At 67.1% G+C, this 112,867-nt stretch carries 103 protein-coding genes, 1 tRNA gene and 2 riboswitches (1 of these 106 cut by a window edge); of the genes, 72 read left to right on the top strand and 32 right to left on the bottom strand.

The genetic code is table 11. The features are described from left to right. Positions 1–363: L-serine ammonia-lyase, iron-sulfur-dependent, subunit alpha (locus AC1DNG_RS12080; RefSeq protein ID WP_476887431.1), on the top strand; the 363-nt coding region annotated here is incomplete at its 5' end. Positions 364–455: 92 nt separating this feature from the next. Here AC1DNG_RS12080 and AC1DNG_RS12085 read toward each other — a convergent pair. Beyond that, positions 456–1,025 carry a TspO/MBR family protein gene (locus AC1DNG_RS12085; RefSeq protein ID WP_476887432.1) on the bottom strand — a complete coding sequence of 190 codons (570 nt, stop codon included), beginning with the start codon at positions 1,023–1,025 and terminating at the stop codon, positions 456–458. A gap of 114 nt (positions 1,026–1,139) precedes the next feature. Here AC1DNG_RS12085 and AC1DNG_RS12090 point away from each other — a divergent pair, with 114 nt between their 5' ends. Together AC1DNG_RS12090 and AC1DNG_RS12095 are read left to right on the top strand one after the other, a co-directional pair. Continuing rightward, positions 1,140–2,213: a lipid II:glycine glycyltransferase FemX gene (locus AC1DNG_RS12090; protein ID WP_476887433.1), complete on the top strand. Its 1,074-nt coding sequence runs from the start codon at positions 1,140–1,142 to the stop codon at positions 2,211–2,213. Between the two features lie 30 nt (positions 2,214–2,243). Then, on the top strand, positions 2,244–3,740 hold the full coding sequence (locus AC1DNG_RS12095) for a threonine/serine exporter family protein (RefSeq protein WP_476858013.1): 1,497 nt from the start codon (positions 2,244–2,246) through the stop codon (positions 3,738–3,740). Positions 3,741–3,907: 167 nt separating this feature from the next. Here AC1DNG_RS12095 and AC1DNG_RS12100 read toward each other — a convergent pair whose 3' ends face one another. Further along, complete coding sequence (locus tag AC1DNG_RS12100) at positions 3,908–4,747, bottom strand: siderophore-interacting protein (protein WP_028276959.1); 840 nt, start codon at positions 4,745–4,747, stop codon at positions 3,908–3,910. A 51-nt stretch (positions 4,748–4,798) separates the two neighbouring features. Further along, complete coding sequence (locus AC1DNG_RS12105) at positions 4,799–5,605, bottom strand: uracil-DNA glycosylase (protein ID WP_476887434.1); 807 nt, start codon at positions 5,603–5,605, stop codon at positions 4,799–4,801. Positions 5,606–5,808: 203 nt separating this feature from the next. On the opposite strand from AC1DNG_RS12105, the gene AC1DNG_RS12110 reads away from it, so the two are divergent. The 6 genes from AC1DNG_RS12110 to AC1DNG_RS12135 all read left to right on the top strand — a co-directional run bounded on the left by AC1DNG_RS12110 (position 5,809) and on the right by AC1DNG_RS12135 (position 11,612). After that, entirely contained in the window at positions 5,809–6,072 is a 264-nt protein-coding gene (locus AC1DNG_RS12110) for a DUF3263 domain-containing protein (protein WP_223915291.1), read from the top strand. Between the two features lie 93 nt (positions 6,073–6,165). Beyond that, on the top strand, positions 6,166–6,804 hold the full coding sequence (locus AC1DNG_RS12115; RefSeq protein WP_476873477.1) for a LytR C-terminal domain-containing protein: 639 nt from the start codon (positions 6,166–6,168) through the stop codon (positions 6,802–6,804). 158 nt (positions 6,805–6,962) lie between these two features. Next, complete coding sequence (locus AC1DNG_RS12120; RefSeq protein WP_230008017.1) at positions 6,963–7,166, top strand: cold-shock protein; 204 nt, start codon at positions 6,963–6,965, stop codon at positions 7,164–7,166. A 59-nt stretch (positions 7,167–7,225) separates the two neighbouring features. Next, complete coding sequence (locus tag AC1DNG_RS12125; RefSeq protein WP_476887435.1) at positions 7,226–8,494, top strand: ABC transporter substrate-binding protein; 1,269 nt, start codon at positions 7,226–7,228, stop codon at positions 8,492–8,494. 295 nt (positions 8,495–8,789) lie between these two features. Then, a complete protein-coding gene (gene groL, locus AC1DNG_RS12130) occupies positions 8,790–10,427 on the top strand; it encodes a chaperonin GroEL (RefSeq protein ID WP_079555368.1) in 1,638 nt (545 codons plus the stop codon). A 135-nt stretch (positions 10,428–10,562) separates the two neighbouring features. After that, on the top strand, positions 10,563–11,612 hold the full coding sequence (locus AC1DNG_RS12135) for an RNase H family protein (RefSeq protein WP_476887436.1): 1,050 nt from the start codon (positions 10,563–10,565) through the stop codon (positions 11,610–11,612). A gap of 13 nt (positions 11,613–11,625) precedes the next feature. On the opposite strand, the gene AC1DNG_RS12140 is transcribed toward AC1DNG_RS12135, so the two are convergent. The 6 genes from AC1DNG_RS12140 to AC1DNG_RS12165 all read right to left on the bottom strand — a co-directional run bounded on the left by AC1DNG_RS12140 (position 11,626) and on the right by AC1DNG_RS12165 (position 18,741). Then, positions 11,626–11,913 (bottom strand): WXG100 family type VII secretion target, encoded by a 288-nt coding sequence (locus AC1DNG_RS12140; RefSeq protein WP_026538909.1) that lies wholly within the window; start codon positions 11,911–11,913, stop codon positions 11,626–11,628. 190 nt (positions 11,914–12,103) lie between these two features. Beyond that, a complete protein-coding gene (locus AC1DNG_RS12145; protein ID WP_476887437.1) occupies positions 12,104–13,570 on the bottom strand; it encodes a sensor histidine kinase in 1,467 nt (488 codons plus the stop codon). Positions 13,571–13,572: 2 nt separating this feature from the next. Then, positions 13,573–14,283: a response regulator transcription factor gene (locus AC1DNG_RS12150; protein WP_018775770.1), complete on the bottom strand. Its 711-nt coding sequence runs from the start codon at positions 14,281–14,283 to the stop codon at positions 13,573–13,575. Positions 14,284–14,361: 78 nt separating this feature from the next. Next, positions 14,362–16,008: a DNA repair helicase XPB gene (locus tag AC1DNG_RS12155; RefSeq protein ID WP_476858019.1), complete on the bottom strand. Its 1,647-nt coding sequence runs from the start codon at positions 16,006–16,008 to the stop codon at positions 14,362–14,364. Next, positions 16,005–18,497: a helicase-associated domain-containing protein gene (locus AC1DNG_RS12160; RefSeq protein WP_476887438.1), complete on the bottom strand. Its 2,493-nt coding sequence runs from the start codon at positions 18,495–18,497 to the stop codon at positions 16,005–16,007. Before AC1DNG_RS12160 ends, AC1DNG_RS12155 begins: the two co-directional genes overlap by 4 nt. Before the next feature lie 10 nt (positions 18,498–18,507). Then, on the bottom strand, positions 18,508–18,741 hold the full coding sequence (locus AC1DNG_RS12165; RefSeq protein ID WP_079555362.1) for a hypothetical protein: 234 nt from the start codon (positions 18,739–18,741) through the stop codon (positions 18,508–18,510). A gap of 177 nt (positions 18,742–18,918) precedes the next feature. Here AC1DNG_RS12165 and AC1DNG_RS12170 point away from each other — a divergent pair, with 177 nt between their 5' ends. From AC1DNG_RS12170 to AC1DNG_RS12180, 3 genes are read left to right on the top strand one after another with little or no spacing between them, the layout of a single operon-like run. Beyond that, a complete protein-coding gene (locus AC1DNG_RS12170; RefSeq protein WP_018776003.1) occupies positions 18,919–19,302 on the top strand; it encodes a cold-shock protein in 384 nt (127 codons plus the stop codon). Positions 19,303–19,310: 8 nt separating this feature from the next. After that, complete coding sequence (locus AC1DNG_RS12175; protein WP_476887439.1) at positions 19,311–19,934, top strand: DUF3027 domain-containing protein; 624 nt, start codon at positions 19,311–19,313, stop codon at positions 19,932–19,934. A gap of 44 nt (positions 19,935–19,978) precedes the next feature. Beyond that, a complete protein-coding gene (locus AC1DNG_RS12180; RefSeq protein WP_476887440.1) occupies positions 19,979–21,298 on the top strand; it encodes an MFS transporter in 1,320 nt (439 codons plus the stop codon). Between the two features lie 60 nt (positions 21,299–21,358). Here the strand turns inward: AC1DNG_RS12180 and serC are convergent, their stop codons facing one another. Beyond that, a complete protein-coding gene (gene serC / locus AC1DNG_RS12185; RefSeq protein ID WP_476872048.1) occupies positions 21,359–22,489 on the bottom strand; it encodes a phosphoserine transaminase in 1,131 nt (376 codons plus the stop codon). A gap of 359 nt (positions 22,490–22,848) precedes the next feature. Here serC and AC1DNG_RS12190 point away from each other — a divergent pair, with 359 nt between their 5' ends. The 9 genes from AC1DNG_RS12190 (at position 22,849) to AC1DNG_RS12230 (ending at position 33,533) form a co-directional block, all read left to right on the top strand. Continuing rightward, on the top strand, positions 22,849–23,544 hold the full coding sequence (locus AC1DNG_RS12190) for an iron-dependent transcriptional repressor DtxR (protein WP_079555358.1): 696 nt from the start codon (positions 22,849–22,851) through the stop codon (positions 23,542–23,544). A gap of 150 nt (positions 23,545–23,694) precedes the next feature. Further along, positions 23,695–23,909: riboswitch (cyclic di-AMP (ydaO/yuaA leader) on the top strand. Positions 23,910–23,913: 4 nt separating this feature from the next. Further along, positions 23,914–24,735, top strand: a complete 822-nt coding sequence (locus AC1DNG_RS12195) for a M23 family metallopeptidase (protein WP_476851273.1) — start codon at positions 23,914–23,916, stop codon at positions 24,733–24,735. 136 nt (positions 24,736–24,871) lie between these two features. Continuing rightward, positions 24,872–25,041, top strand: a riboswitch (cyclic di-AMP (ydaO/yuaA leader). 295 nt (positions 25,042–25,336) lie between these two features. Further along, entirely contained in the window at positions 25,337–26,095 is a 759-nt protein-coding gene (locus AC1DNG_RS12200) for an NlpC/P60 family protein (protein ID WP_230009730.1), read from the top strand. A 219-nt stretch (positions 26,096–26,314) separates the two neighbouring features. Further along, entirely contained in the window at positions 26,315–26,815 is a 501-nt protein-coding gene (locus tag AC1DNG_RS12205) for an HNH endonuclease (protein WP_026266867.1), read from the top strand. 94 nt (positions 26,816–26,909) lie between these two features. Beyond that, positions 26,910–27,581 carry a molybdenum cofactor guanylyltransferase gene (gene mobA / locus AC1DNG_RS12210; RefSeq protein WP_476887441.1) on the top strand — a complete coding sequence of 224 codons (672 nt, stop codon included), beginning with the start codon at positions 26,910–26,912 and terminating at the stop codon, positions 27,579–27,581. Positions 27,582–27,602: 21 nt separating this feature from the next. Further along, positions 27,603–27,890: a DUF6457 domain-containing protein gene (locus AC1DNG_RS12215; protein ID WP_079555354.1), complete on the top strand. Its 288-nt coding sequence runs from the start codon at positions 27,603–27,605 to the stop codon at positions 27,888–27,890. Beyond that, positions 27,887–29,401 (top strand): molybdopterin molybdotransferase MoeA, encoded by a 1,515-nt coding sequence (locus tag AC1DNG_RS12220; RefSeq protein WP_476887442.1) that lies wholly within the window; start codon positions 27,887–27,889, stop codon positions 29,399–29,401. The genes AC1DNG_RS12215 and AC1DNG_RS12220 overlap by 4 nt, the downstream gene beginning before the upstream one ends. Before the next feature lie 133 nt (positions 29,402–29,534). Then, positions 29,535–30,407 carry a formate dehydrogenase accessory sulfurtransferase FdhD gene (gene fdhD / locus AC1DNG_RS12225; RefSeq protein WP_243181614.1) on the top strand — a complete coding sequence of 291 codons (873 nt, stop codon included), beginning with the start codon at positions 29,535–29,537 and terminating at the stop codon, positions 30,405–30,407. Between the two features lie 90 nt (positions 30,408–30,497). Continuing rightward, positions 30,498–33,533: an alpha-mannosidase gene (locus AC1DNG_RS12230; protein ID WP_476887443.1), complete on the top strand. Its 3,036-nt coding sequence runs from the start codon at positions 30,498–30,500 to the stop codon at positions 33,531–33,533. Between the two features lie 258 nt (positions 33,534–33,791). On the opposite strand, the gene AC1DNG_RS12235 is transcribed toward AC1DNG_RS12230, so the two are convergent. Genes AC1DNG_RS12235 through AC1DNG_RS12245 form a run of 3 tightly spaced genes read right to left on the bottom strand, consistent with a single transcriptional unit; the run spans position 33,792 to position 36,053 of the window. After that, positions 33,792–34,535: a hypothetical protein gene (locus AC1DNG_RS12235; protein WP_476887444.1), complete on the bottom strand. Its 744-nt coding sequence runs from the start codon at positions 34,533–34,535 to the stop codon at positions 33,792–33,794. A gap of 43 nt (positions 34,536–34,578) precedes the next feature. Further along, positions 34,579–35,310, bottom strand: a complete 732-nt coding sequence (locus AC1DNG_RS12240) for a hypothetical protein (protein ID WP_476858029.1) — start codon at positions 35,308–35,310, stop codon at positions 34,579–34,581. Then, a complete protein-coding gene (locus AC1DNG_RS12245) occupies positions 35,307–36,053 on the bottom strand; it encodes a hypothetical protein (protein WP_230012263.1) in 747 nt (248 codons plus the stop codon). The genes AC1DNG_RS12240 and AC1DNG_RS12245 overlap by 4 nt, the downstream gene beginning before the upstream one ends. 278 nt (positions 36,054–36,331) lie before the next feature. On the opposite strand from AC1DNG_RS12245, the gene AC1DNG_RS12250 reads away from it, so the two are divergent. Both AC1DNG_RS12250 and AC1DNG_RS12255 read left to right on the top strand, forming a co-directional pair. Continuing rightward, a complete protein-coding gene (locus tag AC1DNG_RS12250) occupies positions 36,332–37,999 on the top strand; it encodes an ABC-F family ATP-binding cassette domain-containing protein (protein ID WP_223914280.1) in 1,668 nt (555 codons plus the stop codon). Then, positions 37,996–39,909: an ABC transporter ATP-binding protein gene (locus AC1DNG_RS12255; RefSeq protein WP_476887445.1), complete on the top strand. Its 1,914-nt coding sequence runs from the start codon at positions 37,996–37,998 to the stop codon at positions 39,907–39,909. Before AC1DNG_RS12250 ends, AC1DNG_RS12255 begins: the two co-directional genes overlap by 4 nt. A gap of 46 nt (positions 39,910–39,955) precedes the next feature. Here AC1DNG_RS12255 and AC1DNG_RS12260 read toward each other — a convergent pair whose 3' ends face one another. From AC1DNG_RS12260 to AC1DNG_RS12270, 3 genes are all read right to left on the bottom strand, one after another. Then, positions 39,956–40,363, bottom strand: a complete 408-nt coding sequence (locus AC1DNG_RS12260; RefSeq protein ID WP_223914278.1) for an NUDIX hydrolase — start codon at positions 40,361–40,363, stop codon at positions 39,956–39,958. Further along, positions 40,360–40,977: a DUF6314 family protein gene (locus tag AC1DNG_RS12265; RefSeq protein ID WP_476860154.1), complete on the bottom strand. Its 618-nt coding sequence runs from the start codon at positions 40,975–40,977 to the stop codon at positions 40,360–40,362. The genes AC1DNG_RS12260 and AC1DNG_RS12265 overlap by 4 nt, the downstream gene beginning before the upstream one ends. Before the next feature lies 1 nt (position 40,978). Further along, a tRNA-Arg gene (locus AC1DNG_RS12270) sits at positions 40,979–41,051 on the bottom strand. 82 nt (positions 41,052–41,133) lie between these two features. Between AC1DNG_RS12270 and AC1DNG_RS12275 the strand changes: the two genes are divergently transcribed. Then, positions 41,134–41,931, top strand: coding sequence for a DUF998 domain-containing protein (locus tag AC1DNG_RS12275; RefSeq protein WP_476887446.1), 798 nt, complete (start codon positions 41,134–41,136; stop codon positions 41,929–41,931). A 75-nt stretch (positions 41,932–42,006) separates the two neighbouring features. On the opposite strand, the gene AC1DNG_RS12280 is transcribed toward AC1DNG_RS12275, so the two are convergent. Next, the gene (locus AC1DNG_RS12280; RefSeq protein WP_476887447.1) at positions 42,007–43,608 is read right to left on the bottom strand and encodes a chitinase; all 1,602 of its coding nucleotides are present in this window, start codon (positions 43,606–43,608) and stop codon (positions 42,007–42,009) included. A 519-nt stretch (positions 43,609–44,127) separates the two neighbouring features. Here AC1DNG_RS12280 and AC1DNG_RS12285 point away from each other — a divergent pair. From AC1DNG_RS12285 to AC1DNG_RS12295, 3 genes are read left to right on the top strand one after another with little or no spacing between them, the layout of a single operon-like run. Further along, positions 44,128–46,161: a glycosyltransferase family 2 protein gene (locus tag AC1DNG_RS12285; protein ID WP_476860156.1), complete on the top strand. Its 2,034-nt coding sequence runs from the start codon at positions 44,128–44,130 to the stop codon at positions 46,159–46,161. Further along, on the top strand, positions 46,158–46,667 hold the full coding sequence (locus AC1DNG_RS12290) for a DUF7793 family protein (protein ID WP_476851283.1): 510 nt from the start codon (positions 46,158–46,160) through the stop codon (positions 46,665–46,667). Before AC1DNG_RS12285 ends, AC1DNG_RS12290 begins: the two co-directional genes overlap by 4 nt. Further along, the gene (locus tag AC1DNG_RS12295) at positions 46,657–48,189 is read left to right on the top strand and encodes a putative bifunctional diguanylate cyclase/phosphodiesterase (RefSeq protein ID WP_476860158.1); all 1,533 of its coding nucleotides are present in this window, start codon (positions 46,657–46,659) and stop codon (positions 48,187–48,189) included. Before AC1DNG_RS12290 ends, AC1DNG_RS12295 begins: the two co-directional genes overlap by 11 nt. Positions 48,190–48,292: 103 nt before the next feature. Here the strand turns inward: AC1DNG_RS12295 and AC1DNG_RS12300 are convergent, their stop codons facing one another. Then, entirely contained in the window at positions 48,293–48,442 is a 150-nt protein-coding gene (locus AC1DNG_RS12300) for a hypothetical protein (RefSeq protein WP_476887448.1), read from the bottom strand. A gap of 217 nt (positions 48,443–48,659) precedes the next feature. Here AC1DNG_RS12300 and AC1DNG_RS12305 point away from each other — a divergent pair, with 217 nt between their 5' ends. Further along, positions 48,660–49,682: a tetratricopeptide repeat protein gene (locus AC1DNG_RS12305; RefSeq protein WP_476887449.1), complete on the top strand. Its 1,023-nt coding sequence runs from the start codon at positions 48,660–48,662 to the stop codon at positions 49,680–49,682. A gap of 197 nt (positions 49,683–49,879) precedes the next feature. Here the strand turns inward: AC1DNG_RS12305 and AC1DNG_RS12310 are convergent, their stop codons facing one another. Beyond that, positions 49,880–50,530, bottom strand: coding sequence for a hypothetical protein (locus tag AC1DNG_RS12310; RefSeq protein WP_476857095.1), 651 nt, complete (start codon positions 50,528–50,530; stop codon positions 49,880–49,882). Positions 50,531–50,631: 101 nt separating this feature from the next. Here AC1DNG_RS12310 and AC1DNG_RS12315 point away from each other — a divergent pair, with 101 nt between their 5' ends. The 4 genes from AC1DNG_RS12315 (at position 50,632) to sucD (ending at position 56,888) form a co-directional block, all read left to right on the top strand. After that, complete coding sequence (locus tag AC1DNG_RS12315) at positions 50,632–51,489, top strand: inositol monophosphatase family protein (protein ID WP_476857096.1); 858 nt, start codon at positions 50,632–50,634, stop codon at positions 51,487–51,489. A gap of 361 nt (positions 51,490–51,850) precedes the next feature. Further along, complete coding sequence (gene pcrA / locus AC1DNG_RS12320; protein WP_476887450.1) at positions 51,851–54,409, top strand: DNA helicase PcrA; 2,559 nt, start codon at positions 51,851–51,853, stop codon at positions 54,407–54,409. Between the two features lie 394 nt (positions 54,410–54,803). After that, on the top strand, positions 54,804–55,973 hold the full coding sequence (gene sucC, locus AC1DNG_RS12325; protein ID WP_018776032.1) for an ADP-forming succinate--CoA ligase subunit beta: 1,170 nt from the start codon (positions 54,804–54,806) through the stop codon (positions 55,971–55,973). 12 nt (positions 55,974–55,985) lie between these two features. After that, positions 55,986–56,888 (top strand): succinate--CoA ligase subunit alpha, encoded by a 903-nt coding sequence (sucD, locus tag AC1DNG_RS12330; RefSeq protein WP_028275595.1) that lies wholly within the window; start codon positions 55,986–55,988, stop codon positions 56,886–56,888. A 183-nt stretch (positions 56,889–57,071) separates the two neighbouring features. Here sucD and AC1DNG_RS12335 read toward each other — a convergent pair whose 3' ends face one another. Together AC1DNG_RS12335 and AC1DNG_RS12340 are read right to left on the bottom strand one after the other, a co-directional pair. Then, positions 57,072–57,554, bottom strand: a complete 483-nt coding sequence (locus AC1DNG_RS12335; protein ID WP_476873499.1) for an SRPBCC family protein — start codon at positions 57,552–57,554, stop codon at positions 57,072–57,074. After that, positions 57,551–57,913, bottom strand: coding sequence for an ArsR/SmtB family transcription factor (locus tag AC1DNG_RS12340; protein WP_223914265.1), 363 nt, complete (start codon positions 57,911–57,913; stop codon positions 57,551–57,553). The genes AC1DNG_RS12335 and AC1DNG_RS12340 overlap by 4 nt, the downstream gene beginning before the upstream one ends. A gap of 246 nt (positions 57,914–58,159) precedes the next feature. Here AC1DNG_RS12340 and AC1DNG_RS12345 point away from each other — a divergent pair, with 246 nt between their 5' ends. The 9 genes from AC1DNG_RS12345 to AC1DNG_RS12385 all read left to right on the top strand — a co-directional run bounded on the left by AC1DNG_RS12345 (position 58,160) and on the right by AC1DNG_RS12385 (position 68,685). Then, the gene (locus AC1DNG_RS12345) at positions 58,160–58,564 is read left to right on the top strand and encodes a tautomerase family protein (RefSeq protein ID WP_223914264.1); all 405 of its coding nucleotides are present in this window, start codon (positions 58,160–58,162) and stop codon (positions 58,562–58,564) included. A gap of 244 nt (positions 58,565–58,808) precedes the next feature. Further along, the gene (gene iolC / locus AC1DNG_RS12350; protein WP_223914263.1) at positions 58,809–59,810 is read left to right on the top strand and encodes a 5-dehydro-2-deoxygluconokinase; all 1,002 of its coding nucleotides are present in this window, start codon (positions 58,809–58,811) and stop codon (positions 59,808–59,810) included. Further along, positions 59,807–60,757 (top strand): Cgl0159 family (beta/alpha)8-fold protein, encoded by a 951-nt coding sequence (locus AC1DNG_RS12355; RefSeq protein ID WP_476860162.1) that lies wholly within the window; start codon positions 59,807–59,809, stop codon positions 60,755–60,757. Before iolC ends, AC1DNG_RS12355 begins: the two co-directional genes overlap by 4 nt. A gap of 39 nt (positions 60,758–60,796) precedes the next feature. Next, positions 60,797–62,725, top strand: a complete 1,929-nt coding sequence (iolD, locus tag AC1DNG_RS12360) for a 3D-(3,5/4)-trihydroxycyclohexane-1,2-dione acylhydrolase (decyclizing) (protein ID WP_476887451.1) — start codon at positions 60,797–60,799, stop codon at positions 62,723–62,725. Between the two features lie 48 nt (positions 62,726–62,773). Next, complete coding sequence (locus tag AC1DNG_RS12365) at positions 62,774–64,282, top strand: CoA-acylating methylmalonate-semialdehyde dehydrogenase (RefSeq protein WP_476851294.1); 1,509 nt, start codon at positions 62,774–62,776, stop codon at positions 64,280–64,282. A 91-nt stretch (positions 64,283–64,373) separates the two neighbouring features. Further along, positions 64,374–65,285, top strand: a complete 912-nt coding sequence (locus tag AC1DNG_RS12370; protein WP_476860164.1) for a sugar phosphate isomerase/epimerase family protein — start codon at positions 64,374–64,376, stop codon at positions 65,283–65,285. A 16-nt stretch (positions 65,286–65,301) separates the two neighbouring features. Continuing rightward, the gene (locus AC1DNG_RS12375) at positions 65,302–66,315 is read left to right on the top strand and encodes a Gfo/Idh/MocA family protein (protein ID WP_476857103.1); all 1,014 of its coding nucleotides are present in this window, start codon (positions 65,302–65,304) and stop codon (positions 66,313–66,315) included. 82 nt (positions 66,316–66,397) lie between these two features. Next, entirely contained in the window at positions 66,398–67,273 is an 876-nt protein-coding gene (locus AC1DNG_RS12380; RefSeq protein ID WP_476851295.1) for a sugar phosphate isomerase/epimerase family protein, read from the top strand. After that, positions 67,270–68,685, top strand: coding sequence for a sugar porter family MFS transporter (locus tag AC1DNG_RS12385; protein WP_476887452.1), 1,416 nt, complete (start codon positions 67,270–67,272; stop codon positions 68,683–68,685). The genes AC1DNG_RS12380 and AC1DNG_RS12385 overlap by 4 nt, the downstream gene beginning before the upstream one ends. 102 nt (positions 68,686–68,787) lie before the next feature. Here the strand turns inward: AC1DNG_RS12385 and AC1DNG_RS12390 are convergent, their stop codons facing one another. Next, on the bottom strand, positions 68,788–69,237 hold the full coding sequence (locus AC1DNG_RS12390; protein WP_223915289.1) for a MarR family winged helix-turn-helix transcriptional regulator: 450 nt from the start codon (positions 69,235–69,237) through the stop codon (positions 68,788–68,790). A gap of 164 nt (positions 69,238–69,401) precedes the next feature. Here AC1DNG_RS12390 and AC1DNG_RS12395 point away from each other — a divergent pair, with 164 nt between their 5' ends. Both AC1DNG_RS12395 and AC1DNG_RS12400 read left to right on the top strand, forming a co-directional pair. Continuing rightward, the gene (locus tag AC1DNG_RS12395; RefSeq protein ID WP_476887453.1) at positions 69,402–70,679 is read left to right on the top strand and encodes an MFS transporter; all 1,278 of its coding nucleotides are present in this window, start codon (positions 69,402–69,404) and stop codon (positions 70,677–70,679) included. Between the two features lie 46 nt (positions 70,680–70,725). Beyond that, the gene (locus AC1DNG_RS12400; RefSeq protein WP_476887454.1) at positions 70,726–71,553 is read left to right on the top strand and encodes an aldo/keto reductase; all 828 of its coding nucleotides are present in this window, start codon (positions 70,726–70,728) and stop codon (positions 71,551–71,553) included. 27 nt (positions 71,554–71,580) lie between these two features. On the opposite strand, the gene iolB is transcribed toward AC1DNG_RS12400, so the two are convergent. Together iolB and AC1DNG_RS12410 are read right to left on the bottom strand one after the other, a co-directional pair. Continuing rightward, the gene (gene iolB, locus AC1DNG_RS12405; RefSeq protein ID WP_476873506.1) at positions 71,581–72,477 is read right to left on the bottom strand and encodes a 5-deoxy-glucuronate isomerase; all 897 of its coding nucleotides are present in this window, start codon (positions 72,475–72,477) and stop codon (positions 71,581–71,583) included. A gap of 94 nt (positions 72,478–72,571) precedes the next feature. Next, on the bottom strand, positions 72,572–73,312 hold the full coding sequence (locus AC1DNG_RS12410; RefSeq protein ID WP_476887455.1) for a GntR family transcriptional regulator: 741 nt from the start codon (positions 73,310–73,312) through the stop codon (positions 72,572–72,574). A gap of 348 nt (positions 73,313–73,660) precedes the next feature. Here AC1DNG_RS12410 and AC1DNG_RS12415 point away from each other — a divergent pair, with 348 nt between their 5' ends. From AC1DNG_RS12415 to AC1DNG_RS12440, 6 genes are read left to right on the top strand one after another with little or no spacing between them, the layout of a single operon-like run. Continuing rightward, on the top strand, positions 73,661–74,656 hold the full coding sequence (locus AC1DNG_RS12415; RefSeq protein WP_028275612.1) for a substrate-binding domain-containing protein: 996 nt from the start codon (positions 73,661–73,663) through the stop codon (positions 74,654–74,656). Between the two features lie 52 nt (positions 74,657–74,708). Next, on the top strand, positions 74,709–75,758 hold the full coding sequence (locus AC1DNG_RS12420) for an ABC transporter permease (protein ID WP_028275613.1): 1,050 nt from the start codon (positions 74,709–74,711) through the stop codon (positions 75,756–75,758). Positions 75,759–75,773: 15 nt separating this feature from the next. Beyond that, positions 75,774–76,691 (top strand): ATP-binding cassette domain-containing protein, encoded by a 918-nt coding sequence (locus AC1DNG_RS12425; RefSeq protein ID WP_223914251.1) that lies wholly within the window; start codon positions 75,774–75,776, stop codon positions 76,689–76,691. Positions 76,692–76,722: 31 nt separating this feature from the next. Beyond that, positions 76,723–77,826: a Gfo/Idh/MocA family oxidoreductase gene (locus AC1DNG_RS12430; RefSeq protein ID WP_476887456.1), complete on the top strand. Its 1,104-nt coding sequence runs from the start codon at positions 76,723–76,725 to the stop codon at positions 77,824–77,826. Then, the gene (locus tag AC1DNG_RS12435) at positions 77,826–78,620 is read left to right on the top strand and encodes a TIM barrel protein (RefSeq protein WP_476887457.1); all 795 of its coding nucleotides are present in this window, start codon (positions 77,826–77,828) and stop codon (positions 78,618–78,620) included. The genes AC1DNG_RS12430 and AC1DNG_RS12435 overlap by 1 nt, the downstream gene beginning before the upstream one ends. After that, entirely contained in the window at positions 78,617–79,651 is a 1,035-nt protein-coding gene (locus AC1DNG_RS12440; protein WP_476887458.1) for a Gfo/Idh/MocA family oxidoreductase, read from the top strand. The genes AC1DNG_RS12435 and AC1DNG_RS12440 overlap by 4 nt, the downstream gene beginning before the upstream one ends. Before the next feature lie 21 nt (positions 79,652–79,672). Here the strand turns inward: AC1DNG_RS12440 and AC1DNG_RS12445 are convergent, their stop codons facing one another. Next, entirely contained in the window at positions 79,673–80,446 is a 774-nt protein-coding gene (locus AC1DNG_RS12445) for a gamma-glutamyl-gamma-aminobutyrate hydrolase family protein (RefSeq protein ID WP_476887459.1), read from the bottom strand. Positions 80,447–80,485: 39 nt separating this feature from the next. Between AC1DNG_RS12445 and AC1DNG_RS12450 the strand changes: the two genes are divergently transcribed. From AC1DNG_RS12450 to AC1DNG_RS12470, 5 genes are all read left to right on the top strand, one after another. Next, positions 80,486–80,980, top strand: a complete 495-nt coding sequence (locus tag AC1DNG_RS12450; RefSeq protein WP_223914246.1) for an SRPBCC family protein — start codon at positions 80,486–80,488, stop codon at positions 80,978–80,980. Between the two features lie 14 nt (positions 80,981–80,994). Then, a complete protein-coding gene (locus AC1DNG_RS12455; RefSeq protein ID WP_079550394.1) occupies positions 80,995–81,702 on the top strand; it encodes a FadR/GntR family transcriptional regulator in 708 nt (235 codons plus the stop codon). A 193-nt stretch (positions 81,703–81,895) separates the two neighbouring features. Continuing rightward, positions 81,896–83,269: an MFS transporter gene (locus tag AC1DNG_RS12460; protein ID WP_476851305.1), complete on the top strand. Its 1,374-nt coding sequence runs from the start codon at positions 81,896–81,898 to the stop codon at positions 83,267–83,269. Positions 83,270–83,296: 27 nt separating this feature from the next. Continuing rightward, entirely contained in the window at positions 83,297–84,073 is a 777-nt protein-coding gene (locus AC1DNG_RS12465; RefSeq protein WP_476873511.1) for an SDR family NAD(P)-dependent oxidoreductase, read from the top strand. A 108-nt stretch (positions 84,074–84,181) separates the two neighbouring features. Next, the gene (locus tag AC1DNG_RS12470; protein WP_476887460.1) at positions 84,182–85,315 is read left to right on the top strand and encodes an LOG family protein; all 1,134 of its coding nucleotides are present in this window, start codon (positions 84,182–84,184) and stop codon (positions 85,313–85,315) included. Positions 85,316–85,319: 4 nt separating this feature from the next. On the opposite strand, the gene AC1DNG_RS12475 is transcribed toward AC1DNG_RS12470, so the two are convergent. Continuing rightward, complete coding sequence (locus AC1DNG_RS12475; RefSeq protein WP_223914243.1) at positions 85,320–86,279, bottom strand: matrixin family metalloprotease; 960 nt, start codon at positions 86,277–86,279, stop codon at positions 85,320–85,322. Next, positions 86,279–87,571, bottom strand: a complete 1,293-nt coding sequence (locus AC1DNG_RS12480) for a VIT1/CCC1 transporter family protein (protein WP_476872075.1) — start codon at positions 87,569–87,571, stop codon at positions 86,279–86,281. Before AC1DNG_RS12480 ends, AC1DNG_RS12475 begins: the two co-directional genes overlap by 1 nt. Positions 87,572–87,805: 234 nt before the next feature. Between AC1DNG_RS12480 and AC1DNG_RS12485 the strand changes: the two genes are divergently transcribed. After that, positions 87,806–88,042: a hypothetical protein gene (locus tag AC1DNG_RS12485; RefSeq protein ID WP_079550403.1), complete on the top strand. Its 237-nt coding sequence runs from the start codon at positions 87,806–87,808 to the stop codon at positions 88,040–88,042. Positions 88,043–88,150: 108 nt separating this feature from the next. Here the strand turns inward: AC1DNG_RS12485 and AC1DNG_RS12490 are convergent, their stop codons facing one another. After that, the gene (locus tag AC1DNG_RS12490; protein ID WP_476873513.1) at positions 88,151–89,674 is read right to left on the bottom strand and encodes a sodium:solute symporter family protein; all 1,524 of its coding nucleotides are present in this window, start codon (positions 89,672–89,674) and stop codon (positions 88,151–88,153) included. A 282-nt stretch (positions 89,675–89,956) separates the two neighbouring features. Between AC1DNG_RS12490 and AC1DNG_RS12495 the strand changes: the two genes are divergently transcribed. The 14 genes from AC1DNG_RS12495 to AC1DNG_RS12560 all read left to right on the top strand — a co-directional run bounded on the left by AC1DNG_RS12495 (position 89,957) and on the right by AC1DNG_RS12560 (position 107,745). Further along, positions 89,957–90,532, top strand: coding sequence for a helix-turn-helix domain-containing protein (locus AC1DNG_RS12495; RefSeq protein ID WP_018775913.1), 576 nt, complete (start codon positions 89,957–89,959; stop codon positions 90,530–90,532). A 102-nt stretch (positions 90,533–90,634) separates the two neighbouring features. Then, positions 90,635–91,417 carry a hypothetical protein gene (locus AC1DNG_RS12500; protein WP_476887461.1) on the top strand — a complete coding sequence of 261 codons (783 nt, stop codon included), beginning with the start codon at positions 90,635–90,637 and terminating at the stop codon, positions 91,415–91,417. Positions 91,418–91,657: 240 nt separating this feature from the next. Beyond that, entirely contained in the window at positions 91,658–93,103 is a 1,446-nt protein-coding gene (locus AC1DNG_RS12505; RefSeq protein ID WP_476859695.1) for an ammonium transporter, read from the top strand. Then, positions 93,100–93,441 (top strand): P-II family nitrogen regulator, encoded by a 342-nt coding sequence (locus AC1DNG_RS12510; protein ID WP_476887462.1) that lies wholly within the window; start codon positions 93,100–93,102, stop codon positions 93,439–93,441. The genes AC1DNG_RS12505 and AC1DNG_RS12510 overlap by 4 nt, the downstream gene beginning before the upstream one ends. Before the next feature lie 89 nt (positions 93,442–93,530). Then, on the top strand, positions 93,531–94,610 hold the full coding sequence (gene speB, locus AC1DNG_RS12515; protein WP_476887463.1) for an agmatinase: 1,080 nt from the start codon (positions 93,531–93,533) through the stop codon (positions 94,608–94,610). Then, positions 94,607–96,283, top strand: a complete 1,677-nt coding sequence (locus AC1DNG_RS12520; protein WP_476851379.1) for a thiamine pyrophosphate-binding protein — start codon at positions 94,607–94,609, stop codon at positions 96,281–96,283. The genes speB and AC1DNG_RS12520 overlap by 4 nt, the downstream gene beginning before the upstream one ends. 131 nt (positions 96,284–96,414) lie before the next feature. Then, positions 96,415–96,900: a MarR family winged helix-turn-helix transcriptional regulator gene (locus AC1DNG_RS12525; RefSeq protein ID WP_476859696.1), complete on the top strand. Its 486-nt coding sequence runs from the start codon at positions 96,415–96,417 to the stop codon at positions 96,898–96,900. A gap of 103 nt (positions 96,901–97,003) precedes the next feature. Continuing rightward, positions 97,004–99,001, top strand: coding sequence for an MDR family MFS transporter (locus AC1DNG_RS12530; protein WP_476887547.1), 1,998 nt, complete (start codon positions 97,004–97,006; stop codon positions 98,999–99,001). 308 nt (positions 99,002–99,309) lie between these two features. Further along, complete coding sequence (locus AC1DNG_RS12535; protein ID WP_476887464.1) at positions 99,310–101,043, top strand: ABC transporter ATP-binding protein; 1,734 nt, start codon at positions 99,310–99,312, stop codon at positions 101,041–101,043. Beyond that, positions 101,040–103,115, top strand: a complete 2,076-nt coding sequence (locus tag AC1DNG_RS12540; RefSeq protein ID WP_476887465.1) for an ABC transporter ATP-binding protein — start codon at positions 101,040–101,042, stop codon at positions 103,113–103,115. Before AC1DNG_RS12535 ends, AC1DNG_RS12540 begins: the two co-directional genes overlap by 4 nt. Positions 103,116–103,264: 149 nt before the next feature. Next, the gene (locus AC1DNG_RS12545) at positions 103,265–103,696 is read left to right on the top strand and encodes an acyl-CoA thioesterase (RefSeq protein ID WP_476857118.1); all 432 of its coding nucleotides are present in this window, start codon (positions 103,265–103,267) and stop codon (positions 103,694–103,696) included. Between the two features lie 59 nt (positions 103,697–103,755). Next, on the top strand, positions 103,756–104,100 hold the full coding sequence (locus tag AC1DNG_RS12550) for a hypothetical protein (RefSeq protein ID WP_308288878.1): 345 nt from the start codon (positions 103,756–103,758) through the stop codon (positions 104,098–104,100). Positions 104,101–104,168: 68 nt separating this feature from the next. Next, entirely contained in the window at positions 104,169–106,400 is a 2,232-nt protein-coding gene (locus AC1DNG_RS12555) for an McrB family protein (RefSeq protein ID WP_476887466.1), read from the top strand. Then, positions 106,393–107,745, top strand: a complete 1,353-nt coding sequence (locus tag AC1DNG_RS12560) for a 5-methylcytosine restriction system specificity protein McrC (protein ID WP_476887467.1) — start codon at positions 106,393–106,395, stop codon at positions 107,743–107,745. The genes AC1DNG_RS12555 and AC1DNG_RS12560 overlap by 8 nt, the downstream gene beginning before the upstream one ends. Here the strand turns inward: AC1DNG_RS12560 and AC1DNG_RS12565 are convergent. From AC1DNG_RS12565 to AC1DNG_RS12575, 3 genes are all read right to left on the bottom strand, one after another. Then, positions 107,742–108,098, bottom strand: coding sequence for a hypothetical protein (locus AC1DNG_RS12565; RefSeq protein ID WP_476887468.1), 357 nt, complete (start codon positions 108,096–108,098; stop codon positions 107,742–107,744). The genes AC1DNG_RS12560 and AC1DNG_RS12565 overlap by 4 nt on opposite strands. Positions 108,099–108,231: 133 nt before the next feature. Continuing rightward, the gene (locus AC1DNG_RS12570; RefSeq protein WP_476872089.1) at positions 108,232–108,723 is read right to left on the bottom strand and encodes a very short patch repair endonuclease; all 492 of its coding nucleotides are present in this window, start codon (positions 108,721–108,723) and stop codon (positions 108,232–108,234) included. Between the two features lie 118 nt (positions 108,724–108,841). Continuing rightward, a complete protein-coding gene (locus AC1DNG_RS12575) occupies positions 108,842–109,276 on the bottom strand; it encodes a pyridoxamine 5'-phosphate oxidase family protein (protein ID WP_223915503.1) in 435 nt (144 codons plus the stop codon). A gap of 268 nt (positions 109,277–109,544) precedes the next feature. Here AC1DNG_RS12575 and AC1DNG_RS12580 point away from each other — a divergent pair, with 268 nt between their 5' ends. Together AC1DNG_RS12580 and AC1DNG_RS12585 are read left to right on the top strand one after the other, a co-directional pair. Next, positions 109,545–110,132: a DUF6318 family protein gene (locus AC1DNG_RS12580; RefSeq protein WP_476887548.1), complete on the top strand. Its 588-nt coding sequence runs from the start codon at positions 109,545–109,547 to the stop codon at positions 110,130–110,132. Positions 110,133–110,150: 18 nt separating this feature from the next. Then, positions 110,151–111,074: a hypothetical protein gene (locus AC1DNG_RS12585; RefSeq protein ID WP_476887469.1), complete on the top strand. Its 924-nt coding sequence runs from the start codon at positions 110,151–110,153 to the stop codon at positions 111,072–111,074. A 7-nt stretch (positions 111,075–111,081) separates the two neighbouring features. On the opposite strand, the gene AC1DNG_RS12590 is transcribed toward AC1DNG_RS12585, so the two are convergent. After that, a complete protein-coding gene (locus tag AC1DNG_RS12590) occupies positions 111,082–112,419 on the bottom strand; it encodes a helix-turn-helix domain-containing protein (RefSeq protein WP_476887549.1) in 1,338 nt (445 codons plus the stop codon). A 205-nt stretch (positions 112,420–112,624) separates the two neighbouring features. On the opposite strand from AC1DNG_RS12590, the gene AC1DNG_RS12595 reads away from it, so the two are divergent. Then, positions 112,625–112,867: the 5' end (the start) of an NAD(P)-binding domain-containing protein gene (locus AC1DNG_RS12595; RefSeq protein ID WP_476887470.1), read on the top strand. It continues 1,548 nt past the right edge of the window; 243 of the gene's 1,791 nt are visible here — the first part of the coding sequence; the start codon lies at positions 112,625–112,627; its stop codon lies beyond the right edge, outside the window.

Below are 112,867 nucleotides of genomic sequence, written 5' to 3' on the forward strand. Positions count from 1 at the left end.
GTCGGCGTCGGCTGCCAGGGCGAGGTGGGCTCGGCGTCGTCGATGGCGGCCGCCGGCCTGGCCGAAGTCATGGGCGGCACGCCCCAGCAGGTGGAGAACGCCGCGGAAATCGCGATGGAACACAACCTGGGCCTGACCTGCGATCCGATCGGCGGCCTCGTGCAGGTCCCGTGCATCGAACGCAACGCGATCGCCGCCGCCAAAGCCATCAACGCCGCCAAAATGGCGCTCTGGGGCGACGGCACGCACCGGGTCTCCCTCGACGAGGTCATCGTGACCATGCGCGAAACCGGCAAGGACATGAGCTCCAAATACAAGGAAACCGCAATGGGCGGCCTCGCCGTCAACGTCGTGGAGTGCTAGGAAGCTGACCGACGCCGGCCGGGGCTGACGTGGCGCTGGCCGCTGCTCCGGCCATGCGGCCTACAGCTGTGCGGCCTGCAGCTGTGCAGGCGCTAGTTGTGCAGTGCCGCCCACAGGTTCAGCGAGGATGCGTACACGATCCACGACAGGTAGGGCAGCATCAGCAGTCCTGCCGCCCGGCTGATCGGTCCGAAGAGCGCCACCGTTGCGGCCACGGCCACGGCCAAAGCCACGATGATCCCGAACGCGATCCACAGCGCCGGCGTCCCGAGCGCCGGGTACAAGGCGAAGAAGACCGGCGTCCAGAGCAGGTTCAGCCCCAACTGCACGCCGTAGGCTGTCAGGGCCGCTTTGGACCCCGGGGCGCGGCTGCGCCAGACCAGCCACGCCGCGACGGCCATGGCGGCGTACAGGACCGTCCAGACGGGCCCGAAAACCCAGTTCGGCGGGGACCACGGGGCCTTGTCCGCGGTGGCGTACCAGCCGTTGACGTGGTTGGCCGTGGCCAGGCCGCCCAAGGCCGCAACGAGCGCCGACGCGCCGAGGAACAGCAGCAGCGCGACCACCTGGGAGAAGCCGCTGCCCGCGCCGCTTCCAACGCCCTTAGAGTGGCCGCCGGGCGCCCCGGGACGGCCTTCCATCGGTTGTTGCTGAGCCTGCATGAGACCAGCCTAACCGCCTGACCCGGACCGGCGGCAGGGTGCGGACCGATAGACTTGGGGCTGCATGTCCGCATGTCGCCGAAGCTCGTACCGCAATGATTGGATACCGCACCCTTGCGAGAATTCACTGCCCGTTTTGCCTCTGCCGAAGAGATTGCCAACTGGGATGCCCACGTCACGGCTAACCCCAACGGCGGCAATCTCCTGCAATCGGAAGCCTTCGCCGAGGTCAAACAGCACTTTGGCTGGAAGCCCTTGCACCTGGTGTACGAGTCGGCCGATTACACGAGCTACAACCTGGTCCTGGAGAAGTCCTTTCCGGTCCTCGGCAAGCTCTGGTACCTGATCAAGGGACCCGACGTGGCGTCGGTCGAGGACATCCCCGGGATCGTCGCGGCGAACGCGGACTTCGTCAAAAGGGCCAAGCTGGGCGTCTTCGCGATCAAGATCGAACCGGATGTTGTCTTGTCCGACGACGCCGCGCGGATCCTTGAGGGCGCCGGCCTGGTCAAGACCCACAACCTGCAGCCGAACGACTCCACGGCGCTGCTCGATATTGCGCCCGAGGAAAACCAGCTGCTGCGCAACCTGCACTCCCGGGGCCGCAACGCCGTGCGCCGCGCCATCCGCGAGGGCGTGGAAGTCCACAACGTCGAGCCCACGGAAGAGAACTTCCGGGCCATGTATGCCCTGATGACCACCACGGTGGAAGCCAAGTCCCAGGTCCGGGTGCGCGAGTACGAGTACTACCGCCAGTTCTGGACCAACTTTCTGAAGCGGGATCAGGGCAGGCTGCTCTTCGTGTACGAAAACGGGGTGCCCTCGGTGGGCGCATTCGTGATCAACTACGGCCGCAAGGGAACGTACAAGGACGGCGGCTCCCTGCAGAAGCGTGGCCAGTACGGTGACTCGCACCTGGTGCAGTGGACCGCAATCAACCAGGTCAAGGACCTTGGCTGCACCGAATACGACTTCTGCGGCACGCCGCCGAGCGACAAGCTCAAGGACACCTCAAACCCGTTCCATGGCCTGGGCCTGTTCAAGACCAGCTTCAGCAAAACCGTGACCGACTTTGTCGGCTGCTATGACCAGGTCCTGAGCCCGCTGAAATACAAGGCCTGGATGATGGCGGGGGAGCGCGTGGCCCGCCAGGTCTACACCCGGCGCACGGGCCAGCAGTTTTACTAAACAGCCGACGAGGACAGTGAGGAGGCCGGAATGAATAACGGATACAGCGGCCACCGCAGGCCGCCCACGGACGGCCTGCCCCGAACGCAGCCGATGTCGCCGGTGGAGGTGCGCCAGAACGCCGCCGCGAAGCGCATGTTGCGCAGGTTGGTACAGGGCGAGAACCCGCCGACGGCGCCCATGAGCATCGTTGACCGGCTCGCCGGCAGCCCCTATGCGAACCCGATGATCCAGGTTGGCGGGGTGGACGCCTCGGCCCGCAAGACGATCGACTTTGCCTTGCATCTGGCGGAATCGATGTTCCGTTACGGCGCCGGAGCCCTGGAAGTTGAGACCAGCATCATCGCCATCACGGCCGCCCTGGGACTGAAGAACATCGAAGTGGACATCACCAACCAGTCGGTGGCCATCAACTATGCCCCCAAGGACCAGACGCCCATCACGTTGCTTCGTGTCGTGCGGTCCTGGACCAACAACTACGCGGGCTTGGCCAAGGTGCACCAGCTCGTCACGGACATCGTCTCCGGCGGCGTGGGACGTGAGGAGGCTGTGCGACGGCTTGAGGACATCACCCACAGTTCCAAGCCATTCCCGCGCTGGATGGTCACCGTGGCATTCGGCGTGTTCTCGGCCGTCTTCGTCGGTGTTCTCGGCGGCGACCTCGGAGCCTCTGCGGTCGCTTTCGTCTCCAACCTGCTGGTGAGCCTGCTGGCCAGGCAGCTAGGGCGGTGGCGCACACCTGACTTCTTCGTCACCGCCTCGTGTTCCTTCCTGGTCACCTTCATCGCCCTGCTGTTATGGCGTTTCGGCGGCATGGTAGGAATCCAGATACCGCCGGCCATCGTGGTGGTCGGCGGAATCCTGCTGCTACTGCCGACCGGCCGGCTCGTCTCCTCGGTGCAGGACGCGATCAACGGCTTCCCCGTCACGGCGGCCGGCCGTTTCCTCTCCACCATGCTGACCTTCGGCGCGCTCGTTGCCGGCATTGCCGTCGGCTTCGTAGTCGGGGATATGACCGGCATGGAGGCGATCAATGTCACCGAAACATTCCCTCCGGCGTATCCGTGGTGGGCCGTGGTCATCCTGATCGCCATCGCGGTGCTGATGATCGGCATCACGGAACAGACCAGCTGGAAGCTGCTGCTGCCGACGGCGGCCGTGGGGGTGGTGGGCTACCTGGTCCTCATCGGCGGCGACGCCCTGGGCATCGGATCCCGCTTCGCCCCGGCCCTCGCTGCCGTGGTGATCGGCCTGCTGGCCCGCGTCGTGGCCCTCCGGATGGGCGCCCCACAGTTGGTTGTGGCCGTTCCCGCCGCGCTGATTCTGCTCCCGGGGCTCACTATATTCCGGTCGATGTATGTATTGACCATCGAGGAATCGGAGATTCTCATGGGCGCCGGCGGCATGCTCAACGCCGGGGCCATCGTGCTCGGTGTCGCTGCCGGCGTCGTGCTCGGCGACACCCTGGCGCGGCCCCTGACGCGGAGCCTGGCGAGCAACGAACGGCGCAGGGCCCGCCGCCGCTAGATCTTGCGAGGAATGCCCGTCCGGCTCCCCTAAGGCGCCGGGTATCCCCACTTTGCCGGGACGCGACGGCGTGTCAGCCCGCCGCGCCGGCGTGTCCCGGCGTCGTGGTGGCAAAGGTGGGGAAACTCCGCAGCGCCACCCGCCGGACAGCCAGGGGAGGCGATCCGCTAGATCTTGCCGATGGGCAGCTTCTTCTCCGCCTGGAAGTCGTCCTCCACCCGGCCCTTGGCCCAGTAGCCCGAGAGGGACACCTGGGCCCGCTCCAGCCCGCGCTGCACGTAGAACACGTCCCGGAGGCCCTTCATATAGCCCCGCTCGCCGTGGGCGAAGACCTGCACCCGGCCCTCGGGCCACTCGGCGTCGCGCACCGCCGTGACCAGCAGTTCGCTCTCACCGGCGGGTGCGCCGCCGCGCAGCAGCCAGCGCAATTCGACGCCGGCCGGCCCGGCGATGGCCTGGACGTCGGCGTCGCTGTCCACTTCGAGCAGGGCGAGGCCGCGGGCATCCTCCGGCAGGGATTCGATCGCCGCGCCGATGGCCGGCAACGCTGATTCATCGCCGGCAAACAGGTACCAGTCCGCGGCCGGATCCGGGTTGTACCCGCCGCCGGGGCCGGTGAAAGTCAGGCGATCGCCGGGCTGGGCCGAGGCCGCCCAAGGGCCGGCGAGCCCCTCGTCGCCGTGGATCACAAAGTCAATGGCCAGTTCCTGCGCCGCCGGGTCCACCCAGCGGACCGTGTAGGTCCGGGTGTGCGGCCACTGACTGCGCGGCATGGTTTCCCGGATGGCCCACAAATCCAGCGGATCCGGGTATTCGACGCCGGGTTGCGGAAAGACGATCTTGACGTACCGGTCCACATAGTCGTTGTTGACGAACCCGGCGAAGCCAGGGCCCCCGGCGATGATCCGGACCATATGCGGGGAGAGCTGCTCCCTGCGCAGGACCGTCAGATCGGTCTGGGGGCGCGAATTCCGGGTGGCGGTGGTGGCTGCGGGGACGGATGTCATGCAGCTAAGCCTATCCAAGAACCCCCGGCGGGAGCTTTGCGCGGGGGCCTGTTACGGCAACGGCGGAAGCTCCCAGTCGACCGTCCCGTTGCCTTGTTGCAGCAGCAGGGCGTTGGCCCGGCTGAACGGCCGGGACCCGAAGAAGCCGCGCGAGGCCGAGAGCGGGCTGGGGTGGGCGCTGGCGATCACGGCTGCGGATCCCAGCAGCGGCCGCACGGACTCGGCATCCTTCCCCCACAGGATCGCCACCAGGGGGGCATGGCCCGCGCCGGATACGGACGAGCGGCCGGCGACTGCCCGGATGGCCGCCGCCGTCACAGCCTCCCAGCCCTTGTTCCGGTGCGAGCCCGCCGCGCCGGCACGGACGCTGAGCACCCTGTTGAGCAGCAGTACGCCTTGGTCCGCCCAGTGGCTGAGGTCCCCGTGGACGCGCGGGGGGAAGCCGAGATCGGCCTGAAGTTCCTTGTAGATGTTTGCCAGGCTGCGGGGGATCGGCCGGGTGGCGCCGTCCACGGCGAAGGACAACCCCACGGCGTGCCCCGGCGTCGGATACGGGTCCTGGCCCACCACCAGCACGCGGACGCCGGCCAGGGGCTGCCGGAAAGCCCGCAGCAGGTTTGCCGGCGAGGGCAGTACGCCGTGCCCGGCGGCCACTTCGCCCGCGACAAAGGCGAGGGCTTCGCGCAACTCCGCCTCCACCGGCGCCAGCGGCTCCGCCCAGTCAGGAGCAACCAGCGCGTCCAGCGGCCGGCGCGCCAGGTCCTCGAAACTGAGGGTGTCCGCGGCTGCGGGCTCCAGCTCGAACAGCGCGTCGGGTTCACTGGCGGGGTCAAACTCGGCATCAAACACAGCACCCATTCTTCCCCAGCTGCGGCCCGTTTCTGCGCCCGCCCGAATGACAACCCTGTCATTCGGCCGTACCATTGGGACTGACTTTTTAACGGATACCAGCCAGGTTTTTCGGAATCAACCAGGAGTGTGTCGTGGCCGAAACAGCGCAAGAGCACGTGCTCGCGGGGGATTCTGCCGGATTCCCAACCGCCGGCGCGGGCCCGGACGGGGTGTCCGCGGAGTCTGCGCTGAGCGCCCGCGACCAGCAGATGCTGGCCTTGGAGCGGCAATGGTGGAAGTACGCCGGGGCCAAGGAACAGGCCATCCGCGAGCTGTTCGATCTGTCCGCCACGCACTACTACCAGATCCTCAATGCCCTCATCGATACCGAGGATGCGCTGGCCCACGATCCCATGCTGGTCAAGAGATTGCGTAGACTACGTACATCACGCCAACGTGCCCGCACTGCCCGTCGTCTGGGAACAGATTCGTAAAGTCGCGTCACGAGCAGCCGGATGCGCACGTCCTGTTGCGTCCGTTCCGGCCTCGGGCACCCCGTATGAAATCAGCAAGGACGTCGTTTTACCATGACCAAATACGCTCGGGATGAATTTGATCGGGTCCCGGAGACCTCTACCCGGCAGGGAGTCCACCGGGCCGTCGCGGCATCGCGGCGGCGGAGCCTGGCGCCGATCCTGGCGGCCGGCTGCGTAGCCCTGGCCATCGGCCTGGTGGCCTTCCTGATCCTGCCGAAGCTCGGCTTCTCCGCAGGCCAGGCCGCGGCCGTGACGGCCGGTGGCAGCGCGTCCGCATCTGCCAGCAGCAGCCCGTCCGCCACGAGCACCATGAGCCCCAGTCCCACGCCGACGAGCCCGGAGCCGGCCGGCACGGACGCCGCCGCCGCGCCGGCGGCTTCGCCGTCAGCTACGCCGAGCGCCACAGCCGCCGCCGTCGACAAGACGCAGCCGGTGACGATCTACAACGCGACCACCACCGCCGGCCTCGCCACCCGCGTCGGCGGCACCGTCACCTCCGACGGCTGGGTCCTGGGCGAGACAGGCAACTGGGGCGGTGTCCCGCAACAGACGTCGGTGATCTTCTACAGCGGCGTCGAGCAGAAGGACAATGCGGAGGCACTCGGAGCCCTCCTCGGCGTCGACACCCTCGTGGACTCTGCCGAGTTCAACATGCCCCTTGTCGTCGTTCTCGGCCCCGGCTACCAGTAGCCAATCCGGTTACGCCTCAATAACTATTAGGCGGCGGCCCTGCCCGCCGCCGGCGTTCCTGGGGGACGCTGTGGGTACAGTATCTGCGGATTTCTCTTCGCAGTCCGCGGCGCACATCGAGGTGGGCCGCACGCAAGCTAGCTGAAAGTGTGGACACCATGGCACTGGGAACCGTCAAATGGTTCAACGCCGAAAAGGGCTACGGCTTCATCGCCGTGGACGGTTCCGAGAACGACGTCTTCGTGCACTGGTCCGCGATCGTCGGGGAAGGCTACCGCGCCCTGGACGAGGGCCAGCGGGTGGAACTGGAAGTCGGCGAGGGCGAAAAGGGCCCGCAGGCCGAAAGCGTCCGGCCCGCCTAGTGGTACTGGCTGCCGTCACGAACGCCCCAAGGAACGCGGCCGGGCGCCGCGGAGGACATTTGCCGCTGGGCCGCGCCCTGGCGGCGGGCACCGTAGCGGCCCTGGCCCTGACGGGGTGCCTGGGCCCCGCGGGCAGTGCCCGCGTGGCCAGCGCCGACGCCAGCGGTGACGGCACCCTGCGCATCGGCCTGATCCTGGACAACACGGGCAAGCAGAACTTCCTCAACGCCTCCGAGCTCGCGGCGGCCAAACTTGCCGTCAAGGAGATCAACGCTGCCGGCGGGCACAAAGGCAAACCGGTGGAGCTGCTGCCGGAAACCATCAGCACGGACGCCGCCGCCCAGGCGAAAGCGCTGGTTGCCGCCAAGGCCGACGTCGTGATCGGCCCGACCGATTCCAGCCGTGCCCCGGCCGCCATCGACGTGCTGGCCAACGCCAAGGTAGCCGTGATCTCCCCGGCCAACACCGCCGCCGCGCTCAGCAACTACAAGAGCGGCGGCTACTATTTCCGCACCTCGGCCGCCGACATCGCCCAGGCATCCGTCCTCGCCAAACTGGTCAAAGACGGCGGCGCCAGGACCCTGGCGGTGCTGCATGAGGAAGGCGACTACGGCAAAGACGTCGCCGCCGCAGTCGTTGGTGCGGCGAAACAGTCCGGACTGGAAGTCGTGGCGGACTCGGAGTTCACCCCCGGCCAGGCGCAGCAGGCTGCCGCCGCCGCTAAGGCCGCCAACCCCGACGCCGTCATCCTGGTCTCGCGCGACGGCGCACAGGGCGCCATCGCCGAGCTGAACAACGCCGGCCTCGCCGGCAAGAAGCTGGTCCTCAGTGACGGAGCAGTCAGCAAGTACGGCTCTGGCCTGGGCGCCCGGGCGCTCGAGGGTGCACGCGGGATCCTGCCCGGCGTGTTTCCCTCCGCAGCCTTCCAGGCGGACCTCGTGGCCGTTGATCCCGGGCTGAAGGACATGGTGTTCGCCGCCGAGACGTACGACGCCGTCGTCCTGGCCGCCGTCGCCGCCGCCGCCGCAGAGGACGACGCCGGCACCTCCATCGCGGCGTCCCTCGTCGCGGTCTCCGGCGGAACCCCGGCAGCAGGCGGAACCGGGGCCGGCGGCAGCCAGCCGCCCAGCGAGTCATGCACGAGCTACAAGGACTGCGTCGGCGTCCTCCGGGCAGGCCAGCGGCCGGACTACGACGGCCAGTCCGGACGGATCAACTTTGATGCCCACGGCGACATCACCGAAGCGAACTACATGGTTTCGACTTACGGCGAGGACAACCTGCCCACGGTGGACGGCACAGAAGCCGCGAGCAGCAGCGGCGGCTGATCGCTCGTAGCGTATTGTGCCCGCGTGGCGGCCGGTTCCGGCCGGCCACTGCTTGCACTCTCCCCGGGGGAGTGCTAATTATTGATTTAGCACTCCAGCGCACTGACTGCTAACACGACGCCCGGTCCGCCCGGCCGCGAAGTGGGGCAGCCGGTCCAGGAGCTAAAGAAACACCTTGCTGGGGTGAGATCCCGGACCCGGCGGCATACAGAGGCCGCGGGGTTGGGATCGTCCGTCGCGGGCACCACAGCGAAGGTTCATTCTTAACGACTGTCCCGAAAGGACTACTGCCGTTATGGCCAAGATCATTGCATTTGATGAAGAGGCACGCCGCGGTCTTGAGCGGGGCCTGAACATCCTCGCCGACGCCGTCAAGGTCACCCTCGGCCCGCGGGGACGCAACGTCGTCCTCGAAAAGAAGTGGGGCGCCCCCACGATCACCAACGATGGTGTTTCCATCGCCAAGGAGATCGAGCTGGACGATCCCTACGAAAAGATCGGCGCCGAGCTGGTCAAGGAAGTTGCCAAGAAGACGGATGACGTCGCAGGCGACGGCACCACCACGGCAACCGTGCTGGCACAAGCCCTGGTCAAGGAAGGCCTGCGCAACGTCGCGGCCGGCGCTGACCCGCTGTCCCTCAAGCGCGGCATCGAGAAGGCTGTTGACGCGGTCACCGTCGAGCTCCTGGCCTCCGCCAAGGAAATCGAGACCAAGGAAGAGATCGCCGCCACCGCGTCCATCTCCGCCGGCGACAACGAGATCGGCGCCCTGATCGCCGAAGCCCTCGACAAGGTCGGCAAGGAAGGCGTCATCACCGTCGAGGAGTCGAACACGTTCGGCCTCGAGCTGGAGCTGACCGAAGGCATGCGCTTCGACAAGGGCTACATCTCCGCCTACTTCGTCACCGACGCTGAGCGCCAGGAAACGGTCCTTGAGGATCCGTACATCCTGATCGTCAACTCCAAGATCTCCAACGTCAAGGAACTGGTTGCTGTCCTGGAAAAGGTCATGCAGTCCAACAAACCGCTGCTGATCATTGCCGAAGACATCGAGGGCGAGGCCCTGGCCACCCTGATCGTCAACAAGATCCGCGGCACCTTCAAGTCCGTCGCCGTCAAGGCTCCGGGCTTCGGCGACCGCCGCAAGGCGCAGCTGGCCGACATCGCCATCCTCACCGGTGGCCAGGTCATCTCCGAGGAAGTCGGCCTCAAGCTTGAGACCGCCGGACTCGAACTCCTTGGCAAGGCCCGCAAGGTTGTTGTCACCAAGGACGAGACCACGATCGTCGAGGGTGCAGGCGACGCCGACCAGATCGCCGGCCGCGTGTCCCAGATCCGCGCCGAGATCGAGAACTCCGATTCCGACTACGACCGCGAGAAGCTGCAGGAGCGCCTGGCCAAGCTGGCCGGTGGCGTTGCAGTCATCAAGGCCGGCGCCGCAACCGAGGTCGAGCTCAAGGAACGCAAGCACCGCATTGAGGACGCCGTCCGCAACGCCAAGGCTGCTGTCGAAGAGGGCATCGTCGCAGGCGGTGGCGTTGCCCTGATCCAGGCCGGCGCCAAGGCATTCGCGAACCTGCAGCTCTCCGGTGACGAAGCAACCGGCGCGAACATCGTCCGCGTTGCCATCGACGCCCCGCTGAAGCAGATCGCCTTCAACGCCGGCCTCGAGCCCGGCGTCGTCGTGGACAAGGTCCGCGGCCTGCCCGCAGGCCACGGCCTCAACGCCGCCACCGGCGAGTACGTCGACCTGCTGGCCGCCGGCATCAACGACCCGGTCAAGGTAACCCGCTCTGCCCTGCAGAACGCGGCTTCCATCGCCGGCCTCTTCCTCACCACCGAGGCCGTTGTAGCCGACAAGCCCGAGAAGGGTGGCGCCCCGATGGGCGGCGGCGACGACATGGGCGGCATGGGCGGCATGGGCGGTTTCTAACCACCCGCGCCAGCCATCACCGGCTGTTCGACGACGGCGGTCCCACCTTCGGGTGGGGCCGCCGTCGCCGGTTAAGCGCGGCCCCTGTCCAAGGGAGCGTCGGTGGGCGTCGGCGGGTTCTGGCAGGATAGGTCAGTGACGATTACAGCAGCGGCCGACGGTTCGGCCTTAGGAAATCCTGGCCCGGCCGGCTGGGCCTGGTACGTGAATGACGACTGCTGGCGGGCCGGGGGGTGGCCCCACGGCACGAACAACCAGGGCGAACTCATGGCGGTGCTGGACCTGTTCCGGGCAACGGCGCACATGCCCGGGGAAGACCTGCTGATCCTCTGCGACAGCCAGTACGTCATCAACGCCGTGACCAAGTGGATGCCCGGCTGGAAACGCAAGGGCTGGCGCAAAGCCGACGGCAAGCCGGTGCTGAACGTGGACCTCCTCAAGGACATCGACCAGGCGCTCGTGGGCCGCAAGTACACCTTCGAGTGGGTGCGGGGCCACGCGGGGCACGAGCTCAACGAGGCGGCCGACGTCCGCGCCCGGGCAGCGGCCACGGCGTACCAGCAGGGCGTGGCCGTCCGGCAGGGTCCCGGGTTCGGCACCCCGGAGGGCGAACCGCCAGCGGGCGAACCGCCAGCGGGCAAAACACAGCAGGGCATGACACAGCAGGACAAGATGCAGCCCGCCGCCCAGTCCGCCGCCCCACCCGCCGCCCCCCCCGCGACCCGGCCGCAGGCAGCCCCGGCGCCAGCCGGCCAGCAGGAACTCTTTGGCGCGCCGGGGACCTACGACGAACCGGACCTCTTCAGCGAACTCGAAGAAGAACCTGCCGTAGACCGGGCGGAGGCCAGCGCCGAAGCCGTCGTCGAGTCCCTCGAACGCGAACTGCTCCGCCCCGAAACCCGGGCAGACCTGGGCCGCACGGGCGTGCTGCTCCACCCGGACTTCACCGAAATCGGCAGCTCCGGCCGGATCTGGACCCGCGACGCCATGATGATGTCACTCGAGGACAACCCGGGCGGAGCCGTGGAGCTGGAACTGTTGGGCGCGGACCGGCTGGGTGAGAAGACCATCCTGCTGACCTACCGCAGCCACACCCGTGAGGGATCAGCCCTGCGCAGCTCCCTGTGGGTCCTTGAAGGCGCCCAATGGCGCCTGCGCTTCCACCAGGGCACACCCGAGGCCTGAGGGCGCGTGCGGCTCACGTGAAGCGCTGCGCATTGCCCAGTTCCGCCTGCGCATAGGTGGCGGCCGCGGAGTTCAGCGCGAGGTTGATGGACGCCAGGGACGCCTCGACCCTGCCCTGGGTCAGCGTCCACTCGGCCACGAGGGTTTGGAAATTAGTCGCCGCGGAGCCCCGCCAGCTGCCCTGGAGCTCGTCCAGCCCCCGTTTCATGGCGTGGACGTCCGCGCTGATCCTCTCCACCGTGGCCTGCACGTTGGCGGACTTCAGCTGGAGGAGTTCGGTATCGACGGAGATGATGCTCATGGAAATGCCTCTCGAATGCTCGGGAGGCGGCCGCGGCCCGGCGAAGCACGGTGAACGTCAGCGGGTCTGCGGTGAGGTATTGCGGTGACATTTTCGGTGAGAGCTGGCGGGGAGCGGCTGCCTCATCCGGATCTTCCGGACACCTCGAGCGTAGGCGGGCGGCGCGCCGGCCGGACACCGCCGTCGGCCCCTATGTGGATAAGTCCGCTGTGGACCGTTCCGTGGCCTCTTCGTCCAGGAGCGGGATGCTGACCACCAGCGTGGCACCGCCGCCGTCGGTCTTCCCGACCCGCACGGACCCGGAATGCGAGCCGACGATGGCGGCCACGATCGCCAGGCCAAGTCCGCTGCCGCCGGTCTCCCTGGTCCGGGAGGTGTCGGCCCGGTAGAAGCGCTCGAAAATACGGGCCGCCTCCTCATCCGGAACCCCCGGTCCGTGGTCCCGGACCTCGATCACGGACTGCCGTGTTCCGTCCGGTGCGGTCCGGACCCCGACGCCAATTTCGACCGGGGTGCCCTCCGGCGTGTAGCGCAGGGCATTGCCGACCAGGTTGCTGACCACTTGGCGCAGTTTGGCTTCGTCGCCCAGCACCGGGGCGGCGGCCGGGGCCGCGCCGTCAATCCCGGTGAGGGTGATGGTGCGTTTGCGGTCGCTCGCCTGGGTGTCCACCACGGCGTCGTTGGCCAGCAGCAGCAGGTCCGCGGGCTTCTGCTGCAACGGCCGCTGTTCGTCGATCCTGGCCAGCAGCAGCAGGTCTTCGACCATGGCTCCCATGCGTTTGGCTTCGCTTTCGATCCGCCCCATCGCCGTGGCCACGTCTTCCGGGGTGGACAACGCCCCGTGCCGGTACAGCTCGGAGAACCCGCGGATGGTCACCAGCGGGGTTCTCAGTTCGTGCGAGGCGTCGGCGGCGAAGCGCCGCATCCGCGCCTCGGACGCCATCCTGGCGGCGAAGGCCGTCTCAATGTGCGCGAGCATGGCATTGAGCGAGCTCCCAAGCCGGCCCACCTCCGTGCCCGGGTTCTCCACCTCCACACGCTGGGACAAGTCTCCCGCGGCGATCGCGGCGGCCGTCTTCTCCACCCGGGCCAGCGGCCGGAAGGACCGCGAAACAGTCCAGGTGGCAATGAAGAACGCCAGCACGAGCGTCAGCAGGCCCACACCCACCACCACCAGGGCAGCGTGTTCCATCACCGAATCCACGGGGTCCAGCGGCAGCCCGATCACGACGACGGCGCCACGGTTGTTGTTGTCCACCACGCTGACGGCCACGACCCGCCAGCTGCCGCCCTCGGATCCGCGGACCTGGAACGGCATCTGCTGGCGTTCCCGGGCCTCGACCGAGGAAAAGGTGCTGAGCGCGGGGTGGGATTCCTTGTCGCCGCCGAAGGTGTAGGGCGGAAGACCGGGGCTGAAGAGCATCAGCGAGTAGTCGGTGGGAACGGTGGAGTTGGTCTCCTGCAACTGGCTGAAGGACTGCTGCTGCCGCGCGGATTCGACGGCGGCCCGGAGCTTGTCATCCACCTGGCCCTGCAGGAAGCTGTGCAGCAGCGTCAGCGTGCCCGCCCCGGTAGCCGTGAGGGCCACCAGCATGAGCGCCATCATGATGGCCACGAGCTGCGAGCGCAGCGACGCCGATTTCCAGCGGTACAGCAAGGTCAGCGCTTCTCGGCAGTCCGCAGGACGTAGCCGACGCCGCGCTTGGTCTGGATCAGTGCCGGGGCATCGGGATCGATATCCACTTTGCGGCGCAGGTAGGAGATGTACGACTCCACGATCGAGGCGTCGCCGTTGAAGTCGTACTCCCATACATGGTCGAGGATCTGGGCCTTGGACAGGACCCGGTTCGGATTGAGCATGAGGTAGCGCAGGAGCTTGAATTCCGTGGGTGAGAGCTCGATCACGGTCCCGCCGCGGCGGACCTCGTGGGCGTCGTCGTCGAGCTGGAGGTCATCGACCCGGATCACGGCGTCGTCGTCGACCTGGGGTTGCGTGCGCCGGAGTACGGCGCGGATGCGGGCCACCACCTCGTCGAGGCTGAACGGTTTGGTGACGTAATCGTCCCCGCCCACGGTCAAACCGGTGACTTTGTCCTCGGTGTCGTCCTTGGCCGTGAGGAACAGGACCGGGAAGTGCTTGCCGGCGGCGCGCAGTCGGCGGGTAACGGTGAAGCCGTCCATGTCCGGCAGCATGACGTCCAGCACCGCCAGATCGGGGGAGTGCAACTCAGCAGCAGCCAGCGCCTCGCGTCCGCTGCCGGCCGAGACGACTTCAAAACCAGCGAAGCGCAGGGACGTGGAGAGCAGCTCGCGGATGTTCGGTTCGTCATCGACGACAAGGAGCTTGGCTTCGGGACCGTTCTTCTTCATGTTCCCATGATGCTCCCAGACTCTGGGAGTTTTCTGAATGGAGGTTGTGTGTTGCATGGCCGCATCCCCGGCACCCGCCTAGCCCGCGGTGCCGACGTCCTTGGCGTCCATGATCCGGTAGGCGTACCCCTGCTCGGCGAGGAACCGCTGCCGCTTCGCGGCGAAATCCTGGTCCAGGGTGTCCCTGGCCACGAGCGAGTAGAACCGGGCGGAGCGGCCGTCCTTCTTCGGGCGCAGCAGCCGGCCCAGGCGCTGGGCCTCCTCCTGGCGGGACCCGAATGAACCGGAGACCTGGATCGCGACCGACGCCTCGGGCAGGTCGATGGAGAAATTGGCGACCTTGGACACCACCAGGGTCTGCACCTCGCCGGCGCGGAACGCGTCGAACAGCCGCTGGCGCTCCTTCACCGACGTGTCGCCCTTGATCACCGGCGCGCCCAGGCGCTCGCCGATCTCGTCGAGCTGGTCGATGTACTGCCCGATCACCAGGAGCTGTTCCCCGGCGTGTTCGGCGACGAGTTCTTCGACCACCCGGGTCTTCGTCTCGGAGGTGGCACACAGCCGGTATTTGTCGGCGTCCTCGGCCATGGCATAGGCCACCCGTTCGTCGCGGGGCAGGTCCACCCGGACTTCCACGCAATCGGCCGGGGCGATGTAGCCCTGGGCCTCGATGTCCTTCCACGGCGCGTCGTAGCGTTTCGGCCCGATCAGGCTAAAGACCTCGCCCTCCCGGCCGTCCTCCCGCACCAACGTGGCGGTCAGCCCGAGCCGCCGGCGGGCCTGCAGGTCCGCCGTCATCCGGAAGATCGGCGCGGGCAGCAGGTGGACCTCGTCGTAGATGATCAGGCCCCAGTCGTTGCCGTCCACGAGCTCCAGGTGCGGGTACAGCCCGCCGCGCTTCGTGGTCAGGACCTGGTAGGTGGCGATCGTGACCGGCCGGACTTCCTTGACGGAGCCGGAGTACTCGCCGATCTCCTCCTCGGTCAGCGACGTGCGTTTGAGGAGCTCGTCCTTCCACTGCCGCGCGGCGACGGTGTTGGTCACCAGGATCAGTGTGGTGGTGGAGCTGGTGGCCATGGCGGCCGCGCCGACCAGCGTCTTGCCGGCGCCGCAGGGAAGGACGACGACGCCGCTGCCGCCGGCCCAGAAGTTCTCCGCGGCCAGTTGCTGGTAGGGCCGCAGCTTCCAGCCCGATTCGTTGAGCATGATGGGGTGCGGGGTGCCGTCCACGTAGCCGGCCAGGTCCTCGGCCGGCCAGCCAAGCTTGAGCAGCAGCTGCTTGAGCTGGCCGCGCTGGGAGGAATGCACCACCACCGTCTCGCCGTCGATCCGTGGCCCGAGCAGCGGGGCGATCTTCTTGGCGCGGCTGATTTCCTCGAGCACCGGGTAGTCGGAGGTGCGCATGACCAGGCCGTGCTGCGGGTCCTTCTCCAGCCGGAGCCGGCCGTACCGGGACATGGTCTCTTCGACGTCGATCAGCAGGGAATGGGGCACGGGGAAACGGGAGTACGTGAGCAGGGTGTCCAGCACTTTTTCGGCGTCCAGCCCGGCCGCCCGGGCGTTCCAGAGCCCCAACGGCGTCAGCCGGTAGCTGTGCACATGCTCCGGGGCCCGTTCCAGCTCGGCGAACGCCGCGATGGCGTGCCGGGCCTCCGTTGCGAGTTCGTGGTCGACCTCCAGCAGGATGGTCTTGTCACTCTGGACGATCAGGGGCCCGTCATTCACTGGAACAATTCCTCTGTAGCTTCTACGTCGATAATGCGGTGGATGGACAGGACCCGCTCGATTTCCTTGTCCGGATCGAACACCCGCACCCGCCCGCCATTCACAGCTACCGGAACAACCGTCTCGCGGGTGGCATTTCCCATGCTGTCCACGACGTTCATGATGACCCGCTGCCTGAGGCGGATCGCCTTCAGCAGGGTCTCGAGGCCCAGCTGGGTCGCTTCCTCGCTGCCCGGGGCCGCCGGCGGGTGGGCGCCGGAGCCCGGCGCCCGGGACCCGTTGGCGCGCAGCACGGCCAGCTGGGCCTCGATGTCGGCCTCCGGCGGAGCGGTCCGCGGGGCGGTGTACACCGGCCGGCCGCTGCCGGGCGCAGGGGTGCTGCGGCGCAGCCGGACGATGGCGGAGGCAGCTTCCTCCAGGACCGGGGCGAGCCCCAAACCCCGGAGGGCCTGGGCGGTTTCCCGGGGCGCGGCGTGGGAGACGACCACGGTGGGCGCGATGCGCACCAGCCCGAGGCCAGCCACGGCCGGGGCGTTGAGCAGTTCCAGCAGGGCAGCCTCGTCCTCGCTTTGGATAAAACTGGCCGCGGCCCCCACCCGGAGCCGGGAATGGCGCGCGGCGGTGTCTTCGATGAGGTACTGGAGGGGCTGCGGGATGGCGGTGGCCGAATGCTGGCGCAGGAAGTCCAGCATCGCCGCGGCGTCCAGGCCGGTGTCGAGGGCCCGGCGCACGGAGGTGACGGAGAACCGGTAGATGGTGGCCGGTCCCTGCCCTTCGGCCGTGGCCATGGTCAGGAGCCGTTCGCTCAGTTCGGGGTCGAGGTAGCCCGGCGCCACCGCCGTCAGGTCTGCCTGCAGCAACACGTGCTGCAGGGCCGCCGGCAGGTGTTCGCCCAGGATCCCCAGTGCGTCGTCCGGCTGCTCGGCGGCGATCGCGGCGCCCAGCTGGCTCAGCGCCCCGGAGCCGATCAGGCCAAGCATCTCGGCCTCCGCGAGGATGCCGCGGATCAGCGAGCTGAAGCGCCTGGCCATCCGGGGCTGCGTCCACTCGGCACGCTCCAGCACGGCGGCGGCATCGAGGACGGGGGCCTGCCCGTCGGGCGCCACGGCCTCAAGGGTGAGTTCGTGCAGGATTTCCAGGACCCTTTTGCGGACCACCGGGGCGTCCGGCCGCTGCGCCTCGGCGGAGAGCGCATTGATGGTGGTCCCGGCCGGGCCCCGGTGCCCGGCCGGGCCCGGGGCGGCAGCATTCACCGGCTGGCCCACGAGGGACGGTGCGCGCTCGCTGGCCAGCCAGGCGTTGACCAGCCACAGCCACTGCTCCTGCCGCGGCAGCGACAGCCACTCCAGCTGCGGCGGCTGCACCCACGCAGAACTGTCGACGTCCAGCCGGAGCAGACCGGCCATTCCGCAGAGCTCCGCGAGGACGCCGGCCTCGTGCACGTCCATCCGCAGGGAATCCGCCAGCCGCTTCATCTCCCGGACCCCGACGCCCCCGCTTCGCAGCGTCGCCAGCGGCTGTTCGCGCACGGTGTAGAGCACTTCGCCGACGAGCCGCAGCGTCTCGGCGATGGCGCCCAACGCGGCGTTTCGGCGCAGCCCCGCGCTCGTGTTGCCCAGCCGGGGGACAGGCGGCGTGAGCGAAAAGTTCTCGATGACAAACCCGCCGCGCAGCGACACTCCGACGCTGTGCGGCAGTTCGACGTGCGCGGCGTCCAGCGGTACCAGCAGCCCGCGCGCCAGCAGCCAGTCCACGGGGCCGACGTCGGCGCCTTCGTGGAGCACGGACGCCCGGCGCTGCGCCTGCGGGACGGCGCCCATGGCCCAGTTCCCGAACCGGGCCAGAAGGGCGGCGGTCCGGTCCGGTGCGGTGGCCAGGATTTGCTGGAGCGATTCCGGTGTTGCCGTCCAGTGCTGCAGGGACAGGGCGGCTTCCATCGGCGTCGTGGCGGGAGAGATGGACGCCCCGGCGCGGTGAAGTTCCCCCACCAGCTGCACCACGCGCTGCGTGAAAGCAGGCTGGAGCCGCACCAGTTCGGTGTAGCTGCGCCCCAGCCCCGCAGGGTAGATGCCAATCACGTCCTTGAGGCTGCCGACCGGAAGGTAGTGGCGCTGCTTGGCGGCGGCGGGGGTCGCGCCGTGCGGCGGATCTGCGCGGTGGACGAGGGCCAGTTCCTGCAGGGAATGGAGGAGCCGGTCGACGGCGGCAACCGAGGAGCCGTTGATCAGTTTCTTCAGCATCGCCGCCGACGCGCTGTGCCCGGTATCGGCGTTGGTGCACAGGTGCAGGGTTTCCAGGACCTGCATCTGCGGGCGGTTGAGCCGTTCGAGTGCCCGCTGGACGCTGACGCGTCCGCTGGCGCGGGCGGCGAGGGCGGCGAAGTCCGGGACGCCGGGAGAAATCAGGTCCGGCCGCGCGGAGAACAAGGCCCGCAACGATTCGTCGCTTCGTGCCTGAAGTTCCTTGCTGAGCGCGCGGATGAGGGACATCGCTCCAACGTTACCTTTCGCCGGGCCCGCGCGGGCGGCGCCGGGCTGCCACCGCGTCGACAACGAGGGCCAGCATGAGCAGGAATGCCACCGGGAGGCCGTAGAGGGCCGTCGAGGTAATCCAGGCGGGCGCCACGGCATTGTTGAAGGCCATCGCCATGACAGCGCCGACGGCAACGAGGGACAGCACAGCAAGGGTGGCCGCTACGATCATCAAAGGCCGCCGGTAACGCGTCAGTGTCATGGGGGCAACGCTAACAGTCCGGCATCGCCCGCGCCTCAAGCCGTTAAAGTGAACCAGGCAGGATAACCTTGGAGATACAGACCAACACGGTCCGGGCAGTCATACCCTGAACCCGCGTATCCATGCGGATGCGGTGACCGCCGGCCGTGTCCCCGCAGAACGAAGAAGGTTGATTACGTGCCTACCGGCAAGGTCAAGTGGTATGACAAGGAAAAAGGCTTCGGATTCCTCGCGGGCGAGGACGGCCAGGAAGTCTTCCTGCCCAAGTCCGCGTTGCCCGAAGGCATCACGGAGCTCAAGGCCGGCACGCGTGTTGAATTTGGTGTAGCCGACGGACGCAAGGGTGCCCAGGCCCTGGGCCTGCGCGTGCTGGACAAGACGCCGTCCATCGCCAAGGCAAAGCGGCCCAGCGCCAGGGACCTTGCCCCGCTGGTCCAGGACCTCGTCAGCGTGCTGGATAACCTGTCCGGGACCCTGTCCGCGGGCAAGTACCCGGAAGGCAACAAGGGCAAGGCGATCGCAGCGGCCCTCCGTAAGGTTGCCGACGAGCTGGACGTATAAGGCTTTTGATGACTCAGGAACCTGATCAGTTGCCGGCGCCGGATGCCGGAACCGCAGCGCCCACCGGGGCCAAAGCAACCGGCTCCAAGCAGGGAATCCGCCCGCGCGCCGGCGTGCCCGTCTGGCGCACCGGCAAGCCTGACGCCTTCCTGGCCGCCGCCGTCGACGTCGCCCGCACCGCGGTGGAGGGCATTGCCCCCGCCGAGCAGATCGGCGAGCACATCGGTGCCCGGAGCGAGGGCGACCGCCTGGTGACCCACCTGTTCGAATCCAGGCTCCCCGGCTACCTGGGCTGGCAGTGGTACGCCGTGCTGACACGCAACTCGCGCTCCAAGGTGGTCACGGTGGACGAACTTGGGCTCCTGCCCTCCGAGGACTCCATCCTGGCACCGGCCTGGGTTCCGTGGGCCGAACGGGTCCGCCCGGAAGACGCGCAGGCTGACGAGGCTGCCGAGGCGCCGTCCGGTTCCGAAGCGCCGTCACAGGCGTCCGACGCCGACCAGCAGGATGACGCCGACGACGACGCCGCTGACGCCGACGCCGACGACGCCGCTGACGACGACACTGACGGCGACGCCGACACTGACGCCGACGACGCTGAGCGGGAACGCTCAACGGGCGAGGCCGACTAGCGGTTGGAAGCGTCCGGGAGCGTGTCTGGGGAGGGCTGGGGCTGATGTCCACGTTCAAATCCCTGCACATCCTGAACTACCGGATCTGGTTCGTCGGCGCCCTCATTTCCAACGTTGGCACCTGGATGCAGCGCACCGCCCAGGACTGGCTGGTGTTCGCCCACCTGACGGCGCACGATGCCGGGGCGGTGGGAATCACGATGGCCCTGCAGCTGGGCCCGCAACTCTTCCTGGCACCCGTGGCCGGACTGGTCGCCGACCGGTTCAACCGCAAGCGGCTCCTGGTGCTGACGCAGTCCGCCATGGCGCTGCTGAGCGCGGGGCTGGGCATCCTGGTGGTTACGGGCGCGGCGCAGCTCTGGCACGTCTACGCCTTTGCCCTGATGCTCGGGGTGGTCTCCGCCCTGGACGCCCCCGTCCGGCAGACCTTCGTCTCGGAACTCGTCCAGGACGACTACCTGCCCAACGCAGTGGCCCTGAACAGCGCGTCTTTCAATGTTGCCCGGATGATCGGTCCGGCCGTCGCCGGCGTGCTCACGGCCATCGTCGGGCCCGGCTGGGTCTTCCTCATTAATACGCTCACCTTTGTGCCCCTGTTGCTGAGCCTGGCGAAAATCCCGTCGTCGTCGCTGCGCCGGCTGCCGCGGGCACCGGCGGGCAAGGGCAGGATCCGGGAGGGGCTGCGCTATGTGAGGTACCGTCCGGATTTGGTCGTGGTGCTGGTGGCGATCTTCATCGTGGGAACCCTGGGGCTGAATTTCGCCCTGTTCATCGCGGCCATGGTGGGGACCGAATTCGGCCTGGACGCGGGGGCCTTCGGCCTGATGAATTCGATCATGGCCATCGGATCCGTAGCCGGGGCCCTGCTGTCCGCCGGGCGCGGCAAGCCACGGCTGAGGGTCATCTTCGGGGCGGCCGCCGCCTTCGGCGTGACCTCGGGCATCGCAGCGATGGCCCCGAACTACTTCTGGTACGGCGTCGCACTTGTGCCCGTGGGGCTGTTCGCGATCACCATGATGACGAGCGCCAACGGGTACGTCCAGACCACCACAGAGCCCGTAATGCGGGGCCGGGTGATGGCCCTCTACATGGCGATCTTCATGGGCGGAACCCCCCTTGGTGCGCCGTTCGTCGGCTGGGTGGCAAACACCGCCGGCCCCCGCTGGTCCATGGCGGTCGCGGCGGGCGCCGGCCTGCTGGCGGCCCTGATCGGGCTGGTGTGGATCATCCGCGCGAAGCACCTGCGGCTCCACTTCAACCGCCGCGCCCACGGGCTGCGGTACTTCCGCGTCGAAAGCCGGACCGGGGCGGCCGGTGCCGGCAGGGACGCGCTGCCGGAGGCACAGCAGGGCGGACGGACCTGAAACGACGAGGGCGCCGTCACGGCTTAGGTTCTCAGGGCCGTGACGACGCCGGACGCAGGGCTACTTCTTCAGTTCCGCCACGACGAAATCGATGCACTCGAGCAGTGCCGAGACATCGTCGGGCTCGATCGCCACGAAGGTGGCGATGCGCAGCTGGTTGCGGCCCAGCTTGCGGTACGGCTCGGTGTCGACGACGCCGTTGGCGCGGAGCACCTTGGCGATGGCCGCGGCGTCGATCGAGTCATCGAAGTCGATCGTGGCGATCACGTTCGAGCGGTCCTCGGCCTTGGCCACGAACGGCGTGGCGTATTCGGACGCTTCGGCCCAGCGGTAGATGCGGCCTGCAGAATCCGCGGTCCGGCCGGCGGCGAAGTCCAGGCCGCCGTTGGCGTTGAGCCACTGCACCTGGGCGTCCAGGGTCACCAGGGTGGCCAGTGCGGGGGTGTTGTAGGTCTGGTTCAGCCGGGAATTGTCGATCGCCGTCTGGAGGTCAAGGAAGTCGGGAATCCAGCGGTTGCCGGCCTTGATCCGTGCCGCCCGTTCCAGCGCGGCCGGGGAGAACAGGCCCAGCCACAGGCCGCCGTCGGACGCGAAGTTCTTCTGCGGCGCGAAGTAGTACACGTCCGACTCCGCCACGTCCACGTCCAGCCCGCCCGCGGCCGAGGTCGCGTCCACGAGCACCAGCGACCCCTCGTCGGCGCCGGCCACCCGCTGGACGGGGGCGGCTACGCCGGTTGAGGTCTCGTTCTGCGGCCACGCATAGACGTCGACGCCGGCCTCCGCCCGGGCGGTGGGGCGGGTGCCGGGTTCGGCCTTGATGATGGAGGACTCGGCAAGGAACGGCGCCTTGTTGGTGGCGGAGGCGAACTTCGAGCCGAACTCGCCGAAGGACAGGTGCTGCGCTTTGTTCTCCACGAGCCCGAAGCTGGCAATGTCCCAGAACGCGGTAGATCCGCCGACGCCCAGCACCACTTCATAGCCTTCCGGTGCCCGGAAGAATTCGCTGAGGCCGCTGCGCACCGAGCCGACCAGGTTCTTCACGGGCGCCTGGCGGTGCGAGGTCCCCAGCAGCTTCGACGATGCCGCGGCGAGGGCGTCCATCTGTTCCGGCCGGACTTTGGACGGGCCGGCGCCGAACCGTCCGTCCTTGGGCAGGAGGTTGGCGGGGATCGTGATGCTGGTGTCGCTCACAGTGGCTCCAATTTTCGGCTGGTTCGTAGCGTGGCTGGGAGGTGGCGGGCAGGGATGGCCACCACGGACACCACTTTTCATTCTGCCTGTTTTATTCTGCCTGTTTTATTTTGCCTGACAGCCCCCGGCGATACGGAAAAAGGCCTGTCATAGTCCGGTCATTGAGACGCCGGGGACGGCCGGCCGGCTGGGGCTGGGACAATAGCTCCAGGTCGATCGAAAGATTATCCGGAGTAATTCAAAATAGGCTAGGCTGGCATGCGAACGTACGGCGGTTTCCGCCTGGGCGCATCCTGCATGCAGCCCGCACGCGGTACGGTGGGAATGACGCTAGGACTGCGCTCGAGGAGCTGAGCTGAATGACGGATCTGATCGATACCACGGAGATGTATCTTCGGACCATTCTGGAACTTGAAGAAGAAAACATCGTTGCCCTCCGCGCCCGCATCGCCGAACGGCTCCGCCACTCCGGCCCCACTGTGTCCCAGACGATCGGCCGGATGGAGCGCGACGGGCTGGTGGTTGTTTCCGGCGACCGGCACCTTGAACTGACGGAAACCGGACGGAAACGTGCAATCGGTGTCATGCGCAAGCACCGTCTGGCCGAACGCCTCCTCGCGGACGTGATCGGGCTCGACTGGGCCTACGTCCACGAGGAAGCGTGCCGCTGGGAACATGTCATGAGCGAACGCGTCGAGCGAAGAATCTTCGAGATGCTCAACCACCCGACGGTCTCGCCCTACGGAAACCCCATTCCGGGGCTTGCGGATCTTGGCGGCGTGCCCAATGGCGCCCCCGTGGACAGGCCTGTGAACCTGCTGGAGGCCATGGCCGGCTACGGGGTAACTTCCAGGGTTACGGTCAACCGGCTCGCGGAGCCGATCCAGGTGGAGCCGGAGCTTCTGGCCCAGCTCGACGAGGGCGGAATCAGGCCTGGCGCGCTTGTCTCGCTGGAGCGGGTGGGGGAGTACATCTCGGTCCGCGTCCCCGATATCGAAGGTGCCCTGGAACTGCCGCCCGAGGTTGCCGCGCACGTCTTTGTAACAGTCGCCTGACCAGCCACTACGCGCCGGTCATGGGACGACCCACGAGTTGTCCACAATTGCGGTTACGGATTTATTACCGGGCGGCTTAATCGCCTATAGTTAGTGCCCAGTACCGATACCAAAGCGTTACCTGATCCGAAGCCGAGCCCTGCCAGCGGATCAGTCGCAGAACTACCTCCTGGCAGGGGCGGGGGAACCACTTTCGGCTGCTACTTCGGCAGCCTTGGGGTGAAGTCCGTCAGCGGCAAGCAGCTTCCACCGAAGGATCCCCTGGGGATGCATCTGTGCGTGGCTGCTTGCAACGGCGGACCGGGTCTTTGATCTCTCTGACCCGAATCCGACAGCTAACTTCGCAGGCCATCCAGAGAGGAACCGTTCTTGACCACCCAGACCTCCAGGGGCCGTCGCCGCGCGACCGGTCCCGCTCCGGAGCCGCGTCCCGTCGTCGCACACACGGCCGAACGCCCGCGGGACGTGCACCGGGATGAACGCCGTCGCCGTCGCAGTCCGTTCCGCCAGGTCACGGACTTTGCCGCGGCCAGCGGGGTCGGGCAGAAGGCCGGGATCGCCCTGGCCGCAACTGGTCTGGTTCTGACCGTGACGGTCCCCGTCACGAGCCCGGTGATGGCTTCGAATCCGGGCGGGTCCGGCGCGCTCTCCGCTGCCGTGCAGCCGGATGTCACCGCTGCCGCCGCCGCCAAAGTCGACTTCAACCGTACGGCCGTCACCACGAAGGGCGATCCGGACGGGAAACTCAAGCAGCTGCTGAGCGCCCAGTCTGTGGGCACCATCACCCGCGCGGCATCGGCCGGCACCCTGGGTGCGCCGCTCGACCAGCTGGTCACGGCCTCGCCCTTCGGCTACCGCGTCAGCCCCATTACCGGGGGCGCGGGGGAGTTCCACCGCGGCCAGGATTTCGCCGCCCAGTGCGGCACGGCGGTCCACGCGGCCGCCAGCGGCACCGTGACCTTCAACGGCTGGCATCCCTTCGGCGGGGGGAACCGCGTGGTCATCGATCACGGCAACGGCCTGGAGACCACGTACAACCACCTGTCCTCGGCCTCGGTCAAGGTCGGCCAGAAGGTTTCCCGCGGTGACGTCGTCGCCATGAGCGGAACCACCGGCGCCTCCACGGGCTGCCACCTCCACTTTGAAGTGATGGTCAACGGCGATGTCGTTGATCCGCTCGGCTGGCTCTAAAAAGACGATGGGCTGCTCTCAACTTCCTGTGACACGCCGTGATCTGAATGTGACATTGGATCCGGACTGCTGTAGGGTTTGAAGCACGCCAACTTTTCCGAAGTTGGCGCTCTTGAGTGGATTGCCTAGCTCTGCCACCGCTCAAGGTCCGTTCGCATTACATCGTCTGGCAGGGGCGGGGGAACCAATTTTGGCCTTCGAAAGAAGGCCTTGGGGTTAAGTCGTAAAGCTTCCCAGGAAGCAGCGCGGCCGGGTGACTCCCATCCGAATCCGACAGCTCACCTCGTAGGCATTGGGAGAGGCTACTTTCGTGTCTTCACGCCACAATTCTGCGCGCATGCGCACCGGCGAGGCTCTGTCGAGCCCGCTGGAATCCACATCACGTGCCGCCCTTGCCGGCGCCCGGATTGGATCACGTTCCGCAGGCTCAATCTCTAGCGAGCCCGGACAGCATGCAGTTTCCGCTTTTGGCGCGTCTTCGCAGTACACCCTTCGCTAAGTAACCCATTTCGGGGCGATCCGGCGTACCCCCAAGATGCCGGAGCGTCCTCAGTCCGTGCCCGAAAGCGCGCGGTCCAAGGATCACGAAAGAGAGAACTTAATGACTACTCGTGCAAACGTTGCACGGCACCGCGCCGAGGTCACCAAGACCAACTCGCTGGCTGTTATTGCTAAGGCTGTCGGCGACAACGCCGGCGGCGTGGGCCGTCAGGCCGCGGTCATCGCCGCAGCTTCCGGTCTGGTCCTGACCAGCGGAATCGCAGCCAACGCTGCTGAAACCAATGTTCAGCGCGAATCGACCTCCGCTTCGGCCCTGGAAGTCCAGTCCGCAGCTCCGGCCACCATCTCGGCCGCTTCCACCATCGCGATCTCCTACGAGAAGCCCGCCGTGACCACCACGCCGGCTCCCGTCGTCGAGGCTCCCAAGCCCGTCGTCAAGGTCCAGGACGCCACGGCCACCCGCGCCGGCGGCACCGAGCTTGGCGTCAGCGGCGGCGTCGCTGCCCAGGCCCCCGCCGGCATCGGAAGCGGCGCAGGCGCGACCATCGCCGCCGCTGCCTACGCACAGATCGGCGTGGCGCAGGACTGCACCGCCCTCGCCACCAACGCCCTGGCCGCGGCAGGCATCCACTACCACGGCTGGCCGGCAGGTTACCTGTCCCTGGGACGCACCGTGAGCGCCGCCGAGGCACGCCCGGGCGACCTCGCTTACTACCAGAACGGCGGCGTGGGCATGGCTCACATCGCGGTCTACGTCGGCAACGGCATGGCAGTGCACGGCGGCTGGAACGGCGGCACCACCGCGCTGTACAGCGTCAACGTCGGCTCCGGCCCGGTCTTCATCCGCGTCGGCGCCTAAGCACGAACCCCAGCATTCCAAAAGACCCCCGCCTGCAGGCGGGGGTCTTTTGCGTTGCCGCGCAGTGAACTTTCCGCGCCGGGGACCGCGCCGGTGAAAAAATATTCGGTGATCCGGCACTTGAGTGTTTACTCTTGTGTTGTCGATCCATAGCCCGACCATGCAGAGGGCAGCCGGCCCTCGTGCCGCTGGCGGGTGCGGCCGTGAAGAGGTATGCGGATGCGCACTCTCGTTCTGAATGCTGGATATGAACCGCTGGCGGTCATCACCTTCCGCCGGGCGCTCGTCCTTGTCCTGACCGGAAAGGCCAGCGTGGTGGCCGAAGGGGACGACCCCGTGGTCGGCCCCCAGGACATTTTGGGCCGCCCGTCCGTGATCCTGCTGAACCGCTACATCCGGCCCAGGTACAACACGATGACTGCGGTGAGCCGCCGCGGCGTGCTGCGCCGGGATGCCCACCGCTGCGCGTACTGCGGCAAGGCTGCCCACACCATCGACCACATCCAGCCCAAATCGCGGGGCGGGGCCGACTCCTGGGAGAATCTGGTGGCGGCGTGCCTGCGGTGCAACAACGCCAAGAGCGACCATACGCCGGCGGAGATGGGCTGGAAGATCGGTTTTGTTCCGGGCCCGCCAAAGGGTGCCATCTGGCAGATCAAGGAACTCGAGAAGCCGACGCCGGCCTGGGATCCGTTCCTGCTGCCTGAATCGGCTGCCTGATCTGCCCCCTTGCTGATTGATCAGCCGGTGAAGACGCTGCCGGCGCACGTGACGGCTTGTTCGGTGGCCGCTGGCGCCGCGCTAGGCTGAAACGATGGAGTTCGATGCCATCATTCTCGCCGGGGGGCGGTCCTCACGCCTCGGCGGCGTGCCCAAATCCGGGCTGATCTACGACGGCGCCACCCTCCTGGAGCGGTCACTGCGGGCCGCCGGCGCGGCGGGGCGCACCGTCGTCGTCGGCCCCGATCCCGGGGGCCTGCCCGGCGGCGTCCTGACCTGCCGGGAAGAGCCGCCCTTCGCGGGTCCGGCCGCAGCCATCGCGGCGGGGCTGGCCGCCCTGGCCGCCGATCACGCGAACCGGCACGCAGCAGCCGCGCCCTATACCCTCGTCCTGGCGTGTGACATGCCCCGGTCGGCCGGCGCGGTCCGTGCCCTGGCCGAGGCGCTGGCCGCGTCCGGTGCAGGCACGCCGGAAAGGGACGCGGCCGACGGCGTCATGGCCGTCTCGGCCGACGGCCGGAAACAGCCGCTCGCGGGCTTTTATGGCACGGCCGTGCTACAACGTTCTGTCGCGGACGCCGCGTCCCGGGACCGGCTGGAAAACGCATCGGTGTTCGCCCTTCTTGCTAGGCTGGACGTGCGGGAAGTTCGCGTTCCCCCGGGTTCCACGGATGACGTCGACACCTGGGATGACGCGTTCGCACTGGGGGTATCCGGCAGGATTCCCGACGGCGGTCCGGGCTCCGGCCCGGCTCTGCACAGCTGAACTCGACCATGGAGGCAAACGGTGAAAAGCCAGGACGAAACACTGGAAGACTGGTGCCGTGCCCTGCTCCAGGCCCTGGAGCTGGACGACGTTGAGATTGACGTGAATGAGGTCCTCGCCCTGGCCGGCGTGGCCGCCCATTCCGTGGTGCGCCCGGCGGCACCGCTGACCACATTCATTGCCGGCTTTGCGGCCGGCCTGGCCTCAGGCTCCGGGCAGGCCACGGACTCCGTGTCCATGGAGTCCGCGATGGCCGTGGCCCGCCGGCTCGCCAAGGACTACGCAGCCGCCGAAACTTCCGGGGCATGACGGCTGCGGCCCCGGACGGCAACGGCCCCACCACCGCCGCAGGTGGAGATGGCGTCAGAGATGGCGGTGAAGATGGCGTCAACGATACCGACGGAAATGGCGCCGGAACTGGCGGTGGAGGGGCTCCCGTAGACGGCCCTGGAGGCCCTCACATCGCGGCGCGCGAGGATGCAGCGGACGAGGACACTGCCGCGGAGCCGCATAAGCACCTGGCCCACACGTGGCAGGAGGCCCGGCAACTCGCGTTCGAGTGCGCCGTTCCCATCCCGGCCGCCCCTGTTCCGCTGCGGCAGACGCTTGGCCGGACGCTCGCGGCGGACGTCGTTGCCCGGCAGGACATGCCCCATTACGCTTCCTCTGCCATGGACGGCTGGGCCGTCAACGGCAGCGGCCCCTGGATCCTGGCCGAACCCGGCCAGCGTCTGGCACCACATCAGGCCAGCCCGATTGCCACCGGCGGCCTCATCCCGCCCGGGGCAAAGGCCGTGTTGCGCAGCGAAAGCGGCATCATCGACGCCGACGAGGACGGCCTGCCCGTCCTGAAGCTGGGCGGCACCGCGAAGCCGGGAGACCCGCGCAACGGCGACCATATCAGGAAGGCCGGGGAGGAAGCCGCCGCCGGAGACGTACTGATCAAGCGCGGCACGGTCCTGAACCCGGCCCATCTGGCCCTCGCCGCGCTGGCCGGAAGTGACACCCTTCCCGTGCTCGGCAAGGCCGTGGTCCGCCTCGTTTTCACTGGCTCCGAGGTCGTGACGAGCGGGATACCGGCACCCGGGCAGGTCCGCGACACCTTCGGACCCCAACTGGCCGCCGTGGTGGGGATGCTCGGCGGGATCTGTACCGAAGAAGTGAAAGTCGGCGACACCTACGCCGAGTGGCTCGCCGCCCTCGAGGACACCGATCCTGCCGGTGAAAACCTGCCTGCCGACGTCGTGGTCACCACCGGCGGCACGGGGCGCTCCGGGACAGACCACCTCAGGCGCTCGGTCGCCGAGCTCGGCGGCCGCCTGCTGATCGACGGAATCGCCATGCGCCCGGGCCACCCCGCCGTGCTGGCCGAGCTGCCGGACGGCCGTTACATCCTCGGCCTGCCAGGGAACCCGCTCGCGGCCATGATGGCGCTGTCCACGATCGGTGCCCCACTCCTGGCGGCACTCGGGCACGGCGCGATCCCCCCGCTCAGCGAGGTGCCCTGCGGCTCGACAATTGACGCCGACCCGGGCCGGACCCGGCTCATGCCCTTCCGGCTGCTCTATGGCATGGCATCGCCGGCGCAGCACACCGGCCCGGGAATGATGCGGGGGCTGGCCGCCGCCGACGGTGTGCTGGTGGTCCCGCCCCATGGCGTGCAGCTGGGGGAACTGGTCCCCGCCTTCGCCCTCCCGTGGGGTGCGCCGTTGCCTGACGCGTCGGCAGCGGCCGCCGAACAGAAGCCGGCGGCGAAGCGGACCGCCAGGAAAACCTCGGCCAGTGACGGGCCGGTGGACTGGAGTGCCCTTTTGGGCTGAGTCCTGGCCCGCTGCGCCGGCGCAGAGACAAGGCACGCCGCCAGGATCAGGCACTTACAATGATGGAACCAGCCAAAGATTCAAACAGCCGCTAGCTTCAACAGCGGCACACTATGTTGCTTAGGAGCACCGGATGGGCCGTGTGACACAGCGCCGCAAGGTGCACAAGATCGTCCTGGACGGGTCCCCGCAGGCCCTCGAATTCCCGGTCCGGCACCGGGAGGACGTCCTTGCCGTCGAGGAACCGCTGGAAATCCGGCTCGGCAACATGTCATTCTCCGTTACCATGCGAACGCCGGGCAATGACTTCGACCTCGTCGCAGGCTTCCTCGTCTCGGAGGGGATCATCTGGGCTCCCGAACAGCTGGTCTCGCTCAGGTTCTGCGCCGGCGAGGACGCCGACGGCATGCAGACGTTCAACGTGGTGGAGGCGCAGCTCAGGCCCGACGTCGTACGACCCGAGACCGGACGCAACGTCTTCACCTCCAGTTCCTGCGGCATCTGCGGCACTGACTCGATCGATGCCGTACGGAAGTCCTCGCACTACAGCCCGGCACACGATCCGCTGACCGTCCCCGTCGAAACGCTCGCGGCCCTCCCGGACGCCCTCCGGTCCGCCCAGGAGGTCTTCGAAGTCACCGGCGGCGTGCACGCCGCCGGGCTCTTCAGGATCTCCGACGACGGCTCGGCCGAGTTGCTGTGCCTGCGCGAAGACGTGGGCCGGCACAACGCGGTGGACAAGGTGGTGGGCTGGGCGCTCCGCGAAGGCCTGCTCCCGCTCCGGGGCACCGTGTTGCAGGTGTCCGGCCGTGCATCGTTCGAGCTCGTCCAAAAGGCTGCCCTCGCCGGCATCCCGGTCCTCGCCGCTGTCAGTGCCCCCTCCAGCCTGGCCGTCGAGCTCGCCGAGGCCAGCGGGATGACACTGGCCGGGTTCAGCCGCGGGACCAGCCTGAACGTGTACGCGGGCCAGCAACGCGTAGCCGTTCCGGCGCCCGCGGCCGGCTAGGGGCAACAGTTGGCCAACGGGTTCTCCGCGGCGTAAGTTTTATCCATCGATTGGAGTCGATCGGACCCCCCAGCGCTGAAGAGGATCACATTGCACGACGACCGCCGTCTTACGGAAGTCCGGCTGGACCGCTTTCTGCGTGACCGGATCGGCCCGGCAGTCTACCCGCGCAGCGTGCCGCTGACGCTAAGCAACTGGGACGCGCCGGACGAACCCGTGCCGGTGCTCGAGGCCCTGCGGCAGGAGTTCACGCCCCAGGAACACGGCGTGGCCTGGGGCCGGCCCTGGAGCACCAAGTGGCTCCGGCTCCGGGGTGAGGTGCCGGACGCCTGGGGAACCGCGGCCGGAACCTCCGTGGAAGTCCTCGTGGACCTCGGCTTCAGCGGCGACCTCCCGGGATTCCAGTGCGAAGGCATTGCCTGGCGGTCCGACGGGACCATCATCAAGGCGATCTCGCCGCGGAACCAGTACATCCCGCTCAAGCTCCTGGGCAGTGGCATGGCCGTTGACTTCTACGTCGAAGCCGCGGCCAATCCCGACTTGTCCCAGAACTGGACTTTCGCCGCCACCCCCTACGGCGACAAGGCGACGTCGGGCAGCGAGCCGAAGTACCGCCTCGGCAGGATCGCCATCGCCGAGCGCAACCAGACCGTCTGGGAACTGCAGCAGGACATCCTCACGCTCAGCGGGCTGATGCACGAACTGCCCATGGACCTGCCCCGCCGCCACGACATCCTGCGGTCGCTCGAACGCATGCTGGACATCATGGACCCCGACGACGTTGCCGGGACCGCGGAGGCCGGACGGGCCGCCTTGGCCGGAGCCCTGTCCCGGCCGGCCTATGCCTCGGCGCACCAGCTCGTGGCCACGGGCCACGCCCACATCGATTCGGCCTGGTTGTGGCCGGTCCGGGAAACCATCCGCAAGTGCGCCCGGACGTTCTCCAACGTCGTCGCCCTGATGGACGAGAATCCCGATTTCATCTTTTCGTGCTCCTCCGCCCAGCAGCTCGCGTGGATGAAGGAGTACTATCCGGAGCTCTTCGGGCGCATCCGGGACAAGGTCCGCGCCGGCCAGTTCGTTCCCGTCGGTGGGATGTGGGTCGAATCCGACTCCAACATGCCCGGCGGCGAGGCCATGGCACGGCAGTTCCTCGAGGGTAAAAGCTTCTTCCTGGCCGAATTCGGGGTCGATTGCCAGGAGGCGTGGCTGCCGGACACCTTCGGGTATTCCGCCGCCCTGCCGCAGATCATCAAGGCCGCAGGCAGCCGCTGGTTCCTGACCCAGAAGATCTCCTGGAACCAGGTCAACAGGATGCCTCACCACACCTTCAACTGGGAAGGAATCGACGGCACCCGCATCTTCACCCATTTCCCACCGGTGGACAGCTACAACTCCGACCTCAGTGCCCGGGACCTGGCGCACGCAGAACGGAACTACCGGGACCACGGACGCGGAGGCACGTCGCTGGTTCCGTTCGGGTACGGCGACGGCGGCGGGGGCCCAACCCGCGAGATGCTGGCCGCAGCGCAGCGAACGGCGGATCTGGAAGGATCCCCGAAGGTGCGGGTCGGCTCGGCGGCCAGCTTCTTCAGCCAGGCCCAGGCCGAGTATGAGCCCCTTCCGGTCTGGGTGGGGGAGATGTACCTGGAACTGCACCGCGGCACCTACACCAGCCAGGCCAAGACCAAGCTGGGGAACAGGCGCAGCGAGCACCTCCTCCGGGAAGCCGAGCTCTGGAGTGCCACCGCGGCTGTGCGGACCGGGCACCGCTACCCGGCTGCGGAGCTCAAGCGCCTCTGGCGGCTGGTCCTGCTGCAGCAGTTTCACGACATCCTGCCGGGAAGTTCCATCGCCTGGGTCCACCAGGACGCCGAACGGAACTACGCCGCCGTCGAACGGGGACTGGAAGCGATCATCACGAACGCCGCGGCGGCGGCCCTCGGCACCGGCAGCCGGAAATTCCTGCTCAACGCCGCCCCGCACGAGCGCCTGGGCGTGCCGGCCCTGGCGGCTGCTGAACCGGTCCGGCCCGGGCAGCCGGTAGAGGTCACTGAGGACGGCGGCGGCTACATCCTGGACAATGGCATCATCCGTGCCGTGGTGGATGCCCGCGGACTGCTGGTCTCCCTCACGGACCGGGCCACCGGACGCGAGGCGATTGCTCCCGGCGAGGTGGGAAACCTCCTGGAGCTGCACCGGGACACGCCCAATGAATGGGACGCGTGGGACATCGACGCCTTCTACCGCAGGAACGTCGTCCGTCTGGAACAGGCGCTTTCGGTGGCACTGGAGCGCGACCCCCGGGGCGAAAACCCGGACGCCGTCGTGGTGGTGGAGCGGATGGCCGGGTCCTCCGCGGTGACCCAACGGATTAGACTAGCGCCGGGTGCAGACTCGCTCGCGATCACTACGGCCGTGGACTGGCAGGAGAGCGAAAAGCTGCTCAAGCTGGGCTTTGCATTGGATGTCAGGGCCGACCGGTCGGCGGCGGAGACGCAGTTCGGGCACGTGTTCCGCCCGACCCATGTCAACACGTCCTGGGAGGCCGCGAAATTCGAAATCTGCGCCCACCGCTGGATCCACGTCGCCGAGCCGGGCTATGGGGTGGCGATCTCCAACGCTTCCAGCTACGGCCACGACGTCACCCGCAATGTCCGGGAGGACGACGGCGGCACCACCACCACAGTGCGGCTCTCGCTCCTGCGGGCACCGAAGTTTCCGGATCCCGGCGCGGACCAGGGCAGGCACGAGCTGCACGTCACGGTCCGTCCGGGCGCCACGATCGCCGACGCCGTCGAAGAGGGCTACCGCACCAACCTGGCGCCGCGGGTGGTGCACGGGGCGCACGGGGTGGAGCCGCTGGTCACGGTGGTCAACCGGGCCCTCGTCATTGAAGCGGTCAAACTCGCTGAAGACGGTTCCGGGGATGTGATTGTCCGGCTTTACGAAGCACTGGGGGAGCGGTCCACCGGCGCGGTGAAGGCCAATTTCCCGGTCCGCGGGCTGCGCGCCGTGGATCTGTTGGAACGGCCCGTCGATGCCCCGGGAGTGACGGCGGGCCGCGATTCCGCTGAGCTTACTTTGCGGCCGTTCCAGCTGGTCACGCTGAGGTTTATGCGCTGACAGGCAGGGCCGCCTGACGCCGCCTTTCCCGCAGGGGAATCCGGCCGGCAGTGTCGGGGAATCCGAATACTGTCGGGAACAACCGGAAAACCCCTTAAACAGGCTGAGTGGGAGCGGTCCTACCGGACCGCTACCACTCATCCCCCCAATGGCGCTTGGACGGCTGCCTCTGCTTCGCACGGCTGACTTCCGTACACGAAGCGATTGCCGCATTCACACATTCATGATTCTCTCACGGTCTAATGATTTTGTGAATGCCTACTTTTGCTTCTTGCGAAATGTTGCGCGAGCGTTATGAGATTCTTTGGCGGCGAGCCCGGAAGCCCAGAACAGTCCCAGGCCCAGGACATAGCCCAGGACGGCCAAATAGTTGACCGTCTGCTGCGCGAGGGTCCACGCTTTCGGGGCGAAGGAGGCGGGTACGCTGCAGGCGGTGGCGAGGGCGCCGAGGCATGTCAGGAGGGCCGCGGCACGCACCAGCCGCGGCAGCTGGCTCCTGGTGGTGGCCACCAATGCCGGCAGCAGGGCGAGGGAGACAAAAGCAGGATAGGTGCGGCCGGCCGCGGCGTAGAACGGCGCCAGGGCGGCATTGCGTCCACCGTTGTCCGCGATGTCCAGCATGCCGGCCGAGGACCCGCGGGTGTCCATGAAGAAGAAGGTCACCGCCACGACGACGGCGCTGAGGGCCAGGGCCCAGCGCCCGGCCGGCCCCGCGATGAGGCGGTAGCCGGGCTCGTCTGCCAGGCCCCGCGCCACGCGCAGACCGACCAGCAGGACCGCGGCGAATACGAGGAAGCGCAAGATCAGGTGGGCGAGGTTCCATCCCCCCAGCGCCCCATCTATCGCCTCATAGGGGCCGGGCACCGAGAGCAGGCTGCACAGGGTCGCGAGCACCAGGATCCAGAAGACGGTCCTGTTCCGCCCCTGGATCGCATCCGGAACGCGGAGGAGGAGCACCACGGTGCAGATGATCAGCGTGCCCCACTGGAGGGTTGCAATCATTCCCGGTTCTCCCACATCGCTTGCCTGCTCAGCCCCAAAGTGGTCAGATCATGCCAGCATGCTTCTTCGGCGCACGCTTCGCAAGCGTCTTAGCCAGCCAGATCATGCACAGTCCCAGGACCAGGCACAGGACCGCTGAGTAGTTGATGACGAACCGCATGAACCCGAGGGGCGGAGGGATGACCGGGGAGAGCAGGCTGAGGCAGATGGCCACGGTGCCCACGGCCAGCAACCCGGCGCTGGACCGGACAAGGGCCGGAAGTCCGCTGCGCAGGGTCCGCAGCATCGCCGGAAACAGGGCCGCGGTGATGAACGCGGGGTACAGGCGCCCGGCGGCCCCGTAATACTCCACCAGGGCGGCATTGCGGCCGTCCTTGGCGAACACGGCGACCAAACCCGCCGAGGAGCCGGCGGTATCCATCATGAGGAAGACCACTACCACCACAGCCGAGGCGGCAGCGGCTACTGCGATGCCGATGGGGCCGGTGATGAGCCGCAGGGCGTCGCACGCGCTGAAGCCCCGGGCCATCCGGAGACCAAGGAAGAAGATGACGGCGAAAATGACGAAGCGCAGCAGCAGGTTGGCGACGTTCATGCCTCCCAGGGCTTGGTCCACGGCCAGATACGGGGCATCGATGCTGAGCAGGATTGCCAGGGTCATCAGCGCAAGGATCCAGAACAGGGACCGGTTTTCACCCCGCAGGACACTGGGCACGCGGACGAGCGTGGCGACGCAGCACATCGCCAGTGTGGTCCACTGCAGGATCGCGATCATCCGAGGTTCTCCCAAATCTTTTGTGTTTGTGCCTGCTCCTGCTCATGGCGCCGCAGCGATTTTCCGAGCGCCTGAAGACGTTCCCCGGCCAGGGCGCTAAGGTCGCCGTCGGAAAGAGCGTCCAACGCGGCTTGCTTCGCGCCGGCCGTCCAGCCGGCCTCAGCCTCAGTTATCAGGCCCGTGGCGACGAGCCCGCCCGTGAAGCCTACGCCCGCCGCGCGGGCCGTCGCGACCGCAAGCTCGGGGGACAGCCGGTTTGCCGTGAGCTGCGCGGAGTAATTTTGCGGTGCCACCCCGGTGGCGGCCGAAACCCGGTGGCGCAATTCACCATCGTCAATCGCATCCACCCAGTTGCGGACCGACGTGGCGTGCGGTGCGGGGCTCAGAGCCGGGGTCATTGAGCTGCCCTGGTCACCGTAGCCGCCGTAGGCCGGGGAAGAACGCGAAATGACGGCGCGCAACAGGTCCATAGTGGCGACCTGGCTGACGAGTTCGGCGGGGGTCGGCGGCTGCGGCGGGGCGGCCAGCTCCGCATAGTGCTCGAAGGAAGCGAGTTCCGCCAGCGGACTCAAATCCAGGGCCCGGCTGATGCTGACCAGGGTGGTTTCGGCCACCTTCCCGCGGACCAACTGCTGGGCGAAGGTGGTGCGCTTGATCCCGGAGATCCGGCAGAGATCGGCTGTGCTCGCGGACGGGGCAACCCGATGAAGCCAGAGTTGGAACGCCTTTGCGGGTAGTGGCATCTAGGGCTTCCTGCGGAGTCGACGGGCAGTATGGCTACTGGCATGCGGTGGGGCAGCGACGATTGAGGCGGGGGGTGGCGGCGGTGTGGCGGTGCGGGCTGGGATTTTGCGTGAGGTCCTAATTCAACTATGCTAAATGGTCGAACCCGCTGGTCCGTACACCCCCCAAGTCCGGACCGGCGGGTTCTTCTATGCCCGGCCGGTTTTCTGTCCCGTCCGGACCCGCAGTTTCTCCCAGACGGGAGGCCCGTTTTGGGCCGCAGTGAGAGGATGAAGTAATGACTGCAACCCTTGTTGCCAAGGATCTTTCCGGTGGACACGATCACCGCACACTCTTCTCGAAGCTGTCCCTGACCGTAGCCCCCGGCGACGTCGTCGGCGTCGTCGGCGCCAATGGTGCCGGCAAATCAACCCTGCTCCGGCTGCTGGCCGGCGTCGACGGTCCGCAGGAAGGCACCGTGAGCCTGGCACCCGCCGACGCCTTTGTCGGCTGGCTGCCGCAGGAACACGAACGGATTGCCGGCGAAACGGTCGCGGGCTACATCGCCCGGCGCACCGGCTGTGCCCAGGCGACCCTGGAGATGGAATCCACCGCGGAGGCGCTGGGCTCCGGCGCTCCGGGCTCCGACGACGCCTACTCCCTGGCCTTCGACCGCTGGATGGCCTCCGGCGCCGCTGACCTGGAGGACCGCATCCCGTCCGTCTTGGCGGACCTTGGCCTCGATGTGGGCCCCGACGCCGGAATGACTGGCCTGTCCGGTGGCCAGGCGGCCCGCGTGGCGCTCGCCGCCCTGCTGCTGAGCCGGTTCGACATCGTGCTCCTGGACGAACCCACCAACGACCTGGACCTCAACGGCCTGGCCAAGCTCGAGGCCTTCGTGCAGGGCCTGCGCGGCGGCGCCGTCCTGGTCTCGCATGACCGCGAGTTCCTGGCGCGCTGCGTCACCACGATCGTGGAACTGGATCTGGCCCAGAACTCGGTGGCGGTATACGACGGCGGCTACGAGGCCTACCTGGAGGAACGCGCCGTTGCCCGCCGGCACGCCCGGGAACGCTTCGAGGAGTACGCGAACACCAAGGCGGACCTCGTCTCCCGGGCCCGCACCCAGCGCGAGTGGAGCTCCCAGGGCGTCCGCAACGCGATGAAGAAGAACCCGGACAACGACAAGATCCGCCGGGCGGCCAGCACCGAGTCCTCCGAGAAGCAGGGCCAGAAGGTCCGGCAGATGGAGTCCCGCATCGCCCGGCTCGAAGAAGTGGAAGAGCCGCGCAAGGAATGGCAGCTGCAGTTCAGCATCGGGGCGGCACCCCGCTCCAGCGCCGTCGTGGCCACCTTGCGCGACGCCGTCGCGGTGCAGGGCGACTTCACTCTCGGCCCGGTGAATCTGCAGCTGAATGCGGGGGAGCGGATCGGGATCACGGGTCCGAACGGCGCCGGCAAATCCACCCTGCTCCGGCTCCTGCTCGGCGTCCAGCAGCCCGACTCCGGTGACGCGTCCATGGGCGCGTCCGTGGCCGTCGGCGAGATCGACCAGGCGCGCGGGCTCTTGGCCGGCGGACTGTTGCTCGCAGACGCCGTTGAGGCCGTCCTGACGGAGCAGACCCCGGCCGAGGTGCGCACCCTGTTGGCCAAATTCGGCCTCAAAGCCGATCACACCAACCGGGCCGTGGACTCCCTCTCCCCGGGGGAACGGACCCGGGCAGCCCTGGCGCTGCTGCAGGCCCGCGGCGTGAACCTGCTCGTTCTGGACGAACCCACCAACCACCTTGACCTGCCCGCCATCGAACAGCTCGAGGAAGCCCTCGACAGCTATGACGGCGCGCTACTGCTGGTCACCCACGACCGCCGGCTGCTGGAAAACGTCCGCCTGGACGTGCGCTGGAACGTCGAGAACGGCGTCGTCACCGAACTGCACGCCGATGCCCCGAAAGGCAACACCAAATGAGCATGGACCGGGTCGCCTGGAGCTCCCTCTACAACATCACCCGCGCCTCCAGCGGGTCCAAGCCGTTCTCGAAGGAGACCCTGAAGCGCGTCTTCAGTTTTGCCCGCCCCCACCGCGGCAAACTGATCGCCTTCGTGCTGCTGTCCATCGTGATGGCCTTCCTGGCCGTCGCCACCCCGGTCCTCGCCGGGCAGGTGGTCGACGCGATCATCGCCCACGCGGATGCCGGAACCGTGATCTGGCTCGCCGTCCTGATCGCCGTCGTCGCGATCGCCGAGGCCGGAATCGGCTTGGTGACGCGCTGGATGTCCTCCACTATCGGCGAAGGCGTGATCGTGGACCTGCGCACGAAGGTCTTCGACCACGTCCAAAAGATGCCGATCGCGTTCTTCACCCGGACCCGGACCGGGGCCCTCGTCAGCCGGCTGAACAACGATGTCATTGGCGCGCAGTCAGCCTTCGCCGGCACGCTCTCCGGCGTGGTCAGCAACGTCGTGGCCCTGGCGCTGACCCTCGCGGTGATGCTGAACAAATCGTGGCTTGTGACCGTGCTCGCCATGATCCTGCTGCCGATCTTCCTGATCCCGGCCCGCCGGATGGGCTCCAAGCTGGCCGATCTGCGGCGCGAAGCCGCCGAACACAACGCCACCATGGGCACCCAGATGACCGAGCGCTTCTCCGCGCCTGGCGCCACGCTGGTCAAGCTCTTCGGCCGCCCCGACGAGGAATCCCGCGAGTTCGCCCTCCGGGCCGGCCGCGTCCGGGACATCGGCGTCCGCACCGCCATGCTGCAGTTCACCTTCGTCACGGCGCTGACACTGGTCTCGGCCTTGGCACTGGCACTGGTCTACGGCCTGGGCGGCTGGCTCGCGCTCGCCGGGCAGTTGAACGCGGGCGACGTCGTCGTGCTGGCACTGCTGCTCACCCGCCTGTACGCGCCGCTCACGGCACTTTCAAACGCGCGGGTCGAGATCATGAGCGCCCTGGTCAGCTTCGAACGCGTCTTCGAGATCCTGGACCTCAAGCCGCTCATCCAGCAGAAGCCGGACGCGGTGGCCTCCCCGCCAGGTCCGCTCTCGGTGGAGTTCGACAACGTCCGCTTCGCCTACCCCTCGGCGGACAAAGTCTCGCTGGCCTCCCTGGAGGACGTGCTGACCCTGGACACCCGCGGCGGCGAGGAAGTGCTGCACGGCATCAGCTTCCGGGTGGAGCCGGGCCAGACGGTGGCCCTCGTCGGCTCCTCCGGGGCGGGCAAGTCCACCATTGCGCAGCTCCTGTCACGCCTGTACGACGTCGACTCCGGCGCCATCCGCTTCGGCGGCACGACGCCCGGCGCGGGCGTGGACGTCCGTGACCTCACGTTCGACTCGATGCGCGCGACCCTCGGCATGGTGACGCAGGACGGTCACCTGTTCCACGAGAGCATCGCCTCCAACCTGCGCCTGGCCCGGCCGGAGGCCACCGAAGAGCAGATGTGGGATGCGCTGCGCCGCGCCCGGCTCGAAGACATGATCCGGTCCCTGCCCGATGGGCTGGACACTGTGGTGGGGGAGCGCGGCTACCGGCTCTCCGGCGGCGAGCGGCAACGCCTGACGATCGCCCGCCTGCTGATCGCCCAGCCGCGGGTGGTCATCCTCGACGAAGCCACCGCCGCGCTGGATTCGACCAACGAGGCCGCCGTCCAGGAGGCGCTGGGCGCCGCGCTGGAAGGCCGTACCGCCGTCGTGATCGCGCACCGTCTCTCGACGATCCGTGCGGCGGACGCGATCCTGGTGGTGGAGGACGGCTCGATCGTGGAGCGCGGCACCCACCGGGAGCTTCTCGCCGCCGAGGGCCGCTATGCGGAGCTGTACCGGACGCAGTTCTCCGAGGCCAGCGCGGTGGCACAGGAATCCGTGCCCGGCTACTGAGCCGCCGTTTGGAAGCCGGCGTTGGAGGTCCTGGCCGGTGGAGGTCCTAGCAGGACGGCTTGGCGGACAGGGCCGGCAGCACATGGTCCGTCAGCAGCGGGGCGAGGTCGCCGGGCAGCTCGGCGGACAGGTCCAGCCAACGGATCTCGGCGATTTCCGCCGACGGCCGGGCGCTCCACACCCCGGGCGCCGTGAAGACCGTGGCCTCGATCTGGGTGGCCGCCTCGTTGGCGGCATCCGCCAGCCAGCAACCCAGCAGGTCCAGGCGGTCCGGGGCCAGCACGATCCCCACTTCCTCCTGGAGCTCGCGCGCCGCAGCCTGGGCCGCTGTTTCGCCGGCCTCGGGTTTGCCGCCGGGGTGCATGAACTTGTCCGTGCCGCGTTTGCGGACGGTCAGGAGGCGTCCGGAGCGATCGAAAACGCAGACGGCGGAGACGACGATGCGCGGGTTCACCCGGCGCGCCCTGAATCCGGCGCGGCATCCGGCGTCGCATCGGGGGTCACATCCGGCATCACGCGTGGCTTTGTCTCCGGATCCGGATCCGGGCCTGTTCCTGGTCGTGCCTCTGGTCTTGCGTCTGGTTTTGCTTTCAGCCGTCGCAGGACGGACTCCAGCAGCTGGTCCTTGGCCGGCCCGGTGACGTCCCAGCGGTAGCCGCATTGGTCCGGACCGCGGAAGGTGTACGTCACGCGGTACGTGTCAGGGTCGCACCAGTGCTCGTCCTGATTGGTTTGCCCGGCGAAGCCCATGCGGTGGAAGGGACGGCCGTCCGGGAAGTACACGTCCAGGACATCGGGGGTGTCCGCCGGCTGCAACAGATATTCCCGGCTCGCCGGGCCGGAGAACGGCGCACCGCCCGGGGGTGCCCAGCGCACGGTGCCTTCTTCACGCCACCACAGGCCGCCGTCGTCGTCGGCAGTGAAGCGTACGACGCCGGTGAAGGTTCCGCTGGTGCCGGTGCTGCGGTCCAGCAGGGTGCGGTCGACGGACCAGGAGCCGCGCAGGTAGGCGCGGAGGTCAAAGCCCGGACCCGTGTCCGGGGTTTCGTCCGGGGCAGGAATGTTCAAGTGCCCTCGATTGGAATCGAACCAACGACACCGGCTTTAGGAGAGCCGTGCTCTATCCACTGAGCTACGAGGGCGGGTATCCGCGGGCGGCCGGGGCCGGTCCGGTCGGACACGGATATAAGCATACAAGGTGAGCGCGCGTACTACGCTCTTGGCATGACTGCAGGAACCACCGAGCTTTCCGCCGGAGCCCTCTACTACCCCGATGTGGCCGCGACCAGGTTTTACGTCGGGGCCCTGGCGAAGCTGAGCGTGCTGCAGTATTTCGTGGCCGAGTCGGCTGTGATCGGTGCCTGGGCGGGAGCGGAGCCATACAGCCGCCGCACGGGCTACATCAGCGACCTCGGCGCCGTGGCGTGCGGAGAGTTCTCCGGCCGGGACGTCTGCTCTCCGGCGCACCTGCTGATGAACGCGTCATTTGTGGTCCAAGGCCTTGGCATGGTGGTCGGCGCGCTGCTGCTCGGCTCGGCGCTCCTGTGCTGTGCCGCGCGGACCGGAGTGCCCCTCCGGCGCGGCCGGGTATCGGGGCGGCCGCACGGCCGCGCGCGCTGGGGCGCAGGGGTGGTGGCAGCGGCCGCTGCCCGGCTGCTGACCGGCGCCGCCGGGGCAGGAACGGTCATCGTGGGGCTGGTGCCCGAGGACACGGGATCGGCCTGGCACGTGGCCGGCGCCCTGATGTACTTCGCCGCCGGGGCCCTGGCGCTCCTGATTCTCGGTTGGCTTTGGCTCCGGCAGACGCCGCTCGGGTGGTTCATCCTGGGCTGCGGGGCCGTGTCCCTGGCGGCGCTCATTGCGGGCGGGCTGACGGGCATGCACGTGCCGGAACCCGGTGCCCTGGAACGGCTCATGGGCTATCCCATCACCGTCGGCGTCGCCGCGGCCGGCCTTGTCATCGCCCAGCGGGTCCAACACGAACGCACGGCGCGCAAGCTCGCCCGGGCCCAAGCCCGCTGAGGCAGACACGTTGAGGCAGGCCCGTGCAGGCCACAAGGCCCGGGCTGGAGGGCCCGGGCCCGGTGAAGCGGGCCCTTAGGGCGCCGGCGCGGACGCCGTCGCGCTGGGAAGCGGGGTGGCAGTCGCCGTCGCCGGGGCCATGAGCTTCATCAGTTCCTCGTCCCGCAGCTTTGACCACGGCGATTCCGGCGATCCCTGCAGCGCAGCTTCGGGGCTGTCGGTCTGGGTCCACCATTTTGCTTCGAAGACCCGACCTTCGAAGAGCACCCGTGCGCCCTTGCGGTAGACCGTGGCGGGCTGCCACGCCGGGGCGGTCCCGGCCGGTGCCGTCAGCTGCGGGGTAGGCCGGTCAGCGGCCAGGACCGGACCGATAATGCGCCAGGGGGTCGCGGTGCCCTGGAGGACGGGATCATCCGGGGTGTCGGCGCGGGTCCACCATTTGGCCTCGTAGACGTTCGAATGCCATACGATCCGCTCCCCGGCGGTGTAGGCGGTGTTCTCGGACCACACCGGGTACGGGCTGGTGGAGGGATTGTCGCTGACGGCCGGGACCGGCGTCGGCGCAGCCGCGGCGGCAGGCGCAGACGACGGGCTGGCCATGACACCCGCGCCGAGGATCGTGGCGAAGGACGAGCTTCCCTGGTCCACGCCGCTGCAGCCATCGGAAACCTTCGTGACGTCCGGGAAGTTCTGGCTGCAGGTGCGGTCACGGTTCAGGGACCACATGGAAAGCCGGCCGATGCCGCGGGCACTGGCGTAGGCGCTGAGTTCCTGGGCGTCCTTGAGGGTGAAAATTTCGCCGGCGACGTCGTTCTGGCCGATCATCGGCGTCAACCCGACTTTGCGCCACACCGTTCCGCTGCCGAGTTCGGTGCCGGCGGCCCGGTACAGGCCGGTCAGTTGCTGATGGGTGGCTTCCGCGGCGGATACCGCGTTCTCGTACATCGACCGGCCCGGCAGCATGCTCCCCCCGTAGTCCATGGTCATGGCGTTCACGCCGGTGAGGTCGACCCCCGCAGCGATCATCTTCTGGACGGCGTCGCTGCCGGTCGCCGTGAGGCCGTTGGGATCCGCCGGCAGCGTCAGCCAGACGCTCAGGGACTTGCCCTCGCGCTGGCGCTCCTGCTGGAGCGCGGCGATGGCCACTGAGCGCCGCTGAAGGGCCGCGGGGTCGGACAGGGCCTCGCCTTCCACGTCCAGATCGATGCTGCTGACCTGGTAGCGGTCGACGACGGTCCGGTACGCCGACTTGAGCTGGGCAGGATCGGTGCACGTGACGGCCAGCTCCTGGTTGGCCAGCCCGCCGAAGGACACCGCCACGCTGCCGCCGAGCTGCTGAAGCCGGGCCACCCGCCGGTCCAGGTCCAGTGAGGCCGCGGCGTCGGAGAGGGAGTAGGCCGCCCCCCAGGAAGGTGAGCACGGCTCCTTGGGATCAGCCACCACGAAGGACAGCACGACCTTTTCGGCTTCCTTGGACGCCGGGTCCTCGAATGCGTACCGGGGCGTGGCCGTGACATCGACATATCCCGAGAAAACGGACGGGATGGCCTCGGCCGCCCGGACGTCCTGGAAGTTGCCCCATGCGACAACGCCGCCGGCGGCGGCCGCCACCACGGCGCCGATGAGTACACCCAGCCGGACCACAGATAGTTTGCGGCCTGGGAATCGTTCGGACACGGGGCCCCCCTTGTGCGTCTTTCGTTGGGCAGCCGGGCACGCGCCGGCAGCCGGCATCAGCTCGTGAAATTTCCGGGGTGTCTGATGTCCGGCAAGCCTCTGACCTTGCATTATCATAAGGGCACTCACCGGAACATTCCGGTGCGGCGTGCGGGTTTTGCCGTAGGCGCGCGCCAATATGCCGACTTTGCAGTCTTATGGGGACTAATGCCAGATCAGCTTGTCTTGCCGCGCTTGGATTCGGAAAGCGCGACCACCGAACAAAAAGGTGCGGTCCGGCGCCGTCAATGGGGAGCAGAGCGGCGTTCCGAGCCGCTGTCAATTGTTCATCCGAGACCGTCCCGGCGCAAAATAATCCTTGGCCGCCTGGGAATTCTCACGACGCTGGCGGCCTGGGTAACATACGTTATTTCCACCATTCTGAAAGAGCTCGCGGACAACCCCAATGCGGGTTTCCGGTTTCAGTTTGAGACGGTCTCCTACCTAATCGTCGTAACATTCCTGACGTTTTCCGCCCTCATGTACCTGATGGCCCGGCAGGGTGCCCTGTACCGGTTCCGGGACCATGCCAGGGTGCCGCGCGGCGAGCTTGACCGGCACTTCGCCGAGTACGCCGAGGGCATCACCGTGCTGGTGCCCTCCTACGCCGAAGAACCCCAGGTGGTGCGGGCGACGCTGTGGTCCGCGGCGCTGCAGGAGTTCCCGGACCTCAAAGTGGTGTTGCTGCTCGATGACCCGCCGCATCCCTCAGACCTTGGTGACCGGGTCCGGTTGGACAAGACCCGCGCACTGACCGCGGAGATCGCCGCAGAACTCAGCGTCCCGGCGTCGCGCTTCAATGCTGCCCTGGCCGATTTCCGCAACCGGGAAAAGGCGCACGGGCGCGGCACTGCCGCCGAGGTGGCCCTGCTGATCGCCGAATATGAGGCAGCCGCCGAATGGCTTGAATCGATGGCTGCTGCCGAAACGGTGGAGGACCACGTCGACGAGTTCTTCGTCGACCTCGTCCTGATGGGCCTGGCCCGCGAGCTGAGGCTCGTACTCCTGGGACTGAACGCTGCGCTGGCCCAGCAGACCTCGCCGCCGCGCACCCGGATCGAAGAGCTGTACCTCCGGCTGACCTGGATCTTCAACGTCTCCACCGAAACGTTCGAACGCAAAAAATACGAGAGCCTTTCCCACGAGGCGAACAAGGCCATGAACCTCAATGCCTACATTTCCCTGATGGGCCACACCTGGCAGAAGGAAACCACCGCCGACGGCGTGATCCTGCGCAAGGTGGGCGCCGGCGTCGCCCCGGAACTGGACTGCGAGATCATGGACGTCCGGGACACGACTTACCTGTTGACGCTCGACGCCGACTCGCTGCTTCTGCGCGACTACTGCCTCCGGCTGGTCTACTTCCTGGAATCGGCCGGCAACGAGCGCGTCGCGGTCACCCAGACGCCGTATTCCTCCTTCCGTGGTGCCCCCACCCGCATCGAACGGGTCGCCGGAGCCACCACCGACCTCCAGCACATCCTCCACCAGGGCATGACCTACTACGGTGCGACGTTCTGGGTGGGCGCCAACGCCGTCATCCGCAAACGCGCCCTGGAGGACATCGTCGAGGTGGAAACCAACGGGGCCTTCGAGATCCGGACCTACATCCAGGACCGAACCGTCATCGAAGATACCGAATCCAGCATCGATCTCGGCCAGCACGGCTGGACCCTGGTGAACTATCCGGAACGGCTCAGCTACAGCGCCACGCCCCCGGACTTCGGCTCCCTCGTAGTCCAGCGCCGGCGCTGGGCGAACGGCGGCCTGCTGATCCTGCCCAAGCTGTGGGTCCAGCTCCGCCAACACCGGTCCGAGCGCCGCGCGATCCTGTTCCGGGAGGTGCTGCTGCGGGTGAATTACATGGCCTCCATCGCGTGGGCCAGCTTTGGTCTCGTCTTCCTCCTGGCGTACCCCTATGACAGCCGGCTGCTGAGCCCGATCGTATTCATCGCCGCCCTGCCGTACTTCCTGGCCATGGGCAGCGACCTGCGCGACTGCGGCCACCGCTTCAGCGACATCCTCCGGATCTACGGCTTCAACCTCGTGCTGCTGCCGGTCAACCTGGCGGGCGTGCTGAAATCGCTGCAGCAGGCCGTCACAGGCGACAAGATTCCCTTCGCCCGCACGCCCAAGGTCAAGGACCGCACCGCCGCCCCGGCGATCTACGTCCTGACCCCGTACGCGATCGTCGCCTTCTCGCTGCTGACCGTATGGCGGGACGCGCAAGTGGGGAACTGGGGCAATGTGGCCTTCGCCTCCGTCAACGCCATCCTCGCTGCCGGCGCGATCCGCGCCTACATCGGAGTCTTCAACTCCGCGGTGGATGTCTTCCTCGGGGTGGTTAACTGGCTGTATGTCAGTCCCAGGCCCAAGAAAGTGAAGGAGAGTCCCGTGATTGCCAAGACAGCCGAGGAAGTCGACTGGGAAACGATTCTCTATCACGGCGACCGACGGCTGAACCGTGACCTCCGGGGCTCCGCGGACCGCCGCCGTCGAATTGCGGTCCGATGACGCTCGAGGCCCTGGCCGGGCCCGAGGGGCGGCTGCCGGAGGGCCTGCCGGACACGGCAGCGGCCGCGGCCGGCGTCGTTCTGGGGGCGTCGGCGGTCACCGCGGCCCGGGCGGCCGACGGTGCGCTCGCCGACGGCGGTGCCGCCCGTAGCATCGGGGTGCGGATGATCGACGGCGGAATCATCGAGGTCCTGTTGCCCGCCAACCAGGAGATCGAGGGTCCGGAGGCGCGCATCGCCGGCGACATCGTCCGCACGCTCGCCGCGGGACGGCGGATGCCGGTGCTCCTGGTGATCACCGGCGTCGTCGGTGTCAGCATGGAGGCCCGCCGGGTCTACAGCGGTTCCATAGCGGCGACAGCGTTCGCCCTGGTGGGCGAGAGCCCGGTGGACCGGGTCATTGCCCACTACCTCCTGCGGTCCCGAAGCGAGACGATCCCGGCCCAGTTCTTCACCTCCGAATCCGCGGCCGTTGAGTGGCTAAGGCAGTACACCCGTGAAGAATGAATCACCGGACCCCAGGCTGCACGCCCTCGTGGAAGGCATCGTGCGGATCGCAGGCGGCGATCTGAGCACCCGGATCCCGCATTCGGGAGCCCGCGACGACGTCGCCGCCGTCATCGCCGGCATCAACCTGATGGCCGATGACCTGCAGACCATCTACCAGGAGCTGGAAGAGCGGGTCGAAAGCCGCACGGCAATGCTGCGCGAGGCACAGGTGGAGCTCGAACGCATGGCGCTGACCGACCCACTGACCCAACTCGCCAACCGGACGGCACTGAACTCGGTCCTGAGCCATGCCCTCGCGGAGTCCTCGCGCGGCGAAATGCCGCCGGCCCTCCTGATTCTGGATCTTGATTCCTTCAAGGGCATTAACGACACCCTGGGGCACAGCGCCGGCGACGACGTCCTGCGGGCCATCGCACGCCGGCTCCAGGACGCCGTCCGCGAGACTGACACCGTGGCGCGCCTTGGCGGCGACGAATTCGCCGTCATGCTGCCGAAGTCCAATCTGGTCCGGGCACGCAGGGTGGCGAACAGGATCCTCAAGGCACTCAGTGAGAGCCTCGACGTCGGGGACCTGAAAGTCACCTGCGGAACGAGCATCGGCCTGCGGATCGCGGAACCCGGCCAGTCCGTCGATGACCTGGTCATGGAGGCCGACACGGCCATGTACGCGGCCAAGGCGCAGCAGCACAGCAGCATCAAAGTCTTCGAGCCGGCCCTGCTGTACGCGCGCCGGCTGCAGAGCGTCATGATTACGGAAATGCGCGAAGCCATCCGGCAGGACCAGCTGACCCTGCATTACCAGCCGGTGGTGGACCTCGCGACCGGCAGGATCGAGGGTGTGGAGGCGCTGGTCCGGTGGAACCACCCGGAGCGCGGTCTGCTCATGCCGGACCAGTTCATTCCCCTGGCCGAGGAAACCGGCATGATCGTGGACCTGGGCCACTGGGTGCTGCGCAATGCAGTGCGCCAATTGCGCAAATGGCAGCAGGACTTGCAGGTGGACAGCACCTTTAACGTCCGGGTCAACATTTCCACCACCGAACTGCAAAACCTCGAGCTGATCGAACATGTGCGGGACATCCTCAGGGAGACCGGCGTGGATGCATCAAACCTGATCGTGGAACTGACCGAGTCCATGGCGGTCAACGGCGGCGACGTCGACCAGTATTCGCTCAACGGCCTTCGCCGGCTCGGCGTGCAACTCGAGATCGATGACTTCGGGACCGGCTATTCCTCCATCAGCTACCTGCGCAAGCTGCCGGTGAACGTGGTCAAGATCGACCGAAGCCTGATCAGCGGCCTCGGCGACGACGAGCAACAGCGGGACTTCGTAGCCGCGGTGCTGCACCTCATCCACGCCTGCGGCCTGAAGGCGCTGGCCGAGGGGATCGAGACGGCGGAACAGGCGGAAGTCCTGCGCGAGATGGGCTGCGGCAGCGGGCAGGGCTACTACTTTGGCCGGCCCGCGCCGGCGGGCGAGATCGTGGCGTTGTTTGCGGGGGGTGGAAAGCTCTTGTAGCCCTGGGTTGATGGTTGTTGGGGCGGAGCTGGACGATGGTTAAACAGCGACGGCGGGTGCCGGAATCACTCCCGACACCCGCCGCCTGTCAATGCAGTCTCCGTTACTTCTTGATGGAGTCCGGCCACCAACCGATAGCGGCCACCGAGCTGTGTCCGGAGGTGTCAGCTGCAGCAGAAATCGCTGCGGAGGCGGACATGCCCGCGGTTGCCAGCGCACCGGCGACGAGGAGTGTTGCAAGGGTCTTCTTCATTAGGACTCCTGATACGTAAGAGGCTGATGTGACTCATGTGACTTGTGGTGCAGATTTAGTATAGGGCCAAACGACACGCCGCTGTATAACGATTCGCTCCGCGATCTGCGAAGTCGTGTTATTCGCGCGAAGCTTCGGAAGACCTGAGTCAATATTGCGCAGGTCTTGCTTGCGCGGTTTGTTCGTTTCCGCTCCCCCGGCAACGGATAATTGAGACATGCAACAAAGTTCCGTTTCACCCTCGTACGCCGCTGCAGAGCTGCAGGCGCGCGAGCTCCGGTCCAGCCACGACTTCCGCGAGGCCGCGAACGCCGCGCAGATGGCGGCGGATATTGCCGATGCTGAAGGTGATGCGTCGTCATGGTGGCACATGACGCTGTTCCGGGCCGAGAGCCTCATTGCCGCCGGAGAAATTGAAGCTTGCGCGGAACTTGCCGGCACACTGATTGCGGAACCCCGGGATGGGAACCGGCAGCTTCAGGCGCAGGTGCACATCCTCCTGGCCCTGACTCGCCGGGGCATGGGCCTGCTCGAAGAGGCCGCCGACGAGGCCAGAATTGCAGCGGACCTCATGGTTGACGAGGACGACGTCGAAATTGCAGTCAAGGCCAGGCAGGCCCTCATTGCGGCGCTTGCCGATAGTGGAAGGCTTGACGAAGCGTGGGCGGAAAGCCTCATCATGGCCGACATCATTTCGGGCGAAGTCGATGACCAGTTGGTGGGCAAAGCGTATTGGGTCATTGGGAACGTCGCGTTTCTTTGCAGCAAAGTCGCCGAGGGGCTGCACTATCACGAACTCGCCGCTGGCACCTTTTCACCGGCCAGGAACCTCACCGTTTGGGCAAAATTCAATAAGGCATCCGCTGCCATGAGGCTCGCCGCTGATGTTGCGGACGCGGACACCCTTCGTTGCATTGAACGCGCGGAATTAGCCACGGATGTCATTGGCGGCACCGAAGAAGATCACATATTGCTCAAGCTGAACCGCGGCCACTGGAACTTCCTGGCGGGGGATCAAAAATCGGCGGTCGACACCCTGGTTGACATTTTCCCGGTCCCCGAAAAGACGTCCCCGCAAATATTGGGCGAGGCGTATCTTCTTCTGGGCCGGTCGCACGCCGCGTTGGGAAACGGGGCCGAAGCCCGGAAGTACCTGATGGAGGCCGCCGACTACTTTGAGAAAGCAGGAGCCTCCCAACGTGCGGAACAGGCCCTTGAATTCCTGACCGAACTGCCCTGACTTCGCACTGAACTGGACATGCTCTCCGCTGGACTTGAGGGATGGACATAATGGCAAGATGTCCACCTGCCGGGCCGAACGCTGGACATGTCCCGTGCTCGAGGCCGGGTGCGAGGGACGACTCCAGCCACGGCGACCAGGAATGGACATGTCCGGTGTCCTAAGCCGGGAATAGAGAACTAGCCCTGCCGCGCGAATCAGGACTGGACATGTCCCGGGGTGGCCGAAGCCGCGGCAGCCTTGCGTCCGAGTAACACGGCGGCGACGCCGGCCACGACGCTCAGCGCCAGAAGGACCCAGCCGGCCACGGTGAGCCCGGAGGCCAGGGCGACCTGAGCGCCGTCGAGAGTGTCGGCGGACATCATTTCATCGATCACCGTGTTGCCCCACAGCCGGACCGCAGCAAAGAGCAGCGGCAACGACCACAGCGCCCAGCGCAGGGATTTCCGGGCCACGTTGGTTCCGATCAGCAGCAGCCAGGTAAAGCCAAAGATCAGCGGGAAGAGCATCCCGGCCGTCTTGTGGACATAGTTCAGCTGGCCCCGGGCATCGGCGTCCATGGCCGCGCGCAAATGCTCCACGAACCCCAGGTCAAAGCCGCCCACCAACGAGTCGGGCATTGCCTGGCCGCCCGACAACTGCGTGAGCTGGTTGAGGGTGAGCAGGTGCAGATACCAGAACAGGAACAGGCTGGCCACGACCCCGGCGATGACAATCAGATTGCTGTTACTCTGTGCCTTCTGCGGTGTCCGGCTGGTGGTCGGATTGATCACCGGAGGGAGATGGTGCTGGGGGACCGCCGCGTTGGCGCCGTGCTTTTTGATCCGCTGCGCGGGTGTCTTGGCCATGGCTCCATTATCGCCCGTCCTGCACACCCCTCCGCGCCGCCGTCTGCCCGGGTGCCCGCGCCGGCTGTTCACTGCCAGCGGGCGCCGATAGTCTGGGACGCGTGACCGAACTAGGAAAACACCGGCTCGGCCGGCACAGCACCGCAGATCTCGACCCCTCACTGGATGACTACCAACTGGCCGAGGCCCTGGTCCGCGAGGCCGGCACCCTGGCGCTGTTGATGCGGCAGGCCGGGCTTGAAGGCAGGCAGAAGACGTCGGTCTCGGACGTGGTCACGGCCGCCGACCACGCCGCCGAATCCTACGTGCTGGAACAGCTTCGGCGCTGCCGCCCCGATGACGCCGTCCTGGGCGAGGAGGGCGCCTCCGTGGCGGGCAGCAGCGGCCGGACCTGGGTCATTGACCCCGTCGATGGGACCTTCAACTTCCTGCATGGATCCACGTACTGGTGCTCGGCCATTGCCCTGAAGGATTCCTCCGGTGCAGGGCTCGGCGCCATCTTCCAGCCGGAGGAGGACAAACTCTGGCTGGGCGGGACGTCCCGTGCGGCGACCCTCAACGGCGAAAAACTGGTCACCTTCCTGCCCGGCGCGTCCGGTGGCACCGGACGCTCCGACACGCCGCTGGCTGATCTCGGCGCGGCAACCTACATCCACCCGACGTGGCTTGCCGATCCGATGTGTGCCATGCCCTGGCACGCGGCAGCGACGTCGGCGGCCGCGCTGCGCATGTTCGGGTCCGGCTCCTGCGACCTCGGCCGGGTCGCGGACGGAGAGCTCGGCTGCTGGTTCCAGCACAGCTGCCCCGAGTGGGACTGGCTGCCCGGGAAGGCGATCGTGGAGGCGGCCGGCGGCGCGACCGACGTCGTGCGCGTCAACGGACTCGACTGGTTCATCGCGGGAGGCACGACGGCGGTCCAGCAGCTGCGCGCCGCGCTCAGCTCCGGGGGCGTCGGCTAGCTTCCCGCCTGCCGGACCTCCCCGCGGGACATGCTCATTTTTCGCGGCGGGGTCCGGGGGACATGCTCATTTTTCGCTGTCAGGAGCGGGTACAAAGGGAGTATGTCCAGTGGTCACGGGTGGCGGAGGACATGTCCGTTGGGCAGAGCTCTGTCCGTAGCGCATGCTCATTTTTCAGAACAACCTCGGCGGTCTTCAGAACAACCCGGGTCTTCTCCATGACAGCTTCCGCGGGGCATGCTCATTCTTCGCGGCCAGGACTGGGCGCAGGGGGATTATGTCCACTGGGCGCGGGCAGGGGAGGGCATGTCCCGACGGGCGGACACGGCTGTCAGCGCCACCGCCTAGACTTAGATACACCATGGATATGTTGTTTGACCCTTACGCCGACGGACCCTTCCAAGCTGCCTCCAAGGCGGCGGCAGGCACTAAATCGCGCTCCGGGTCCGGCCTGGCGGGCCTGGATTCCGGACCGGATTCCGCCCCGCACGGCGGAAGCTTGCACGGCGCCGCCCCGCACGGCGGCAGCGCGCACGGCGACGGCCCTGACAGCGGCTGGGACCGCCCGCAGCTTCCGAACGCCGGCGAACTCCTCGAGGGGCTGAACCCCCAGCAGGAAGAAGCGGTCAAGCACGCCGGCAGCGCCCTGCTGATTGTCGCCGGCGCCGGGTCGGGCAAGACCCGCGTGCTCAGCAACCGGATCGCCTACCTGATCGCCACGAGGCGGGCGCACCACGGCGAGATCCTGGCCATCACCTTCACCAACAAGGCCGCGGCCGAAATGCGGGAACGGATCGAGGCGCTGGTCGGCGGCCGGGCCAAGACCATGTGGATCTCCACCTTCCACTCCTCCTGCGTCCGGATCCTGCGCCGCGAGGCCAAGAACGTCGGGCTCAACTCCAACTTCTCGATCTACGACTCCGCCGACTCGCTGCGCCTGATCACCCTGGTCGCCAAGAACCTGGACCTTGACCCCAAGCGCTTCGCGCCCAAGGCCATCCAGCACAAGATCTCCGCGCTCAAGAACGAGCTGATCGACGCAGACAGCTATTCCTCCAGCGCCAACTACAACGATCCCTTCGAGCAGGCCGTCGCCGAGGTCTTCAAGGGCTACACCCAGCGCCTGCGCCAGGCCAACGCCATGGACTTCGATGACCTGATCGCCGAGACCGTCTACATGTTCCGGGCCTTCCCGGCGCTCGCCGACTCCTACCGGCGCCGCTTCCGGCACGTCCTCGTGGACGAATACCAGGACACCAACCACGCCCAGTACGCCCTGGTGCGCGAGATCGTCGGCGAGGGCCCCGACGCGGCCGAGCTCACTGTCGTCGGCGATTCAGACCAGTCCATCTACGCCTTCCGCGGCGCGGACATCCGCAACATCGTGGAGTTCGAGAAGGACTACCCGGACGCCCGCACCATCAAGCTCGAGCAGAACTACCGCTCCACCCAGACCATCCTCAGCGCCGCCAACTCGGTGATCTCCCGCAACCCCAACCGGCCGGAGAAACGGCTCTGGACGGCCGAGGGCGACGGCGAGAAGATCGTGGGCTACGTCGGCGAGAACGAACACGACGAGGCCCAGTTCATCGCCAAGGAAATTGACCGGCTCCAGGATGAGGGCAACCTGCGCCCCGGCGACGTGGCCATTTTCTACCGCACCAACGCCCAGTCCCGCTCGATCGAGGACGTCCTGGTCCGCGTGGGCCTGCCCTACAAGGTGGTCGGCGGCACCCGCTTCTACGAGCGCAAGGAGATCAAGGACGCCCTCGCCTACCTGCGCGTCCTGGTCAACCCGGACGACGACGTCAACCTCCGCCGCATCCTCAACGAACCCAAGCGCGGGATCGGTGACCGAGCCGAGGGTGCCGTCGCCGCCCTGGCAGAGCGTGAGCGCACGTCCTTCATGGCCGCCGCGCGGCGCGCCGATGAAGCCCCGGGCATGGCGACGCGCTCGGTCAACGCCGTGCTGGGCTTCGTGAAACTCCTCGACGACCTCGCCGAGGTCGCTTCCGGCTCCGGCGCGGCCGCGGCTCTCGAAGCCGTGCTCGAACAAACGGGCTACCTTGCCGGGCTGCGTTCCAGCACCGATCCGCAGGACGAGTCCAGGGTGGAGAACCTCGCCGAACTGGTCGCCGTCGTCCGGGAATACGAACGCGACAACCCCGAAGGCTCGCTCGGAGCCTTCCTGGAGCAGGTCTCCCTCGTGGCCGACGCCGACCAGATCCCGGACGCCCCCGGCGGTGACGCCGAAAACCTGGCGGCCGCCGTCGCCGAAGCCAAGCGGCTCGGCGTCGTGACCCTGATGACGCTGCACACCGCGAAGGGCCTGGAATTCCCGGTGGTGTTCCTTACCGGCATGGAGCACGGGCTGTTCCCGCACCAGCGCTCCGCCACCGATCCCAAGGAACTGGCCGAGGAACGCCGGCTGGCCTACGTGGGGCTGACTCGTGCCCGCAAGCGTCTCTACCTGACCAGGTCCGAGGTCCGCAGCATGTGGGGCCAGAGCCAGTACAACCCCGCGAGCCAGTTCATCGAGGAGATCCCGGCCGAGCTCGTCGAATGGAAGCGCGAAGGCGCCAGCCGCCAGAGCGGAGGCTGGGGGAGCGGTGCCGGGATCGGGTCCAGCCGCTACGGCGGATCGTTCTGGGGTGCCGGGACCGCCCGCGGCGCCGCGGCCAGCCCGTCCGCCGGCTTCAACGCCGACGTTCCCGCCGCGGTGGCCAAGAACAGGGTCCAGCCGCAGAAGGAAGTCGTCGCCGTCAGCGTGGGGGACAAGGTCAACCACACCAGCTTCGGCAACGGCACCGTCCTGGCGGTGGAGGGCGCCGGGGACAAGACGGTCGCCAAGGTCAAGTTCGACATCGGCGAGAAGCGGCTGCTGCTGCGCTACGCGCCGCTGACCAAGCTGGACGCCTAACTGACCGCGTAGCTGGACGTTTGGCTGAAGACCCAACGGGAGTCCGGAGACCGGTCCGCCAGCACCCCGTGCAGCCGGATGCACGGACGTTCGCCGTACATTACGAACGCGGGTCTGGCACGGCCGCGCCGGCCTTCGGAGCGCCGTCGGACACCCCAAAAACCCCGTAATCTAGCGGTTTTTCTACGCTCCATAGAATAGTGTCCTTACTCACATAACCGGTACTCTGGAACGGGCTGGTCCGATCGAAGGACTAGAGTTCCCAAAGGAGCATTGCGCCGTGTGGCTCGTTTCCAAGCTTGTCGCAGGGTGCGTTTATTCCGCAGCCCGGTAACCGCGAGTACGTGGGGTCCGGCTGTACAGAAACTACTTCGACGTAGAAGGACACTAAACCGTGGACCTGTTTGAATATCAGGCGCGCGATATGTTCGAGGCGCACGGTGTACCCGTGCTTGCTGGCATCGTGGCGCACACCCCTGAAGAAGCAAAGGCAGCTGCCGAGAAAATCGGCGGCGTAACTGTCGTAAAGGCGCAGGTCAAGGCCGGAGGCCGCGGCAAGGCCGGCGGCGTCAAGGTCGCGAAGACCGCTGACGAAGCGTTTGAACACTCCACCAACATCCTCGGGATGGACATCAAGGGCCACACCGTGCACCGGGTGATGATCGCCCAGGGTGCAGACATCGCCGAGGAATACTACTTCTCCGTCCTTCTGGACCGGGCCAACCGCAACTACCTGGCCATGTGCTCGGTTGAAGGCGGCATGGAAATCGAGCAGCTCGCCGTTGAGCGCCCCGAGGCCCTGGCCAAGATCTCGATTGACCCGGCCGTGGGCATCGACCAGGCCAAGGCCGACGAAATCGTCGCCGCGGCAGGCTTCGCCGAGGAACTGCGTGGCAAGGTCGCCAGCGTAATCCTGAAGCTCTGGGACGTTTTCAAGAAGGAAGACGCCACTCTTGTGGAGGTCAACCCGCTGGTCCTGACCGGCGCCGGCGACATCGTCGCCCTTGACGGCAAGGTCTCCCTCGACGAGAACGCCGACTTCCGCCACCCCAAGCACGCCCACCTTGAAGACAAGGACGCTGCTGACCCGCTCGAGGCCAAGGCCAAGGCGCAGGACCTCAACTACGTCAAGCTGGACGGCGAAGTCGGCATCATCGGTAACGGTGCCGGCCTGGTCATGTCCACCCTCGACGTCGTTGCTTACGCCGGCGAGAACCACGGCAACGTCAAGCCCGCGAACTTCCTGGACATCGGCGGTGGAGCTTCCGCCGAGGTCATGGCAGCAGGCCTCGACGTCATCCTGGGCGACCCGCAGGTCAAGTCCGTCTTCGTCAACGTCTTCGGCGGCATCACCGCCTGTGACGCCGTCGCCAAGGGCATCGTCGGTGCACTGGCCGAGCTGGGCCACTCCGCGAACAAGCCGCTGGTAGTCCGCCTCGACGGCAACAACGTTGAGGAAGGCCGCCGCATCCTGGCCGAGGCCAACCACCCGCTGGTTACCCTGGCCGCCACCATGGACGAGGGCGCCGACAAGGCTGCCGAGCTCGCCAACGCAGCGAAGTAGAGGGACTCGACTATGTCTATTTATTTGAACAAGGACTCCAAGGTCATCGTCCAGGGCATCACCGGCGGCGAAGGCACCAAGCACACCGCCCTGATGCTCAAGGCCGGCACCAACGTTGTGGGCGGCGTCAACGCCCGCAAGGCCGGCACCACGGTCCTGCACGGCGACGCCGAGATCACCGTCTTCGGCACCGTCAAGGAAGCCATGGCCGAGACCGGCGCTGACGTTTCCATCGTCTTCGTGCCGCCGGCCTTCACCAAGGACGCCGTCGTTGAAGCCATCGAGGCCGGCATCGGCCTCGTCGTCGTCATCACCGAAGGCGTGCCGGTCCAGGACTCCGCCGAGTTCTGGGCACTGGCCCAGTCCAAGGTGGACGCCAACGGCAAGCAGGTCACCCGCATCATCGGACCGAACTGCCCCGGCATCATCACCCCGGGTGAGGCCCTCGTCGGCATCACCCCGGCCAACATCACGGGCAAGGGCCCCATCGGCCTCGTCTCCAAGTCGGGCACCCTGACTTACCAGATGATGTACGAGCTGCGCGACCTCGGCTTCTCCACCGCCATCGGCATCGGCGGCGACCCGGTCATCGGCACCACCCACATCGATGCCCTCGAAGCCTTCGAGGCTGACCCGGAGACCAAGGCGATCGTCATGATCGGCGAAATCGGTGGCGACGCCGAAGAGCGTGCCGCCGACTACATCAAGGCCCACGTCACGAAGCCGGTTGTTGGCTACGTGGCCGGCTTCACCGCTCCGGAAGGCAAGACCATGGGCCACGCCGGCGCCATCGTCTCGGGCTCCGCGGGCACCGCCCAGGCCAAGAAGGAAGCCCTCGAGGCTGCCGGCGTCAAGGTCGGCAAGACGCCGTCCGAGACCGCCAAGCTCCTGCGCGAGGTCTTCGCGACCCTCTAGGTCCGAAGCACCACGGCAAATAAGCACCACTGCAATACAGCAACGCGGGGTCACTTACGGCCCATTCCACTCGGTGGGATGGGCGCGGAGTGACCCCGCGTTGCTTCTTTAAGTACGACGGCGGCAGGCCATCTTCCCCGGGAGGTGACCTGCCGCCGTCGTACTCTTTAAGACCCCGAGGTCCTAGACCTTGGCCCCGCTGAGGACTTCCTCGAGCTGTTCGTAGGCTTCGGTCATGCCGCCCTCCATTCCGGACTGCGCCATGCCGTCGCGGGCCTCCATGCTGGGGTAGACCGCGTGGCCGCGGAGCCGCGAACGGCCGCCGCCCAGGTCCTCGAAGGTCAGGGACTCAATGCTCACCACGTCCGGGTAGCCATCGAATTCGAAGGTCTGGATGGCGAAATCATTCTCGCGGACAGTGTGGAAGACACCGGTGAAACCATAGGCGCTGCCGTCCGGCGCGGTGTGGGTGTAGCGGTAGCTGCCGCCGGTCCTGAAGTCGTAGTGGTCAACAGCCATAGTCAGCCGCCGCGGGCCAAGCCACTGGGCGACGAGCTCGGGATCCTTATGCGCCCGAAACACCTCGGACACCGGAAAATCGAATTCACGCTCGAAATCGATGAACGGCAGACCCTCGGGGACGGTCAATTTCAGTGCGTTGCTCATGATGCATCCTTTGCCTGTGTGCCGCTCTGGGCGGCGCGGATTTCAAGCACGGCGTCAAGGCTGCGGAACTGCCCCTCGCGGACCAGCCGGTACTGGTCGATCCAGGCGGTGAGCGCTTCCAGCCGTGCAGGGTTCAGGTGCACGGGCCGGCGCTGGGCGTCACGGGTGCGCGTGACAAGTTGCGCCTGCTCGAGGACCTGGATGTGTTTCGAGACCGCCTGCTTGGTGATCGCGAAGGGCTCCGCCAGTTCATTGACGGTGGCCGGGCCCCGGCTGAGCCGGGCAATGATGCGGCGGCGGACAGGATCGGCGAGGGCCAGGAAGGCCGCGTCGAGCTCGCTGTCGTCGCTGGAATCCACTTGGGGTCCCCACCTCCCGTCCCGACCATGGATAATCAACCGTCTTGTTGATCAATCTCTAGGTTGTTAACGCTATCCCTGGGCTCCGGCCTGCGCAATACCCCAACGCGGGGTCACGTAGCGCCCATTCCGCACCCTGGGATGGGCCGTAGGTGACCCCGCGTTGCTGTGTGCTGTCACGGAATCCTTGCGCAGCTCCAAATTACTTTGTTAGTATGTCAGGACAAACTAGTGAAGGAGATGCGAGTGCCTCTCGTACGAATTGACGTCAACCAGGGCCGCGGCGCGGAGCAGCTCCGCGGGCTCAGCCAGGGCATCCACAACGCGATCGTGGCCGAATTTGGCATTCCAGAGCGGGACTACTTCCACGTGCTGACCGAGCATCCCGAGGGGCAAATTGTCGCCCAGGATGCCGGGCTCGGCTTCGAGCGGACGCCGGACGTGGTGATGATCCAGATCTTCACCCAGGCCGGGCGAAGCCAGTCCGCCAAGCAGTCCCTGTTTGCCGCCATTGCGGACAGGCTGGCCGCCGCGGGGGTCGCCGGCGAGGACGTTTTTATCGGATATGTCGAGAACACCGCGGGGGACTGGTCGTTCGGTTTCGGGCAGGCCCAGTACGTCACCGGCGAACTCGGCGTTCCCGCCAGGTAAACACCCGGGTATTTCCGGCGCCTGCCCCGCCGCCGCGGCGCCGCGCGGGGCATCATTTGAAGTCCCCGTGTCATGTTGTAAATATGTCAGTACAAACCTTTGACAGTACATGGATTCTAAGGCAAAGTAGTGGTTGTGGCCCGGCTCACGCCAGGCCCCAAAGCACTGAATAAGCACCGCAGAAACGCCGAAGCTCAGGCTGCGCAAAGGTATCGAGTCCACACCAGAAAGGTCCACGATCACCGTGACCCACGAACTGCTCACGATCGGGCGCATCAGTGTTGATATCTACCCGAACGACATCGGGGTGGATCTGGAGGATGTCACGTCCTTCGGAAAGTACCTTGGCGGATCCCCATCCAACGTAGCGGTCGCCGCTGCCCGCCATGGCCGCCGCACCGCCGTCATCACCCGCACCGGCGACGACGCCTTCGGCAAGTACCTGCACCGCGAACTGCGCAAATTCAACGTGGACGACTCCTTCGTCACGGCGGTCAAGGAATGGCCCACCGCCGTCACGTTCTGCGCCATCAAGCCGCCGGAGGACTTCCCGCTCTACTTCTATGGACGCTTCCCCACGGCACCAGACCTGCAGATCAAGGCCGAGGAACTGGACCTGGACGCCATCAGGGACGCCGGGATCTTCTGGTCCACCGTCACCGGACTCTGCCAGGAGCCCAGCCGCACCGCCCAGCTCACGGCCCACGAGGCACGGCCCCGCACCGGGCTCAAGGAAGGCCAGTTCACCATCCTGGACCTCGACTACCGGCCGATGTTCTGGGCCTCCGAGGAGGAAGCCCGGGAACAGGTCGCCAGGATCCTGCCGCACGTCACCGTCGCGATCGGCAACGACAAGGAATGCGCCGTCGCCGTCGGGGAGGGCACCCCGGACGAACAGGCGGACCGGCTGCTCGCGGCCGGCGTCGAAATCGCCGTCGTGAAGCTGGGCCCTGAAGGGGTCATGGCCAAGACCCGCACCGAGCGTGTGGTCTCCGCCCCGGTGCCCGTGGAAACCGTCAACGGCCTCGGTGCCGGCGACTCCTTCGGCGGGGCCTTCTGCCACGGCCTGCTCTCCGGCTGGCCCCTGGCCCAGGTCCTCGATTTCGCCAACGCCGCCGGCGCCCTCGTCGCCTCCCGCCTGTCCTGCGCCGACGCGATGCCGACGCCGGACGAAGTCACCGGCCTGCTCGCCGAACGCGGCCGGCTGCTGCCGGGTACCTACGCCACCGAAGGAGCAGCACTTTGAGTGCAAACCCAGCCGTCGCCACCCGTGGGGTGAACGATGATCCCCGCCGCTACGAGCACCTGAGCATTATCCGGCTCGAAGACCCGGAAGCGATTGCCCGCGCCGCCAAGGCACGGCGCCGCCACCCCGGTGTCAGGGCCCACCGGCAGAACTTCATTGTCGCCGCCGACCACCCGGCCCGCGGCGCGCTCGCCGTCGGAAACGATCCGGTGGCCATGGCCGACCGCCGCCAGCTCTTGGACCGCCTGCAGATCGCCCTGGCCAACCCGGACGTGGACGGTGTCCTCGCTTCGCCGGACATCATGGACGATCTGCTCCTGCTCGGCGCGCTCGAGGGCAAGCTGCTCTTCGGCTCGATGAACCGTGGCGGACTGTCCGGCCTGGTGAACGAATTCGATGACCGCTTTACCGGCCACACCGCGGCCGCGCTCGAGGCCCTGGGCGCCGACGGCGGCAAGATGCTGACCCGCATCTGCCTCGGCGACCCGGACACTGTCGCCACCCTCGAAGCGACCGCGAGGGCCATCGACTCCCTCTCCGAACGCAGGCTGATCGCCATGGTGGAACCGTTCCTCTCCGTCCGCGAAAAGGGGAAGGTCCGCAACGACCTCTCCACCAATGCCGTCATCAAGTCAGTCGCCATCGCCGAAGGCCTTGGCGCGAGCAGCGCCTACACCTGGATGAAGCTCCCCGTGGTGGCCGAGATGGAACGCGTCATGGCCTCCACCACGATGCCCACCGTGCTCCTTGGCGGAGACCCGGACGCTGGTCAGGACGAGGTGTTCGCCAGCTGGCAGACTGCCCTCGCATTGCCCGGCGTTCAGGGCCTCACCGTCGGCCGGACCCTGCTCTACCCGCAGGACGGCGACGTCGCCGGCGCCGTGGCAACCGCGGCCTCGCTGCTGCACCACACCGAATCCACCCGCACCAAAGAAGTATCGGAGTAGCTTCCCATGGGAATGAGCACGGCATCAGGAACACGCAGAATGACGGTCGCGCAGGCCGTCGTTGAATACCTGTCCAAGCAGTACACCGTCGATTCGGTCGGCGGCCAGGACTTCCGGGAACGCCTGATTCCGGGCACGTTCGGCATCTTCGGCCACGGCAATGTCGCCGGCGTCGGCCAGGCCCTCAAGCAGTTCCAGCAGCTCGATCCGACGATCATGCCGTACTACCAGGGCCGCAACGAACAGGCCCAGTCCCACCAGGCGGTCGGCTTCGCCCGCCACACCCGCCGCCGCCAGACCTTCGCGATCAGCACCTCGATCGGTCCGGGGTCCTCGAACCTGCTCACCGGCGCGGCGCTGGCCACCACCAACCGGCTGCCGGTCCTGCTGCTGCCGAGTGACACGTTCGCGACCCGCGCCGCCGACCCCGTGCTGCAACAGCTCGAACAGCCCTACGCCTACGACATCACCGTCAATGACGCATTCCGGCCGCTGTCGAAGTTTTTTGACCGCGTCTCCCGGCCAGAGCAGCTGTTTTCCGCGTTCCACCACGGACTCCGTGTCCTCACCGACCCGGCCGAGACCGGCGCCGTCACCATCTCGCTGCCCCAGGACGTCCAGGCCGAGGCCTTCGACGTGCCCGAGGAATTCCTGGCCGAACGCGAATGGCGGATCCGCCGCCCGGACGCCGACGACGAGGACATCCGCCGCGCCGCCGAGGCGATCCGCGCCGCCAAGCGCCCCCTGATCATCGCCGGCGGCGGCGTGCTCTACGCCTACGCCAACGAGGAACTCGCGAAGTTCGCCGAGCTGACCGGCATACCGGTCGGCAACACCCAGGCCGGCGTCGGCGTGCTGCCCTGGGACCACAAGTTCTCCCTCGGGGCCATCGGCTCCACCGGCACGACGGCGGCCAACGCCATCGCCGCCGAGGCCGACCTCATCATTGGGATCGGTACCCGCTACGAGGACTTCACCACTGCCTCCCGGACCGCGTTCCAGAACCCGGACGTGAAATTCCTCAACATCAACGTCGCCGCCCTCGACGCCTACAAGCACGGCACCTCACTGCCGATCGTGGCCGACGCCCGCAAGACCATGGTCAAGCTGAACCAGGCCCTCGGCGGCTACCGCATCGGCGCGGACCTCGAGCAGCGGATCGCGGCCGAGAAGAAGCGCTGGGACGCCACCGTGGACGAGGCATTCAACACGCGGTTCACGCCGCTGCCGGCGCAGAACGAGATCATCGGCGCCACGAACCGCGCCATGGACGCCCAGGACGTCGTCATCTGCGCCGCCGGCTCACTCCCCGGTGACCTGCACAAGATGTGGCGCGTCCGGGACCCGTTCGGCTACCACGTCGAATACGCCTACTCCTGCATGGGCTACGAGATCCCGGGCGGCCTCGGGGTCAAGCGCGCCGCCCTGGCCGAAGCCGCCAAGGGCGGCACGCAGCGCGACGTCGTCGTCATGGTGGGGGACGGCTCCTATCTGATGATGCACACCGAACTCGTCACCGCCGTCGCCGAGCGGATCAAGCTGATCGTGGTCCTGATCCAGAACCACGGCTACGCCTCGATCGGTTCGCTTTCCGAGTCCCTCGGTTCCCAGCGCTTCGGCACCCAGTACCGGGCGCTGGATGAGGAACACCACAGCTTCGACGACGGCGACCGGCTCCCGGTCGACCTGGCCCTGAACGCCGAAAGCCTCGGCGTGAAGGTGATCCGGATCGAACCGGGGGAGAAGGTCATCGCCGAGCTCGAGCAGGCCATCCGGGACGCCAAAGCAGCCCCCGAACGCGGCGGCCCGATCGTCATCCACGTTGAATCCGACCCGCTGCTGGATGCCCCCAGCTCCGAGTCATGGTGGGACGTTCCGGTCTCCCAGGTCTCCGAGCTCGACTCCACGAAGCAGGCCTTCCAGACCTACACCGACCATAAGGCCCGCCAGCGCAAGCTGCTCGGCTGACCCCCCCTCATCACCACGAACAGCCACAGACCAAGGAAGTCCACCACTATGTCAACGACGACCGTCACCACCATCAGCCACTTCATCAACGGCGCCGAAACCGCCGGTGAGGGCACCCGCACCCAGCCCGTCTACAACCCGGCCACCGGCGCCGTCTCCGCGGAGCTGCGGCTGGCCAACCGGGAAGACCTGGACACCACCGTCGCCGCCGCCCGCGCTGCCGCCGATTCCTGGGGCGACATCTCCCTGGCCAAGCGCACCGCGGTGCTGTTCAAGTTCCGCGAACTCGTCGCCTCCCACGTGGACGAGCTCGCCGAACTGATCACCGCCGAACACGGCAAGGTCCTCTCCGACGCCAAGGGCGAGATCGGCCGCGGACTCGAGGTCATCGAGTTCGCCTGCGGCATCCCGCAGCTGCTCAAGGGCGACTACTCGGACCAGGTCTCCACCGGCATCGACGTCTTCTCCTTCCGCGAACCGCTCGGCGTCGTCGCCGGCATCACCCCGTTCAACTTCCCGGTCATGGTCCCGCTGTGGATGGCCCCGATGGCGATCGCCACCGGCAACGCCTTCATCCTCAAGCCCTCCGAGCGCGACCCCTCCGCCTCGATGCTGCTCGCCAAGCTGTGGAAGCAGGCCGGGCTGCCCGACGGCGTCTTCCAGGTCCTGCACGGCGACAAGGAAACGGTCGACGGCCTCCTGACCCACCCGGACGTGGACGGCATCTCCTTCGTCGGTTCCACCCCGATCGCGAAGTACGTCCACGAGACCGCCACCGCCCACGGCAAGCGCGTCCAGGCCCTGGGCGGGGCGAAGAACCACGCGATCATCCTGCCCGACGCCGACCTCGACAACGCTGCCGACCACCTGGCCGCCGCCGCCTTCGGCTCCGCCGGGGAACGTTGCATGGCCATCTCGGTCGCCGTCGCCGTCGGCGAAGCCGCCGACCTGCTGGTCAAGAAGGTCGAGGAGCGCGCCCTGGCCGTCAAGGTCAACAACGGCACCGTGCCCGACGCCGAAATGGGCCCGGTCATCACGCCGGCGTCCAAGGAACGCATCGTGAAGATCGTCACCGAAGCCGAAACCGCCGGCGCCGCGATGGTGGTGGACGGCCGCGACCTCGTGGTCCCCGGCCACGAAGACGGGTTCTGGGTCGGCCCGACCGTCCTGGACCACGTCACGGCCGGGATGACCGCCTACACCGAGGAAATCTTCGGCCCCGTCCTGGTCGTGGTCCGGGTGGAGGACCTCGACGCCGGCATCGCCCTGATCAACTCCAACCCCTACGGCAACGGCACCGCGATCTTCACCTCTTCCGGCGCCGCGGCCCGGAAGTTCCAGCGCTCCGTCACCGTGGGCATGATCGGCATCAACGTGCCGCTGCCCGTGCCGGTGGCGTACCACTCCTTCGGCGGCTGGAAGGCCTCGCTGTTCGGCGACAAGCACATCTACGGCCCCGAAGGCGTCTCCTTCTACACCCGCGGCAAGGTGGTCACCTCGCGCTGGCCCGAACCGACGCACGCCTCCGGCGCCTCCTACAACTTCCCGTCCAACTGACGCCTCGACTAACCACGATCGACTGCTCCGCAACCCCCGTTTTGAGCGTCCAAAACGGCACCTGCGGAGCACTCGATGAGAAGGAATGGAAATGACAGAGAACAAGCTGATCATCGGCACCGCGCCGGACTCCTGGGGCGTCTGGTTCCCGGATGACCCCCAGCAGACCCCGTGGGAACGCTTCCTCGACGAGGTCGCCGAATCCGGCTACAAGTGGATCGAACTTGGCCCCTATGGCTACCTCCCCACCGATCCGGCCCGTCTCGCCGAAGAGCTCAAGCAGCGCGACCTCAAGATCTCAGCCGGCACCGTGTTCACCGCATTCCACCGCGGGGCCCATCAGTACGACGAAGCCTGGGAGCCGGCCCGCAAGGTCGCCGAACTCACGGCAGCCATGGGAGGCGAACACATCGTGGTCATTCCCGCGATGTGGCGCGACGACGTCACCGGCGAGCCCGTCGAGAGCGGCACGCTCACCGAGAAGGCGTGGAGCGACCTGTTCTCCGGCCACAACCGCATGGGCAAGACCCTCTTGGAGGATTTCGGCCTGAAGCAGCAGTTCCACTCGCACGCCGACTCCCACGTCGGCGCGCAGGAGGACATCGAAACCCTGCTCGCGGCCACGGACCCGAAGTACCTCAACCTCTGCCTGGATACCGGCCACGCCGAATACTGCGGGGCCTCCAGCCTCGACCTGATCAAGAACTATCCGGACCGGATCGGCTACCTGCACCTCAAGCAGATCAACCCGGACATCCTCAAAAAGGTCAACGAGGAAAACATGACGTGGGCCGCCGCCAACCTGGCCGGCGTGATGACCGAGCCGCCGAACGGGCTGCCGGACCTGCGCGCCGTCATCGAAGCCGTGGAGGCGCTCAACCGGCCGATCTTTGGCATTGTGGAACAGGACATGTATCCCGTGGCCTTCGACGTCCCGATGCCGATCGCCAAGCGCACCCGGAACTACCTGCTCTCCTGCGGCTCCCGCACCGCCGTCAACTAGAACTGAGGACAAGATCATGACCAAGACCCTCCGCGTAGCTGTCATCGGCGCCGGCCGTATGGGCGCAGACCACATCCAGCGGCTCAACACCCGCATCCACGGCGCCGAAGTTGCCGCCGTCGTCGACGTCGACCTCGCCCGTGCCCAGGCCGCCATCGAAGGCATCCCCGGCGCCGTCGCCCTCGCCGACGCCGAGGAGGCCCTCAACAACGGCGACGTCAACGCCGTCCTGATCGCCACCCCCGGCTTCCTGCACGAGGACATCCTGCTCAAGGCGATCGCCAAGGACATCCCGATCCTCTGCGAGAAGCCGCTCACCCCGGATGCCGAATCCTCCTGGAAGATTGTCGAAGCCGAGCGGGAGCTGGGCCACAAGCGCATCCAGGTCGGCTTCATGCGCCGCTTCGACGCCGAATACGCCGCCCTCGGCAAAATCATCCGCGACTCCGAACTCGGTGAGCTGCTCATGCTGCACCACCAGCACCGGAACCCCACCACCCCGGCGGGCTTCACCAACGAGATGCTGATCAACGACTCCGTGGTCCACGAATTCGACGCCATCCGCTACTTCACCGGCGAGGAAATCACCTCGGTCCAGGTCCGCCTCGGCAAGGCCACACGGAACGCCCCGGCCGGTCAGCACGACCCGCAGCACGTCCTGATCGAGACCGAGTCCGGTGTCCTGGCCGACGTCGAGATCTACGTCAACGCGAAGTTCGGCTACGAGGTGGCCACCCAGGCCTCCTTCGAAGACGGCATCGTCAGCATCGGCGGCGACAAAGGCCCGTACACCCGCAGCAACGGCCGCTGGGGCGGCCACGTCACCCCCGGCTTCGAGGAACGCTTCGGGGCGGCGTACGACGTCGAAATCCAGTCCTGGGTGGACGCCGCCCTGCGCGATGAGATCGGCGGCCCCACCGCCTGGGACGGCTACGCCACGGCCGCCTGCTGCGAGGCCGGCGTCGAGGCGCAGAAGAACGGCGAAAAGGTCGCCGTGAAGCTCAACGCCAAGCCCGCCCTGTACCGCTAAAACCCCGCCGGCCGGCGCCTTCTACTGCAAAGAACGTGCCGGCCGGCCGCACGCCCGCCAGATCCACAATGGAGTGTTCACCGTGAAAATCGCCCTAGATCCCACGCCGTTCCACCACAGCCACGGACTCCTCGAGTTCCCGCGCGTGGTGGCCGACCTCGGCTACAAGTACATGCAGATGACCCCGCACGCCGATTTCATCCCCTTCTTCAACCACCCGAAGGCCGACGACGAGCTCGTGGGCAAGCTGAAGGCGGCCTGCAAGGACGCGGGAATCGAAATCGCGTCGGTGCTGCCCGTGCTGCGCTGGTCCGGCCCGGACGAGGACGCACGCGAGGCGGCCGTCCGCTACTGGAAACGCGCCATCCAGATCACCGTGGACCTGGGCGTTGGCACCATGAACACCGAATTCAGCGGCCGGCCGGAGAAGGCCGAAGAATCCGAGCGGGCCTTCTACCGCTCCATGGAGGAGCTGCTCCCCATCATCGAGCGGGAGGGGATCGACCTGCTGATCGATCCGCACCCGGACGACTTCGTCGAGGAGGGCCTGGCCGCGATCCGCGTGATCCGCGGGCTGAACTCGAAGAATGTTGGCCTGGTCTACGTGGCCTCGCACAGCTTCCACATGAAGAACGCACCGCTGGAGATCATGCGGGCCGCGGGCGACAAGCTGCGCCTGGTCCACGTGGCCGACACGATGGACCACCACGCCTCACACGGCCTGCGCTACATCACCAACCCGCCCGGCAACCCCGTCCGCGTGCACCAGCACCTGAAAATCGGCGACGGCGACGTCAACTGGGACGAGTTCTTCGGCGGCCTGCAGGAGATCGGCTTCCTGGACCGTGAAGATACGGTGATGGTCTCCAGCGTCTTCGCCGAGGACGACAACGCCGCGGACGTCTCCCGGTACCAGCTGGAGACCATGAAACAGCGCGTCGCGAAGGCGAGCCTATGACGGCGCCCGTCGCCGAGGTGACACGGCCCGTCAACCACAAACGGGCCCTCCGGACCGCGACGATCGTCTCCACTTTCGGCGGACTGCTCTTCGGCTACGACACCGGCGTGATCAACGGCGCTTTGCCGTACATGCAGGTGGACCTGGGCCTCACGCCACTGACCGAAGGGCTCGTGACCTCCTCGCTGCTGTTCGGGGCGGCCTTTGGCGCCCTCTTCGGCGGGCGCCTGGCGGACCGCCACGGCCGGCGCAAAATGATCATGGTGCTGGCCGTGGTGTTCCTCGCCGGCACCCTTGCGTGTACCTTCGCGCCGAACACGGAGGTGATGATCCTGGCACGCCTGATCCTCGGCCTGGCCGTGGGCGGGGCTTCGGTGACGGTGCCGGTGTACCTGGCCGAGGTCTCACCGAGTGCCCGGCGCGGACGAATTGTCACCCAAAACGAGCTGATGATCGTCACGGGCCAGCTGCTGGCCTTCATGTTCAACGCCTACCTCGGCAACAGCTTCGGCGAGGCCGGCGGGATCTGGCGCTGGATGCTGGTCATCGCAACCCTGCCGGCGATCGCGCTCTGGGTCGGCATGAACTTCATGCCCGAAAGCCCGCGCTGGCTGGCATCGATGGGCAGCTTCGGCGAAACCCTCAGTGTGCTGCAGCGGATCCGCTCCCAGTCCGAGGCCAGGGCTGAATTTGAAGAAGTCAAGGCCATGGCCGTGGAGGACTACAAGGCCAAGATGGGCTCCTGGAAGGACCTCAGTGTTCCGTGGCTCCGGCACATCTTCGTGGTGGGGATCGGGCTCGCGGTCATCCAGCAGATCACGGGCGTCAACTCGATCATGTACTACGGCACGCAGATCCTCGCCGAGTCCGGATTCGGCCGCGAAGCGGCCCTCACGGCCAACATCGCCAACGGGGTCATCTCCGTTCTCGCCACGTTTCTGGGCATCTGGCTGCTGGGCAAAGTGGGACGGCGGAGGATGCTCATCACTGGCCAGCTCGGCACCACGACGGCGCTGTTCCTGATCGGCGTCTTCTCTCTCATCCTCCCCGAGGGCCCACCCCGGGGCTTCGTCATCCTGGCCCTGACCGTGACATTCCTGGCCTTCCAGCAAGGTGCAATCTCACCGGTCACCTGGCTGATGCTCTCAGAGATCTTCCCGCTGAAGATCCGCGGCCTGGGCATGGGCGCCTCGGCCTTCGTGCTGTGGATCGTGAACTTCCTGGTTGGCTTCGGCTTCCCGCAGCTCCTCGCCGCGATCGGACTGTCCAGCACCTTCTTCGTCTTCGCTGTGCTCGGCGTCGGGGCCATCGCCTTTGCCGCGAAGTACATTCCGGAGACCAAGGACAAGAGCCTGGAGGACCTGGAACACTTCTTCAAACAGGCGGCCGCCAGGGAACCGGTCACCGTCTAGCCGCAGTCAAGAAAGCCCTGCACGCACAAGCCCCGCCCGGGATTCGTCCCCGGCGGGGCTTTCTGCGTACTTTCTGCGTACTCGCGCGAGGCGGTTGCCGCGCTAGGCCGCGGCGTGCAGCCGGGGGAGGGCGTCGACCAGCGGCGCCAGTTCGGGGACCTCCTGGGCCTCGGCCAGCGCCCGCTCCAGCGTGGCGTCGTGGACCGGCCGGCTCTGCTCGAGCAGGGCGATGCCGCTGGGGGTGAGCTCGGTGTAAATTCCGCGGCGGTCATCCGCACACAGGATCCGGGTCAGCAGCCCGCGGTCCTCGAGCCGGTTGACCAGGCGCGTGGTGGCACTCGCGCTCAACGCCGTGGCACGGGCCAGCTGCTGCATCCGCATGTGCCAGCCGTCCTGCCGGCTCAGCGCGTCCAGCACGGTGTACTCCACGACCGAGAGCTGCGCCTCGGCCTGCAAGGACCGCTCCAGCTCGGCCTCGATCAGCCCGTGCAGGGCCGCCAGGGTCCGCCAGCCTTGCGCCCGGACCTCGACGGCGTCGTCCTTGATGCCCATCACGTGTTTCCCTTCAACTCGCGTGCCCGGCGGGGTGGTGACGGGCACATCAAATAATAGTTGCTTGCGCGCTGTATCTGCTTGTGCAAGAATAAATAACGCGTCTGCAACTACTAGCTTACGCGCCATACCCCATCCCGTACAGCTTTGTAAGGAGCACCTCCATGCCTGTTGGCCTGATAGCCCTCGCCCTCGGCGGGTTCGGCATCGGACTCACCGAGTTCGTCATCATGGGCCTGCTGCCGCAAGTGGCCGCAGACTTCCACGTCACCGAGGCGACCGCGGGCTGGCTCATCTCCGGCTACGCGCTCGCCGTCGTGGTCGGGGCGCTTGGCCTCACCGCGGCCGTGACGCGCTTCGAACGCAAGCCCGTGCTGGCCGTGCTGATGGTGCTGTTTATCGCCGGCAACCTCGTCTCGGCGCTCGCGCCGGATTACTCGGTCATGATGATCGGCCGCATCATTGCCGCCCTCGCACATGGCGCGTTCTTCGGCATCGGCGCCGTCGTGGCCGCGAGCATGGTGGCGCCCACTAAGAAGGCGGGTGCGATCGCGATCATGTTCACCGGCCTGACGGCTGCGAATGTGCTCGGTGTCCCGTTCGGCACCATGCTGGGCCAGGCCGCGGGCTGGCGCTCCACGTTCTGGGCGATCACCGTGATCGGTGTCCTCGCCCTGGCCGGCATCCTCGCCCTGGTGCCCAGAACAGGTTCGGGAGATTCAGCCCCTGGTTCTGCCTCTGATTCTGCCGCTGGCAGCCTGCGCGGCGAGCTCCGTGCCTTCCGGTCCGGACAGGTCTGGCTCTCCATCCTCGTCACCATCCTTGGGTACGGCGGCATGTTCGGCGCCTTCACCTACATCGCCTTCACCCTCACCGAGGTCACCGGCTTCTCCGCCACCACGGTCCCGTGGCTGCTGATCCTCTTTGGCGTCGGGCTCTTCATCGGCAACACCGTGGGCGGCAAGGCGGCCGACAAGAATGTGGACCGCACCCTGCTGGTAGTGCTCGCCATTCTGGTGGTGGTGCTCGTGGTTTTCGCCCTGACCGCCGGCAACCAGCCGTTGACCATCGCCTCCATGGTGTTGCTGGGCGGCTTCGGCTTCGCCACGGTTCCTGGGCTGCAGATGCGCGTCATGATATACGCCAGCAGCGCTCCCACCCTGGCCTCCGGCGCCAACATCGGCGCATTCAACGTCGGCAATGCCCTGGGCGCCTGGCTGGGCGGCGTCACCATCACCGCCGGCCTCGGCTACACCTCGCCCATCTGGGCCGGCGCCGGGATCACCTTGTTGGGCCTGGCAGTGATGGCGTTCGCCGCGGCTCACGCAAAGAAGCACGACGCCGACCTGCCGGGAACCGGCGGATCAACCGTGCCCGCCGTTGCAGCGGCGGAAACCAGCACAGACCTTCCGGTCACCGAGGCTGCAGCCGTTGCCCGCTGACCGCTCGAACACAACAGACCGCCCGACCACAACAACAGGAGACACCATGAACTCAAGGCCCCATATCGTCCTCAACAACGGGGTGCGGATGCCGCAGCTGGGCTTCGGCGTCTTCCAGATTCCCGACGCCGAGACCACCGAGGCGGTAGCAGCGGCGCTCGCGGCCGGTTACCGGAGCATCGACACGGCCGCCATCTACGGAAACGAGACCGGAACCGGCCGCGCGCTCGCGGAATCCGGGATCGCGCGGGAGGAGCTGTTCATCACCTCCAAGCTGTGGATCGACGACCTCGGCTACGAACCGGCCCTTGCTGCCTTCGACGCGAGCCTGGACAAGCTGGGTCTCGACTACCTGGATCTTTACCTGATCCACTGGCCGGCGCCGGCATCGGACCGGTACGCCGACTCCTGGTTGGCCCTTGAGAAACTCCTTGCCGACGGCCGGGTCAGGGCCATCGGCGTCTCCAATTTCGAGCCGGGACACCTGCGGCGGCTCATCGACCTGGGCGGAACGGTGCCGGCCGTCAACCAGGTGGAGCTGCACCCGGCCCTTCAGCAGCACGCCGTGACGGTGTTCAACGCCGCGCAGGGCATTGCGACGGAGGCCTGGAGTCCGTTGGCCCAGGGGGCACTGCTGGCGGATCCGGCCATCACGGAGATCGCCGCGCGGCACGGCAGAACCCCGGCGCAGGTCATTCTGCGCTGGCACCTGCAGCAGGGGAGGATCGTCATCCCGAAGTCAGTGACGCCGGCCCGGATCCGGGAAAATTTGGAGGTGTTCGGCTTTGAGCTTTCCGCGGGCGAACTGGCGGCCGTGAATGCCCTTGAGCGGAACGGGCGCACCGGACCGCACCCGGCCACGTTCAATGGCTAGCTGTCAGCGCCTGAGCAGCCGAACGGCCTAGCGGCCGAATGGCAGCCGCGGGTCCAGGTCCTGGCCCTCCCAGGTCTGGCGGATCCAGCCGTGGTGCGGGTCATCGCTGATGAGCCAGTCGCGGACCGGGCCAGGGCCGGCCATGACGTTGAGGTAATACATGTCGTAGCCGGGGGCGGCCATGGCGGGTCCGTGCCAGCCGTAGGGCACCAGAACGACGTCGCCGGTCCGGACCTCGGCCGCAACGTCGATGGGCCGCTCGTCGGAGGCGTAGACGCGCTGGTAGCCGATGGCGTCGTCGGCGCCGGGCCGCTGCGGCGCCCCTGGCGTGACGCGGGTTTCGAAGTAGTAGATCTCCTCGAGGCTGGTCTCGCCGTCTTTTTCCTCGTCGTGCTTGTGCGGGGGATAGGAGGACCAGTTTCCGGCGGGGGTGAGGACCTCGCAGACAATGAAGCGGTCCGCCTCCAGCGCGGCGGGGGTGCCGAAGTTGTGGACCTGGCGGGAGCAGTTGCCCGCCCCGCGCAGTTCCACCGGCGTCTCGGCGGCCGTGATGAGGCGGGTCGGGTAGGAGGCTTTGGCCGGCGCGGTGGCCACGGCCACCCGTCCGCCGTCGGCCGATGTGATGGTTACTGCCTTGCCGGCTCCGGTGTAGAGCACATCGCTGGGGCCGCTGAAGACGCTGTCCCGGCCGGACAGGGGATAGTCTTGCCCGTCGACGGTCGCTACGAAAGAGCCGTTGAGCGGGATCACGATGCGTTCCTCCGCCGCCGCGTCCAGGCTGACGGCGCCGCCGGCAGCGAGCGTGGCAACCTTCAGCCCGGTATGCGCCCAGCCGTCCACCTCCAGTCCGGAATCGGACGTCCCGATGGAAATGTCCCACTTGCCTTCGGCTGCGGTGCCGAGCGGGTAGACCCAGTTGGCCATGGAAGCTGCCCTTTCGTTGTCGCGCCGGAGGCAGGCGCGTGTGTGTGCGGGTTGGAGCCGGTTGCGCCCGTCGCTGGCGCCTAACTCTGGACGCTTACCTCTGGACCAGTGTCATTTCGAAGCTGTAGGAATCCGCCCGGTAGACGTGGTGGCCGGTTTCCACCATGCGTCCGGTGTCGTCCACCGCGGTCCGCTCCATGGTCACCAGGGCGGAGCCGGGGGTGGTCTCGAGCAGCGGCGCCTGGTAGTCGTTGGCGATCATGGCGCCGATCCGCTGTGAGGCAAGCCGGAAGTTCACGCCGCCGTTGCGGAGGATGGCGTAGAGGCCCTGCGAGCCCAGGCTTGCCTCGTCGATAGCGGTGATGTCGTCCCGCACCCAGTTCTCCATCAGGGCCAGCGGCTTGCCGCCCACTTTCCGGAGCCTGGTGAAGTGGTAGACCTTGGCGCCGGTCGGAAGCTGCAGTGCCGTCCGGATCGCGCCGTCCGCCTCCTCATGCGAGAAGCTGAGCACGTCGGTGGTGGGCTTGCTGCCGTTGTTGCTCAGGTCGTCGTAGAGGCTGGAGAGTTCCAGTGGGCGGCGGACCTGGCTGGACACCACCTGGGTGCCGACGCCGCGCTTGCGGACCAGGAGGCCCGAGCGGACCAGCTCGTCCATGGCTTTTCTCATCGTGGGCCGGGACAGGTTCAGCTGGGCGGCCAGGTCGATCTCGTTTTCCAGCCTGCTGCCGGGTTCCAGCAGCCCGGTGTGGATCGCTGCCTCGATGCCCTGGACCACTTGGTGGTACAGCGGCACCGGGGAAGAGCGGTCGATCCGCAGATTCAGTTGATTCGCCACTGGGCATGCTCCCTTGTGCTCCGCGGCGGTCGTCGTGCCGGCCTGCCCGCGTATGTCAGTGTATGTTCGCTTGATAGGACATACTGCCTTTTTCTGATAGTAGCAGGGCTGCCAAGAGGTGCCAAGGGCTGCTGTGACGGGCCTTGTTTGCGGGGGTCGGGCTGTCGGCGCTGGCCCGTCAAGCCCCGTGAATGGGACATTCCGATCACACTTCGTTACGTCCAAACATCCTAATGTCAGGACAAACTATTGACAACTGTGATTGGAGTCACCATGATCGGTTGTAGATGGCTCATGGACCGACGCGATGAAGCGGCCGGCGTGGCCCGGAATCAAAGGAGATTGATCGTGACCAAGTTCTCGTGGCGGAAGGCGACCCTCGTGGCGGCCGTCGTACCCATGCTGGCCCTGAGCGCGTGTTCGAGCACCGGCGGCAAGCCCGCAGACTCAGGCAATGCGGCTGGCGGAGGCCAGGCAGCCAGCACCTCCCGCATCAAGGTCGCCCTTATCACGCACGCCGCAGCCGGTGACACGTTCTGGGATATTGTTCGCAAGGGCGCCGAGGAGGCATCGGCGAAGGACAATGTTGAGCTCCTCTATACGTCTGATCCCGAAGCCGGGCGCCAGGCCCAGCTCATTCAGCAGGCCATTGACCAGAAGGTCGACGGCATCGCGGTCACGCTCGCCAAGCCCGAAGCCCTCAAAGACGTCCTGAAGAAGGCCTCCGACGCCGGCATCCCGATTGTGAGCCTCAACGCCGGTGAATCGGTCTCCTCCCAGCTCGGAGCATTCACCCACTTCGGTTCCAACGAGCAGCTCGCCGGTCAAGCCGTGGGCACCAAGCTGGCCGCGGACGGCTACAAGCACCCGGTCTGCGTGATTCAGGAACAGGGCCACGTGGGACTTGAAGCACGGTGCGCGGGCGTCAAGGCGAAGGTTCCCGGAACGGAGATCCTTTACGTCGACGGCAAGGATATGACCTCCGTTCAGTCCACCGCGACTGCCAAGCTTCAGGCTTCCAAGGACGCCGACGTCATCATCGGCCTCGGCGCCCCCATCACCCTGACTCTCCTCAAGTCGGTCACTGACGCCGGCAGCTCTGCCAAGGTTGCCAGTTTCGACCTCAACGCGGAGCTCGCCCAGAAGATCGTGGATGGTGCAGTTCTGTTCACCGTGGACCAGCAGCCGTGGCTGCAGGGCTACGGAGCCGTTGACGCCATCTGGCAGAACAAGCGCGGCGGCTTCAAGATCGGCGGCGGCCAGCCTGTGCTGACAGGCCCGGCGGTCATCGACAAATCCAATGCGGCCGATGTCCTGACCTTCGCCCAGCAGGGCGTCCGCTAACAGCCCGCTGGCCGGGCCGGCCCAGGCCGGCCCGGCGGCTAGGAGACTTATCATGACCATCACCCAGACCAAGACAAAGTCGCCGGCGCCCGATGAGCGCGTCGCCAAGCGCAGTCCGTTCCAGAAACTGCTCGGACGTCCCGAGGTCGGTGCCCTGGTGGGCGCGATCGTCCTCTTCATCTTCTTCGCGTTGGTGTCCCCGACCTTTACCCAGCCCGGTGCCCTGGCGACCATCCTGTACGGGTCCTCCACGATCGGGATCATGGCGGTGGGGGTGTCCTTGCTGATGATCGGCGGGGAGTTCGACCTCTCCACCGGCGTCGCCGTGATCACCTCGGCGCTGACGGCGTCGCTGTTCAGCTGGTACTTCACCACGAACGTCTGGGTCGGCGTCGGGCTGGCCCTGGTGGTCTCCCTGTCCGTCGGGTTCATCAACGGCTGGATTCTGATCAAGACCAAGCTGCCGTCCTTCATCGTCACCCTGGCGACGTTCCTGATGCTGACCGGCCTGAACCTGGGCCTGACCCGGCTGATCGGCGGCTCGGTGTCTTCGCCCTCGATCTCGACCATGGACGGTTTCGCATCGGCCCGGGCGGTGTTCGCCTCCTCGGTGAGCGTCGGCGGCGTCGACATCAAGATCACCGTGTTCTACTGGTTCGCGCTCGTCGCGGTCGCGACCTGGGTGCTGATGCGGACCCGGGTGGGGAACTGGATCTTCGCCGTGGGCGGGGACGCGAACGCGGCCCGCGCCGTGGGCGTGCCGGTCAAGGCCACCAAGATCGGTTTGTTCATGGCCGTGGGGTTCTGCGCCTGGATCCTGGGCATGCACAACCTCTTCGCCTTCGACACCGTGCAGTCCGGTGAGGGCGTGGGCAACGAGTTCCTTTACATCATCGCCGCGGTGATCGGCGGCTGCCTGCTCACCGGCGGGTACGGCTCGGCGATCGGCGGCGCGATCGGCGCTTTCATCTTCGGCATGGCCAACAAGGGCATCGTCTACGCGCAGTGGAACCCGGACTGGTTCAAGTTCTTCCTGGGCCTGATGCTGCTGCTGGCCACCATCGTCAACCTCATCGTCAAGCGCCGCGCGGAACTGAAGTAGAAGGGCCCCGGAACCATGAATGCCAAAGAGATCGACCAGCAGACCCTGCTGCAGAACGAAAACGATCCCCTCACCCATACCCCGGTGCACCTGCTCTCCCTCGACGGGGTCGGGAAGCACTACGGGAACATCATCGCCCTCTCCGAGGTGACCATGGCGGTGGACAACGGCCGCGTCACCTGCGTGCTGGGCGATAACGGTGCGGGCAAGTCCACGCTGATCAAGATCATCGCCGGCCTGCACCAGCACGACGCCGGAACACTGAAGGTCATGGGCGAGGAGCGGAAGTTCAGCTCCCCCCGGGACGCCCTGGACGTCGGGATCGCCACGGTCTACCAGGACCTCGCCGTGGTGCCTTTGATGCCGATCTGGCGGAACTTCTTCCTCGGCTCGGAACTGACCAGCGGGTTTGGTCCGTTCAAGAGCATGGACGTCGAGAAGATGAAGGACATCACGCTCAAGGAACTCGCCGCGATGGGCATCGACCTGCGCGACGTCGAGCAGCCCATCGGCCAGCTCTCCGGCGGTGAACGCCAGTGCGTCGCGATCGCCCGGGCCGTGTACTTCGGCGCCAAGGTCTTGATCCTGGACGAGCCCACCGCAGCGCTGGGCGTGAAGCAGTCCGGCGTGGTGCTCCGCTACATCCTGCAGGCCCGCGACCGCGGCCTCGGGGTCATCTTCATCACCCACAACCCGCACCACGCCTTCCCTGTCGGGGACCGGTTCCTGCTGCTCAAACGGGGCAAGTCAATCGGCTACTACGACAAGAAGGACATCACCCTGGACGAGCTCACCGCCCAGATGGCCGGCGGCGCAGAACTCGCCGAACTCGCCCACGAACTCGAACAGCTCGGCGGCCACAGCGACGTCGTCAAGGAAGTCCAGGGCGAAGTCGCTGACGTGTCCCAGACCACCGGCAAGACCTACGGATAACTGCCGCCCCAACTCCTGAAAGGACAAGCCTTTGGCTTACCTCAACCGCAACGCCTCCGACGCCGTCCTGCCCGTGCGGATCGGACTTATCGGCTCGGGCTGGATGGGCGCCTTCCACGCCGACAGCATTGCCCGCCGGGTCCCCGGCGCCGTCCTTGCCGCCATCGCGGATCCGAACCTGGAATCCGCCGGGGCGCTGGCTGGCGCCCTGGGCACCACGAAGGTGACCGCCGACGCTGCCGATCTCCTGGCCGACCCGGCGATTGACGCCGTCGTCATCGCCAGCCCCGCGCGTTTCCATTCCGCCCTGATCGGCCAGGCCGCAGCGGCCGGAAAGCACGTCTTCTGCGAGAAGCCCGCCGGTCAGGGGCTTGAGGAGCTCGACGCGGCCCTTGACGCCGTCGACGCCGCCGGGGTGCACTTCCAGATCGGCTTCAACCGCAGGTACGCCGCAGACTTCCAGGCGGCCAAGAAGGACCTCGCCGCCGGAATCGTGGGGCAGCCGCAACTGCTTCGTTCGCTGACCCGGGACCCGGGCACGGGGAGCATCGGCCACGCCGCAAGGATCCCTGCGTGGACCATCTTCCTCGAAACCCTGATCCACGACTTCGACACCCTGAACTGGTTCAACGAAGGCGCCGAACCTGTGGAGGTCTATGCGGTTGCCGACGCGCTTGTGGAGCCGGGACTGCGGGACCAGGGGTTCCTGGACACCGCCGTCGTGACCATCCGCTACAGCAACGGCGCGATCGCCGTCGCCGAGGCAAACTTCAGCGCGCTCTACGGTTACGACATCCGCGGCGAGGTTTTCGGCTCCAAGGGCATGGTCCAGGCCGGCCGCGCCACCGAAACCGCTGCCCGCCGGTTCACCGCCGAGGGGATGTCCGCCGACACCCCACGGCTGAACGTCGAGCTCTTCCGGCAGGCCTATACAGACGAGCTGGCGGACTTCGTCGACGCCGTGCGCGCCCGGCGTGAGGGTACCGCTCCGGAGTCGAAGCCCTTCACTCTCACTCCGGGAGCCAGCGACGCCCGGCGCGCACTGGCCGTGGCGCTGGCCTGCATCGAGTCCGTCAAGCGGGGGACCCCGGCAACGGTCAACACAGTGGCCGTCAACGAGAACGTGGTCCTCTGATGCGGCTCGCCGTGTGCGCTGAGATGGTCTTTACGGACCTGACGTTCACGGAGCGGGTGCGCCGGCTCCACGAGGCCGGCTTCGACGTCGAACTCTGGGACTCGCGGCCCAAGGACATCGGCGCGCTCAGGGCCACCGGGGCGGTGTTCTCCTCCATGACCGGATACAGCTCCGGCAGCCTCGTGGATCCGGACACGGCGGACGAGGTGGTGCGGACCGCCGAGTCCCTGATCCCCACCGCCCTGGAACTTGGCGTCAGCCGGCTGGTGGTCCACCCGGCGGAACTCGTCGACGGCCACGCGGCGCGGCCTGTCTACCGCTCCAGCGGACACATGTGGGCCACCGGCGCCCGGACCCTGGAACGGCTCGGGAAGCTCGGTGAGAAGCACGGGGTGACGTTCTGCCTCGAGAACCTCAACACCATCCGGGACCACCCCGGCATCCCGCTGGCACGGGCCAAGGACACCCTGGCGCTCGTGCAGGCGGCCGGGCACCCGAACGCCAGGCTCATGCTGGATCTCTATCACGCCCAAATGGGGGAGGGGAACCTGGTCGAGCTCGTCCGGACCGCCCTGCCATACCTCGGCGAAATCCAGGTGGCAGACGTTCCCGGCCGTTGCGAACCCGGAACCGGGGAAATCAACTACGCGGCCGTGGCCAGGGCGCTCGCGGACGCAGGCTACGAAGGAACCGTGGGCATGGAAGCGTGGGCCAGTGGCGACAGTTATGCGGCCCTGGAGGCCTTCCGTGCGGCGTTCACCGTGCCCGCACCAAACATGAGAGTAGAAGTATGAAAGACGTAATCCTTGGACTCGCCGGCGTTGGGCGGATCGGGGTCATGCACGCCAACAACATCGCCGCCCTCAACGAGGTCCTGAACCCACAAGGGATCCGTGTCCGCCTACGCCTCACCGACGTCGCCGAAGAGCACGCCCGGACGGTGGCACGCGTTCTCGGTGCCGAATTACTGCCCTCGGTTCAGACGCTGCTGGCCTCGGGGCTGGACGGCCTGGTCATCGCCACCGGAACCGGAACCCACCCCGAGCTCATCAAGGCCGGCGTGGACGCTGGGATCCCGGTGTTTTGCGAAAAGCCCGTGGCCCTGAACGTGGCCGACGCCCTGCCGGTGCTCGACTACATCCGGGACCGGAACGGCGTGGTGCAGATCGGGCATCAGCGCCGGTTCGACGCCGGCTACCTGGAAGCCCGCCGCGCTTACCAGGCCGGCGCGCTGGGCTGGATCCATTCCCTGCGTGCCGTCACCTGCGACATGACGCCGCCCCCGGTCGAGTTCCTGGCCAGCTCCGGCGGGCTCTTCCGTGACTGCTCGGTCCACGATTTCGACATCCTGCGCTGGCTCACAGGCCGCGAAATCGTCGAGGTCTACGCCAAGGGCTCCAACAACGGGGATCCGGCCATCGGTGCGGCCGGCGATGTGGACACGGCCCTCGCGTTGGTGACGTTCGACGACGGCACCGTGGGAACGGTTTCGGCGACCCGCTACAACGGGGCGGGCCATGATGTCCGGCTGGAAATCCAGGGCTCCCGCGGCTCGCTGATGGTGGGCCTGGACGACAAGACGGCACTGGCCTCCGCCGAAGCGGGGATCGCTTTCCCCGCGGGGAAGCCACATCTGACGTTTGCCGAGCGGTTCGAGACGGCGTACCGCTCCGAAATGGAGGCGTTCGTCGAACTGATCCTTGGCCGCCGGGAGAATCCATGCACTCCGGAAGACGCCGTCGCGGCCTCCCGGGTTGCCGATGCCGCCCAGGAATCGCTGGCCACTGGTGCCCCGGTCAAGGTGACGGTGAGCGTCGGCAGCTGATTACGGACCGGGGCGTCCGGCTCAGGGCCGGGTGCGGCACGCCTCGACGAAGGCCCGGAACGGCGCGAGCCGCTCCCCGGCCGGGAGCTCCAGGGCCTCGGGGTGCCACTGGACCGAGGCCACCCAGCGCTCCGGATCCTCCAGCGCCTCGACGGTCCCGTCCTCGGCCACGGCCGTCACCTGCAACCCTCCGGCCACCCGGGCCACGGCCTGATGGTGGCCGGAGGCGATCTTCACGTTCACGGCACCGGAACCGCCGCCGTAGAGTGCGGCCACCCTGGAGCCGGCCCGCACCGCCGCCTCATGCCAGGCCCACGGGCCGGCCCCGTGCACCGGCGCGGGCTCGCGGTGCGCCACCGTCCCCGGCGCCATGTCCTGTATGAGCGTCCCGCCGTAAAGCACATTGAGCAGCTGATGCCCGCGGCAGATGCCGAACACAGGCAGCCCGGCGTCGATCGCAAGACGCGCCACGACGAGATCCAGCGCGTCCTGGGCAGGGCTGACGTCGTAGCAGACGTCACCGCGCAGCTCGCCGTAGAGGGCGGGGTCGAGGTCGCCGCCGCCGGGAAGGACGACGCCGTCAAGGCAGGCCATCGCAGCGGCGAGGCCGCCGTCGTCTGGCCCCGAAGCGTCGAGCAGCACCGGTTCGCCGCCACCCTCGCGCAGCAGCCCCACGATGTACTCGAACAATGCGTTGGCTTCCGCCACGCGCGGGTCGGGATCGGAGGAACTGCTGAGGCGGACGGGAACGCCGATGCGCGGCCGGCCGCGAAGGGGGTTGCGGGAAGTCTGCATGCCCCATTCTGCAACACGATCGCGGACTAGGATTACTAGATGAATCCCCGCTATCTCGTGTCCCGCAGCCGGTACATCGCAGCCGCCCCCGAAGCCATCTTCGAGGTGCTCGCCACGCCTGCCCTGCACAGCGTGATCGACGGCTCGGACACGGTCAAAGGCGCCCAGCCGCGCGGGCCAGGACGGCTGTACCTCGGCGCCAGGTTCGGCATGCAAATGCGCATGCGGGTGAACTACAAGATCCTGAACAGGGTCTGCGAGTTCGAGGAAGGCCACCGGATCGCGTGGCGGCACTTCTACGGCCACGTGTGGCGCTACCTGCTGGATCCGGCCACAGGCCCGGACGGTACCCCCGGCACGCTGGTGACCGAGCAATGGGACGCGCGGCGGGTCCGTGGAAAGAGCTTTCTCCGGCTGGCCGGCTACCTGCGCCGCCATCCGGTCAATTTGGAACAGACGCTTGCCAAGCTCGACGCCTACATGGCTGCGCACCCGGACATGGGTAATGTGGATGGCAGCACGAAACGAGACTGAAGGTGGGAACTGGGATGGGCCGCAGGACACTGGTCGACGATCTCGTCGACGGCCTGCTGACCGAAATCCTTGACGGAAAGCTCCTGCCCCACAACCCGATTCCGCCCGAGGCCGACATCGCCAAGGCCTACGGCGTTAGCCGGCTCACCGTGCGTGAGGCCCTCAAAGCCCTCCGGGCGCAAAACATCCTCTATGTGAAGGCCGGCCGGGGAACCTTCGTCAATCCCACGGACAACTGGACCGGCCTGGACGCGATCTTCAAGGCAGCCTCCCATGGCAATGCGGCCGACCAGGTCTCGGTGGGACTGATTGAGATGCGCCGCATGGTGGAGACCGGGGCCGCGGCGCTCGCCGCCAAACGCTATACCCCGGAGCAGGCCGAGCGCATGCGCGAGTGCATCGCGGACATGAAGCGCTTCCACGACTCCGGCGACCTGGACCGCTTCGTAGAGGCGGACATTGGTTTCCACGACGCCGTCCTGAAGGCGTCCGGCAACCCCTTTGTCCGGGCCCTGTTCGCCCAGCTGGGCCAGCTGCTGTACGTGACCCGGCGCGAAACGTCGGCCGTCGAGGTGATCCAGCAGCACGCCATCGATTACCACCAGCGGGTCCTGGACAGCATTCTCAGCGGCGACGCCGAGCGCTCGCGGCAGGCGATGGATGAGCACATGGACCAGACCAATGCGGACTACGAGCGCTACGTCCGGGGCGCCAAGTCCTGAAGTCCGCCTCCGGACTCTTGACGTAATCCGAATCACATTCTAAGATTTTGGCTAGTTCCTGAATCAGATGTCTGACATCTGACTCAACAAGTATCCTGCAGCACACGCTTCCAGGCGGGCAGGATGACCACCCCAATCCACCGCTTTCCTCACCCGGCACAGCCGCAGGGCAGGAAAACACTTAAGAAGGTCGATGATGACTTCATTAACTCCCAAGTCCTTCGGACTCGGCGAACTGGGCGACCGCACGCTCCGCAAGGTCCGCCGCCGCGTCATGCCCCTGATTGTCCTGCTCTACTTCGTTGCCTACCTGGACCGCAACAACGTCGGATTCGCCAAACTCACCATGAGCGAGGACATCGGCCTGAACTCCGCCGCCTACGGTCTGGGCGCCGGCATCTTCTTCCTTGGCTACGCCCTCCTGGAGGTTCCCAGCAACGCCGGCATGTACCGGTTCGGAGCCCGGAAATGGCTGGCCCGCATCCTGATCACGTGGGGCATCTTCGCCACCGCCATGTGCCTGGTGAACGGTGAAACCACGTATTACATCGTCCGGTTCCTGCTCGGTGCCGCCGAGGCCGGGTTCTTCCCGGCGATCCTGTTCTACCTGACGCTGTGGTTCCCTGCCGCGCAGCGCGTCACCGTGCTGGGCATCTTCATCCTTGCCCAGCCCGTATCCAACGCGCTCGGCGCCCCGGTGTCCGGGCTCCTGCTGCAGATGGACGGCGTCATGGGCCTCCAGGGCTGGCAGTGGCTCTACATCATCGAAGGCATCCCGGCGATCGCCCTCGGCCTGCTGACACCCATCCTCATGACGGACCGTCCGCGGGACGCCAAATGGCTCGAAGCCGACGAGCGCAACTGGCTCACCGCCACCATGGACGCCGAACTGGCCGCCAAGTCCCAGTCGGGCAAGCACAACTTCATGGCCGGGCTCAAGGACAAGCGCACCCTGGTCTACTCCGCCCTGTACTTCGGCCTGGTGTGCGGGATTTACGGCCTGGGCCTGTGGATGCCCACCATCGTCGCGGCCCTGGGCAAGTTCTCCACGGCAGAGGTCGGCTTCATCGTCTTCATCCCCTATGCCGTGGCCGCAGTATTCGTCTACTTCTGGAGCAAGCGCGCGGACCGGACCGGCAAGCGTGCCTGGCACGCCTCGGTCAGCATGGTGCTTGCGGGCGTCGGACTCGTGGCCGCCGGCTACCTGCTCCCGGTCAACCCGTTCCTCGCGATGGTCGGTCTGACGCTCTCCGCCATGGGGATCTACGGGGCGATCGCCCCCTTCCTCTCGATGCCCTCCGCGGCACTGACCGGTGCGGCTGCCGCTTCCGGGCTGGCCCTGGTGAACTCCCTCGGAAACCTCGGCGGCTTCATCTCCCCGTACGCGGTCGGCCTCCTCAAGGACGCCACCGGAAGCAACCAGAGCGGGCTCCTGTTCCTGTCCCTGTGCCTGTGCATCACGGCCGTGGCCACCTACCTGTACGCCCGCCGTCGCCCCGAAGGCGACGCCAGCCTTGACCCCGCGGTCGCAGCGGCTGCCGCCGTCGACCCGGCCAAAGTATCCTGATCCGAAACCCCCGAAGGAATCTTCGTCATGACATCAAATACCCCGTTCCCCACTGAACGCACCGTGGTCCTGACCGGAGCCGCGTCAGCCCGCGGCATCGGCCGTGCCGCCGCCGACCGCCTGGCCAGCGAGGGCTGGTCCATCGCAATCCTGGACATCAATGCCGAGGACGCCAGCGCCGCTGCCGCCGAAATCGGTTCCAACCGTGCGGTCAAGGCCATCGGCGTCGGTGCGGACGTCTCCGACGCCGCGTCGGTTGACCGGGCCATCACCGAGATCGAGGGCTCGCTGCCCCCGATCGTCGCGCTGGCCAACCTGGCCGGCATCAGTTCCCCGACGCCGTTCATGGACACCACGGTCGAGGAATGGGACAAGGTCTTCGCCATCAACATGCGCGGATCCTTCATCGTTTCCCAGCGCGTGCTCAAAGGCATGATCGAGCGCAAGCTCGGCCGGATCGTGAGCATCTCCTCGATTTCGGCACAGCGGGGCGGCGGCACCTACTCAAAGGTCGCCTACAGCGCCTCCAAGGCCGGAATCATCGGATTCACCCGCGCCCTGGCCCGCGAGGTGGGCGAGTTCGGGGTCACGGTCAACGCCATCGCCCCAGGCCCCATCGACACCGACATTATGGGCGGCACCCTGAGCGAGGAACGCAAGGCGCAGATGTCGGAGGGCATCATGATGGGTCGGGTCGGCAGCCGCGAGGAAGTGGCGGCCCTGATCGCCTTCCTGCTCGGCCCGGACGCCGGTTACATCACCGCGGCCACCTATGACATCAACGGCGGCCTCCAGGTCTCCTAACCCGCACGCGCCCCCGTTGCGCTATCACTTTTAGGCCTTAAGATCCCGGAATGGCCACCAAGAGTGATAGCGCAACGGGGGAGCTTGGCCACGGTCTAGGCTGGCTCCATGAACGCCGCCCGCAGCCTTCACCCCAGCCCCCGCACGTTGGAGGTCGAGAGCCTTGCCGGTTTCGACCGGCTGGTTGCGGCGGGGGCGCGCAGCATGCACGGCTGGCATGTCCAGTCGCTGGACCTGCGGGGCCGCCGGGCCCAGCTGGAGGCGCTTGAGGCCCAGGGCGCTGTCTTCCTGGGCTGCAGGTTCGACGACGGTGTGGAGGACTTGCTGCGCGGCCGGGGCGCCCTCATCTTTCCCCGGCTCACGGCCGTGCCGTTCAACCCCTACCGCGGGCAGCTGTACACGCCGCAGGAACTCTATTCCGGGATCGCCACCTCACCCTACGAGGACACGCTCGACGCGCGGGTGTACCAGTGGAGCATCCGGCCGGGCCAGCGACGCCGGCTGGATGCGACACTGGCCGCCGCCCTGCATGACCACTCGATCGGCGTGGCCCTCGACGAACTGGCCGGCACCTATCTCCGCGCCGGCCGCACGATGGTGGGGGTCATGGGCGGACACATTGCCCGCCGCGGCACCGCCGTCTTTGAGGGAGCCGCGCTGCTGGGCCGGCTGCTGGCCCGCAGCGGCCGGGTGGTAGCCACGGGCGGCGGCCCCGGGGCCATGGAGGCCGCGAATTTTGGCGCCTTCCTCAGCGAGGCCCCCGAACCGGACTTCCGGCGGGCCCTGGCCGACCTCTCGGCGGTGCCGTCCTTCCGCCCCTCGGTGGCCGCCTGGGCGCGGACGGCCGCGGCGGTCGCCCAACGCCACCCGGAGGGTGTGCCGTCGCTGGGGATTCCCACATGGTTTTACGGCCATGAACCACCGAACTTCTTCGCCACGCATGTGGCCAAATACTTCGCGAATGCCATCCGGGAAGCCATCCTGCTTGAACTGTGCAACGGCGGCATCGTCTTTTTGCCGGGTTCGGGCGGCACAGTCCAGGAGATCTTCCAGGACGCCTGCGAGAACTACTACGCCGCTCCGGAAACCGTCACTCCCATGGTCCTGGTGGGGCACGAACACTGGCTGCGGCGATTCCCGGCCTGGCCCCTCTTACAGAGCCTGGCGTCAGGGCGCCGGATGGAGGGAAGGATCTTCCTGGTCGATACGGTCGAAGAAGCCCTTGAGGCGCTGGAGCGCTAGGGGGTCAGAGATCCTTGCGGCACTGGGCGTGGCCAAGCTCGTAGAGTCCGTTCAGGTCGCCGGCGGCAAGCCCGTCCGGGGCTCCGATCTCGGGGTACATCAGCTGGGCCGGGTCATCGACATGCTCCAGGCCCATCACATGGCCGAGCTCGTGCAGGATCACGGCCGTGGCATAGGCCGCTCCCTCGGAGCGGTCCAGGTCTTCCGCGATTTGCGGGGCATCCAGCTCCAGGCTGCCGGTGACGAAGCTCTTGGGGCCGTCGCCGAAACTGAAGTGTGTGCTTCCGCCTGTGCCGATCACCGGGCCTTTGAGCTGCGGTGCCTGCTCCGGGGTGGTCCAGGCGATCAGCAGCGGCGCCCACCGGTCCCCGTAGAGATCCTTTTGGTAGGGCGCACGTGTGGACGAGGGGGCCTCGGACGTGGGGCCGTCATTGATGAAGGTGATTCCGGTGGCCTCGGAGATCGTCCGGATCGAGTCGTCCACGAGCCGCTCGGCACCCGGCGGGGCCAGGGCGGCATTGATGACGTAGTGCAGCGGGCGGCACGGCGAGTAACCCACCGGAGTGCCGTCGTCATTCGTTGCGAGGAACTTGTACGAGGTGCTGGCGGCCTCCGGTTTCCGGGCCGCGCCGAGGGGGTGGTCCTGCTCCTCGAGCCCGGGCGGGGGAGTGTCCGTCCGGTCTTCGCCGGCCGGCACGGCAGGCTGGCCGGATTTCTGGCCAGCCTGGGGCTGTGCCTGCAGGTCACTGCCTGCTTTGTTTTCTGCACTGTGCCCTGCGTTGTTCCCCGTTCCTCGGGAGACCTCGAAGAGGCCCGTGAACCTCGGATCGCCGTAGACGAGTCCGGCGGTGAGGAAGGCGCCGGCGGCGATCACCGCAGCGGCGGCGAGGTTCCTGATGATCCGCAGAGCGGTGGCTGGCCGGCTGTGCCGAGGTCCGCGGTCCCGAAATTCAGGGCCGTCCACTAGCCAACCACGGCGCCGAAGGCCATGCCCAGCAGGTACGTCACGCCCGCGGCACCCATGCCGATGGCCAGCTGGCGCAGGCCGCGGGTGGCGGGCGAGGTACCGGAGAGCAGGCCCACGACGCCGCCGGTAAGCAGGAGCGCCAAGCCGACGAGGGACGCGGAAACCACCAGTGCGGCGAGTCCTGTCATGCCCAGCAGGAAGGGAATGATGGGCACGATCGCGCCCGAGGCGAAGAAGCAGAAGCTCGACGCCGCCGCGCCCCAGGCGGTGCCGACCGCCTCGTGCTGGTCCTCGCTTTCGGGCAGTTCCGGACGCAGGGACAGGCTGGGATCGCAGTCGCAGTCCAACAGGCCCATCCGCTCCGCGACGCGGTGCTCGGCGGCCTCCCGGGACATGCCGCGGGCCAGGTAGACGAGGAGGAGTTCGTTGTGCTCGATATCGAGCAGCGGCGCCGCCGCCAACGTGATCTGGGTGGGTCGGGTCGCGGCGAGGAGCTCCCGCTGCGACCGCACGGAAATGAACTCGCCGGCCCCCATGGACAGTGCGCCGGCCAGCAGCCCGGCGACGCCGCTGAGGAGTACCACCTGGCTGCCCACGCCCGAGGCCGCCATGCCCATGACGAGGGACAGGTTGCTGACCAGCCCGTCGTTGGCGCCGAAGACGGCGGCGCGGAACGTTCCGGCCAGCCGGTTGCGGCCCCGGGTTGCCAGCCCGCGGACCACTTCTTCGTGGATCTGCTCGTCGGCGACCATGGCCGGGGTGGCGAACGATTCGGTGGCGTACGGGGATCGGCTCTCCGCCCGCTGGGCCAGGGCCAGGACGAAGACCGAGCCGAAGTGCCGGGCCAGGAAGCCCAGGAACCGGCTCCGGAGTGAGGCGTGCCGGTCCTTGCCGGCGTGATCGCCCAGCAACTGGAGCCAGTGCGCTTCATGGCGTCCCTCGGCCTCGGCCAGCGCCAGCAGGATGGCGCGTTCCTCCCCGGCGCGGTTCTGCGCCAGGTCCCGGTAGACGGCCGCCTCGGCACGTTCATCGGCGAGATACTGTCGCCAGCGCTTGATGTCCGCTGCGCTGGGCGCTGCGCTCGCGTCTGTTGCGGGCGACGGGCTCGGTGGGCTGACGGGAGCGGCAGTGGAGGGAGCCGCCGCGGGGGCAACAGAGGCGTGCGGCGAGGCGGGGCGCGGGTCCGTGTCGCGGACCGAAGAGGGCTGTGTCGGGTGGTGCTGCGAAGAATCGTTGCGGTCCGATTCGGTGTGCTGAGACACGAAAAACTCCTGGGTTTGGTCGGGCATGGTCCGGCCCCATTGCGACTCCAGAGTACCCCGTATTTCCGTGCTTTTCCGGCTGGCCATCCTCAGTGGAAAGTTTAGGGAGGCCGTAACTGCCCTGCCCCGGCGGGACCGTCCGCAGCCGCTTTCCGGCAGCAATTGTGAGCCCTTGACCGCCCGGGTCCGCGGTGTTCGAATGAAACCCAGGGCGGGCTCCCCGGGGCCTTGCCGCCACCGAAGCCGCATGGAGGTTGCATCATGGATAGCACCGCATCACATCCCATCCAGCCGGCCCGGGAGTCACTCGAGTCCGATCCCGCCTACGACTACGCCGAGGACGCGCCCGTCAGTGATGCCGCGGAGACCGAGGACGAGGAGCTTCTCGAAGAGGCCGACCGGCTCGTTCCCCTGGACGCGGAAGACTTCCTGGGCGACGAGAAGCCGGTGGTGCCCGTGGAAGGTGAAGAATTCCTTGCGCCGGAGGAAAATGAGTGATCCTCGCGCGGCCCGTTAAGTTGCCTAAAGGCCGACGGCGGCGCCCCCGAAAGGGGAGCGCCGCCGTCGACCTTTAACTTGCGGTCAAGACCCAGCCGGGCCTGGGCCCTAGTGCGTGAGGGCCGGGGCCTTTTCTTCCTCGGCCGCGCTGCCGGCGACACGCCGGCGCCAGTTCTGCATGACCGCGGGATCCGTCGGCTTGGTCAGCAGCGACACCGCGATGTAGACGACCGCGGAAGCCGCCAGGCCGTAGTAGATCGGCTCGTTGGCGTAGATGCCGTCCAGCGGAACCTCGGCGTTGATTTCCAGGATGATCATGGTGCCGAGCGTGATGACCGAGCCCACCGCCATGGACGCCGCGGCGGCGACGCCGGTGCCGCGCTTCCAGACCAGGCCGCCAAGGATGGCCACGAGCAGGCCGCCAACCAGGATGTCGTACGCAATGGTCAGGGCCGCGACAACGTCCTTGGTGACGATGGCGATCACGATTGCCACGATGCCCAGGCCCAGGACCCACATGCGGTTGGCCTTGACGTCGTGTTCCGGGTTGTCTGTGTCATCGGTGTTGACCGTCTTGCCGAACCAGCCGGCAACGAACGGCAGCACATCGGCGCGGGCCACGGTGGCGGCCGCGATCAGGGCGCCGGAGGCGGTGGACATCATGGCGGCGACGGCGGCGGCCAGCACGAGGCCGCCGATGCCGATGGGCAGCAGGTGGGTGGCGACCTCTGCGTAGACGACGTCCTTGCCCAGGGCCTTGACGTCGATCTGCGGCAGGGCCACCCGGGCGCCGAGGCCGATCAGGGCGCCGGCTGCGCCGTAGAGGATGCAGTAGATGCCGGCCGTGGCGCCGCCCCAGCGGGCAACTTCAGGCGTCTTGGCGGTGAACACGCGCTGCCAGATGTCCTGGCCGATCAGCAGGCCGAGGGTGTAGACCACAAAGTACGTGATGATCGTCTGGGCGCCGATGCCGTCGATCTGGAAGAAGGTGGCGTCCACCCGGCTGCGGATCCCGTCGAGGCCGCCGGCGGCGTTGAGCGTGAACGGCAGCATCAGGAAGAAAATGCCGACCGTCTTGATGACGAACTGGACCTGGTCGGCCAGCGTGATGGACCACATGCCGCCGATGGTCGAGTACACCAGCACGATTGCCCCGCCGACGGCGATCGCGAGGGCGCGGTCCCAGCCGAAGAGCACCACGAAGATGGTGGCGTAGGCGCCCGTGGAGGTGGCGCAGAGCATCAGCGTGTAGGCAAGCATGACGATGCCCGAGGTCTGCGTGGCGTTGCTGCCGTAGCGCAGGGTCAGCATCTGGGAGACGGTATAGATCTTCAGCTTCTGGATGGTGCTGGCGAAGAGCAGGCTCAGCAGCAGGACGCCGGCGCCGATTGCGACGACGAGCCACATGCCGGAGATGCCGAACTTGTAGCCCAGGCCCACGCCGCCGACGGTCGAGGCGCCGCCCAGGACGACGGCGGCCATGGTGCCGGTGTAGAGGAACGGACCGAGGCGGCGGCCGGCCACGAGGAAGTCGCTATTGTTCTTGGTGCGGGACTTGCCCCACCATCCGAACGCCAGCATGGCGGCCAGGTACACCACCACGATTGCGATGTTGACGAAAGTTGCGTCCATATAAAGGCTCCTTGGAGCTGGTTGACAGCGGATGCGGGCCTGCCGGGCCTCAACAGGGTGGTCGGCAAGGCTGCCGCTGCATGACGTGGGTAGAGGAGGATTTCCGTCGGAACCTCCGGTTTTGCCTTATAGGCAACACATGTTGCCCAGAAGAGTATGCTGTGACTCCGGTAACAGTCAAGACGCCGGGCGTGGTGCCGCCGCCTCCGCGTCACGAAGGCCCGCTCCCGCTAGGATTGCTCCAATGATGGGGCCAAGCGGCCGGCCGTGAAAGGTTCCTAAATGAAGGCACTACCAGTTGAACCGAGCAATGTTCCCGTTGCCATCGGTTCGCGGATCCGCGCCGCCAGGCAGTCCCAGCGGCTCACCATTGAACAGGTCGCAGACGCCACCGGGCTCACCAAGGGATTCCTGAGCCGGGTCGAGCGGGACCTGACCTCGCCCTCGGTTGCCTCCCTGGTAACGCTGTGCCAGGTTTTGTCGATCTCTATCGGCGACCTCTTCGCCGCCCCCGAAACGCACCTCACGAAGCAGAATGAGGGCCCTCGAATCTCCCTCGGCGGCGAGGGGATCGTCGAGCGGCTGCTGACCGCGCGCTCCGAGCGCCGCGTCCAGATCATCCAGGCCGTGATCGAGCCGCGCGGGCGCGGCGAGTCCGAACTCTATGCCGTGGACTGCGACGTCGACGTCCTGCATGTGGTCAAGGGCAGCATCCGCCTGATCCTCACGAATGAGGAATTCGAGCTCAGCACCGGAGACACCGTAACGTTCCCCGGCCGGGAACCCCACACCTGGGTCAATCCCACGGACGACGCCGTCGAGGTGCTGTGGGTGCTCGTACCCGCCGCCAGCCGCTGAGGGCATGAAAGCATCCGTAACCACCGCAAAAGTATCCGCACGGCGCACGCCGGAGATACACAGGACGAGCGGAAGCCGCTCGCGTCATCAACTGGGGGATCCATGAACCGCAACAACGTCTTTCTGTCCCTGGCCCTGGCCGCCGCGCTCGCGGCCGCCCTTGGCCTGAGCTCGTGCGCCGCCGCGGGCCAGCGGGCCGGCGAAGCGGCAAGCGGCCCCGCCAGTGAAACCGCGGCCCCGGCGCAGCAGGAATCCGGCGCGCCCGCCACGACCGCCTCCTCCGCCGCTTCGGCCCTGCCCTCGCCCGCCCCGAGCGCCTCCGCTACCCCCGTCCCGGCCGCGCCCACAGCCACGGCCAGCGCGGTGGCCGGCGTGAAAACCTTCACCTTCCCGGACGGGCACCTCTCCTTCTCCTACCCGAGCGGCTGGTCCGTCCGGTTGGTTGGCTCGCCCGGGAACGCGGCCAAGCTGCGGGGCCTGCAGGCGGTCATCGCCGACGCCACCGGCAACGAACTGGCTTCCATCACCAGCAGCACCAGCGCCAGCAACGCCTCCGGCCCGGTGGCCCGCACCGTGCTGGACACCGCCCCGGTGCCGGGGCTGAAAGATGTGGACGGCGAACAGCTGGCCTTCGGCTTCGCGTTCGATTCCCTCGCCGACCAGTCCGATTTCCACATGAGCGTCCGCAAGCAACGCGACTTCGCGCCCGCGGTCTCTGACTCCGGCTCCGGCTCCGCCTACGTCAGCTTCGCCAACGGCGGGGCGGAAGCCAAGGTGCTCTTCGGCAGCCCGGCATTTGCCTCCGTCGACGCCGCCAAAGCCTGGATGACCACGGAGCAGTACAGCCAGCTCAAGCGCCTGCTGCTCACCCTCAAGTACAGCTGACCTCCCTTTCCTTGGTGAGAACGGCCGCGGTGAGATGTACGTCACATCCCGGCAATCTGCCGGAAACGGCAATTTAATGCCCGGAGCTGGCACGTAACGTGCCCGCAAGAATGGGAAAGCCTTCCCGAAACACGCCGTGAGTAGCGTCAACGGCGGGGGGACGCTCGTCAGTCCCAAACGTCACATGGTCTCGCCGCATCGGCGCCCTCGGAGCGCCGGCACTCGAGGAAGGCTCCCGCTATGAAGTTCTCTGTGCTTGCAGTAGGAATGGCAACAGATCCGCAGGTCCTTGACCCCGGATCGACCGCGTGGATGCTCACGGCGTCCGCTCTGGTCCTCCTGATGACCCCCGGGCTTGCGTTCTTCTACGGCGGGCTCGTCAGAATGAAGTCCGTCCTCAACATCATGATGATGAGCTTCGGCGCCATGGGCGTGGTGGCCGTCGTCTGGGCCCTATGGGGCTATGGCCTGGCCTTCGGCCCGGATGCGCTGGGCGGCTTCGTCGGGGATCCCTTCACCAACTTCGGCCTGAGCGGGCTGACCACCAGCATCGGCTCCAAGGCGGCAGGCCTGCCGGACATGATCTTCGTCGGCTTCCAGGCCACGTTCGCCATCATCACCGTCGCACTGATCAGCGGCGCGGTGGCCGAGCGCGTCAGGTTCGGCCCCTGGCTCCTCTTTGCCGCCCTTTGGGTCACGCTCGTTTACGCGCCGATCGCGCACTGGGTCTGGGGCGGCGGCATTTTCGGACCTACCGGCATCATCGGCAGCAAGATCTCGGCTCTCGACTTCGCCGGCGGCACGGTGGTCCACATGAACGCCGGCATTGCCGGACTGATGCTTGCCGTGGTTCTGGGCAAACGGCTCGGCTTCATGAAAGACCCCAACATCCGCCCGCACAACCTGCCGTTCGTGATGCTCGGCGCAGGGCTGCTCTGGTTCGGCTGGTTCGGCTTCAACGCCGGCTCGGAACTCGCCGCCGACGCCACGGCCGCCCTGGCCTGGACCAACACGCTGCTCGCCACCAGCGCCGCCCTGCTGGGCTGGCTGCTCGTGGAGCGGCTGCGCGACGGGCATGCCACCTCGCTCGGCGCCGCCTCGGGAGCCGTCGCGGGACTCGTGGCAGTCACCCCGGCCTGCGGATTCATCGACCCCATCGGCGCCATCCTGATCGGCGCGATCGCCGGGGCTGTCTGCGCGCTCGCCGTCGGGCTGAAGTTCAAGATCGGACTCGACGACTCCCTGGACGTCGTGGCCGTGCATTTCGTCGGCGGCCTGTGGGGGACCCTGGCCCTCGGATTTTTCGCGCTTCCGTCCACCAAGACGGCGGGCGGCCTGTTCTACGGCGGCGGCCTGGCGCAGTTCTGGCCACAGATTCTCACCGCCCTGATCGTCACGGCATGGAGCGCCGCCATGACCACACTGATTGGCTTTGCGATCCACAAGAGCATCGGCATGCGCGTTTCCGAAGCCGACGAGCTCTCCGGCATTGACGTGACGGAGCACGCCGAAACGGCGTATGAGCTCCTCATGGTCGGCGGCAGCTTCCACCCCGGTGACCCGCATGCCCGGACTGATGCGGCCGAGGCCCACGCGACGGCCCACGCCGGGACCCCGGCCGAAGTCCCGGCCGGGACCAACGCCGAGGCCGAGGGTGAGGCCGTCCGCGGCAGGGTGTCGTCATGAAGCTCGTCACGGCGATTGTGCGGCCGGAGCGGGTCGCGGCCGTTAGCGCGGCCCTGGAGCGGGCCGGGGTCAATGGCCTGACCGTGAGCCAGGCCAGCGGCTACGGCCGGCAGCGGGGCCATACCGAGGTGTACCGGGGCGCTGAATACAGCTCGGACCTGCTGCCCAAGGTGCGGGTCGAAGTCCTGGTCGACGAGGGCGCCCTCGGCGCCGTCATGGCTGCCATTGAAGAGGGAGGGCGCACGGGCCGCTTCGGCGATGGCAAGATCTGGATTATCGAGGTGCGCGACGCCGTCCGCGTCCGCACGGGGGAGCGGGGCGCGTCGGCCATCGCCTGAGGTTGGTAAACAACTGATGCGCAATACGAAACTTCGAGTGTATGATGGCTGTCACAACCGTCGGTCAATCCTCGAAGGAGAGGCTTCTTTTGGAAGAGCTGCGCATCGAGGCCAATGGCAACCTTGGCCCCATCGATTCATCCCGCGTCCCACGCTACGCCGGGGCTGCCACGTATGCCCGCCTGCCGCGCCTGGACCAGGTGGCCAAGGCAGACGTCACGGTGGTCGGCGTGCCGTTCGACACCGGCGTCTCCTACCGCCCCGGCGCCCGCTTCGGGGCCAACCACATCCGCGAGGCCAGCCGCCTGCTCCGGCCGTACAACCCGGCCTGGGACGTCAGCCCCTTCGAGAACATCCAGGTTGCCGACGCCGGCGACATGGCGGTCAACCCCTTCAACATCAACGACGCCATCGAAACCATCCAGCAGAACGCCCTGGACCTGACGGCGTCCGGCAGCAAGCTCGTCACCCTCGGCGGCGACCACACCATCGCCCTGCCGCTGTTGCGCGCCGCCGCCGAGCGCGCCGGCGGCCCCATTGCCATGCTGCACTTCGACGCGCACCTGGACACCTGGGACACCTACTTCGGCGCCGAGTACACCCACGGCACACCCTTCCGCCGCGCCGTCGAGGAAGGCATCCTGGACACCGAGGCCATCAGCCACATCGGCACCCGCGGTCCGCTCTACGGCAAGAAGGACCTCGACGACGACCACCGCTTCGGCTTCGGCATCGTCACCTCCGCCGACGTCTACTACCAAGGCGTCCTGGAGACGGTCGCCAAGGTCCGGGACCGGATCGGCAACCGCCCGCTCTATATCTCCGTGGACATCGACGTACTTGACCCCGCGCACGCCCCGGGCACCGGCACGCCGGAAGCCGGCGGCATCACGAGCCGCGAGCTGCTGGAAATCATCCGCGGGTTCCGCGGCATGAACCTCGTCGGTGCCGACGTCGTCGAGGTCGCCCCGGCCTACGACCACGCCGAGATCACCGGTGTGGCGGCAAGCCACGTCGCCTACGAACTCGTAACACTGATGGCGGACCGCGCCGTCGAAGGGGACCGCTTCGGCGCCCCGAACGGCTACGCTGCCCAGGCCCTCGGCCAGGACTCCCGCCGACCCGCCGGCTTCAGCTCCTCTGTGGCTTCGCCGGTGGCTTCGCGATGACCGGCGTGCGCAACGGCGGGGACCTCGTCGTCGAAACCCTTGAGGCGCTCGGCGCCAAGACGGTCTTCGGCATCCCGGGCCAGCACGCCCTGGGCCTGTTCGACGCGATGGGCCGCGGGAACCTGCACTTCGTCTCCTCCCGAGTCGAGAACAACTCGGCCTTCGCCGCCGACGGCTACTCCCGCGCCACTGGCGAAGTCGGCGTGCTGTTCCTGTCCACCGGCCCGGGCGCGCTGACGTCCCTGGCCGGGCTGCAGGAGGCCTACGCCACCGGCGTTCCCATGGTGGTCGTGGCCAGCCAGATCCCGCTCGAGGGCCTTGGCGCCCGGCGCAAGGGCATGCTGCACCAGCTCGATGACCAGAAGGCCTCGGCCGCGAACGTCACCAAGTCCCAGCGGCTGATCCAGCACGCCTCCGGCATCCCCTCGGCCATCCAGGATGCCTGGACCGAGGCGATCTCCTCGCCGCAGGGCCCCGTGTGGCTCGAAATCCCGCAGAACGTCCTGCTGGACCCCATCATGGTGCCTCCCGTGGAGGACGCCCTCGCCGAAGCGGCCGACAACCCGCCCCGCGTGGAGCTGGTCCGCGAAGCCGTGAAATGGCTCTCGACGGCGGAACGTCCCGCCATCATCGCCGGCGGCGGCACCCGCCGCGGCCATGCCGAAAAGTCGCTGCTCTCGATTGCGGAGAAGCTGCGGGCGCCGGTCATCTGCACCCCGGGCGGCAACGGCGCGTTCCCGTGGAACCATGAGCTCTCCCTGCAGTCCTGGATCGAGGACCAGTACATGACGGAGGTGCTCGAGGACGCCGACGTGCTGATCGTCATCGGCTCCTCCCTGGGCGAGGTCACCTCCAACTACTTCACCTTTGAACCGCGCGGCCGGATCATCCAGATCGACGCCGAGCCCCGCGTCCTGGAGTCCAACCGCCCGGGACTGGGCATCCGGGCGGACGCCGGCCAGGCCCTGGCCGCCCTCGACGCCGCCCTGACTGAACCGCACGGCGAACGTGCCGACTGGCACGGCACGGCTCCCGAGGTACTCGTCAAGGACACCCTGGCCAAGGTCAAGGCCCGGCTCGAGTCCCAGGACCTCGGCAAGGAACTGAAGTTCATGGCCGACATCCGCGAGGCCGTTCCCGCGGCCATGCAGACGTTCTGGGACATGACCATCTCGGCCTACTGGGGCTGGAGCTGCTGGGATGCCCGCGACGGCCAGTTCCACTCCGCGCAGGGCGCCGGCGGGCTGGGCTTCGGCTTCCCCGCGGCGATCGGCGGCGCCGTCGGGCTCGAAACCACCGGCGCATCCGCCGGCGCACCTGCCGGACACGCCAGAGTGCTGGCCGTCTCCGGCGACGGCTCGGCGATGTACTCCATCTCCGAGCTCGCCACCGCCAAGCAGCACAACGTCCCGGTCACCTGGCTCATTGTGGACGACGGCGGCTACGGCATCCTGCGCGAATACATGGTCGGCGCCTTCGGCAAGGCCACGGCCACTGAGCTCGCCCGCCCCGACTTCGTCAAGCTGGCAGAGTCCTTCGGCGTCCCGGCCGTCCGGGTTGCCCCGGAGGACGTCGGGGACGCCCTGAAGGCGGGCTTCGCCGCGGACGGCCCCAACGTCGTCGTCGTCGAAACCCTGCTCCAGATGTTCGGCCCCACCCACCTGGCCACGTAGGCGCACCAACACCACAGCAGCACCGCTGCGCAGCGCGGACCGGCCGGGTCTGCCCCTCACCGCGAGGGGCAGACCGAAGTAACCATTTTCGTATATAGTTGCCTAGGGCAAACAAAAGAGGGGTGTCCATCATGTCAGTTGAATCCAACGCTGCAGCCAGACTCGTTTACCAGATCTTCGATCTGCAGCGCGCGGTCCGTTGCGTTGCCGCCGCCAGCCTGCGCGGGCAGGACACCGGAGTGGCGCTTCAAGGCGTTCTGCGCTTTGTGGGGGAGGGCGAATCCCGGGCCACGCATCTTGCGGAGCGGCTCGGCGTCAGCGCCCCGGTCCTCAGCCGGCACATCGCCGACCTCGAAGAGCACGGCTATGTGGTCCGCCGGCCGGACCCGGAAGACGGCCGCGCGCAGCTGATCGCCCTGTCTGCCGCCGGCACGGAGAAACTGCGTCTCATCGAGGACCAGCGGACGGCCACCATCCAGGACCTGCTGCAGGACTGGAGCCAGGACGACGTCGAACTGACGGCGCGCACCCTCGAAAAACTTGCTGAGTCCCTCAGGACCTCAGCCCGGGCAACGACGGCCGGACCCACGAATACGACCGAAATTGTTGAGGAGTAGATATATGGCTAGCCACGCCGCCGCCACAGGGCCGTCCCCGGCCCCGTCGGACGTTCCGCAGGGGGCATCCCGCGCATCCCAGACCGCCGCAGAACCTGTGGCGATGACCCACCGCCAGATCATGGAGGCCCTCACCGGGCTGCTGGCGGCGTTCTTCACCGCCATCCTGAGCAGCACGATCGTCGCCAACGCGCTGCCCACCATCATGTCCGAACTCAAGGGCACCCAGACGGACTTCGCCTGGGTGATCACCGCCGCGCTCCTGGCCAACGCGGCAACCACCCCGATCTGGGGCAAGCTCGCGGACCTCTTCAACAAGAAGGTCCTCGTCCAGCTGAGCATCGTGATCTTCGTGGCGGGCTCCGTTATGGCCGGCCTGTCCGAGACCATCCCGCTGCTGCTGACCGCCCGTGTCATCCAGGGCATCGCCATGGGCGGCCTCACCGCCCTGGCCCAGGCCATCATCGGCTCCATGATTCCGCCGCGCGACCGCGGAAAGTACTCCGGCTACATGGGCGGCGTCATGGCCGTGGGCACGGCAGGCGGCCCGCTGCTCGGCGGCTTCATTGTCGACAGCCCGCTGGGGTGGCGCTGGACCTTCTTCGTCTGCGTCCCGCTCGCGGTGGTCGCGCTCATCCTGCTGCAGGTCACGCTCAAGATCCAGCACGTCAAGCGCCCCGCCAAGATCGACTGGCTCGGCTCCATCCTGTTGACCTCCGGCGTCAGCCTGCTGCTCATCTGGGTCTCCTTCGCCGGCAATCCCGACTACTACGACTGGTGGTCGTGGCAGACGGTCGCCATGGTGGGCGGCGGCATCGTGCTCCTTGGCCTGCTCGTGCTGGTGGAATCCAAGGTCGCCCAGCCCATCATCCCGCTCAAGATCATCTCTGAGCGGACCACCGCCCTCGCGATCCTCGCCTCGGTGGCCGTCGGAGTGGGCATGTTTGGCTCCTCGACCTTCCTTGGCCAGTACTTCCAGGTGGCACGCGGCGCCACCCCCACCGAGGCCGGCCTGCTTACGCTGCCCATGATCGCGGGCAACCTCATCGGGTCGGTCGCCTCCGGCATGCTCATCAGCCGCACCGGCAAGTGGAAGCGGTACCTCGTGGCCGGCGCCATCTTGCTGATCGGCGGCCTGGGCCTGGCCGGCAGCATGGACCACACCACTGACCTGTGGCTGACCGGTATCTACACCGCCATCCTCGGCGTCGGCCTGGGCCTGCTGATGCAGAACCTCGTCCTCGCCGTCCAGAACACGGTCCAGGCCAAGGATATCGGCACGGCCAGCGCCTCTGTGGCCTTCTTCCGGTCCGTCGGCGGTGCGATCGGCGTCTCGGTCCTCGGCGCCGTGCTGGGCAACCGGGTCAAGGAGCTCGTCGTGGAGGGGCTGGCTTCGGCCGGCATCCAGGTTCCCGCCGGATCCGCGGGGGCCAGCATGGACCTCAAGGACATGCCGGCACCGATCCGCGATATTATGCGTGCCGCCTACGGCGACGCGATCGCCGAGGTCTTCCTGATCTCCGCAGTCGTCGGACTCGTGGCGCTGGTGGCCATCCTGTTCATCAAGGAACGCCCGCTGCGCCGCACCGTCGACGTCCGGCCGGAACCCGCCGAACTCGCAGGGGACGCCCCGGACGCCGGAATGGCCGCGATGGCCGGTGCCACGGCCCCGGCTCTGGGGAACACGGGTTACACAGGGAACGACGCCGGCGAGGCAGCTTCGCCCGCCGGCGGAACCGGCATCGTTGACCTGGACCGGGAATTCATCGAGGTGCTCAGCCGGGAGCGCGCCGAATCCCGCTTCCCCGATGCCGCCCGCCAGCGGACCCGGACCTTGGTTGCCGAGGACCGGCCCGAAGCCGCCGACGTCGTACCTGTGATGCTCCAGACCCAGCGGCTCCTCGCGGAGCAGCAGCTGCTGCTGGCGGACGCCCTGCGCGCCGTGCACGAGCAGGCCGCCGAGCAGCGTGCGATCGCCGCGGAACAGGCCCGGGTTGCCGAGGAGCTCACGGCCCTGCGCCGGCAGCTCGCCAAGCAGCGCAAGATGCAGCGCGCGGCTGCCGACTACATCGCCACCCATGGGCGGCACCGGACCGAGTAGCGCCGGCTCACAGTACCGGACCGCAGAGGCTCCGCGGCCGCCCGAGCGGCGGCTGCGGGGCCTTCGTGCGGCGAGACGGTTGCGGGGGAGACCACAGCAGCCGCTTAAGTACGCCGTTTGGATGATATTGAGCTCCCGATGTTCCTCCCGGGCGAGGGTTTTCGTAGAGTTGGGTGGCTAAGGCTGTCGGTCCCATGGGCTAGTCTCCAATCAGCCTTCCAATAATCTTCACTATTTAGCTCTCCCATACTTTGCTCTCCCCATAATTTGGTCTCCCTATAATTCAGTCTTCGTAAGGACTCGTGGGCATGCTCGTTACCCTCATGCGGCGCTATTCCAAGCCGTATCTGCCATACATCGCGGCTGTGGTCATCTTCCAGCTGGCCTCGACCATCGCGGCTCTGTACCTCCCCAGCCTCAATGCCCAGATCATCGACGAGGGCGTCTCCCGCGGCGACACGGACTACATCTGGCGCACCGGCGGCGTCATGCTCGGCGTCGCGCTGATCCAGGTGGCCACCGCGATCGCCGGCGTCTACTTCGGCTCGAAGGCGGCGATGGCGTTCGGCCGGGACCTGCGCCGCGGCGTGTTCCGCAAGGTGAGCAGCTTCTCGGCGCGGGACGTGAACCTCTTCGGTGCCCCCACCCTGATCACCCGGGGCACCAACGATGTGCAGCAGGTCCAGATGCTCATGCTCATGGCGCTGAACTTCATGGTGGCCACACCTATCATGTGCATCGGCGGGATCTTCATGGCCCTGCGCGAGGACCTCAACCTGTCCTGGCTCGTCTGGGTGTCCGTGCCCCTGCTCGTGGTCGTGGTGGGCTACCTCGTGGTCCGCCTCATGCCGCTCTTCCGTTCCATGCAGGAGAAGATCGACCGGCTCAACGGTGTCCTCCGCGAGCAGATCATCGGCATCCGCGTGGTCCGGGCCTTCGTGCGCGAACCCCACGAGGCCGAGCGCTTCGGCGCGGCCAACCAGGACCTCACCGACGTCTCGCTGAAGATCGGTTCCCTGTTTGTGCTGATGTTCCCCGCCATCGGCATGATCCTGCACATCTCCACGGCCGCCGTGCTCTGGTTTGGTGGCCAGCGCGTCGATGCCGGCGAGATGCAGGTCGGCTCCCTGACAGCCTTCCTCCAGTACCTCCTGCAGATCCTCATGGCCGTCATGATGGGCACCTTCATGGCCATGATGATTCCCCGCGCCTCGGTCTGCGCCGACCGGATCGGTGAAGTGCTCGACGTCGAACCCTCCATCCACGAATCGCTCACCCCGGTGGCGCCTGCGTCAAAGGCCGGCCGCGTCGAATTCCGCAACGTGACCTTCGCCTACCCCGGCGCCGAGGCTCCCGTGCTCAGCAACATCAGCTTTACGGCCGAGCCCGGACAGACCGTGGCGATCATCGGCTCCACCGGCGCCGGCAAGTCCAGCCTGCTGGCCCTGCTCCCGCGGCTCTACGACGCCGAGTCGGGCGAGGTCCTGCTCGACGGCGTCCCCGTCACCCAGCTGGACCGCGCCGAGATCACGCAGCGCGTGGCCATGGTGCCGCAACGGCCCTACCTGTTCTCCGGAACCATTGAGCACAACCTGCGCTTCGGCAAGCCCGAGGCCACGGACTCTGACCTGTGGGAAGCACTGACGGTCGCCCAGGCCGCGGAGTTCGTGCGCGAAAAGAAGGGTGGCCTCGCAGCGCGGATCGCCCAGGGCGGCACCAACGTCTCCGGCGGCCAGCGGCAGCGGCTGTGCATCGCCCGCGCGCTCGTCACCGAACCCAAGGTCTTCCTGTTCGACGACTCGTTCTCGGCCCTTGACGTCGCCACCGACGCCAGGCTCCGCCGGGCGCTCAAGGCCAAGACGGCCGATGCCACGGTGATCATCGTCGGCCAGCGGGTGTCCACCATCGCCGATGCGGACCAGATCCTCGTGCTGGACAACGGCAGGATCGTGGATCGCGGAACACATGAGGAACTGTTGGAAAGCTCCGGCACCTACCAGGAAATCGTCGAATCCCAGCTGAGCGCGGAGGCAGTGGCATGAGCACCAACGAGAAAGTCTCCACCACGCCGGCCACCGCAGCCGGCCAGGCCGCTGCCGATACGGACGCCACCGACCTGATCGAAGATGACTTCATCGAGGAGGAGTACACGCCCGGCGAGGCCGACGGCGGCATGTTCGGCGCCGTGCCGGCCAAGAAGGCCCAGCACTTCTGGCCCTCGGCCAAACGGCTCATGGGACTGCTGAAACCCGAGCGCGCCGGCATCACCGCCGTGCTCGCCATGGTGACGGTCGCCGTCGTCCTCAACGTCATTGCCCCGAGGATCCTGGGCCAGGCGATGGACGTGATCTTCGCCGGAGTGGTCGGCAAGCAGCTCCCGGCCGGGGCCACCAAAGAACAGTTCATCGAAGGACTGCGCTCCCAGGGCCAGGACAACTTCGCCGACATGCTGGCCAAGATGGACGTCGTGCCGGGCGCCGGCATCGATTTCCAGAAGCTCGCGTTCCTCATCAGCGTGGTGCTGGTGATGTATTTCGTCGCCAACATCTTTCTGTGGCTCCAGGGCTATGTCCTCAACGTGCTGGTCATGCGCGTGGTGCGCACGCTGCGCGATGACACCGAGAAGAAACTCAACAAGCTGCCGCTGAACTACTTCGATACCCGCCAGCGCGGCGACATCCTTTCCCGTGTCACGAACGACGTCGACAACATCCAGCAGGCGCTCCAGCAGGCCTTCGCCCAGCTCGTGAACTCGGCCCTGACGGTCATCGGGATCGTGATCATGATGTTCATCGTGTCCTGGCAGCTGGCCCTGATCGCCCTCGTCGCCCTGCCGCTCTCCGGCGTGGCCGCCGGCATCATCGGCGCCCGCAGCCAGAAACTCTTCGCCGCCCAGTGGAAGAACACCGGTGAGCTCAACGGCCAGATCGAGGAATCGTTCTCCGGCCACGACCTCGTCCGCGTGTTCGGCCGCGACGCCGACATGCTGGCCCGCTTCGACGAGCGCAACGAGGAACTCTACAAGGCCAGCTTCGGAGCCCAGTTCGTCTCCGGCACGATAATGCCGGTCATGCAGTTTGTCTCCTACCTCAGCTATGTCGGGATCGCCGTCGTCGGCGGGCTGCGCGTGGCCTCGGGCAGCATGAGCCTGGGCGACGCCACGGCGTTCATCCAGTACTCGCGCGAATTCACCCAGCCGCTGGGCCAGATGGCCGGCATGGCCAACATGCTGCAGTCCGGTGTCGCCTCCGCCGAGCGGGTTTTTGAATTCCTCGACGCCGACGAACAAGACGCCGAGACCGCCACCGAGCACCTCCCGGCGAAGACCGACGGGCACGTCGAGTTCAAGCACGTGACCTTCAGCTACACGCCGGACAAGCCGCTGATCGAGGACCTGTCCTTCACTGCCGAGCCCGGCCACACGGTGGCGATCGTGGGACCGACCGGGGCGGGCAAGACCACCCTCGTCAACCTCGTGATGCGCTTCTACGAGCTCAACTCCGGCAGCATCACCCTGGACGGTGTGGACATCACCCGGCTGAGCCGTTCGGAGCTGCGCGCCAAGGTCGGTATGGTGCTGCAGGACGCCTGGCTGTTCGGCGGAACCATCTACGAGAACATCCGCTACGGCAAGCTGGACGCCACCGAAGAACAGATCATGGCGGCGGCCAAGGCCACGTTCGTGGACCGCTTCGTCCGGGCGTTGCCGGACGGCTACAACACGGTGATCGACGAAGAGGGCAACAACGTCAGTGCCGGCGAAAAGCAGCTGATCACCATCGCCCGGGCCTTTGTGGCGAACCCGTCGCTGCTGATCCTGGACGAGGCCACGAGTTCCGTGGATACCCGCACCGAAGCCCTGGTCCAGAAGGCCATGGCGGCGCTGCGGACGGAGCGCACCAGTTTCGTCATCGCCCACCGCCTTTCCACCATCCGGGACGCGGACACCATCCTTGTCATGGAGGACGGGCAGATCGTCGAGCAGGGCCGGCACGCCGAACTGCTGGCCCTGCAGGGCGCGTACTACCGGCTGTACATGTCCCAGTTCGCCGGTGAGGACGCAGACTCTGCCGTGGCGGATTCCGCGGAGGACGCGACGGCGGTGCACAGCTGAGCGCCGCAGGCCCCGCCGGGAAGGGCGCAGCCGGCGGGAACGGGCCCGGCAGGGAGAGCGCAGGCACAGCCGCAGGCCCCGCCGGGAAGGGTGGACCCGCTGAGGAGAACACATCCACGGAGCCCTGGCGCCTCGAGGTGGAGGTGCCGATGCGCTGGAGCGATATGGATGCCTACGGGCACATCAACAACGTCCAGATTGTCCGGATCCTCGAAGAAGCACGGATCGCGGCTTTCGGCCCGCCCCGGGGTCCCGGGCTGCCGGGAACCGAACCGCTGGTGCCGCTCTTCAATGAAATTCCGGAAGGGACGCTGGCGCTCGTCGTCGAGCACAAGATCAGGTACGTCAGGACCCTTGAGTACCGGAACGTGCCCGCCGTCGTCCAGTTGTGGATCGGGGCGGTTAAGGGCGCCAGCTTCGACATCCACTACCTGGTGCAGGATCCCGTCACGCGGGAGGACTGTGTCCGGGCCACGAGCCATCTTGCCTTTGTGGACGAGGCAACCGGCCGGGTGTTGCGGCTGACGCCGGAGCAGAAGGACCGGATGGCTCCCCACACCCGCGCCCACCCGGTCCCATAGCCTCTGTTCCGGTTCCCGGCACGGCTCCTAGAATGAACAATCCCGACGCATAAGGAGGCGTGGTCGCCGTGAACATGGGCAAAGACATGCACAAGAACATGCATCACAACCTAGGCAACACCTTGCACCAGAACATCCACAAGCAGCACACCCGCAAGAAGAAGTGGAACGAACTCTCGCCGATGGCACGGTTCGGAACCATCTCCGCTGGCATCGTCCAACTCTCGCTGCTGGTCGCAGCCCAGACGGACATCAGCCGACGCCCGGCTGCGCAGATCCGCGGCAGCAAGGCCATGTGGCGGCTTGCCACGCTGGTGAATTTCATCGGTCCGGCCACGTATTTCACCTTCGGCGTGAAGCGTCGGCCCGGCGCGAAATCGGGTCTGCTGCCCGCCCGTCCATAATCTACTGGCCGGTAGTTTAGGGGCGGCGTTAAATGGGCGCGTTCAGTTTAAGCCTGTAAATTGAACGTATGACCCCAACCAAGAAGCCTGCCCTGCACCGCGCCCTCGGTATCTCCAAGGAGATTGAAGACGCGGCGTGGTTTGTGCTTGGCCCGGGGTTGCTTGGCAAGGCGTCCCCCCTGGACGGCCGCACCAAAACGTGGTCCGTCCAGGCTGCCGCAGAGTTGCTGGAACGCCTCGAACGGGGCGTTCCGGATCCCAAGGCGCCGATGATGACTAACCTGCGCCAGAACCTGGAAGACGCAACCCGCGGGGCGAAGCAACTGGCCGTGGAGCTACTCTTCCTCCAGTCCCTGCCGCTTGCCCACGAGGTCAAGTCGCTGAAGGTCAAGCGGGCCCGCGTCGCCGAGGCGGCATCCTGGCTGGAGCCTGCGCTGGAGCTCCCCGACGAGCTCTACGCGGGCATGACGGACCACGGCGTGATCCGGGACCGCACCGCGGAATTCAACTGGACCATCTGGGACCACCTGAAATGGCTCTGCCGCTTCGTGCAGCATGTCGCACAGCGGCCGGCCCACGTCGTCCAGGCCGCGGTCAAGGATCCGCTGGCCTTCCACCGGCTGGTCGCCGGCACCCCGGATGACCAGCCGGCCATCCGCCGCAGCATTGAGTTCCTGGTCTGGCCCAGCTATTTCGAACCCGTGGTGGCCGATGTCGAACGGCAGGAGATCCGTGACGCTTTCGCTTCCCTCGTGGGCGGGGCCAAGGGGGACAGCGACGAGGACATTTCGGCGGACATCCACCGGATCCGCCTGCACCTGGACCAGCAGGCCGGGCAGCGGATCGACTGGTACTCACGCCAGCTGGTGAGTCAGTGGCGGAAGGTCGGCGACCCCGGCCGCCGCGCCTGGCTCCTGCGCACCCACCACGACAACGCCGAGCTGCTGGGGGAGTGGCGGGACGAGGAAGCGGTGACGCTCGACGTCGAACACCTCCGCCTGCTGGACCCCGGCGTCTCCGCGGGGCTGGTCCAGAATGCCGTTGACGAGGACTACAAGCACCTCGGCTACGTGGAGCGTGAGGACACCAAGACCGCAGTATTCGCCTTCCTGACCGTCATGAAGCCGGGTGACCTTGCGCTCCACCAGAGCTCGGGCAAGGTCCGGATCGGCGTGGTCCTCGGCGAACCGGAGCATGCCAAAGACAACCGCCAGCTCCGCCGCAAGGTCCGCTGGTTCGATGAGGAACACGACGCCACCGGCCTGCCCCGCCACGTGCAGCGCCAGCTGACCACCTCCGGCAACATCGTGGACATCACCCGCGTGATCCAGGCGCTCGAGGCGCTGCTGCCGGCTGAAGCGGAAGCCGAGGACGGCGACGGCGCCGCGCCGGATGCCGCCGTCGAACCGGCCTGTGACGGGTTCCGGCCGCTGACGCCGGAGTTCGCCGCGTCCCTGCACATGGACCTGGAGCCGCTGCAGGAAATCGCCGAACTCCTCGAGGAGAACCGGCAGCTGGTGCTCTACGGTCCGCCGGGAACCGGCAAGACGTACCTCGCCAAACACCTCGCCGCCGAGCTCGCCGGCGACACCACGGACGAGCGGGTCAAGCTGGTCCAGTTCCACCCGTCGTACGCCTATGAGGATTTCTTCGAGGGCTTCCGCCCGGACAAGACGGACGAGGGACAGGTGTCCTTCAAGCTCGTGGCAGGACCTCTGCGCCGGCTCGCCGAGGAAGCGGCCAAGCCCGGGAACGAGAGCAAACCGTACTTCCTGATCATCGACGAGATGAACCGGGCCAACCTGGCAAAGGTGTTCGGCGAGCTGTACTTCCTGCTCGAATACCGTGACGACCGGATTTACCTTCAGTACAGCCCCAACGAGCCGTTCACCCTGCCGGACAATCTTTACATCATCGGCACCATGAACACCGCGGACCGCTCCATCGCGATGATGGACGCGGCCATCCGGCGGCGCTTCTCCTTCATCGAGCTGCACCCGAAGACGGAACCGGTGAAGGGCTCGCTGCTGCGCTTCCTCCAAGCCCGTGACCTGGACACGACCCCGGCCCTGCTGCTTGACGCTTTAAACGACGCGATCGACGAGTGGGACCGCGACCTCATGATCGGTCCCTCGTACTTCATGAAGAAGTCCGCGCAGACGCCTAAGGGCCTGCGCAGAATTTGGAAATACGAGCTCATGCCGCTGCTGGAGGAGCACTATCACGGGCAACTCAACCGCGCCCAGCTCGAGGAACGGTTCGGACTGGAACAACTCCTGGGCCGCCTGGCGCATGCCTAGGCTGGCCGGAGACGCCATAGCGCTGGACCGCAGTTCGTCGGACCGCAAGGCCTCGGACCACCGGGGTTCATCCGGAGCCGGTCCGGCCGGGCGCGGTTCATCCGGACGCGGCGGGGCGGAGGCCTGCCGGCACATTGTCCTCGACGAACTCTCCGTCGGCGTCGTGGAGCGGCTTGATCCGGACACTGCCGCCTACGTCAACGCCAGCGGCCTGGCGAAGGCCTCGCCGATGGGCATGGGCCTGTACCGGGTCGAACCGGTGGGGACCGTCGGCTCGGTGCGCACTCCCGCCGTTCAGCTGGAGGTGCGACCGAAAGGTCGGCTCGGTCTGAGCCGTTTGCTGTTCCTGCTCGGCTACGCGGGGGACCAGGGGTTCCGGGACGACTCTGTCGCCGCGGTGGAGCATGCCGACCTTTGGAGCGCCCTGGCCGAATCCCTGGCGCAGCTCGCTGACCGGGCGCTGAGCCGCGGCGTGCTGCAGGGGTATCTCATGGTGGAAGAATCCCTCCGGACCGTCAAGGGCCGGATCCGGATGTCGGACCAGATTTCCCGCCGGCCCGGCATGCTGGTTCCGCTGGAAGTCTCCTACGACGAGTTCACCGAGGACATCGCGGAGAACCGGATTCTGCGCGCCGCACTGGAACGGATGTCCCAGGTGCCGCGGGTTCGGCCGGAAGTCCTGAGCCGCCTGCGCCAGCTCAAGGGACAGCTCGACGCCGTGACGCGCCTTCAATCCGGCGCGCCGCTGCCGCAGTGGCGGCCCAGCCGGATGAACACCCGCTACCACGCCGCTCTTCGGCTCGCCGAACTGATCCTGCGGAACGCGTCGGCGGAGGCCGGCGACGGCAAGCAGCAGTCGGCGTCGTTCGTGGTGGACATGGCAAAGGTGTTCGAGGACTTCGTGGGAACAGCCCTGCGCGAAGCCATGGCCGCCTACCCCGGAGAAATGCGGTTGCGCTACAACGCCCTGCTGAACGAGGCCGTCCGCGACTCGGACCGCATTGTGGTGCAGCCCGGTGCCGTCCACTTCCTCGGCGGCCGGCCCGTGATGGTGTACGACGCCAAGTACAAGGCCGCGGCCGACGTCGGCGCGTCCCTTTCGGGCGACCATTACCGGATGCTGGCCTACTGCACATCCTTGCGGGTGCCGACGGCGTGGATCGTTTACCCGGGAGCCGGGGAAATCAAGCTGCGCCGAATTCTCAATACCGACATCGACATTGTTGAGTTCCCGCTGGATCTGTCGCTACCGCCGTCGGAAATCCTGGCCGCCGTGGCAGATCTTGCCCAGCAGTCGTGGGGCGAAGTGCTCCGGCAGGCCAGTATCGACAGGTCCGCCGGCTAGGCGGATTCCTGCTGGTCGGCCACTGTCCGCAAATGTTCCAGGAGCGCCTTTTCCGGCTGGCCCGGGTTGTTGGCGACGTGCCACTGGAGTTTCTCCCGTACGTCAGCTTCTTCCGGGTTGGTGCCAGCCAGAACCTCATCAATGATCGAGGCCGCCTGCCGGCGCAGCGGCTCCAGATCCGGGTTCGCTCCGCGGAGCGGGCGGGGCCGGAAGCTGTGGAGCCTCGTGTGGCCGAGGCGACGGAACGGCAGAACTGTGGGGTCTGAATCTGTGGGGCTGGAATCTGTGGGACTGGAATCTGTTGGCGCAGCAGCCGTTTCGGGCTGGTCATTGGACATCAGCAAGTGCGGCATCGTGCGCTCTCCCGTGTTTGCAGTACGCGTTGGTACTGACCGAATAATGCCTATCGCCCCCGGAGTCGAATATTAGCTGAGGTCGTTCAGCCTGCACCGGAGGTGGGCCGCGCGACACGCGGGGCGTTGCTGCTCAGCGAAGATCCTCAGGAGGGCTCGTCCCGGGCCGGGCCGGGCTGTGCAGGAAAGGACTGTGGAGGGGAGGGCCCTGGAGGAAGGCATCGAGGCGGAGCTCCAACGCCGATCGGTCCTTCAGTTCGCACTCCCACACGGTGAGGACTTCCCAGCCATCGAGTTCGAGCTGAAGCCGCTGGGCGGCGTCGCGGTTCCGGGTGCGCGTGCGCTTGGTTTCCCAGAACTCGGCGTTTGCCTGGGGTGCGTGCTGGCCCACCCGGCAGTCGTGGAAATGCCAGAAGCAGCCGTTGACGAAGATGACTTTACGGCGGCCGGCGAAGACGAGATCGGGGTTGCCCGGAAGTTTGCCGCCGCCCGCGGTGCCGTGCAGGCGGTAGCGGTATCCCTTCGCGTGCAGCAGCCTGCGGACCAGCATTTCCGGCTTGGTGTTCTTGCCCCGGATCCTGGACATATTCCAGCTGCGCCGCTCCGGAGTCAGCTTGTCCGCCATTGTTTAAGTCTAGGCGGGCGCCAAGTCTTGGCGCCGGGCAGCAGCCTCGGGGCGCGGGTCTGAAGCGGACCGGGGGCGGCGGGCCGGGGAACGGCGGGCCGGCAGCCGCCGTCGGGCGTTAGATTTCGCGCTCCGGGTGTTCGCCGAACTGGAAGTGGCGTCCGCTGAGCGACGTCGGCGTAATTTCGACGTAGAAGTCCTTCAACGTTGGAACCCACGGTTTCAGCCCGAGGGCCTCGGCGTCGGCGATATCCGCCGATTGGTCGAGCACGCGCGCAGTGCCGCGCAGGACTACTGACCATGCTTCGTCGGACAGGATTCCGTCGGTTTCGAAGAGTACCTTCGAGTTGATGGTGAGCTCGGCCAGTTTGTTTCCCGGGGCGGTGCGGAGGAACAGTTTCCGGCCGCTGGCCGCGTAGTTCACCGGGAAAATGTCGGGTTCTCCGGCCACGGTGACCACGAGCCTGCCGTGCTTTGTGCCCTCAATCAATGTCCAGGCTTGGTCGTCGTCAAGTGTAAGGATCGGATTGCCGTCTTCGTGTTCGAACATCATGGGTTCATTGTTCTGAATCAGGCCGTCGCTGGCTAGGGGCTAAAGGACTGGCAAGGGACTGCCGGGGTGTTCTGCCGGTCCGAGGGGCGGGCACATGCTGCCTGTGGATAATTTTGACCGGCAAAATGTGATCTCGGTTACCCTTAAGCCACAAATTGGCTTCAATCGTCTTGATTTTCTATCGGGGGAGTAGCTGACCATGACCTCTCGCACTTCGCTTTCCGGTCCCTGGCGAGCCTGTGCGGTCGCTTGGGTGTCGATCTCCCTGATGTCGGCCACAGCGTGCAGCGAGGGTGGAACGCCGCCTCCCGGATCTCCACCGGCTGCTTCGCAGAGTCCCTCAGGGCCGGCCACCCCGATCGCAACTCCGACACCTACTGCCAGCTACAAGCCCGCCGACGCGACCGGCAAGGCGCAGAACGTGCCTGTACCCGAGTTGCCGGAAGCTGCGAAGGCGGAGACGAAGGAAGGCGCGATGGCCTTCGCCAGCTATTGGTTCAGCCTTCTCAGTTACGGGTATGAATCAGGCGAGTTGAAGACTCTAGAGACTGTGACCTCATCGGCATGTGAAGCATGCGAAAAGGCCAAAAGTGTTATTCAAGCATGGCATTCGGAAGGGCGCTGGCTCGTGGGAGGAAAAATATTAACTCCTTCCATAAGTACAGAATTCACCAAGAGCGCTGAGGCCACGTACCAAGTTGTGGTTCAGGCCCACCAGACGCCACTGACGTATGTGCGGGCCGACGGCTCTATCGCTCGCCGTGATCCGCAACCTGATGACACCGGAAATTTGCTGTTTGTAGCCTTCAAGAACGGCGCCTGGAGCCTCGTCGATGTCGGCAGAATCGTGGCGTGAGAAATGCGAATATCCAGAATGTCGCGAATCGCGCAAATGCTGTTGGTCGTGTCGGCTATGGTCGCAGCTTTGGGGGTCAACGCGGCGCGTGCCGATGATCCAGACATCTTCGGAGATTGGCATCCAGACAGTGTCAACGTCAACGGATGGGCGTGGGACAGTTCTTTGAAAACGTTTGTTCGCAATAAACCCGGGTCTGTATCTGCCGACCCCTTCCAGTACAAATACGAGCTCCAGTGCCATTTGGGCGGAGGCGACTTTGACGCCGGCTGTCTCGCCGCCGCGGTGGACTGTTCGAACGGCCCAGACGGAAAGGCCGGCATTCCCGTTATCTGGCTGAAAGCGCCGGCTGGCGTACCCAACCCGACATGGTCATTTCACTCCGGCCCGACGTGCCTCTTCGATCCCCGGCCGGCGGATTTGCTGCCCAGAATTGCCGCAATGATCCAGAGGGAGTTCCAGCGGCTTCCGATAACTGCGGGACTGTCTACGGCCCAACCCAGCCCCAACACGCTCCGGGGCGCCGAGACCAATTTCTTCGCCAGCGCAGCAGATCAGCAGTTCGACATCACAATCCTGGCCCAGGCCGTCCACGTCACCGCTAAGCCGGTCCAGTACTCCTGGAGCTATGGCGACGGCACCTCTCTCGGCCCGCAAGCGGTGGCCGGCGGACCGCTTCCACAGGATCGCTGGGGCGAGAAGACCCTGACGAGTCACGTGTACACCCAGACCGGCGACTTCCCGGTGGTTTTGACGACGCATTTCCAGGGAACCTACTCCGTCAATGGCGGACCGCCGCTGCCCATCCCCGGCCAAGGGCAATTCAGCTCGCCGCCACAGACCGTCAGTGTCTGGCGGACTATCACCAGGAACTACGCAGACACGTGTCTGCAGAATCCCCGAGGCCAAGGCTGCCCGGGGGTCGCCCCGCCGCCGCCCTAGTCCGTGGCTAGGCTCGCAATTCCCGGTCCACCCGTTCCATCCGGGCATTCACGAGCTGGCAACGCGGGTCGTCCGGCCCCATAAAAGCAGCCACGGCAGCCGCAGTCGCCGTATCGAAGGACCCCATGTCGCTCGTGCACCACTGCAGCATCAGCCGGGCATCACCGCTTGACCGGACGGAAGCTCCCACGGCCGTGTTGAGCTCGTCGCGCATGAACCCGATCGCCAGATTGACCGAACGGGTGAGCAGTTTTGAAGGGTACGCCGCGAACGCCTCGGCAACCCGACCGTCCCGCAGATGACCGGCCACGTCGGAAACGTCGGTCACGACGTTGAGGGTTGAAGAGAATCGGTAGGGGTTCGCTTCCAGGACATCGCCCAGAATGGCGCGGATCCGGTGCATCTCGGTCCGGATCGCCGCACCGGTGCCCGCATCGCCATGGATCTCGTACGCCAATTCTTCGGCACTCCAGCCCTGATCACGCGAGGCCAGCAGGGCCAGGATCTCGGCGCGGCGCACAGTCAGCGGACGGCTGATGCCGCCGTCGACCGCCGCGGATGGCGCGTCCCCCAGGAGCCGCAGCACGAGCTGGGGTCGGGCGCCGCCGTCGCGCAGTGCCCGCTCGCCACCCGGGGACCGCTGCCCCGAGCGCCCGACGCCGCCGTCGGGAAACGGGGCCGACTTCAGCAGCTCCTCTGCGAGCCGCACTCCGCAACGCACCAGCCGCAGGCTGTCCGGCGTGACCGATTCGAACGGGCCAGAGACGTCCAGGACGCCGACGATGTCGCCGGTCAAAGGGTCGCGAATGGGGGATGCGGTGCAAGCCCAGTCATGGTGGGTCCGCACGAGGTGCTCGGCCGAGAAAAGTTGCGCCGGCGCACCCGTCACCAAGGCCTCGCTGATGGCGTTCGTGCCCACCCCTGATTCGGACCAGTCGGCGCCCTCCACGAACTCCAGCGAGTCCGCGAGCCGCAAGGCCTGCTTGCTGCCGACGCGCCACAGCACTTCGCCCTCGTGGTCGGTGACGATCAGCAGATGGCGTCCGGTCACGGTCTCATCGGCTAGAAGCTGTGACAGCGCCGGCATCACCGCAGCCAACCGATGGCCGGCGCTGAGGGATCGCGCCTCGGAGACTTCATGCCGGTGCAGGGGCCGGTGCTGGTCCGGATTGATGCCCAGAGCCAGGGAGCGCTGCCAGGACTTGATAAGCGACGGCGAGAGGTGCGGATCCGGAGTGCCAGAAATCGTGGTCTCGTGCGCCGCCCGGAGAATTCGGGCGTACTCCGCCGGTGCAGAAAACCTGAGGTCCGAGGGATGCGTGATGGGGCCGTTGCCCTGCCGCATGCTCATTCCCTCAACTCGCCCTCGAATCGTCGCACCCGGCTGGGTCCCTGCCGCCGTCGGCCAACCTGCGCGCCCGCCGACAGCTTGAGAGCTCCGTGTAACCCGATTGTAACCCCCTGCGACTTTTACTTGTGATGCGGGTCACTGCGTGGTCTATGCGCCACGCAACGGGAGCGGCCCCCTGTCAGCAATGGAAAGAGGAAACATGCCTGAGACACCAAACGGCGTCGTCGGGGCGTGGCTGGCGCAGTTCGATGAGGCACTGCGCAGCCACAACACGGACGCCGCACTGGAACTTTTTGACGACGACGCGTACTGGCGCGATTTCGTCTCCTTCACCTGGAACCTCAAGACGCTGGAGGGCAAAGAGGACATCCGGCGCATGCTCGAGGCGACCCTGGGCGACGTGCAGCCCAGCAACTGGACCCTAGCCGAGGACGCCACCGGG

This window comes from Arthrobacter sp. 01T425 (assembly GCF_056398725.1).

What these genes read in the sequence shown, in the direction of transcription:
- AC1DNG_RS12245 (WP_230012263.1), bottom strand. Translation starts at nt 36,053, where the DNA reads ATGCCACTACCCGCAAAGGCGTTCCAACTCTGGCTTCATCGGGTTGCC.
- AC1DNG_RS12335 (WP_476873499.1), bottom strand. Translation starts at nt 57,554, where the DNA reads ATGAGCAACGCACTGAAATTGACCGTCCCCGAGGGTCTGCCGTTCATC.
- AC1DNG_RS12390 (WP_223915289.1), bottom strand. Translation starts at nt 69,237, where the DNA reads ATGGGCATCAAGGACGACGCCGTCGAGGTCCGGGCGCAAGGCTGGCGG.
- AC1DNG_RS12465 (WP_476873511.1), top strand. Translation starts at nt 83,297, where the DNA reads ATGACATCAAATACCCCGTTCCCCACTGAACGCACCGTGGTCCTGACC.
- AC1DNG_RS12425 (WP_223914251.1), top strand. Translation starts at nt 75,774, where the DNA reads ATGAATGCCAAAGAGATCGACCAGCAGACCCTGCTGCAGAACGAAAAC.
- AC1DNG_RS12460 (WP_476851305.1), top strand. Translation starts at nt 81,896, where the DNA reads ATGATGACTTCATTAACTCCCAAGTCCTTCGGACTCGGCGAACTGGGC.
- AC1DNG_RS12300 (WP_476887448.1), bottom strand. Translation starts at nt 48,442, where the DNA reads ATGAAGAAGACCCTTGCAACACTCCTCGTCGCCGGTGCGCTGGCAACC.
- AC1DNG_RS12480 (WP_476872075.1), bottom strand. Translation starts at nt 87,571, where the DNA reads ATGCCCGACCAAACCCAGGAGTTTTTCGTGTCTCAGCACACCGAATCG.
- AC1DNG_RS12275 (WP_476887446.1), top strand. Translation starts at nt 41,134, where the DNA reads ATGACTGCAGGAACCACCGAGCTTTCCGCCGGAGCCCTCTACTACCCC.
- AC1DNG_RS12105 (WP_476887434.1), bottom strand. Translation starts at nt 5,605, where the DNA reads ATGGGTGCTGTGTTTGATGCCGAGTTTGACCCCGCCAGTGAACCCGAC.
- AC1DNG_RS12520 (WP_476851379.1), top strand. Translation starts at nt 94,607, where the DNA reads ATGACCGGCGTGCGCAACGGCGGGGACCTCGTCGTCGAAACCCTTGAG.
- AC1DNG_RS12590 (WP_476887549.1), bottom strand. Translation starts at nt 112,419, where the DNA reads ATGCGGCAGGGCAACGGCCCCATCACGCATCCCTCGGACCTCAGGTTT.
- AC1DNG_RS12585 (WP_476887469.1), top strand. Translation starts at nt 110,151, where the DNA reads ATGTCGCGAATCGCGCAAATGCTGTTGGTCGTGTCGGCTATGGTCGCA.
- AC1DNG_RS12500 (WP_476887461.1), top strand. Translation starts at nt 90,635, where the DNA reads ATGAACCGCAACAACGTCTTTCTGTCCCTGGCCCTGGCCGCCGCGCTC.
- AC1DNG_RS12085 (WP_476887432.1), bottom strand. Translation starts at nt 1,025, where the DNA reads ATGCAGGCTCAGCAACAACCGATGGAAGGCCGTCCCGGGGCGCCCGGC.
- AC1DNG_RS12535 (WP_476887464.1), top strand. Translation starts at nt 99,310, where the DNA reads ATGCTCGTTACCCTCATGCGGCGCTATTCCAAGCCGTATCTGCCATAC.
- AC1DNG_RS12420 (WP_028275613.1), top strand. Translation starts at nt 74,709, where the DNA reads ATGACCATCACCCAGACCAAGACAAAGTCGCCGGCGCCCGATGAGCGC.
- AC1DNG_RS12100 (WP_028276959.1), bottom strand. Translation starts at nt 4,747, where the DNA reads ATGACATCCGTCCCCGCAGCCACCACCGCCACCCGGAATTCGCGCCCC.
- AC1DNG_RS12445 (WP_476887459.1), bottom strand. Translation starts at nt 80,446, where the DNA reads ATGCAGACTTCCCGCAACCCCCTTCGCGGCCGGCCGCGCATCGGCGTT.
- AC1DNG_RS12385 (WP_476887452.1), top strand. Translation starts at nt 67,270, where the DNA reads ATGACGGCGCCCGTCGCCGAGGTGACACGGCCCGTCAACCACAAACGG.
- AC1DNG_RS12200 (WP_230009730.1), top strand. Translation starts at nt 25,337, where the DNA reads ATGACTACTCGTGCAAACGTTGCACGGCACCGCGCCGAGGTCACCAAG.
- AC1DNG_RS12160 (WP_476887438.1), bottom strand. Translation starts at nt 18,497, where the DNA reads ATGTCCCTCATCCGCGCGCTCAGCAAGGAACTTCAGGCACGAAGCGAC.
- AC1DNG_RS12545 (WP_476857118.1), top strand. Translation starts at nt 103,265, where the DNA reads ATGCGCTGGAGCGATATGGATGCCTACGGGCACATCAACAACGTCCAG.
- AC1DNG_RS12150 (WP_018775770.1), bottom strand. Translation starts at nt 14,283, where the DNA reads ATGAAGAAGAACGGTCCCGAAGCCAAGCTCCTTGTCGTCGATGACGAA.
- AC1DNG_RS12440 (WP_476887458.1), top strand. Translation starts at nt 78,617, where the DNA reads ATGAAAGACGTAATCCTTGGACTCGCCGGCGTTGGGCGGATCGGGGTC.
- AC1DNG_RS12510 (WP_476887462.1), top strand. Translation starts at nt 93,100, where the DNA reads ATGAAGCTCGTCACGGCGATTGTGCGGCCGGAGCGGGTCGCGGCCGTT.
- AC1DNG_RS12470 (WP_476887460.1), top strand. Translation starts at nt 84,182, where the DNA reads ATGAACGCCGCCCGCAGCCTTCACCCCAGCCCCCGCACGTTGGAGGTC.
- AC1DNG_RS12240 (WP_476858029.1), bottom strand. Translation starts at nt 35,310, where the DNA reads ATGATCGCGATCCTGCAGTGGACCACACTGGCGATGTGCTGCGTCGCC.
- AC1DNG_RS12435 (WP_476887457.1), top strand. Translation starts at nt 77,826, where the DNA reads ATGCGGCTCGCCGTGTGCGCTGAGATGGTCTTTACGGACCTGACGTTC.
- AC1DNG_RS12310 (WP_476857095.1), bottom strand. Translation starts at nt 50,530, where the DNA reads ATGGCCAAGACACCCGCGCAGCGGATCAAAAAGCACGGCGCCAACGCG.
- AC1DNG_RS12505 (WP_476859695.1), top strand. Translation starts at nt 91,658, where the DNA reads ATGAAGTTCTCTGTGCTTGCAGTAGGAATGGCAACAGATCCGCAGGTC.
- AC1DNG_RS12580 (WP_476887548.1), top strand. Translation starts at nt 109,545, where the DNA reads ATGTCGGCCACAGCGTGCAGCGAGGGTGGAACGCCGCCTCCCGGATCT.
- mobA (WP_476887441.1), top strand. Translation starts at nt 26,910, where the DNA reads ATGGAGTTCGATGCCATCATTCTCGCCGGGGGGCGGTCCTCACGCCTC.
- AC1DNG_RS12290 (WP_476851283.1), top strand. Translation starts at nt 46,158, where the DNA reads ATGACGCTCGAGGCCCTGGCCGGGCCCGAGGGGCGGCTGCCGGAGGGC.
- AC1DNG_RS12455 (WP_079550394.1), top strand. Translation starts at nt 80,995, where the DNA reads ATGGGCCGCAGGACACTGGTCGACGATCTCGTCGACGGCCTGCTGACC.
- AC1DNG_RS12450 (WP_223914246.1), top strand. Translation starts at nt 80,486, where the DNA reads ATGAATCCCCGCTATCTCGTGTCCCGCAGCCGGTACATCGCAGCCGCC.
- AC1DNG_RS12575 (WP_223915503.1), bottom strand. Translation starts at nt 109,276, where the DNA reads ATGATGTTCGAACACGAAGACGGCAATCCGATCCTTACACTTGACGAC.
- AC1DNG_RS12285 (WP_476860156.1), top strand. Translation starts at nt 44,128, where the DNA reads ATGTACCTGATGGCCCGGCAGGGTGCCCTGTACCGGTTCCGGGACCAT.
- AC1DNG_RS12570 (WP_476872089.1), bottom strand. Translation starts at nt 108,723, where the DNA reads ATGGCGGACAAGCTGACTCCGGAGCGGCGCAGCTGGAATATGTCCAGG.
- AC1DNG_RS12490 (WP_476873513.1), bottom strand. Translation starts at nt 89,674, where the DNA reads ATGGACGCAACTTTCGTCAACATCGCAATCGTGGTGGTGTACCTGGCC.
- pcrA (WP_476887450.1), top strand. Translation starts at nt 51,851, where the DNA reads ATGGATATGTTGTTTGACCCTTACGCCGACGGACCCTTCCAAGCTGCC.
- sucD (WP_028275595.1), top strand. Translation starts at nt 55,986, where the DNA reads ATGTCTATTTATTTGAACAAGGACTCCAAGGTCATCGTCCAGGGCATC.
- AC1DNG_RS12095 (WP_476858013.1), top strand. Translation starts at nt 2,244, where the DNA reads ATGAATAACGGATACAGCGGCCACCGCAGGCCGCCCACGGACGGCCTG.
- AC1DNG_RS12250 (WP_223914280.1), top strand. Translation starts at nt 36,332, where the DNA reads ATGACTGCAACCCTTGTTGCCAAGGATCTTTCCGGTGGACACGATCAC.
- AC1DNG_RS12400 (WP_476887454.1), top strand. Translation starts at nt 70,726, where the DNA reads ATGAACTCAAGGCCCCATATCGTCCTCAACAACGGGGTGCGGATGCCG.
- AC1DNG_RS12365 (WP_476851294.1), top strand. Translation starts at nt 62,774, where the DNA reads ATGTCAACGACGACCGTCACCACCATCAGCCACTTCATCAACGGCGCC.
- AC1DNG_RS12305 (WP_476887449.1), top strand. Translation starts at nt 48,660, where the DNA reads ATGCAACAAAGTTCCGTTTCACCCTCGTACGCCGCTGCAGAGCTGCAG.
- AC1DNG_RS12120 (WP_230008017.1), top strand. Translation starts at nt 6,963, where the DNA reads ATGGCACTGGGAACCGTCAAATGGTTCAACGCCGAAAAGGGCTACGGC.
- iolD (WP_476887451.1), top strand. Translation starts at nt 60,797, where the DNA reads ATGACGGTCGCGCAGGCCGTCGTTGAATACCTGTCCAAGCAGTACACC.
- groL (WP_079555368.1), top strand. Translation starts at nt 8,790, where the DNA reads ATGGCCAAGATCATTGCATTTGATGAAGAGGCACGCCGCGGTCTTGAG.
- AC1DNG_RS12255 (WP_476887445.1), top strand. Translation starts at nt 37,996, where the DNA reads ATGAGCATGGACCGGGTCGCCTGGAGCTCCCTCTACAACATCACCCGC.
- AC1DNG_RS12220 (WP_476887442.1), top strand. Translation starts at nt 27,887, where the DNA reads ATGACGGCTGCGGCCCCGGACGGCAACGGCCCCACCACCGCCGCAGGT.
- AC1DNG_RS12140 (WP_026538909.1), bottom strand. Translation starts at nt 11,913, where the DNA reads ATGAGCATCATCTCCGTCGATACCGAACTCCTCCAGCTGAAGTCCGCC.
- fdhD (WP_243181614.1), top strand. Translation starts at nt 29,535, where the DNA reads ATGGGCCGTGTGACACAGCGCCGCAAGGTGCACAAGATCGTCCTGGAC.
- AC1DNG_RS12560 (WP_476887467.1), top strand. Translation starts at nt 106,393, where the DNA reads ATGCCTAGGCTGGCCGGAGACGCCATAGCGCTGGACCGCAGTTCGTCG.
- AC1DNG_RS12485 (WP_079550403.1), top strand. Translation starts at nt 87,806, where the DNA reads ATGGATAGCACCGCATCACATCCCATCCAGCCGGCCCGGGAGTCACTC.
- AC1DNG_RS12165 (WP_079555362.1), bottom strand. Translation starts at nt 18,741, where the DNA reads ATGACACTGACGCGTTACCGGCGGCCTTTGATGATCGTAGCGGCCACC.
- AC1DNG_RS12180 (WP_476887440.1), top strand. Translation starts at nt 19,979, where the DNA reads ATGTCCACGTTCAAATCCCTGCACATCCTGAACTACCGGATCTGGTTC.
- AC1DNG_RS12205 (WP_026266867.1), top strand. Translation starts at nt 26,315, where the DNA reads ATGCGCACTCTCGTTCTGAATGCTGGATATGAACCGCTGGCGGTCATC.
- AC1DNG_RS12175 (WP_476887439.1), top strand. Translation starts at nt 19,311, where the DNA reads ATGACTCAGGAACCTGATCAGTTGCCGGCGCCGGATGCCGGAACCGCA.
- AC1DNG_RS12495 (WP_018775913.1), top strand. Translation starts at nt 89,957, where the DNA reads ATGAAGGCACTACCAGTTGAACCGAGCAATGTTCCCGTTGCCATCGGT.
- iolB (WP_476873506.1), bottom strand. Translation starts at nt 72,477, where the DNA reads ATGGCCAACTGGGTCTACCCGCTCGGCACCGCAGCCGAAGGCAAGTGG.
- AC1DNG_RS12115 (WP_476873477.1), top strand. Translation starts at nt 6,166, where the DNA reads ATGACCAAATACGCTCGGGATGAATTTGATCGGGTCCCGGAGACCTCT.
- AC1DNG_RS12395 (WP_476887453.1), top strand. Translation starts at nt 69,402, where the DNA reads ATGCCTGTTGGCCTGATAGCCCTCGCCCTCGGCGGGTTCGGCATCGGA.
- AC1DNG_RS12525 (WP_476859696.1), top strand. Translation starts at nt 96,415, where the DNA reads ATGTCAGTTGAATCCAACGCTGCAGCCAGACTCGTTTACCAGATCTTC.
- AC1DNG_RS12565 (WP_476887468.1), bottom strand. Translation starts at nt 108,098, where the DNA reads ATGCCGCACTTGCTGATGTCCAATGACCAGCCCGAAACGGCTGCTGCG.
- AC1DNG_RS12370 (WP_476860164.1), top strand. Translation starts at nt 64,374, where the DNA reads ATGACAGAGAACAAGCTGATCATCGGCACCGCGCCGGACTCCTGGGGC.
- AC1DNG_RS12555 (WP_476887466.1), top strand. Translation starts at nt 104,169, where the DNA reads ATGACCCCAACCAAGAAGCCTGCCCTGCACCGCGCCCTCGGTATCTCC.
- AC1DNG_RS12540 (WP_476887465.1), top strand. Translation starts at nt 101,040, where the DNA reads ATGAGCACCAACGAGAAAGTCTCCACCACGCCGGCCACCGCAGCCGGC.
- AC1DNG_RS12235 (WP_476887444.1), bottom strand. Translation starts at nt 34,535, where the DNA reads ATGATTGCAACCCTCCAGTGGGGCACGCTGATCATCTGCACCGTGGTG.
- AC1DNG_RS12375 (WP_476857103.1), top strand. Translation starts at nt 65,302, where the DNA reads ATGACCAAGACCCTCCGCGTAGCTGTCATCGGCGCCGGCCGTATGGGC.
- AC1DNG_RS12190 (WP_079555358.1), top strand. Translation starts at nt 22,849, where the DNA reads ATGACGGATCTGATCGATACCACGGAGATGTATCTTCGGACCATTCTG.
- AC1DNG_RS12530 (WP_476887547.1), top strand. Translation starts at nt 97,004, where the DNA reads ATGACCCACCGCCAGATCATGGAGGCCCTCACCGGGCTGCTGGCGGCG.